At 32.2% G+C, this 115,343-nt stretch carries 107 protein-coding genes, 3 tRNA genes and 1 riboswitch (1 of these 111 only partly in view); of the genes, 53 read left to right on the top strand and 57 right to left on the bottom strand.

Annotated elements, in window-relative coordinates; translation table 11 throughout:
• The 6 genes in view from ACQY6M_RS08620 to ACQY6M_RS08595 are tightly spaced (at most 15 nt apart) and all read right to left on the bottom strand, a layout consistent with a single transcriptional unit that may run on beyond the window.
• A protein-coding gene (locus tag ACQY6M_RS08620; RefSeq protein WP_428740741.1) for a hemolysin family protein crosses the window boundary here: on the bottom strand, positions 1 to 987 show its 5' portion. 306 nt of this gene lie to the left of the window's left edge; only the first 987 of its 1,293 coding nucleotides appear in the window; its start codon is at positions 985 to 987; its stop codon lies beyond the left edge, outside the window.
• A complete protein-coding gene (locus ACQY6M_RS08615; protein WP_428740740.1) occupies positions 987 to 1,184 on the bottom strand; it encodes a hypothetical protein in 198 nt (65 codons plus the stop codon). Before ACQY6M_RS08615 ends, ACQY6M_RS08620 begins: the two co-directional genes overlap by 1 nt.
• Positions 1,184 to 1,756 (bottom strand): LPS export ABC transporter periplasmic protein LptC, encoded by a 573-nt coding sequence (gene lptC / locus ACQY6M_RS08610; RefSeq protein ID WP_428740739.1) that lies wholly within the window; start codon positions 1,754 to 1,756, stop codon positions 1,184 to 1,186. The genes ACQY6M_RS08615 and lptC overlap by 1 nt, the downstream gene beginning before the upstream one ends.
• A 9-nt stretch (positions 1,757 to 1,765) precedes the next feature.
• Positions 1,766 to 3,076, bottom strand: coding sequence for a hypothetical protein (locus ACQY6M_RS08605; protein WP_428740738.1), 1,311 nt, complete (start codon positions 3,074 to 3,076; stop codon positions 1,766 to 1,768).
• A gap of 15 nt (positions 3,077 to 3,091) precedes the next feature.
• Entirely contained in the window at positions 3,092 to 4,360 is a 1,269-nt protein-coding gene (locus tag ACQY6M_RS08600; RefSeq protein WP_428740737.1) for a hypothetical protein, read from the bottom strand.
• Positions 4,353 to 5,084, bottom strand: coding sequence for a type III pantothenate kinase (locus ACQY6M_RS08595; protein ID WP_428740736.1), 732 nt, complete (start codon positions 5,082 to 5,084; stop codon positions 4,353 to 4,355). Before ACQY6M_RS08595 ends, ACQY6M_RS08600 begins: the two co-directional genes overlap by 8 nt.
• A gap of 109 nt (positions 5,085 to 5,193) precedes the next feature.
• Between ACQY6M_RS08595 and ACQY6M_RS08590 the strand changes: the two genes are divergently transcribed.
• Together ACQY6M_RS08590 and ACQY6M_RS08585 are read left to right on the top strand one after the other, a co-directional pair.
• Positions 5,194 to 5,266: transfer RNA gene (locus ACQY6M_RS08590), tRNA-Phe, on the top strand.
• Between the two features lie 63 nt (positions 5,267 to 5,329).
• A tRNA-Phe gene (locus ACQY6M_RS08585) sits at positions 5,330 to 5,405 on the top strand.
• Positions 5,406 to 5,461: 56 nt separating this feature from the next.
• On the opposite strand, the gene ACQY6M_RS08580 is transcribed toward ACQY6M_RS08585, so the two are convergent.
• Positions 5,462 to 6,070 (bottom strand): response regulator, encoded by a 609-nt coding sequence (locus ACQY6M_RS08580; protein ID WP_428740735.1) that lies wholly within the window; start codon positions 6,068 to 6,070, stop codon positions 5,462 to 5,464.
• Between the two features lie 9 nt (positions 6,071 to 6,079).
• Positions 6,080 to 8,890: a two-component regulator propeller domain-containing protein gene (locus ACQY6M_RS08575; protein WP_428740734.1), complete on the bottom strand. Its 2,811-nt coding sequence runs from the start codon at positions 8,888 to 8,890 to the stop codon at positions 6,080 to 6,082.
• Between the two features lie 186 nt (positions 8,891 to 9,076).
• On the opposite strand from ACQY6M_RS08575, the gene ACQY6M_RS08570 reads away from it, so the two are divergent.
• The 4 genes from ACQY6M_RS08570 to ACQY6M_RS08555 all read left to right on the top strand — a co-directional run bounded on the left by ACQY6M_RS08570 (position 9,077) and on the right by ACQY6M_RS08555 (position 13,998).
• Positions 9,077 to 10,165, top strand: a complete 1,089-nt coding sequence (locus tag ACQY6M_RS08570; protein ID WP_428740733.1) for a hypothetical protein — start codon at positions 9,077 to 9,079, stop codon at positions 10,163 to 10,165.
• 216 nt (positions 10,166 to 10,381) lie between these two features.
• Complete coding sequence (locus tag ACQY6M_RS08565; RefSeq protein ID WP_428740732.1) at positions 10,382 to 11,593, top strand: hypothetical protein; 1,212 nt, start codon at positions 10,382 to 10,384, stop codon at positions 11,591 to 11,593.
• A gap of 198 nt (positions 11,594 to 11,791) precedes the next feature.
• Positions 11,792 to 12,805: a hypothetical protein gene (locus ACQY6M_RS08560; RefSeq protein WP_428740731.1), complete on the top strand. Its 1,014-nt coding sequence runs from the start codon at positions 11,792 to 11,794 to the stop codon at positions 12,803 to 12,805.
• Positions 12,806 to 12,975: 170 nt separating this feature from the next.
• Entirely contained in the window at positions 12,976 to 13,998 is a 1,023-nt protein-coding gene (locus tag ACQY6M_RS08555) for a hypothetical protein (protein WP_428740730.1), read from the top strand.
• 58 nt (positions 13,999 to 14,056) lie between these two features.
• Here the strand turns inward: ACQY6M_RS08555 and ACQY6M_RS08550 are convergent, their stop codons facing one another.
• Positions 14,057 to 15,034: an endonuclease/exonuclease/phosphatase family protein gene (locus ACQY6M_RS08550; protein ID WP_428740729.1), complete on the bottom strand. Its 978-nt coding sequence runs from the start codon at positions 15,032 to 15,034 to the stop codon at positions 14,057 to 14,059.
• 102 nt (positions 15,035 to 15,136) lie between these two features.
• Between ACQY6M_RS08550 and ACQY6M_RS08545 the strand changes: the two genes are divergently transcribed.
• A complete protein-coding gene (locus tag ACQY6M_RS08545; protein ID WP_428740728.1) occupies positions 15,137 to 15,601 on the top strand; it encodes a hypothetical protein in 465 nt (154 codons plus the stop codon).
• 76 nt (positions 15,602 to 15,677) lie between these two features.
• Here ACQY6M_RS08545 and ACQY6M_RS08540 read toward each other — a convergent pair whose 3' ends face one another.
• Genes ACQY6M_RS08540 through ACQY6M_RS08530 form a run of 3 tightly spaced genes read right to left on the bottom strand, consistent with a single transcriptional unit; the run spans position 15,678 to position 19,131 of the window.
• A complete protein-coding gene (locus tag ACQY6M_RS08540; RefSeq protein WP_428740727.1) occupies positions 15,678 to 16,196 on the bottom strand; it encodes a gamma carbonic anhydrase family protein in 519 nt (172 codons plus the stop codon).
• 6 nt (positions 16,197 to 16,202) lie between these two features.
• Positions 16,203 to 16,934 (bottom strand): LytR/AlgR family response regulator transcription factor, encoded by a 732-nt coding sequence (locus ACQY6M_RS08535; RefSeq protein ID WP_428740726.1) that lies wholly within the window; start codon positions 16,932 to 16,934, stop codon positions 16,203 to 16,205.
• Positions 16,935 to 16,941: 7 nt separating this feature from the next.
• Positions 16,942 to 19,131 carry a histidine kinase gene (locus ACQY6M_RS08530; protein ID WP_428740725.1) on the bottom strand — a complete coding sequence of 730 codons (2,190 nt, stop codon included), beginning with the start codon at positions 19,129 to 19,131 and terminating at the stop codon, positions 16,942 to 16,944.
• 239 nt (positions 19,132 to 19,370) lie between these two features.
• On the opposite strand from ACQY6M_RS08530, the gene ACQY6M_RS08525 reads away from it, so the two are divergent.
• Positions 19,371 to 20,501, top strand: a complete 1,131-nt coding sequence (locus tag ACQY6M_RS08525; protein ID WP_428740724.1) for a hypothetical protein — start codon at positions 19,371 to 19,373, stop codon at positions 20,499 to 20,501.
• Positions 20,502 to 20,550: 49 nt separating this feature from the next.
• Here ACQY6M_RS08525 and ACQY6M_RS08520 read toward each other — a convergent pair whose 3' ends face one another.
• The 3 genes from ACQY6M_RS08520 to ACQY6M_RS08510 are packed head-to-tail and all read right to left on the bottom strand — an operon-like array spanning position 20,551 to position 23,160.
• Positions 20,551 to 21,348, bottom strand: a complete 798-nt coding sequence (locus ACQY6M_RS08520; protein WP_428740723.1) for a glucosaminidase domain-containing protein — start codon at positions 21,346 to 21,348, stop codon at positions 20,551 to 20,553.
• A complete protein-coding gene (locus tag ACQY6M_RS08515) occupies positions 21,348 to 22,289 on the bottom strand; it encodes a 1-aminocyclopropane-1-carboxylate deaminase/D-cysteine desulfhydrase (protein ID WP_428740722.1) in 942 nt (313 codons plus the stop codon). The genes ACQY6M_RS08520 and ACQY6M_RS08515 overlap by 1 nt, the downstream gene beginning before the upstream one ends.
• Positions 22,290 to 22,320: 31 nt before the next feature.
• Positions 22,321 to 23,160, bottom strand: coding sequence for a winged helix-turn-helix domain-containing protein (locus ACQY6M_RS08510; RefSeq protein ID WP_428740721.1), 840 nt, complete (start codon positions 23,158 to 23,160; stop codon positions 22,321 to 22,323).
• A 680-nt stretch (positions 23,161 to 23,840) separates the two neighbouring features.
• On the opposite strand from ACQY6M_RS08510, the gene ACQY6M_RS08505 reads away from it, so the two are divergent.
• Together ACQY6M_RS08505 and ACQY6M_RS08500 are read left to right on the top strand one after the other, a co-directional pair.
• Positions 23,841 to 24,332 carry a MarR family winged helix-turn-helix transcriptional regulator gene (locus ACQY6M_RS08505; RefSeq protein WP_428740720.1) on the top strand — a complete coding sequence of 164 codons (492 nt, stop codon included), beginning with the start codon at positions 23,841 to 23,843 and terminating at the stop codon, positions 24,330 to 24,332.
• A gap of 19 nt (positions 24,333 to 24,351) precedes the next feature.
• The gene (locus ACQY6M_RS08500; protein ID WP_428740719.1) at positions 24,352 to 25,479 is read left to right on the top strand and encodes a serine hydrolase domain-containing protein; all 1,128 of its coding nucleotides are present in this window, start codon (positions 24,352 to 24,354) and stop codon (positions 25,477 to 25,479) included.
• 31 nt (positions 25,480 to 25,510) lie between these two features.
• Here ACQY6M_RS08500 and ACQY6M_RS08495 read toward each other — a convergent pair whose 3' ends face one another.
• Complete coding sequence (locus tag ACQY6M_RS08495) at positions 25,511 to 27,427, bottom strand: ABC-F family ATP-binding cassette domain-containing protein (RefSeq protein ID WP_428740718.1); 1,917 nt, start codon at positions 27,425 to 27,427, stop codon at positions 25,511 to 25,513.
• A 121-nt stretch (positions 27,428 to 27,548) separates the two neighbouring features.
• Here ACQY6M_RS08495 and ACQY6M_RS08490 point away from each other — a divergent pair, with 121 nt between their 5' ends.
• Positions 27,549 to 27,944 carry a DUF983 domain-containing protein gene (locus tag ACQY6M_RS08490; protein ID WP_428740717.1) on the top strand — a complete coding sequence of 132 codons (396 nt, stop codon included), beginning with the start codon at positions 27,549 to 27,551 and terminating at the stop codon, positions 27,942 to 27,944.
• Positions 27,945 to 28,032: 88 nt separating this feature from the next.
• Here the strand turns inward: ACQY6M_RS08490 and ACQY6M_RS08485 are convergent, their stop codons facing one another.
• The 7 genes from ACQY6M_RS08485 to topA form a co-directional block, all read right to left on the bottom strand.
• Positions 28,033 to 29,079, bottom strand: a complete 1,047-nt coding sequence (locus ACQY6M_RS08485; RefSeq protein WP_428740716.1) for an NAD(P)/FAD-dependent oxidoreductase — start codon at positions 29,077 to 29,079, stop codon at positions 28,033 to 28,035.
• 76 nt (positions 29,080 to 29,155) lie between these two features.
• The gene (gene gldN, locus ACQY6M_RS08480) at positions 29,156 to 30,016 is read right to left on the bottom strand and encodes a gliding motility protein GldN (protein WP_428740715.1); all 861 of its coding nucleotides are present in this window, start codon (positions 30,014 to 30,016) and stop codon (positions 29,156 to 29,158) included.
• A 19-nt stretch (positions 30,017 to 30,035) separates the two neighbouring features.
• Positions 30,036 to 31,571, bottom strand: coding sequence for a gliding motility protein GldM (gene gldM / locus ACQY6M_RS08475; RefSeq protein ID WP_428740714.1), 1,536 nt, complete (start codon positions 31,569 to 31,571; stop codon positions 30,036 to 30,038).
• A 43-nt stretch (positions 31,572 to 31,614) separates the two neighbouring features.
• Complete coding sequence (gldL, locus tag ACQY6M_RS08470) at positions 31,615 to 32,256, bottom strand: gliding motility protein GldL (protein ID WP_428740713.1); 642 nt, start codon at positions 32,254 to 32,256, stop codon at positions 31,615 to 31,617.
• Between the two features lie 50 nt (positions 32,257 to 32,306).
• Positions 32,307 to 33,683, bottom strand: a complete 1,377-nt coding sequence (gene gldK / locus ACQY6M_RS08465; RefSeq protein ID WP_428740712.1) for a gliding motility lipoprotein GldK — start codon at positions 33,681 to 33,683, stop codon at positions 32,307 to 32,309.
• 99 nt (positions 33,684 to 33,782) lie between these two features.
• On the bottom strand, positions 33,783 to 34,943 hold the full coding sequence (locus tag ACQY6M_RS08460; protein ID WP_428740902.1) for a formimidoylglutamase: 1,161 nt from the start codon (positions 34,941 to 34,943) through the stop codon (positions 33,783 to 33,785).
• Positions 34,944 to 35,001: 58 nt separating this feature from the next.
• A complete protein-coding gene (gene topA, locus ACQY6M_RS08455) occupies positions 35,002 to 37,488 on the bottom strand; it encodes a type I DNA topoisomerase (protein ID WP_428740711.1) in 2,487 nt (828 codons plus the stop codon).
• Between the two features lie 196 nt (positions 37,489 to 37,684).
• Between topA and miaB the strand changes: the two genes are divergently transcribed.
• From miaB to groL, 7 genes are all read left to right on the top strand, one after another.
• Positions 37,685 to 39,139 carry a tRNA (N6-isopentenyl adenosine(37)-C2)-methylthiotransferase MiaB gene (gene miaB / locus ACQY6M_RS08450; RefSeq protein WP_428740710.1) on the top strand — a complete coding sequence of 485 codons (1,455 nt, stop codon included), beginning with the start codon at positions 37,685 to 37,687 and terminating at the stop codon, positions 39,137 to 39,139.
• A 75-nt stretch (positions 39,140 to 39,214) separates the two neighbouring features.
• On the top strand, positions 39,215 to 40,447 hold the full coding sequence (locus ACQY6M_RS08445) for a sigma-54 interaction domain-containing protein (RefSeq protein WP_428740709.1): 1,233 nt from the start codon (positions 39,215 to 39,217) through the stop codon (positions 40,445 to 40,447).
• 37 nt (positions 40,448 to 40,484) lie between these two features.
• Positions 40,485 to 40,991, top strand: a complete 507-nt coding sequence (locus ACQY6M_RS08440) for an LptE family protein (protein ID WP_428740708.1) — start codon at positions 40,485 to 40,487, stop codon at positions 40,989 to 40,991.
• A complete protein-coding gene (locus ACQY6M_RS08435; protein ID WP_428740707.1) occupies positions 40,985 to 41,725 on the top strand; it encodes a hypothetical protein in 741 nt (246 codons plus the stop codon). Before ACQY6M_RS08440 ends, ACQY6M_RS08435 begins: the two co-directional genes overlap by 7 nt.
• The gene (gene secG / locus ACQY6M_RS08430; RefSeq protein ID WP_428740706.1) at positions 41,726 to 42,070 is read left to right on the top strand and encodes a preprotein translocase subunit SecG; all 345 of its coding nucleotides are present in this window, start codon (positions 41,726 to 41,728) and stop codon (positions 42,068 to 42,070) included.
• 165 nt (positions 42,071 to 42,235) lie between these two features.
• Positions 42,236 to 42,511: a co-chaperone GroES gene (locus ACQY6M_RS08425; RefSeq protein WP_299035733.1), complete on the top strand. Its 276-nt coding sequence runs from the start codon at positions 42,236 to 42,238 to the stop codon at positions 42,509 to 42,511.
• Between the two features lie 101 nt (positions 42,512 to 42,612).
• Positions 42,613 to 44,244, top strand: a complete 1,632-nt coding sequence (gene groL / locus ACQY6M_RS08420; RefSeq protein WP_428740705.1) for a chaperonin GroEL — start codon at positions 42,613 to 42,615, stop codon at positions 44,242 to 44,244.
• A gap of 76 nt (positions 44,245 to 44,320) precedes the next feature.
• Here the strand turns inward: groL and ACQY6M_RS08415 are convergent, their stop codons facing one another.
• Positions 44,321 to 45,298, bottom strand: a complete 978-nt coding sequence (locus ACQY6M_RS08415) for a polyprenyl synthetase family protein (RefSeq protein ID WP_428740704.1) — start codon at positions 45,296 to 45,298, stop codon at positions 44,321 to 44,323.
• A 62-nt stretch (positions 45,299 to 45,360) separates the two neighbouring features.
• Between ACQY6M_RS08415 and ACQY6M_RS08410 the strand changes: the two genes are divergently transcribed.
• Positions 45,361 to 45,882 (top strand): hypothetical protein, encoded by a 522-nt coding sequence (locus tag ACQY6M_RS08410; protein ID WP_428740703.1) that lies wholly within the window; start codon positions 45,361 to 45,363, stop codon positions 45,880 to 45,882.
• Here the strand turns inward: ACQY6M_RS08410 and rlmN are convergent.
• From rlmN to ACQY6M_RS08345, 13 genes are all read right to left on the bottom strand, one after another.
• Positions 45,879 to 46,919, bottom strand: a complete 1,041-nt coding sequence (gene rlmN / locus ACQY6M_RS08405) for a 23S rRNA (adenine(2503)-C(2))-methyltransferase RlmN (RefSeq protein WP_428740702.1) — start codon at positions 46,917 to 46,919, stop codon at positions 45,879 to 45,881. The two genes, ACQY6M_RS08410 and rlmN, sit on opposite strands and share 4 nt — an antisense overlap.
• 68 nt (positions 46,920 to 46,987) lie before the next feature.
• Positions 46,988 to 48,037 carry a tRNA preQ1(34) S-adenosylmethionine ribosyltransferase-isomerase QueA gene (gene queA / locus ACQY6M_RS08400; RefSeq protein WP_428740701.1) on the bottom strand — a complete coding sequence of 350 codons (1,050 nt, stop codon included), beginning with the start codon at positions 48,035 to 48,037 and terminating at the stop codon, positions 46,988 to 46,990.
• 67 nt (positions 48,038 to 48,104) lie between these two features.
• Positions 48,105 to 49,334 (bottom strand): 3-phosphoshikimate 1-carboxyvinyltransferase, encoded by a 1,230-nt coding sequence (locus ACQY6M_RS08395; protein WP_428740700.1) that lies wholly within the window; start codon positions 49,332 to 49,334, stop codon positions 48,105 to 48,107.
• 6 nt (positions 49,335 to 49,340) lie between these two features.
• Positions 49,341 to 49,589: a hypothetical protein gene (locus tag ACQY6M_RS08390; RefSeq protein WP_428740699.1), complete on the bottom strand. Its 249-nt coding sequence runs from the start codon at positions 49,587 to 49,589 to the stop codon at positions 49,341 to 49,343.
• Entirely contained in the window at positions 49,590 to 49,916 is a 327-nt protein-coding gene (locus ACQY6M_RS08385) for a nucleotide pyrophosphohydrolase (protein ID WP_133534768.1), read from the bottom strand.
• A gap of 56 nt (positions 49,917 to 49,972) precedes the next feature.
• Complete coding sequence (locus tag ACQY6M_RS08380) at positions 49,973 to 50,350, bottom strand: VOC family protein (protein ID WP_428740698.1); 378 nt, start codon at positions 50,348 to 50,350, stop codon at positions 49,973 to 49,975.
• Positions 50,347 to 51,558, bottom strand: a complete 1,212-nt coding sequence (locus ACQY6M_RS08375) for an MDR family MFS transporter (RefSeq protein WP_428740697.1) — start codon at positions 51,556 to 51,558, stop codon at positions 50,347 to 50,349. The genes ACQY6M_RS08380 and ACQY6M_RS08375 overlap by 4 nt, the downstream gene beginning before the upstream one ends.
• A 235-nt stretch (positions 51,559 to 51,793) precedes the next feature.
• Positions 51,794 to 52,543, bottom strand: a complete 750-nt coding sequence (locus ACQY6M_RS08370; protein WP_428740696.1) for a cyclase family protein — start codon at positions 52,541 to 52,543, stop codon at positions 51,794 to 51,796.
• 12 nt (positions 52,544 to 52,555) lie between these two features.
• Positions 52,556 to 53,680, bottom strand: coding sequence for a radical SAM family heme chaperone HemW (hemW, locus tag ACQY6M_RS08365; protein ID WP_428740695.1), 1,125 nt, complete (start codon positions 53,678 to 53,680; stop codon positions 52,556 to 52,558).
• 1 nt (position 53,681) lies between these two features.
• A complete protein-coding gene (ruvC, locus tag ACQY6M_RS08360; protein WP_298999316.1) occupies positions 53,682 to 54,233 on the bottom strand; it encodes a crossover junction endodeoxyribonuclease RuvC in 552 nt (183 codons plus the stop codon).
• An 8-nt stretch (positions 54,234 to 54,241) separates the two neighbouring features.
• Positions 54,242 to 55,864, bottom strand: a complete 1,623-nt coding sequence (gene ade / locus ACQY6M_RS08355) for an adenine deaminase (protein ID WP_428740694.1) — start codon at positions 55,862 to 55,864, stop codon at positions 54,242 to 54,244.
• 79 nt (positions 55,865 to 55,943) lie between these two features.
• Positions 55,944 to 57,551, bottom strand: a complete 1,608-nt coding sequence (gene pckA / locus ACQY6M_RS08350) for a phosphoenolpyruvate carboxykinase (ATP) (RefSeq protein WP_428740693.1) — start codon at positions 57,549 to 57,551, stop codon at positions 55,944 to 55,946.
• An 86-nt stretch (positions 57,552 to 57,637) separates the two neighbouring features.
• Entirely contained in the window at positions 57,638 to 58,018 is a 381-nt protein-coding gene (locus ACQY6M_RS08345; RefSeq protein WP_428740692.1) for a DUF423 domain-containing protein, read from the bottom strand.
• A 79-nt stretch (positions 58,019 to 58,097) separates the two neighbouring features.
• On the opposite strand from ACQY6M_RS08345, the gene ACQY6M_RS08340 reads away from it, so the two are divergent.
• The 5 genes from ACQY6M_RS08340 (at position 58,098) to ACQY6M_RS08320 (ending at position 64,790) form a co-directional block, all read left to right on the top strand.
• Positions 58,098 to 59,468, top strand: coding sequence for a saccharopine dehydrogenase family protein (locus tag ACQY6M_RS08340; protein WP_428740691.1), 1,371 nt, complete (start codon positions 58,098 to 58,100; stop codon positions 59,466 to 59,468).
• A gap of 143 nt (positions 59,469 to 59,611) precedes the next feature.
• Positions 59,612 to 60,322, top strand: a complete 711-nt coding sequence (locus ACQY6M_RS08335) for an endonuclease/exonuclease/phosphatase family protein (protein WP_428740690.1) — start codon at positions 59,612 to 59,614, stop codon at positions 60,320 to 60,322.
• Between the two features lie 196 nt (positions 60,323 to 60,518).
• Positions 60,519 to 61,463: a DUF2268 domain-containing putative Zn-dependent protease gene (locus ACQY6M_RS08330; RefSeq protein WP_428740689.1), complete on the top strand. Its 945-nt coding sequence runs from the start codon at positions 60,519 to 60,521 to the stop codon at positions 61,461 to 61,463.
• A gap of 118 nt (positions 61,464 to 61,581) precedes the next feature.
• A riboswitch (cobalamin riboswitch) is annotated at positions 61,582 to 61,768 on the top strand.
• A gap of 187 nt (positions 61,769 to 61,955) precedes the next feature.
• A complete protein-coding gene (gene metE, locus ACQY6M_RS08325; RefSeq protein WP_428740688.1) occupies positions 61,956 to 64,280 on the top strand; it encodes a 5-methyltetrahydropteroyltriglutamate--homocysteine S-methyltransferase in 2,325 nt (774 codons plus the stop codon).
• An 81-nt stretch (positions 64,281 to 64,361) separates the two neighbouring features.
• Complete coding sequence (locus ACQY6M_RS08320) at positions 64,362 to 64,790, top strand: acyl-CoA thioesterase (protein ID WP_428740687.1); 429 nt, start codon at positions 64,362 to 64,364, stop codon at positions 64,788 to 64,790.
• 38 nt (positions 64,791 to 64,828) lie between these two features.
• Here ACQY6M_RS08320 and ACQY6M_RS08315 read toward each other — a convergent pair whose 3' ends face one another.
• From ACQY6M_RS08315 to ACQY6M_RS08300, 4 genes are all read right to left on the bottom strand, one after another.
• A complete protein-coding gene (locus tag ACQY6M_RS08315) occupies positions 64,829 to 65,548 on the bottom strand; it encodes a tRNA1(Val) (adenine(37)-N6)-methyltransferase (RefSeq protein ID WP_428740686.1) in 720 nt (239 codons plus the stop codon).
• A gap of 222 nt (positions 65,549 to 65,770) precedes the next feature.
• Positions 65,771 to 66,430, bottom strand: coding sequence for a tRNA (5-methylaminomethyl-2-thiouridine)(34)-methyltransferase MnmD (gene mnmD, locus ACQY6M_RS08310; RefSeq protein WP_428740901.1), 660 nt, complete (start codon positions 66,428 to 66,430; stop codon positions 65,771 to 65,773).
• A gap of 7 nt (positions 66,431 to 66,437) precedes the next feature.
• Positions 66,438 to 66,857 carry a hypothetical protein gene (locus ACQY6M_RS08305; RefSeq protein WP_428740685.1) on the bottom strand — a complete coding sequence of 140 codons (420 nt, stop codon included), beginning with the start codon at positions 66,855 to 66,857 and terminating at the stop codon, positions 66,438 to 66,440.
• Positions 66,857 to 67,360: a DUF4920 domain-containing protein gene (locus ACQY6M_RS08300; RefSeq protein WP_428740684.1), complete on the bottom strand. Its 504-nt coding sequence runs from the start codon at positions 67,358 to 67,360 to the stop codon at positions 66,857 to 66,859. Before ACQY6M_RS08300 ends, ACQY6M_RS08305 begins: the two co-directional genes overlap by 1 nt.
• Before the next feature lie 121 nt (positions 67,361 to 67,481).
• Here ACQY6M_RS08300 and ACQY6M_RS08295 point away from each other — a divergent pair, with 121 nt between their 5' ends.
• Positions 67,482 to 68,531: a branched-chain amino acid aminotransferase gene (locus tag ACQY6M_RS08295; RefSeq protein WP_428740683.1), complete on the top strand. Its 1,050-nt coding sequence runs from the start codon at positions 67,482 to 67,484 to the stop codon at positions 68,529 to 68,531.
• 67 nt (positions 68,532 to 68,598) lie between these two features.
• Positions 68,599 to 69,531 carry a TlpA family protein disulfide reductase gene (locus ACQY6M_RS08290; protein WP_428740682.1) on the top strand — a complete coding sequence of 311 codons (933 nt, stop codon included), beginning with the start codon at positions 68,599 to 68,601 and terminating at the stop codon, positions 69,529 to 69,531.
• A 46-nt stretch (positions 69,532 to 69,577) separates the two neighbouring features.
• Here the strand turns inward: ACQY6M_RS08290 and ACQY6M_RS08285 are convergent, their stop codons facing one another.
• Together ACQY6M_RS08285 and ACQY6M_RS08280 are read right to left on the bottom strand one after the other, a co-directional pair.
• Entirely contained in the window at positions 69,578 to 69,964 is a 387-nt protein-coding gene (locus tag ACQY6M_RS08285) for a hypothetical protein (RefSeq protein WP_428740681.1), read from the bottom strand.
• 10 nt (positions 69,965 to 69,974) lie between these two features.
• Complete coding sequence (locus ACQY6M_RS08280; RefSeq protein WP_428740680.1) at positions 69,975 to 70,655, bottom strand: HAD family hydrolase; 681 nt, start codon at positions 70,653 to 70,655, stop codon at positions 69,975 to 69,977.
• A gap of 212 nt (positions 70,656 to 70,867) precedes the next feature.
• Between ACQY6M_RS08280 and ACQY6M_RS08275 the strand changes: the two genes are divergently transcribed.
• A complete protein-coding gene (locus tag ACQY6M_RS08275; protein ID WP_428740679.1) occupies positions 70,868 to 71,080 on the top strand; it encodes a hypothetical protein in 213 nt (70 codons plus the stop codon).
• Positions 71,081 to 71,082: 2 nt separating this feature from the next.
• On the opposite strand, the gene ACQY6M_RS08270 is transcribed toward ACQY6M_RS08275, so the two are convergent.
• From ACQY6M_RS08270 to ACQY6M_RS08260, 3 genes are all read right to left on the bottom strand, one after another.
• Complete coding sequence (locus ACQY6M_RS08270) at positions 71,083 to 72,003, bottom strand: ion channel (protein WP_428740678.1); 921 nt, start codon at positions 72,001 to 72,003, stop codon at positions 71,083 to 71,085.
• Positions 72,004 to 72,091: 88 nt separating this feature from the next.
• A complete protein-coding gene (locus tag ACQY6M_RS08265; RefSeq protein ID WP_428740677.1) occupies positions 72,092 to 74,125 on the bottom strand; it encodes a dipeptidyl-peptidase 3 family protein in 2,034 nt (677 codons plus the stop codon).
• A 46-nt stretch (positions 74,126 to 74,171) separates the two neighbouring features.
• On the bottom strand, positions 74,172 to 74,732 hold the full coding sequence (locus ACQY6M_RS08260; RefSeq protein ID WP_428740676.1) for a DNA-3-methyladenine glycosylase I: 561 nt from the start codon (positions 74,730 to 74,732) through the stop codon (positions 74,172 to 74,174).
• A 49-nt stretch (positions 74,733 to 74,781) separates the two neighbouring features.
• Here ACQY6M_RS08260 and ACQY6M_RS08255 point away from each other — a divergent pair, with 49 nt between their 5' ends.
• Both ACQY6M_RS08255 and sppA read left to right on the top strand, forming a co-directional pair.
• Positions 74,782 to 75,264: a DUF6146 family protein gene (locus ACQY6M_RS08255; RefSeq protein ID WP_428744947.1), complete on the top strand. Its 483-nt coding sequence runs from the start codon at positions 74,782 to 74,784 to the stop codon at positions 75,262 to 75,264.
• 63 nt (positions 75,265 to 75,327) lie between these two features.
• Positions 75,328 to 77,073 carry a signal peptide peptidase SppA gene (gene sppA / locus ACQY6M_RS08250; RefSeq protein WP_428740674.1) on the top strand — a complete coding sequence of 582 codons (1,746 nt, stop codon included), beginning with the start codon at positions 75,328 to 75,330 and terminating at the stop codon, positions 77,071 to 77,073.
• Between the two features lie 55 nt (positions 77,074 to 77,128).
• On the opposite strand, the gene ACQY6M_RS08245 is transcribed toward sppA, so the two are convergent.
• Both ACQY6M_RS08245 and metK read right to left on the bottom strand, forming a co-directional pair.
• Positions 77,129 to 77,893, bottom strand: a complete 765-nt coding sequence (locus ACQY6M_RS08245) for a hypothetical protein (RefSeq protein WP_428740673.1) — start codon at positions 77,891 to 77,893, stop codon at positions 77,129 to 77,131.
• Positions 77,894 to 78,141: 248 nt separating this feature from the next.
• Positions 78,142 to 79,395 carry a methionine adenosyltransferase gene (gene metK / locus ACQY6M_RS08240; protein ID WP_428740672.1) on the bottom strand — a complete coding sequence of 418 codons (1,254 nt, stop codon included), beginning with the start codon at positions 79,393 to 79,395 and terminating at the stop codon, positions 78,142 to 78,144.
• 311 nt (positions 79,396 to 79,706) lie between these two features.
• Here metK and trxA point away from each other — a divergent pair, with 311 nt between their 5' ends.
• The 8 genes from trxA (at position 79,707) to ACQY6M_RS08200 (ending at position 85,707) form a co-directional block, all read left to right on the top strand.
• The gene (gene trxA / locus ACQY6M_RS08235; RefSeq protein ID WP_125068953.1) at positions 79,707 to 80,024 is read left to right on the top strand and encodes a thioredoxin; all 318 of its coding nucleotides are present in this window, start codon (positions 79,707 to 79,709) and stop codon (positions 80,022 to 80,024) included.
• Positions 80,025 to 80,093: 69 nt separating this feature from the next.
• Positions 80,094 to 81,014 (top strand): DUF58 domain-containing protein, encoded by a 921-nt coding sequence (locus ACQY6M_RS08230; protein ID WP_428740671.1) that lies wholly within the window; start codon positions 80,094 to 80,096, stop codon positions 81,012 to 81,014.
• A 55-nt stretch (positions 81,015 to 81,069) separates the two neighbouring features.
• Positions 81,070 to 81,143: transfer RNA gene (locus ACQY6M_RS08225), tRNA-Asp, on the top strand.
• Positions 81,144 to 81,408: 265 nt separating this feature from the next.
• Entirely contained in the window at positions 81,409 to 82,233 is an 825-nt protein-coding gene (locus ACQY6M_RS08220) for a prephenate dehydratase (RefSeq protein ID WP_428741034.1), read from the top strand.
• The gene (locus tag ACQY6M_RS08215) at positions 82,230 to 83,372 is read left to right on the top strand and encodes a pyridoxal phosphate-dependent aminotransferase (RefSeq protein WP_428741035.1); all 1,143 of its coding nucleotides are present in this window, start codon (positions 82,230 to 82,232) and stop codon (positions 83,370 to 83,372) included. Before ACQY6M_RS08220 ends, ACQY6M_RS08215 begins: the two co-directional genes overlap by 4 nt.
• Positions 83,369 to 83,746 (top strand): nuclear transport factor 2 family protein, encoded by a 378-nt coding sequence (locus ACQY6M_RS08210; protein WP_428741036.1) that lies wholly within the window; start codon positions 83,369 to 83,371, stop codon positions 83,744 to 83,746. The genes ACQY6M_RS08215 and ACQY6M_RS08210 overlap by 4 nt, the downstream gene beginning before the upstream one ends.
• A 1-nt stretch (position 83,747) precedes the next feature.
• Positions 83,748 to 84,614, top strand: coding sequence for a prephenate dehydrogenase (locus ACQY6M_RS08205; RefSeq protein WP_428741037.1), 867 nt, complete (start codon positions 83,748 to 83,750; stop codon positions 84,612 to 84,614).
• Between the two features lie 10 nt (positions 84,615 to 84,624).
• Positions 84,625 to 85,707, top strand: coding sequence for a chorismate mutase (locus ACQY6M_RS08200; RefSeq protein ID WP_428741038.1), 1,083 nt, complete (start codon positions 84,625 to 84,627; stop codon positions 85,705 to 85,707).
• Between the two features lie 25 nt (positions 85,708 to 85,732).
• Here ACQY6M_RS08200 and ACQY6M_RS08195 read toward each other — a convergent pair whose 3' ends face one another.
• Entirely contained in the window at positions 85,733 to 86,209 is a 477-nt protein-coding gene (locus tag ACQY6M_RS08195; RefSeq protein WP_428741039.1) for a hypothetical protein, read from the bottom strand.
• Positions 86,210 to 86,272: 63 nt separating this feature from the next.
• Here ACQY6M_RS08195 and rsgA point away from each other — a divergent pair, with 63 nt between their 5' ends.
• The 5 genes from rsgA to ACQY6M_RS08170 all read left to right on the top strand — a co-directional run bounded on the left by rsgA (position 86,273) and on the right by ACQY6M_RS08170 (position 89,777).
• Positions 86,273 to 87,214 (top strand): ribosome small subunit-dependent GTPase A, encoded by a 942-nt coding sequence (rsgA, locus tag ACQY6M_RS08190; RefSeq protein WP_428741040.1) that lies wholly within the window; start codon positions 86,273 to 86,275, stop codon positions 87,212 to 87,214.
• 43 nt (positions 87,215 to 87,257) lie between these two features.
• Positions 87,258 to 87,710, top strand: a complete 453-nt coding sequence (dtd, locus tag ACQY6M_RS08185) for a D-aminoacyl-tRNA deacylase (protein ID WP_428741041.1) — start codon at positions 87,258 to 87,260, stop codon at positions 87,708 to 87,710.
• A complete protein-coding gene (locus ACQY6M_RS08180) occupies positions 87,711 to 88,355 on the top strand; it encodes a TatD family hydrolase (RefSeq protein WP_428741042.1) in 645 nt (214 codons plus the stop codon). It begins immediately after the preceding gene.
• A complete protein-coding gene (locus ACQY6M_RS08175) occupies positions 88,352 to 89,068 on the top strand; it encodes a tRNA threonylcarbamoyladenosine dehydratase (protein ID WP_428741043.1) in 717 nt (238 codons plus the stop codon). Before ACQY6M_RS08180 ends, ACQY6M_RS08175 begins: the two co-directional genes overlap by 4 nt.
• Positions 89,069 to 89,132: 64 nt before the next feature.
• Complete coding sequence (locus ACQY6M_RS08170) at positions 89,133 to 89,777, top strand: YceI family protein (protein WP_428741044.1); 645 nt, start codon at positions 89,133 to 89,135, stop codon at positions 89,775 to 89,777.
• 55 nt (positions 89,778 to 89,832) lie between these two features.
• On the opposite strand, the gene lipB is transcribed toward ACQY6M_RS08170, so the two are convergent.
• Entirely contained in the window at positions 89,833 to 90,537 is a 705-nt protein-coding gene (gene lipB, locus ACQY6M_RS08165; protein ID WP_428741045.1) for a lipoyl(octanoyl) transferase LipB, read from the bottom strand.
• A gap of 84 nt (positions 90,538 to 90,621) precedes the next feature.
• Here lipB and ACQY6M_RS08160 point away from each other — a divergent pair, with 84 nt between their 5' ends.
• Positions 90,622 to 93,573: a reprolysin-like metallopeptidase gene (locus ACQY6M_RS08160; RefSeq protein ID WP_428741046.1), complete on the top strand. Its 2,952-nt coding sequence runs from the start codon at positions 90,622 to 90,624 to the stop codon at positions 93,571 to 93,573.
• Positions 93,574 to 93,636: 63 nt separating this feature from the next.
• Here the strand turns inward: ACQY6M_RS08160 and ACQY6M_RS08155 are convergent, their stop codons facing one another.
• The 3 genes from ACQY6M_RS08155 to ACQY6M_RS08145 form a co-directional block, all read right to left on the bottom strand.
• Positions 93,637 to 96,423, bottom strand: a complete 2,787-nt coding sequence (locus ACQY6M_RS08155) for a TonB-dependent receptor (protein WP_428741047.1) — start codon at positions 96,421 to 96,423, stop codon at positions 93,637 to 93,639.
• 31 nt (positions 96,424 to 96,454) lie between these two features.
• Positions 96,455 to 97,315 carry a GLPGLI family protein gene (locus tag ACQY6M_RS08150; protein WP_428741048.1) on the bottom strand — a complete coding sequence of 287 codons (861 nt, stop codon included), beginning with the start codon at positions 97,313 to 97,315 and terminating at the stop codon, positions 96,455 to 96,457.
• Positions 97,316 to 97,392: 77 nt separating this feature from the next.
• Positions 97,393 to 98,226 carry a GLPGLI family protein gene (locus ACQY6M_RS08145; protein ID WP_428741049.1) on the bottom strand — a complete coding sequence of 278 codons (834 nt, stop codon included), beginning with the start codon at positions 98,224 to 98,226 and terminating at the stop codon, positions 97,393 to 97,395.
• 120 nt (positions 98,227 to 98,346) lie between these two features.
• On the opposite strand from ACQY6M_RS08145, the gene ACQY6M_RS08140 reads away from it, so the two are divergent.
• The 3 genes from ACQY6M_RS08140 to ACQY6M_RS08130 all read left to right on the top strand — a co-directional run bounded on the left by ACQY6M_RS08140 (position 98,347) and on the right by ACQY6M_RS08130 (position 101,324).
• The gene (locus ACQY6M_RS08140) at positions 98,347 to 99,945 is read left to right on the top strand and encodes a sensor histidine kinase (protein WP_428741050.1); all 1,599 of its coding nucleotides are present in this window, start codon (positions 98,347 to 98,349) and stop codon (positions 99,943 to 99,945) included.
• Positions 99,938 to 100,618: a response regulator transcription factor gene (locus ACQY6M_RS08135; RefSeq protein ID WP_428741051.1), complete on the top strand. Its 681-nt coding sequence runs from the start codon at positions 99,938 to 99,940 to the stop codon at positions 100,616 to 100,618. Before ACQY6M_RS08140 ends, ACQY6M_RS08135 begins: the two co-directional genes overlap by 8 nt.
• Before the next feature lie 91 nt (positions 100,619 to 100,709).
• Entirely contained in the window at positions 100,710 to 101,324 is a 615-nt protein-coding gene (locus ACQY6M_RS08130) for a deoxynucleoside kinase (RefSeq protein ID WP_428741052.1), read from the top strand.
• Here ACQY6M_RS08130 and ACQY6M_RS08125 read toward each other — a convergent pair.
• Entirely contained in the window at positions 101,316 to 102,050 is a 735-nt protein-coding gene (locus ACQY6M_RS08125) for a TrmH family RNA methyltransferase (protein ID WP_428741053.1), read from the bottom strand. The two genes, ACQY6M_RS08130 and ACQY6M_RS08125, sit on opposite strands and share 9 nt — an antisense overlap.
• 71 nt (positions 102,051 to 102,121) lie before the next feature.
• Here ACQY6M_RS08125 and ACQY6M_RS08120 point away from each other — a divergent pair, with 71 nt between their 5' ends.
• The 6 genes from ACQY6M_RS08120 to folK all read left to right on the top strand — a co-directional run bounded on the left by ACQY6M_RS08120 (position 102,122) and on the right by folK (position 110,897).
• A complete protein-coding gene (locus ACQY6M_RS08120; RefSeq protein ID WP_428741054.1) occupies positions 102,122 to 104,575 on the top strand; it encodes a BamA/TamA family outer membrane protein in 2,454 nt (817 codons plus the stop codon).
• Between the two features lie 94 nt (positions 104,576 to 104,669).
• Positions 104,670 to 105,728, top strand: a complete 1,059-nt coding sequence (fbaA, locus tag ACQY6M_RS08115) for a class II fructose-bisphosphate aldolase (RefSeq protein ID WP_428741055.1) — start codon at positions 104,670 to 104,672, stop codon at positions 105,726 to 105,728.
• 50 nt (positions 105,729 to 105,778) lie between these two features.
• Positions 105,779 to 106,636: an acetyl-CoA carboxylase, carboxyltransferase subunit beta gene (gene accD / locus ACQY6M_RS08110; protein ID WP_428741056.1), complete on the top strand. Its 858-nt coding sequence runs from the start codon at positions 105,779 to 105,781 to the stop codon at positions 106,634 to 106,636.
• Between the two features lie 139 nt (positions 106,637 to 106,775).
• Positions 106,776 to 107,045 (top strand): 30S ribosomal protein S15, encoded by a 270-nt coding sequence (gene rpsO, locus ACQY6M_RS08105; RefSeq protein WP_133534815.1) that lies wholly within the window; start codon positions 106,776 to 106,778, stop codon positions 107,043 to 107,045.
• A gap of 186 nt (positions 107,046 to 107,231) precedes the next feature.
• Positions 107,232 to 109,469 carry a polyribonucleotide nucleotidyltransferase gene (locus ACQY6M_RS08100; RefSeq protein ID WP_428741057.1) on the top strand — a complete coding sequence of 746 codons (2,238 nt, stop codon included), beginning with the start codon at positions 107,232 to 107,234 and terminating at the stop codon, positions 109,467 to 109,469.
• Between the two features lie 297 nt (positions 109,470 to 109,766).
• Positions 109,767 to 110,897, top strand: coding sequence for a 2-amino-4-hydroxy-6-hydroxymethyldihydropteridine diphosphokinase (folK, locus tag ACQY6M_RS08095; protein ID WP_428741058.1), 1,131 nt, complete (start codon positions 109,767 to 109,769; stop codon positions 110,895 to 110,897).
• 27 nt (positions 110,898 to 110,924) lie between these two features.
• On the opposite strand, the gene gldC is transcribed toward folK, so the two are convergent.
• Complete coding sequence (gene gldC, locus ACQY6M_RS08090) at positions 110,925 to 111,263, bottom strand: gliding motility protein GldC (protein WP_133534818.1); 339 nt, start codon at positions 111,261 to 111,263, stop codon at positions 110,925 to 110,927.
• Positions 111,263 to 112,225: a gliding motility lipoprotein GldB gene (gene gldB, locus ACQY6M_RS08085; protein ID WP_428741059.1), complete on the bottom strand. Its 963-nt coding sequence runs from the start codon at positions 112,223 to 112,225 to the stop codon at positions 111,263 to 111,265. Before gldB ends, gldC begins: the two co-directional genes overlap by 1 nt.
• A 92-nt stretch (positions 112,226 to 112,317) precedes the next feature.
• Here gldB and nadE point away from each other — a divergent pair, with 92 nt between their 5' ends.
• On the top strand, positions 112,318 to 113,106 hold the full coding sequence (nadE, locus tag ACQY6M_RS08080) for an NAD(+) synthase (protein WP_428741060.1): 789 nt from the start codon (positions 112,318 to 112,320) through the stop codon (positions 113,104 to 113,106).
• A 213-nt stretch (positions 113,107 to 113,319) separates the two neighbouring features.
• Here the strand turns inward: nadE and dnaG are convergent, their stop codons facing one another.
• A complete protein-coding gene (gene dnaG / locus ACQY6M_RS08075) occupies positions 113,320 to 115,329 on the bottom strand; it encodes a DNA primase (RefSeq protein WP_428741061.1) in 2,010 nt (669 codons plus the stop codon).
• Positions 115,330 to 115,343 lie beyond the last annotated feature (14 nt).

Below are 115,343 nucleotides of genomic sequence, written 5' to 3'. Positions count from 1 at the left end.
CACAACATCTTCTACAGTAATAATACCAGAAGTTCCCCCGTATTCATCTACCACTACTGCTATACTTTTACGCTTTTTAATCAAGCCATTAAGCACATCATTGATAATCATAGACTCTGGAACAAACTCTACAGGCAATAAAATAGACTTTATTGTTCGAGGTTTTTTAAACAGCTCAAAGGCATTTACATACCCCAAAATATCGTCTAATGAGTTTTTATACACCAGTATTTTAGACAACCCTGTTGCAATGAACATTTTTTTAAGGTTACTCACCGATTCGTGTAAATCTACCGCTACAATTTCGGTACGAGGCACCATAATTTCACGTGCTTTTACCTTATGAAACTCTAACGCATTTTGAAAAATCTGAATTTCAGAATCCACTTCTTCTTCATCATTTCCTGCATCTAATTGTTCCGAAATATAATGCCCTAATTCTTCCTTACTAAACTCAGTTTGTTTCTCATCTTCTTTAGTTCTAAAGAAAACATGTAAAAAGAAATCTGAAATTTTAGTAATTACTGAAGTTATTCCATAAAAAAACACGTAAAAGACATATGCTGGAACAGCAAAAAGCTTCAGCATTTCATTTGCGTAAATTCTAAATATTGCTTTGGGTAAAAACTCAGCTGTTACCAATATAATTATTGTTGATATCATTGTTTGAGTAAGTAAACTCACATCTGATAACACATAATTAACCACTACATGATTTGAAGGCAAAAATGTTTGAAACCAATTCATTAATAACTCTCCCATAAAGTAACTATAGATTACAAGGGATACATTATTTCCTACCAACATGGTAGTAATGAATTTGGAAGATTTCTCTGTTAGTCTTGTTAAAACTTTAGGTAGTATTCCTTCTCGCTTTTTTTCTAATTCAATGTGTAGCTTATTTGCAGAAATAAAAGCTATTTCCATTCCAGAAAAAAAAGCGGAAAATAAAATAGAAGTAAAAATTATTACGACTTCAGCCTGCATTAACGTTGTTGATTTCTTTTTTCTATTTTTCTTCTAAAATGTCTTTTAAAGAAGAAAATTAATATGATAAAGATAGCAAATCCAAACATAATAAAAGCTTCTTCTCTGTCGGAATTCCATTTCAAAATTCCTTCCACAAAAAAGATAGTACCTACTATAAGGTATCCGTATTGCAAATATTTCCAAAGTGTATTCATTATATATCTTTTTGTGTTGTTTCTATATCTCCTGTAATATCTTTTGCCATCCATTTGGTTAAATCTTCATTAGATTCAAACCCAAAACCATTAATAATACTTTCTGGTGTCGTAAAACGAAAACCATCTTCAGTAAAAAAATAGTGTTCTTTTTGATCCCAAAACAACTGATTCGTTTCTAACTTTGTTTGTTTTGTATGATTCGTAATCACGACATTCCCTGTAATTTCTGACACTTTTGTCTTATTATACGTTAGCGCATAATTACCTGAAATTGTGGTAGAATCTGTACCTTGTTTATTAATGCTGATGATTTTTATCCCTTTTGGAAATTCATTATACGGATGATCTTTTCGGTTAGAAAAATCGTAAAAAACAGGTGCTTTAGTTTTGGAAGTAATCCTTCCTGAATCTTTATGTACATGATAAATGTTAACAGCTGAACCTACTGGTAAATTTTTATCTGCCAAAAAATCTCGCACTTCTTTTTTAGAGTTTGTGCAAGAAAAAAACATTGCTATCAAAGAAATGATAGCAATGTTATTATATATGTATTTCGGTTTTCTAATCATTCCGTACTATTAAGGAATACGAACGCTTTCTCCAATCCAACATCCTACTCTATAACTTCCTCCAGAAGCAAGTCCTTTTTGGAAAATTAACTTTTTAGATGGTGCATTTTTTCTATAACTGCTAATATATCTACCAGCTCCACAACCAGGATCTACTTGTTGCGCTTTCAATGCTTTATTTAAAGCTGCTACGTATACCATTCTCTTTTCAAACTCATCACTACCACAAGAGTTTGCACTTTTTTGGTATAAACTAGCAATAAATAAATATGCCTTTCCCATATTAGGGTTATACTTTAATGCTTCATATGCTAAAGATCTTGCTCTAGTTCCACTAGCACTTTGCGCCTCTCTTAACTTATACTTCGCTTTTTTGAACGGGTCTGTTTCTAAATCGAATGCCTTTTTTCTCATTTCAGCAGCTCCACTGTTATCTCCATGTTTAGCTAAAACTCCTGCTAAAAAGTTATAAGCATCTGCAGATTGTGTTACCTCAGCATAAGCATTTGCTAACTTTTCAAATAATGGATCAGCTGTACATTCTTTGTTGTACATTCTTGATACTGCTCTTTTTAACCAAACTCCATCAGTCTTTTTACCTTCAAAATCTCTAGAATAGATTGGAATTAATCTCTCACAAGTAGCGATCTTAGAAATCATTGCATCTAAACCTCCTTCTACTTGACCTAATGATGAAGAATTAATTGTAAACGCTTTCAAGTTCCTCTTTTCTACAGAACTAGCTGTTCCCAAAGAATCTTTCTCTTGTAAGTGAGCTATTTTCTTGTTATAATCTTCTAACTTCTCATCTACAGATTCCATTACATCATCATACGTATCAAATACTTTTTGAGGGTCTGTATCTTGATATTTATCTGCAATAGCTTGGAAATATCTAAAGATATTTTTAACTCCCATATCTTTAGCTCCAGCCTTGTATCCTTTCTCTAAGATTTTAAAGATTTCTTCATCTGATGCTAATTTATTTTCAATTAAAAAATCAGCATAATCACTATGAGCTTTTGCAGGATCTTTATCTGGGAAATTAGCCAATCTTGCTTCATATACTTTTTTTGCTAAAACAGGATCTTTTAAATTTTCAGCGACTTTAGCCCCATATTTATAGATGTTAATAGATAATGTTGCACAATTATCTAATAAGTATTCTAAATTTGGTTTTGCTTGTGCATATTTTTTTGTAGTAGCATCACCTTTAAAAAGGTTGTACTTAATATGGCACTCTTGACTTGCTTGTGCTTTTACTCCATTTACGGCTACAAACAAAAATAATCCTGTAAGTAAATACGTAATTTTTTTCATCGTTCTCAGTTTTTGTTAATCTATTCGTCTTTTATTGAACCAATTAATACTGTTCAAAGATAAACTTAATCTAACGTTAAAGTAATTTTCTTTTATTAAATTATTGCTAGTAGTCCCTCTTTGTCCGTACTCAAATCCAACATTTACATTGGATAATTGCTTTGGTAATGGCAATCCTAATCCAACATTTATGCCAAAGTCTTTCACATCTGTGAAATTTTCTGTTGTCTTTACTAATAATCCAGTATCTTCAAAACGCAAACCCGCACGATAGGTGACTCTATCCCAGTAACTTGATATTGAATTAATTTTTGGAATATAATAACCTCCTATTGCAAATTTTTTAGAGTCATCATATTGATAAGTATTTCCATTAGCCACAAATACGTTATCACTTTTTAATGCTCCTTGAAATTGTTGGTTCGCTCCAATATACCATTTATTAACTTTTCCTATGCCAACTCCAAAAACACTTTTTAGCGGCACGTTAATATCTCCATTTAATGATCTGTTAAATAATTCATCTCTTGGAACTTCCAGCCCTGTGCCACTTAGCGTTAGCGAATACATTTTCTCATTTCCTCTAGCAGTTAAATCTGTTGATAAAGTAAAAGAAGCTCCTGTATATAATTCTAACTTGTTTTTCAACTCTTTTTTATACTGCGCTCCTAACTTAAATTGTCCTCCTCTTATATTTAGAGATTCCTCATATTTAGTAGCCAACATTACATCTGCTCTTTGATTTAAAATACTATTATCAATATTTCCAAAGATAAAAGCTGCCTCTGCCCCTATAGACACACCCTCATACACATAACTTCCTAAACTGGCATAAATTTTATTTGTTCCTCCTTCACCTCTATATAACGTTGCTTCTACATCGTTATTACTTTCGAGTAATGAATACCCTACAGAAGAAAAAGGTTGTAAACCAACAGAAAAACCTGCTTTTGTCCCAATAGGAAATCCTAAAGAGATATATCTTAAATTTGTTGAATTTCCAGACTGAGAAGTATTTTGTTCTTTTACTGTTAAGAAAGTTAAACTTCCTCCAATAGCATATGTTGCAGCTCTCAGATCCGCATTAGATGCTGGGTTGGTAAAATTTAAATGAAAGTTATCTTTCATTGCTACTCCAATCCCTCCCATAGACGCCTGCTCAACTGTTACCGCTTCAAAATTCTCTCCTATTCCAAAATATGAATAAGGCGAAGCACTATTTCTTTGTGCTAATACTGCTGATGCAGTGCATACAAATACCCCTACTAAAAATCTCTTAATCATTCGCTAAATTGTGTGTCAAAATAGTATGTAATCCCTCCAAAACGAAATTTGGTTGGGCAAATATGACACTTTTTAATTGTTTTGACAAAAAATATGTATCCCCTCCTGTTAAAACTACTGTTAAATCTTTATACTTTCTTTGATATTGTTTAATTATCCCGTCTATTTCATTAGTAATTCCATTAATAACTCCCGAATGTATTGAACTATTTGTATCTATCCCTATAAAACTTTCAACTTCATTTGGTTCTAACAATGGTAATTTTGAAGTAAAAACATGTAATGCCTTATATCTCATAGTTATTCCAGGTGAGATAGCTCCTCCTAAATATTCTTTTTCTTTACTAATCATCTCATATGTAATACATGTACCGGCATCAATTACTAATACATCTTTTTGCGGATATTTTTTTACTGCCGCAGATGCCAAAGCTATTCTATCTACCCCAAGTGTTTTTGGCGTTTTATAAGCATTCTTAAATGGAACTTTTGTATCTGAAGTAAGAAAAATAGGATCTAGTAATGCTACTATTTTTGCCTTTTTATCATCAGAAAGGGTAGCTACTGATGATACAATACTATTAGATATTGGAAATTTTGAAATAATTTTTTCGAGTTCTGAAATAATATTCATTTTCTCAAAAACAAAAACCTCTTTCAAGGTATCTATTTCAAAGACAGCTACTTTGACTCTCGTATTACCTACATCAATAATTAAGTACATATTACATTTCTTAGAGGGCGTAAATTTACGTTACATTTTTTTAAAGTTTTTACTTTGTATAATTAAAAAACGATTGTATATTTGCATCCGCTTAACGAAAGTAGCAACTGGTGCCTTAGCTCAGTTGGTAGAGCAAAGGACTGAAAATCCTTGTGTCCCTGGTTCGATTCCTGGAGGCACCACAATAAAACTCGTAGCACAGGTTACGAGTTTTATTTTAAAGATGTTACTTTTACTAGCAAACTGGTGCCTTAGCTCAGTTGGTAGAGCAAAGGACTGAAAATCCTTGTGTCCCTGGTTCGATTCCTGGAGGCACCACCACAAAAACCCGAACAAATTTGTTCGGGTTTTTTAGTTTTACTAAAACTACATTAAACTTACAAAGTCCCTAATTTATTAATCAACTCTTCTCTTTTGCTTATATGTAATTTTTCATAAATATTACGTGTATGCGTTTTTATCGTATTTACCGACAAGTTTAATTCTTCTGCTATAGTCGCATAACTCTTCCCTTTGGCTAATAATTTTACCACTTCATTTTCTCTCGTAGTCAACCCCTTATGTTTTGGTACTTGAAAATACGATATTACCTTACGAGCTATACTTCCACTCATAGGAGAGCCTCCATTTTTAATCTGCTTTAGAGCTGCTATTAACTCTTCTGGACTTGTGTTTTTTGTCAAATACCCTATTGCTCCTGCTGATAATGCGTCAAAAATATAATCAGAATTCTCATATACAGAAATTACTATGCTCTTCGCTTTTGGGTTTTGATAATGAAATCTTTTCACCCCTTCAATCCCATTAATTCCAGGTAGCTTTATATCAATTAAAATAATGTCCAGATCTTCATTTTTGCAATACAAAAGTGCATCTTCACAATTTGAAAAAGCCCCTATTACATTAAACTCTTCTGATGAGTTAATAATTTCTTTAAATGAAATCAAAAGGCTTTCATTATCTTCTATAACTATTACATTTTTCATCTTACTCCCTTATATTTTCCCTCTAAAACAAACACTAAAACCTTTGATGCTTTTTATATTTAATTCTCCTTTAATTGACTCGATTCTTTCTTTCATATTTTGTAAACCATTTTTTCTTCCAGAAGAGTTCAAGTCAAATCCAACTCCGTTGTCTTCTAATTTTATTTCTAAAACATCTTCTTCAATTAAGTATACTGAAAATAATACTTCAGTTGCTTTGCTATGCTTTAGCGTATTGGTCATTGCTTCTTTAAACACCAACACTAACTGTTTATTCCAATAGTGAGGTAGAGTTATCTTTGACTTCGCTACATTATTGGTGCTTTTAAAATTTATATCAGAATACTCAAATAATTTTTCTCCAAAATCATTTAAATAAATTTGAACTTCTCTCAATTTATTATTTTTATAATCTAACGACCAAACAAAATCTCTCATTCCTGCATACAAAAAATTTGCATCCTTATTAATTTGGTGTAAGCTTGGATATAGATTACTTTGCTTTTCTGTTTTTTTTAAAGATAGATTAGACAACATGGAAATACTTGCTAGCTTATTTCCTAAATCATCGTGAAAATCTTGTGCTATTTGGTGACGCACATTCTTTAAATCTTCTTGCAGTTTTTCTCTTTCTAGAAGTGTTTTTTGAAAAATTTTATTCTTTTTGCGCGCTTTTACAAGTTGATGATAAACTAACAACACTAAAACACCTGATATACTGAGAATAAACAAGATATAAAACCATAATTGTTGATACCAAGGTTTAGTTATTTCAAATCTATAAGGTTCTGTATAACTCCAATCGCTCAATCCATCTTTATATCTAAAAACAAGCTTATAGTTATCTTCTGTTAAGTTTTTAAACTCTAATTTTCCATTTGAAGTTTCAATCCATAAGTCATCATTTAATTGGTATTGAATTTTAATAGTGTTTGGGTTTATAAAATTGATAACAGCAATGCTAAAGTTTGTGTTCTGTTGCGTTATTTTTATATGTGTATTTAATTTTTTTTGAAACGGATATAAGTTATCCATTTTAAAAAGCCCTCTATTACCAGCTACGTATAAATAATTATTATACTCTGTTATTTTTTCTACCGAAAGCGATTTTTGCCCTAAGTTTTTATCAATACTATAAAAATTATCATCTTTTAAAACATTTAACCCTTTTTGAGTTGCTACCCAAAGAATATTATGTGCATCCACAAAAAGATCATTTACATGATTGCTTAACAGTCCATTTTTTGTAGTGTATTGAACAACCTCATCATTAAATACTTTATACACTCCATTATTAGCTGCAATCCAAAGGGTATTGCCTTTTTTTTCTATATCAATAAACATATTCGCATCAATTCCTAAGCTTTTAGTCCAGTTTATTAATTCACCTGTAATTACATTGAGTCTAAAAATTCCTAGTCGACCAAATACTGCATAAATGTAATTTTCATGCTGAACTGCATTATGTATAAACGATTCTTTTAATGCATGAAACTCTCCTTTACTAACTATTTTGTCGTTTTCTTTTATAACAAACGAAAAACCAGTTATTACAACTGTTTTTTCTGAAAACTTAAAATAAAACTGATTATGACTTTTATTAACCACATCGTAACCTCCAAATTTATCCTTGTAACTTTCATCTAGTTTGTTAGGAACAATTACGTCTATTTCTTTACTGTTTTGGATCTGGAAAGTTTCTGTATGAAAAGGAATTCTTTTTGAAGTAACAACGGTATCATTTTTAATAGCATATATAATGTTAGGCGCTATCGTTATTATATTATCATCTAACGATGCTATATCTCTTAAATCTGGATTTAAGAAATAACTAGCATCGTAAAAGCTGTTATTCGTATTCAATATTTGATACACCCCACTACCATAAGTGGTTATCCATAAATTTCCTTTTTCATCAAACAAAAAATCTGATATTGAGCTTTTTATTGTTAACTTTTTTGAAACATTTATTATAAAATTATTTCGAACATCGTACGTATACAGTTCTCTTAAACCATTATTTTTATTTATGAAAACAAAATACAATTTACCTTGATGCAACTGCATTTGTATTATTTTACCTTTTGGCAGTTTTAGTTTTCTTTTTTCTAGGAACTTAGTACCGTCATAAAAAAACAGAGTGGTATACGAGGCAAGTACAAAATAATCGTTCTGCTCAGTAATGGAATGTAAGCAAAGGTTATCTGTTCCTTTAAAACTTACTTTTTTGTAATTCTTACCATCAAAAGTATACAATCCTTTTATTTGATTTTCCGTAGCAATGTTTAGCTCAGAATCGAACACATATAATTTGTTTTTGATAAATTCACAATTAACATCGCGAATTTGCTTTTTAAAGTTGTTGGTTTCTTTTAAAACTAGCTGTTCGTTTTCATAACCTAAAAAACGAGGAAAAGCTCTATGAGTATATAAATTATATAAAACCTGCCTATTAGATACACTAGCTGAATACACTAATGTATCATTCAATTTATAGAGTTTATTTATTTTTGAATAATCTTTTGCTAAAGGTTCGTTTTTAAAAATACTGTCATTTTTTAATACGTGCATTCCTCTTCCCCAAGTAGCTATCAAAAACTGTTTGTTTTTTGCATCTTCTAGAACATCAATAACAAAATTTGAGGTTAATCCTTTTTCACTGCCAAAAATTGTAAATGTTTCACCGTTAAACTTCACCAAACCATCATCAGTGCCAATCCAAATATATCCTTGAGAATCTTGAATAATTTGATAGGTTATATCATGCGGTAAACCTTGCTCAGTAGTATAATGTTTATACACCTTGTTTTGTGCACTCAAGTTTAATGTCATTATAAGACACAATAGAAAACTTAAAAAAATAAAACTCTTTACAACTTTCACGTCATCAAAAAATAAGATTACAAATATCTGTAAAAATAAAACTTAAAAATCACCCTTTTTGGGTGAACTCTAATCCTTATAACCGAAATAATTTTGCTAAAAAACTATTCAATTCAATTAATTATGAAAAATATTTTAAAACTAACCTGTTTACTCATACTACTATTAATAAGCTCATGCAGTAAAGATTCTGCTGACGATGTAACCTCAAACACAAACACATATGCATTACTTAGCAGTGAAATAGGAACCAACGATAACGGAGTTATTCAGTTATGGAAAAATGGTAACATTACTGATATTACAAATAAGGATTCTTATTCTTGGGGGGATAATATGGTTATTGAAAATGGCGATGTTTACATATCAGGATCAGAAAAAGAAGTTGGCGGTAGTGTACAAACGGTAATTTGGAAAAATGGAGTAAAATTAAACTCAACTACTTCAGCAAAAACCAATCTAACTAACTTTGGTGCAAATCAAAAAAATGAAGAAAAGTTAGCTGTTCCAACAAATGCTAAACTAGCGGACTTTACTGTATCTGGAAATAACATATACCTTTTAAAAGATGAATTTGTAGATGGAATTTCTAAAATCGTGATGTACAAAAATGGGCAACCTACAAATATTACTAATGGTTCTCACCGTACCACAGCTGTAAAAATAAAAGTAATTGGACCTGATGTTTATATTTTAGGGCTTGAAGAAAATGAAAGCAGTACTTCTGTATTAAAAGTATGGAAAAATGGACAACCTACCAATTTAACTGATGGTACTAATTTTGCTCGTGCCGATGATATTTTTATCACCAACAACGATGTATATGTTTTAGGTCGTGAGTATAATGGAAGCTACCTGAAACCTAAACTATGGAAAAATGGAGTAGAAATACCTAATTTTATAAGCGACCAGTATTTTGCCCCTTCTAGTTTGTTTGTAGAAAACAATAATATATATGTAGCTGGAACAACTATAAAAAATGTTCGTTTAGCTCAACTATGGAAAAATGGTGAGACAATTAACCTAGGCAGCAGCAATCTTAAACATTCATACTCAAGTAATGTATATGTAAATGACTCGAAAGTATATGTAAGTTTTTCTGAGCAAAATCAAGATGATATATTTGTATCAAAACTTTGGATAGATGGTGAAATAACCGATTTATCTGATGGAAAAACAAATTCTTTTATACAGAAAGTTGTGGTAAAATAATCTATTTCATTTAACTATTTCACAAATTATCTCAGTTGTTTTTTTATTGAATTGTGATTAATTAGTCGTAATACTTTATAAGGGTACAAGTATTACATTTTTAAAGCTCATTTTCTTTGTAAAATGGGCTTTATTTCTTTTAAAATCACCCTTTTTAGGTGAATAAAGAGACCTATAAACATAGTATTTTTACCACAAAATATTATCCAACAAAAAATGATTTCTATAAAAAATACCTCATTTTTTTTCTCTTCAATGTTAATTTTATCAAGTTGTATAAAGCAAGAGAAAATTCAAAAAATTAATTACACGTTACCTTATAAATTTAATTATGAGATAGAAGACAAACTAGCCAAAGATTCTTTACCATGGAAATTTCAAATAGCAGCTTCTGATTATGCTTCTAAAGGAAATTATAAAGACGCTTTAAGAACATGGGATTCTGTTTTTCCTATGAGAGAAAGAACCTATACCTCAACAGAGACAGATTCTATAAAAACTTCTTTTACTCCTGTTAACGCTATAGATTTTATAACTTCGGAAGCAACAAAAACTCAAATTACCATTATTAACGAAGCACATCACAGTTCTTTACATAGAAACTTTACCAAACAACTACTTCAAAAACTATATAACAACGGATACAAACATTTAGGTCTAGAGGCTTTAAGCAATGGTAACGAAAAAGACACTGAGCTTAACACTAGAAAATATCCTATTCAAACAACGGGCTATTACACTAAAGATCCCCAATTTGGAGATTTAATAAGAGAAGCCTTGGCTATAGGGTTTCACATTTTTCCATACGAACAATCCACTGATAAAAATGGTAAGGAAAGAGAAATAGCTCAAGCAAAGAACATACAACAAGTAATTAACAAGTTTCCTAATGAAAAAATATTAATTCATTGTGGTTTTGATCATGCTTTAGAAGGAATACATTCATCTTGGGAAAAAGCACTTGCTGAAAGATTAAAAGAATACACCAACATTGATCCGCTTACTATAAATCAAGTTTTGTATAGCGAGAAAAGCAACCCAAAATTCAATCATCCTTTGCTAAAAGTATTTAATATTAATGAGCCCACAATTCTTATTAATAAAAAAGATGGAAAACCTATGCCTTATATAAAAAAGGATTCTTGGAGCGATATCGCTGTGTTACATCCTAATACAACTTTTGTAAATGACAAAGCTAATTGGTTAAACAATCAAATACCTATAAACCTAAATAACTATCAATTAACTTATCCAGTAATGGTTCTTGCTTACCTTAAAAACGAAGATATTTCTACTGCAATTCCTGTTGATATAGTTGAGTTAAAAGATAAAAACTCCGCTTGTCTTTTAAACTTAAAAAAAGGAGAATACAACATTGTAATTACTAATATTAAAGACAGTTTTTTACTACATAAGGAAGTAAAGTAACAAGTCTCTCCTATACTCCCCAAACCTTAGATTCTTTGAGAATCTACAAAAGACCAAACAATTATTGTTTGGTCTTTTCATTAACTATATTCTACATATAACAATTGTTAATCGCTATTATTTTAAAAATCACCCTTTTTGGGTGAACTCCTGAGTTTTTTTAAATATAATCTTTGCTAAAAAATTTAAACTTTTAAAATGAAAAAAATAATTTTAATGGCTTTAATAATCATAAGCCTATTTTCTTGTAGTAAAGATGACATTACTCCTACTTTTAAAAATATTTATATAGCAGGAATTGAATACAATAATTCTGGAATAGCTACAGCCAAAATATGGAAAAATGGAGTAGCACAAAACCTTTCAGACGGCACAAAATACACATGGGTCGCCTCTGTATTCGCTTCTGGACCAGACGTATATGCTGCTGGTTTTGAAATTAATGAAAATGATATTTCTGTTGCTAAACTATGGAAAAACGGAATTGCACAAAACCTTTCAGATGGTACAAGAAAAGCTAGTGCTTTTGCTGTTTATGTGGTAAAATCTGACGTATATGTTGTAGGGCGCGAGCTTAATGAAAATAATGTTTATGTTGCCAAATTATGGAAGAACGGAGTAGCACAAAACCTTTCAAACGGTTTAAAATATGCACATGCATATTCTGTTTTTGTGTCTGGAGATGATGTATACGCCGCTGGTACTGAAATTACCGCTAATGGCTATGCTGCTACCGTATGGAAAAATGGAGTGGCTCAAAACCTTACTGATGGTACAAGAAAAGCTTATGCTAATGCCGTTTATGTATCAGGGAACGATGTATATGTTGTAGGTCGCGAACTTAATAACGATAATAATGATGTTATTAAATTATGGAAAAATGGAGTAGCCCAAGAACTCACTAATGGTATAAAAAGTAATGCTAATGCTACTTCTGTTTACGTGTCTGGAAACGATGTATATGTTGCTGGACAAGAACTTAATGAAAACAATAGATTCATTGCCAAATTATGGAAAAATGGAGTGGCTCAAGAACTAAGTACAAAAACATCGAGTGCTAGATCTGTGTATGTTTCAGAATCTGACGTATATGTTGTATATGACGAGAGTAGAGACGATGGAACTGTAATTAGATTATGGAAAAATGGTAAAACAACTGATATAACAAATAGTGAAGATGCTCGTTGTTCCTCTCTCTTTGTTGCTAAGTAATTTTCCCAAATAAGTTGACAACACTAAAAAAAGGGTACTTGAAATCGCATTGCAGTGTTGCTCCCTAACATAACAATTGTTAATCGTTATTATTTTAAAAATCACCCTTTTTGGGTGAACTCTTAAGTTTTTTTAAATATAATCTTTGCAAAAAAATATAAACTTATAAAATGAAAAAATTAATTTTAACATCTTTAATAGCCTTTGGACTATTTTCTTGCAGTAATGATGATATTACAACAAAACCAAAAAGTGTATACATTGCAGGAGCTGAAAGCAATAGTAACGGACATTTTATTGCCAAAATATGGAAAGATGGCATAGCTCAAAACATTACTGACGGTACGAACGATGCTTGGGCTAGCTCTATATACATAACTGAAAAAGACACCTATGCAACTGGTTTTGAGTATAATGAAAATGACATAACAGTTGCCAAAGTATGGAAAAACGGCACCGCTCAAAACCTTACTGATGGCACAAAAAGAGCTAGATCTAATTCTATTTATGTATCAGGATCTGACGTATACACTGCTGGTTACGAACTCGGAACCACATATAATGCCAAATTATGGAAAAATGGGGTGTCACAAAGATTACAACATGATAGCTCAAAACATTCATATGCTTATGCTGTTTTTGTAAATGGATCTGATGTTTATGTAGCTGGAAGTGAGAATTCAAGTAATACAAGTATTGGATCTGTTGCTAAAATATGGAAAAACGGCACCGCTCAAAACCTTACTGATGGCACAAAAAGCGCTAGAGCTAGGGATGTTTACGTAGTAGGTACAGATGTATATGCTGTTGGTCAAGAAGGTAATGAAAATGGCTTTTCTGTTGCCAAACTATGGAAAAACGGGGTAGCACAAAATCTTTCAAATGGTACTAAAGACACATATGCAAATTCTGTTTATGTGTCAGGTTCTGATATTTATGTACTTGGAAGAGAACGCAATGAAAACAATATAAATATTGTTAAATTATGGAAAAATGGTAGCGTTCAAAACCTTACAAATGGCGAACGAAGTGCTTACCCATCCTCTATGTATGTTTCTGGGTCAGATACCTATGTAACATACTATGAATACATAGATGGTGTAAGTGTAATAAAACTATGGAAAAATGGTACAATAACCAATATTACAACAGGTGATAAAGATGCTTCTCCTTCTGCTGTTGTTGTTAAGTAAATATTTTAAATTAGTAATCAACTAAAAAAGCTCGGTTTTTCAACCGAGCTTTTTTAGTTTATTTCAATTTAAATTTCATTTCTACTGGGTAATGATCTGAGGCTTGCCCGACTCCTTCTAACACTTTTCCTTCGATATATTCTATCGTATTTTCTGTGTAAAAGATATAATCAATACGCTCTACAGGATCTTTAGTATCAAATGTATTTTCAGGGTTTTCAAAAGAAAATGCTGCATTCCCAACACCTTCCATCGTAAACATCTTTTTAACAACCGCTTCATTATCTCTTGCTTTTGAGTTAAAATCACCTAATAAAATTGTTGGATATTCTTTCTTGTATCCATTAAAAAGATTTAATACATACTCAAACTGACGCACGCGAGTTGGCTTATCAAATGCTTCTAAATGTAAATTTATTACCACTACTTCTTTCCCTTCTAACATCACTTTAACTACTTGTACTAATCTATCTAAATACAACGCATCTCTATAAAAGGGACTATCAGCAACACGTTCTAGTATAATTCGCTTATAATCTTTCAGCTCATATTTACTTAAAATTGACTGTCCTGAAACTATTTTTCCAAAATGCATACTTGGTGGCCAATAAGGATATGGCACATAATGCTCATCCCAATTTACACCTCTTGCGACATAGTTATATCCTAATTTAGCAATCTCTTCTTCTTGATTTACCTCATACGATCTTGCTGAACTATAATCAATCTCTTGAAAAGCAATAATATCTGGATTTACCTTTTTCACCTCAGCAACTACCTTTTTCAAATTTCCATCAAATAATTCTTTAGGTTTTGCTATTGCTCGGTTATTTGTCATTCCACTTAAATAACCAATATTATAAGTTACTATACTATAAATTGAATCATTATCTATAGTTGTACTATAGTTATGTGTAATAACTTTTGCATACTCCGATTCATCCATTGTTGGCGATGACGCCCAGAAAAAAAACACTATAGCAACACCTACAATAAGCAGCAATAACTTTATTATAACTCTAAAAATACGCTTCATAAAAGATTAAAAAAATGTTAAATTGATTTTCAAATTTAAACTTTTTAGTTCTTGAAAAGTCAAAGAGGTGTAAATAAATACAAAACTTAAAATTTTAAACATATGAAGAAATTACTAACTGTATTGGTTTTAATGGTAGGATTCACCGTTACTACTCAAGCACAAAGAGACCATAAAGGAAAACACGATCAATTAACTGTAGAGCAACAAACTGATTTAGCGGTTAAAAAAATGACCTTAAAATTGGATTTGACAGCTTCTCAGCAAAATCAATTAAGACCTTTAATTACTAAACAAGTTGTAGAACGACGAGAAATGAGAGCTAAAAGAAAAGCTATGAAGGAAAGCGGTAACAAACCTACCACCGAAGAACGATATGCAATGAAAAATAAAATACTGGACAAGCAAATTGCTTACAAAGCAGAGATGAAGCGTATTTTAAATAAAGAGCAATATGGGCGTTTTGAAAAAATGACTGCTAGAAAAATGAACAGACATAAAAAGAAAGCTCAACACAAAATGCATGAAAAAAGAAAACTTCATGAAGAACACATGGAAGAAAAATAATTTTGGAGGATTGATAAGTTAGTTTTGATTGAAAAAAGCCTTGTTTCATTTTTGAAACAGGGCTTTTGCCTTTTATTTATTCCTCTTTAAACCAACTTGAATATTTCACATAATTGTTGGCTATTCTATCAATCTCTCCTGAAATGAGCTCTTGAGAAATATCTTTTACTTTTTTTGCTGGAACTCCTGCATATACACTTCCGCTTTCAATATGTGTATTTTTAGTTACCACAGCGCCTGCAGCAATGATAGAATTCGATTCCACCACGCAATCATCCATAATAATACTACCCATACCTACTAACACATTATCATGTATCGTGCATCCGTGCACCAAAGCATTATGACCAATAGACACATTATTTCCGATAGTTGTTGGTGATTTTTGATATGTAGCATGTATAACCGCTCCATCCTGTACATTTACTTTGTCTCCCATTTTTATATAATGTACATCACCTCGAATTACGGCATTAAACCATATACTACATTCTTTTCCCATTTGTACATCTCCCACAATAGTAGCATTTTCTGCTACGTAACAATCTTCTGGTATTTGTGGGTATTTTCCGTTTACAGGTTTTATAATTGGCATATATTTTTATTTAAAAAATGATAATAAATTCGCTTTTTTTGAGGAAGAAACCATGATCTCTTTTCCATTTGATAGTATCACACTTCCTCCCTTTCCTTTTTTGTATTTTGTTATCTCATTAACGTTTACTAAAAACGATTTATGAATACGTGCAAAAGAATTCTCTTTTAAGATATCTTCAAAATATTTTAGTGTTTTACTTACTAGTTTTTTAGAATCTTTAAAATACACTTCGGTATAATTATCATCCGCTTTGCAAAATACAATATCATGGATATTTACCACCTCAAAGCCATCTTGTTGTGGAATGGTTATTTTTCCATTGATTGCTGTTGCTTTAGGTGTTAAAATAGCATTTTCTAATTCATTTTCTTTTTCTTTAATTTCTGTAACTAACCCTACCGCCTTAATCAGTTCATCTATAGAAATAGGCTTCAGCAAATAATAGGTTGCTTGATTATTCAATGCTTCAATAGCATAATGATCGTAGGCCGTAACAAATACCACTTCAAAAGTTCTGTTTTCTATTTTTTCTAGTAAATCAAAAGCATTCCCAAAAGGCATTTCTACATCTAAAAACACCAAATCTAATTCATGCTTTTCTATTAACTTTTGAGCTTCCTCAATATTACTTGCTTCCCCTAACAACTCAACATTAGAACAATATTTAGCAATATAATTTCGTAGAATATCTCTACTTATTTGTTCGTCTTCAACAATAATTGCTCTTATTTTCATACCTTTTCTAGTTTCTTTTTAAAATCAATTCAACTTTGGTTCCAGTTCCATCTTCAAAAGCATCAGAAACAGTAACCGTAATTTTATCTTGATACATATCATTCAAAATGGCTATTCTCTTTTTAATAGTGCTCATTCCCTTCGATTTTTGTTTCAACTGATTCTTGGTTTTCATTTCCATTGATTGCTGTCTTCCAACCCCATCATCTTCAATCAAAATTTGAATTGCATCTGAATCTTTATAAGTCATTGAAATATTCAAATTTCCTTTTTCTTTTTTATATCGAAGTCCATGCCAAATGGCATTTTCTATATACGGTTGCAACAACATAGGCGGAATCGAATATTCATCTAACGGTATACTTTTATCTATACGGATACTATAATCGAACTTATCTTTAAATCGATTGTGTTCCAACTTCACATACAACTCTAACAATTCAATTTCTTTGGTTAGCGGAATAAAATCTTCATCTGAATTTTCTAAAACTGCACGCATCAACACCGAAAATTCTGACAGATATCGGTTAGCACTTCGCTCGTCACTTACTGCAATAAAACTGTTTACTGAATTCAATGCATTGAAAATAAAATGTGGATTCATTTGTGAACGCATCGATTTTAATGCCAATAAGTTATTGGCTAATCTTTGCTGTTTGTTAGTTCTAAACATAAAATACACCAACAAAATCATTAGTAAAAAACCAGCTACTAACGAATAAATAACCCATTGTTGACGTTTGTTACTCTCTTGAATTAACTGCTGATCTTTGTACGCTAAACTAATTTTACTCTCGCTTAATTCTTTATCCTTTTCTAAACTTGCTATCCTATTTTGGTTGTCTAAAATTCGTTTACTAAAACGCTTTACCTGTTGAATTTCCTGTTCTTTTCGAGAGTACAAAGTATCTACCAGTGTCACATAATCTTGGTAAGTCTTTAACGCTTTTGTATAGTCTCCCACATTTTCATATACTTCAGATAATCGTTTCGTGGCGTCTTTTTGAATGATTAAATCCTCATTTTTATCAGCATCTTCAATACTCTTTTTTAAATATGGAATCGCTTCTTTATACTCCGCTTTCTGCATGTATGCATTTCCAATTTTATAATTGATTTTTTGTGAGGTAATCGAATCGGCCAATGACTCATTATTTTCAGCTTCAACAGGTATATCTTCTGCTTCTTTCAAGCTTTCTTTTCGAAGTTGAATTTCCTCATCATATCGTTGAGATTGATTATAAAAATCGGCTACTTTTTGCTGTTCTTTTAACGAACGTTTCTTATTTTCTTCGGAAGCTAACCTTAAAGAGTTTTGATAATATCCATCTGCTTTTTGAGCATTCCCTTGTGCTGCATATACTTCAGCCAGCTTTGAGTTTAAATCGGTTATTTTTGGGGTAATTAAATTCGCTTTGGCTATTTCTAAGGCTTTTTGATAATTGCTTTTAGCTTGATCAAAGTTTTTTTGAATCATATACACATCTCCCAAACCTTGATACGCTGTTAATTGCTGATAATTATTCAACTTTCCTTTTAAGGTAGTTTTATAATTTTGTTCACTATCACTATAATTTTTAGCTAAATAGGCTGTTCTCGCTAGTTGTAACCGGACAGCTGGATTATTAACCTGAAGTAAGGATGTTTGATAATTCTCTATAGCCAAATCGTACTGATTCCAATAAAAATATACATCTGCTAATTCCTTATAAGTAGTTGCTAACCTATTTTTTGATAAATCGTCTAGCAACATTTTCTCAATAAAAGACAAGCTTTTATCAATATCTTTCTTTTTGTAAAATCGAACAGAATCTAAATATTGAGGATATAAACTGACACGTTTACTGGAACTATAAGGACTATATTTTGATTTTTTCTTTGGCTCAAAACCTTCTACCTGTACTTTTATATCTTCATCATCTTTAATTGTATAAAAAATTGTTTCAAAGCCTGAATGCGATACTATCAACTGATCTCCTGCTTTTGCTTTTACGGTATAATTCCCTTTGATGTTTGAATAGTAAAACACACGTCCATTAACTTCAACTCTCGCATTTTTAATCGGTTGATGAGTTTCACTATTAACCACCTGAACTTTTACTGAGAATTCTTTAGCTACATTTTTCTCTGTTTGAGAAAAAGCAGTAGAAAAACTCAATAAAAAGAGTACACATATTATGTAGTATAATTTATTCATACTTTATTTCTTAATGTAAACATACTCACAAAAAGCCATACAAAAAAACGTGTTTCTTTTCTAAACACTCTAAAAAACAAGCAAAAAACACGCTTTACTCATTTAGTAAACCACTTTACTAAACTAAATGAGCAGTTTGCTCATTCTCGATTTTTTAAGAAAAAAGTTGGAAGTAGTTTTGAATAGAAATTGACCACAATCAAACTTTTAATCCAATGAATAACTAAAAACAAAAAATTATGAAAACGCAGGCTTTAAAAACATTTTTTATTTGTGCTTTATTAATAGCTACAAGTACTTACGCAAATGAATTTCAACCTAAAAAACCAATTAAAAAGCAAACCGTAAAAGTAGCTTTACTACTAGACACTAGTAATAGTATGGACGGACTCATTAACCAAGCAAAGGCTCAATTATGGGAAATTGTAAATGAACTATCTTATGCCAAATACAACGGTGTTGCCCCTAATTTAGAAATTGCTCTTTACGAATATGGGAACTCTAACTTATCATCAAAAGAAGGCTACATCCGTCAAGTTTTACAATTTACAAGCGACTTGGATGAAATTTCTGAACACTTATTTTCTTTAAATACCAACGGAGGTAGTGAATACTGCGGACAAGTAATTAAAACATCGTTAAAGGAATTGGATTGGGGATCTAATAAGCGTGATTTAAAAATGATTTTTATCGCCGGAAACGAACCTTTTACTCAAGGAAAAGTAAACTATAAAGATGCTATTACCGATGCCAAAGAAAAAGACATCATAGTTAACACCATATTCTGTGGAGATTACAACCAAGGTATCTCTGGAATGTGGCAAGACGGTGCAATGTATGGTGGCGGCGATTATATGACTATCAATCAAAATAAACACATTGTACATATTGTAACACCATACGACAACGACATCATCATCTTAAACAAACGATTAAACAACACTTATATTCATTACGGAACTTATGGATCTTCAAAATACAGTAACCAAGCAAAGCAAGATATGAATGCTGAAAGCTTAGATGAAGCTGTTGCTGTAAAACGTGCTGTAACCAAAAGTTCTAATTTATATAAAAATGCTGAATGGGATTTGGTAGATGCTTCGGAAGAAAAAGAGATTGATTTTTCTAAAATTAAAAAGGAACAACTTCCTAAACAACTACAAAATAAATCGGTTAAAGAAATTAAAACCTATGTTGATGAGAAGCGTAAAGAGCGCGCTGAAATACAACAGAAAATTCAGGAATTAAATAAAAAGAGAAAAGCTTATGTAGCCAAAAAACAACAAGAAAACACTAAGAAAAATGAATTAGAAAGTGTAATGATAAAGGCTATTAAAAAACAAGCGAAAAAGAAAAATTACTCTTGGTAATTTGATTGGGGATTTAGTTTGATTGAAGCGGAGTTTTGCTCCGCTTTTTTTATTCTACTAACAAGTCTTGACCAATACTAATATTGTTATCAGTCAAGCCATTAACTTCTTTCAGCTTTTTAACCGACATATTATATCTTCTTGCAATCGAGTACAAAGTATCTCCTTTTTGAACCTTATACGATTCAGCTGCAAAAACTTTTGCATTTGAAGCCAAAGAACCTTTAGGTTTTATTCTATCGTACTGGGTTAAGTTATATTTATTAATGATCGCTATCAATTTTTGAGGATATTTTCTATCGGTTGCATACCCTGCTCTTTTTAACCCATATGCCCAACCTTTATAATCGGTATGTCTTAGTCTAAACAAACTTGCATACCGCTTACGGGTTAATAAAAATTGTGAATGATCTTCGTAGGATGTTTCTGGGTATTTATATTTTCTAAAACACTCACCTTTTTCATCATCATCATGAGTTACACTATGTCCTTCCCAACCTCTATGACATTTAATTCCAAAGTGATTGTTAGATCGAAGAGCTAACTGACTTCTACCACTTCCTGATTCTAACACTCCTTGAGCTAAGGTAATACTTGCAGGAATGTTGTGTTCGTGCATTTTCTTTACCGCTATTGGAGCAAACTTCTGAATATACGCTTCGGTATGATTTGTAGTTGTTGTTATTGGTCGTTTTATTTGTTCTAATTGTGGTAACTCTGGAGCTTTTTCTTCCTGTGTTTCTAAAACCACTTCTCTCTGAGGTGTAGATTTTACTACATTTTTACCTGAACCACAACTTGCCAATAACACAGCACATGCTGCTAAAAAAACTACTTTCATTTTCATTAAACCTTGATTAACTCTTGATTTTTATTCTTTAATTTTTGATTGACTCCGTCAATCCCCTGTAAACCACCTGTATGTATTGCTAAAATTTTACTGTTTACAGGAAATTTATCTTTCAAAACCATATCTATAATTCCGTATAACAACTTTCCTGTATAAATTGGATCTAACGGAATATTCGTTTGCTCTTTAAATTCATTTATAAAACGAATTAATTCCGGAGTATATTTTCCATAACCTCCAAAATGATAGTCGTTTTGCAAACTCCAATTTTCATTCCCTTTTACATAAGGTTTTATTTCATCTACTAAAAAATCACCTTTTAATGCAGGAAAACCAATTACTTTCTGATGTTCTTTTGCTGAATTTATCAATCCAGAAATGGTTCCTCCAGTACCAACCGCACAACAAATATAATCGAATTTTTCATCTTCATTCGTTAAAATCTCCTCGCACCCTTGTACCGCTAACACATTGGTTCCTCCTTCTGGAACCAAGTAAAAATCACCAAATTTCTTTTTTAATTGATTGATAAATTCTTCGGAAGTTTTATTTCGGTAGGCTTCTCTAGAAACAAATTGGAACTGCATACCATTATCGAACGCATTATTTAAGGTTTTGTTTTGAGAAAGTGTCTTCATCAAATCTTTTCCTAATTCATCACCTCGAATGATTCCTATAGTTTTGAATCCTGCTATTTTACCTGCTGCTGCTGTAGCTGCAATATGATTTGAAAAAGCACCTCCAAAAGTTAACAAGGTTTCTTTTCCTTGTCGTTTTGCTTCTTCTATATTGTACTTCAGTTTTCTAAATTTATTTCCTGAAACAAATGGATGGATAGTATCTTCTCTTTTTACAAAAAGCTCAATTCCTTTGCTTGCTAAAACAGGCAATTGAATTTGCTGATTTATAGGAGTAGGTATGTCGAGTTGAAAAAGCATTCAAAAAAATTAACATCACAAAAATACAGGTTTAATCTATTTCTAGCTTATATCCTACTCCGTGAATATTGGTTATTTTTATAGAAGTATCCTCTTTTAACTTTTTACGAAGTTTTGATATATAAGTATCTAAACTTCTTCCTACCACAACGCCATTTTCTTCCCAAACTTTTTTCATCAATTCCTCTCTTTTTATAACTTCGTTAGGTCTGTCAATAAAAATAGTTAACAACTCGCACTCTTTTTTAGATAACGGAATTTCTTCCGCTTCTTTAATCAACTTATTTTGTTCTGGATAAAACATAAACCTTCCTAAACTTAGCGAATTGTTCGAGCCAGTATCAATGACTATTTTTCTTTTCTTTGTTTGATAAACACCAAAACCTAGAACAGAAATTAAAAGTAAGAATCCGTAGAAAAAATATTGATTACTATTTTCCTTTTTAAGAAATTGGGCTTCTATAAAATAGCAATTGGTAGGCAACACTCTACTTTTGCAAGGTACAATCGCATTTTCTTCGCTCAACTTCATTTCGTAGCTATAGGCTACTTCATCATTCAAACACTCTTTAACTTCAATACGGTAGTTAGAAGGTAATTCAGACTGAGAAAAACTTCTTTTTACTATCGCCACCAAACTATCAGGTGATACTTGCAAATCACTTTGAAAGGTTAACTGATATTTACGCTTACTTAGTTCTTTTATAGGCAACACCAATGAGGTAGAATCTTGATTGGTTAACAACAATTGATGCCCTACATTTCGAAGCGAAACTTTTACTTTTTCAGTAAACTCATTAGCTTTTTTACAAGAAATAAGTTGTACTGAAATTAAAAATATACTTATATAAAAAATAGCTCTCTTACGCATACAATTTACAAATAACACACTTTTTATCTTCTTTTTAAGGGAATTGACATTTCTTTTACACTTTTTTGACATTTTTCACTAGACGTCATTACGACCAGAGGAAAAAAAACTCAGTGTCATTTCGATTGCAAGGAGAAATCTCATTAATAGAAGTAACTCACAACCTTAAGATTTCTCAATCGCTCATAAAATCGCTTATTCGAAATGACAAACAAAAACGTCATTACGAGGGAGCATACGACCGAAGTAATCTATTTGTTACTAACTCTAAACACAAAGATTACTTCGTTACCACTCGCAATGATACCTTTCGTCATTCCTCCCAACGGGAAGGAAAACACTTACTGTCATCTCGAACTGGAGTGTAACGGAAGTGAGAGATCTTATTAATAGAAGTAACTCAAAACCTTAAGATTTCTCAATCGCTCATAAAATCGCTTATTAGAAATGACAAATAAAACGTCATTACGAAGGAGGAACGACTGAAGTAATCTATTCATCTCAAACTATAAATACAAAGATTGCTTAGTTACCACCCGCAATGACATCTCTCATTATTCCGAACATAGGAAGGAATCCTGTTACTTAACAGTACTAACTCAAAATAAATTATTTTTACATAGTTAACTATATAGTTTATTTTATTATTATACTTTAGCAACCATCTAATTATTATAATTATGAACAATGATTTTATAAAAGAGCTTGGATACAAAGCTTTAGACAGTAGGTTAAAAAGAATAAGCGATAGAATATCACATGATATTAGAAAAGTTTACAAAGAGTTTGAAATTGATGTAGAACCTAATTGGTATCTTATTTTTATGCTCCTTCAGAAAAAAGAAAATGTTTCAATGTCTGATATCGCTGCTAAATTAGGCTATTCACATCCTTCTATAGTTGTCATTGTAAAAAAAATGACAGAAAAAGGATATTTAAAAACAGAACAAGATAAAACAGACAAAAGAAAACAGGTTATCTCATTAACAGATAAAGCCAATGAGCTAATTCCAGAACTAAAAAAATTTTGGAATAGTTGCGAAAATGCAATCTTAAATATGATAAATAATGATTTGAGCATACTTTCTTACTTAGATAAAATAGATTTAGAGCTACAAAAAACTTCATTTCACTACAGGTTTAAACAAGAGTTCTTAAAATCAAATTACTAAACAATAAACCTTCATATTTATGATAATTCTTACAAGCTTTGACGCATTCCGTATAAAAACTAAAATAGTTCGATTAATATTGATGCTATCCATACTAACATCTTGTAGCATCAACAAAAAACCTGCTAAAACACAGAACAACATTGAAAAAATTGTAAACAAAGAACTTACTGAGTTTCTTAAAGGCTCTGAATTTTCCGCTTTATCTGGTGCCATTTATGTACATGGAAAAACCTATCAATTTCACTTTGGAAAATTAATTGATGGCACTAAACCTAACAATCAAACTCTTTATGAGATTGGCTCGTTATCAAAAACTTATGTTGGGTTACTTTTATCTCAAGCTGTTTTTGATGGAAAACTTAGTTTGGATAGTGACATTCGAGAATATCTTCCGCCTAAAAAATATTCACATTTAAAGCTTAAAAACTCACCAATGACATTACGTCATTTAGCTACACATACCTCTGGTCTCCCTGTTAATTTAAGTTGTAATGATTTGAATTTTGATGAAAAGTTTAACTGTTACAAATTATATTCTAAAGATGTTTTTTTTGACAAACTTTCTAAAACAAAACTGATTGATGAATCAGGAGAAAACTATCACTATTCAAATACTGGTATTGCCCTAATTGGGTATATTTTGGAAGATGTATACAATGATACTTACCCAAATCTTTTGAAAAAATATGTCTTTTCAAAATCAAAAGAGACAAACACTTTTTATAGACTTAACAAAAGCTCCATAAAAAAAATGGCTGTTGGTAAAAATGAAAAAGGAGAAATTATGCCTTTAGCTAGTGAATTTTACAATAGTGCTGGAGCTTTAAAGTCTAATACCAATTCTATGCTGAATTATATAAAAATGTATATGAATAGTAATGATCCAGTAGTAACACAGTCTCTAAAGTTACTTACTGAAGAAAATAACAGACTAGGAAGGGCCTTTGTTTGGAATACCTATGACTATTCTGGATCAAATCAAATGTTTTATCACAGTGGAGGAACTTTTGGTTTTTCATCTTGGATAGCGCTTTATCCTAAGAATCAAATTGGAATATTCCTTGTTACAAATGTTGCTACTTCTGACGCTCAAGAAAAACTGAATCAAATATCAAACAAAGTAATTAATGAAATAATGGAATAAAGCGCTACAAAATAAATTTATATAAAAACTACTAAAAGCTAGCCACCTGTTCCTCTACTTGCTCCCATTCTTCCATTAATTCATCTACTTTCGCTTTTTTAGCTTTGTAGTTTTCAAAGAAGTTAGGACGAGAAGATACTTCGTCGTAATTCTGAGCTAACTCTAAATCTATTTGTTCTATTTCGGCTTCCAAATTCGCTATTTGATTTTCAATTTTATTGAGCTTATTTTTTAGCTTTTTCAGCTCTTTTTCTTGCTCTTTCGATAATTGATAGGCTTCTTTTTTAGAAGTATCTTTTTCTTCTTTAACTACTGTTCTTTTTTCTGCATCACGTAAACTTTCCATTTTTTGTTGCTCTAAGAAATAATCGATATCTCCTAAATATTCTTTTATTACTCGGTCTTTAAATCCGTAAACCGTAGTGGTTAATCCTTGTAAGAAATCACGGTCGTGAGATACTACGATTAAGGTTCCATCAAAGTTTTGTAAGGCTCTTTTCAGTACATTTTTAGAAGCTATGTCTAAGTGGTTGGTAGGCTCATCCATTATCAACACGTTAAAAGGTGATAATAATAGCTTACATAACGCTAAACGGTTTCGCTCCCCTCCTGATAATACTTTTGCTTTTTTATCTACCGCTTCTCCACCAAACAAAAACGAACCTAACATATCTCGTACACGCATCCTATTACTATCGGTAGCAGCATCTTCCATAATCTCTAGCACTGTTTTCTCTGGTGGTAATTCTTCAGATTGATTCTGAGCAAAATACCCTATCTCTACATTGTGTCCGAGTTTTAAGCTTCCTTCAAACGGAATTTCACCCACCATCATCTTCGCTAAGGTAGATTTACCTTGTCCGTTTTGCCCTACAAAAGCAATTCTACTATTGCGTTCAATCAATAAATCGACATCTTTCAATACTTCTTTATCTCCGTAACTCTTGGTTAAGTTTTCGGCTTCTACAATAATTTTTCCTGGCTCTTTTGAAATTTCAAAACGAACATTCATTACTGCATTATCATCTTGATCAACTTCAATGCGCTCTACTTTTTCTAATTTTTTAATCAGCGATTGGGCCATAGTAGCTTTACTCGCTTTCGCACGGAACTTCTCTATCAGCTTTTCTGTATGTTCTATTTCCTTTTGCTGATTTTTTTGCGTTTGTAACTGCTTTTCTTTAATCTCTGCTCGTAGTTTTAAGAACTCAGAATACGGTTTTTTATAATCGTAAATCTGACCTAAAGAAATTTCTATGGTACGGTTGGTTACGTTATCTAAGAACATCTTATCATGCGATACCAATACGATAGCACCTGCATAACTTTTTAAGAAGTTTTCTAACCAGATAATAGACTCAATATCTAAGTGGTTGGTAGGCTCATCCAGTAATAAAATATCATTATTCTGAAGAAGGAGCTTTGCGAGTTCGATACGCATACGCCAACCTCCTGAAAAAGTATCTGTCAACTTATCAAAATCTTCTCGTTGAAACCCTAGACCTTGTAAAATCTTTTCAGTTTCTCCTTGGTAGTTGTATCCTCCTAACAATTCGTAGCGCTCTGTCTTCTCATTCAAATCTACCATTAATTGATGGTAGGCTTCACTTTCATAATCAGTTCTTTCAGCTAATTGCTGATTTATTTCATCTAATTCTAATTCAATTTCTTTAATCTCTGTAAATGCTTGATACGCTTCTTCTAAAATGGTTCTTCCTTGTTCAAAATCGATATCCTGACGTAAAAACCCTATGCGCACATCTTTATCAAAAGCCATCGTACCTGCACTGCTCTCTATATCTTTAGCTAAAACTTTTAATAAGGTAGATTTTCCTGCTCCATTTTTTCCAATCAATCCGATTCTGTCTCCTTTTATTAATTTAAAAGTGATACCAGAAAACAAATCCGTTCCCATAAAAGAAACTGATAAATTATGTACGTTTAACATAAAATTTTTTATGATTTATTAAGCTTTTATAACTACTGTTACAAAATACTGTTTTATTTTTGTTGAAATTTGTGCAAACTTACAAAAAGCAAATAGTTAATCGTATTAATCCCCATAAGATATGTTCGGAAAAGGAAGTAAATTATACAGTATTTTCAATAGTAAATGTCCACGTTGTCATGAAGGTGACTTTTTTAAATATAAACTCAATTTCAATCCAAAAAAAGTGACCGAATTACACGAAAATTGCCCGAAATGTAATTTGAAGTATATGATGGAACCTTCATTTTTCTTTGGTGCGATGTATGTTAACTATGCCATTGCTGTAGCTCTTTTTGTAGCTGTTTTTATTATTGCTAAAATGTTTATTGGCTTATCTATACTACAAAGTTTTATAGCAATAATAGTAGTCTCATTACTTTTTACTCCGATAACCCTACGTCTTTCAAGAATAATTTGGATTAACTTTTTTGTGAGTTATGATAAAGATGCTAAAAAATTACAAGCTGAAAAGTAGTTTATAAAATATAATAATTTCAAAACAAAATAGCTTCCTATAATTAGGAAGCTATTTTTGTATACATACATGTATTTTCACATTCGTATTATCCAAATCTTTTAATATCAATCTCACTATCTAATTTTTCGCCTTTTTCAAGGTAATTAAACAAGTTTTCGGCAACTGTTGGCGCAACCATAACTCCTCGAGTTCCTAAACCGTTTAGAACGGCTAATTGCGAATATTCTGGATGTATTCCTACCAAAGGCCTTCTATCTTTTACCGTGGGTCTAATCCCTGCTGACTGTTCAATAACTGTATACGGGACAGAAATTAGTTTTTGTAGTTTCTCTTCTAATTCTCTTTTTCCTTCTTCTGTAGGTATAGAAGTTTTATCTGTCCAATTAAATGTCGCTCCTACCTTATAACTATCATTACCCAAAGGCATAACAAAAACACTTCCTTTTAATAAAAAATTGATTTGTAATTCTGGTGCATGTATTGTGATAGTTTCTCCTTTAGTTCCATTTAATGGTAGATAATTAAAAAATGGATTTTTCTTCAACCCAAAACCTTCGCTAAACACTACTCGCTTTGCCCTAATATTATCATACTGAACACTATCATTATCAAGAGCTAATTTCTCATAGTCAAAAGCGGTTTCTACAAGATTTCCATGTGATTTTATATATTCTTTATAAGCGGTGACTAACAAAGGAGTATCAATTCTACCTGTTCCAGTCAACTCTCCAAAACCAAAATCACCAATAACACCTTCAATTCTCTCTTTTTGAACTCTTGGGTTCATATAATGAGTCAACATCGGTTTGTCTGATGATATAAACCAATTGTTTTCATCACCTATACTGGTAAACACCTTTTTGGTAGTAAAACTATAATCTAAAGTTAGATTCAACTTCTCTTCCAATCGATGATAAAAAGGCAATGCTTTTTGTAGCTGCTCATGCCCGTTCCACACAGGTGTAAAACGTTTTAAAATTACAGGGTTATATACCCCACCTGCTACCACAGAAGATACCTGAGAGGCATTCTCAAAAACCACAAAACTCTTATTGTTTTCTACCAATTGCTCTGCAAAAGCAATACCTGATAAGCCTAAACCTACAATAATATAATCGACCTCTTTATTCATACTTCAAAAGTACTATATTACAATAAAAAAGAGCTTGCAATGCAAGCTCTTTTTTGTTTGTATTGAAAAGGGAATTTTAGTAATTCCACATATCCATCTCTTTGTCACGAATGCCTTCTTTAATTCTATTCGCTTCTAATAATTGGAATAAAGAGTTTCCACGGATATAGTCTGAGATAGCTCTATCTCCATAAATGTTCTCTTCTTTAAGAATTGTAGAGTTGAAACGTCTTGCGTTTAACAAGTTGTCATAAGACAATGGTTGTGCTGAATTCTCTGGATTGAAAACCTTTGATTTGTGTAAAGTTTCTCTTGAATCTGGGAAAAATACCCAAAATAACTCATATACATTTTCTTTATCATCAATCTCTTCAACTCCCATAACTTGTACATCTGGTCCCATAGGAGCCAATGCCAATAAACGATACTTTAACTCACCTTGACGCTTATCAAAATACCACAATCCTTTTAAAAGATATCCTTTAATATCTGCTGATTGAACTGTATAAGTATCAATATAATCTCCATTCTGACGTTCATTTTTAGTCATCATTTCGATCTGCTCTATTCCTATTTTAGTAGTGAAATAAGAATCGTTATATACTTCTTTAATTTCACCATTCTTAATACCTTTTAACAAAGTATCAAATAAAGAACGTCTAGTTAACCCAGCATTCGTAGTATCAATTGGGAAATAATAAGGAAGATTTATTTTTTGATTTAAATCTACATATTCCCACACCACTTTAGACCATAACACATCTCTATCGCTAATGTAACCGTAAGGAAGTGGTTTGTCATCTTCTGAAGCTATTTGAGCTTCAGATTTAAATCCAATTTCATCTACCTTTTTAGCATTTAAAAGGTTAGCCTGTGCATTTACATAACTTGTTGCTGCAAATGCGAATAAAACCATATAAAAACGCTTCCAATTCATACTTTCTTGTTTTTACTTATTAATTTGTAATTTCTATAGCAACAGGTAACACCTTTTTTATGCTATAATTAGAGCCAGAAACTGATGCCTTGATATCAAAAATAGTAATAACATCATTTCTTCTAGCTTTAGTTAATGCTTGTTTTGCTCTAGCGTTTAATCTAGTTCCATTAACTGGGATAGCTACCTGTCCTGGTACTTTAATTTTAAAGCTAGATACATTTAATTTTAAATCGAATAAGAAATCTGGTAAACCAGCAGCAACACTAACATTACTTAAACTTGCCTTAGGCATTTTTACTGTACCGTATTGACCTCTTACCATACCTACCGCTGGTGGTATGTCTTTAATTCTAAATTTCTTTACAGAACGAACAGGTCTATCCGATCCTGCTGGTGTTCCAGTTACAGAAATATTTACTTCGCTTCCTTTACCTGGATACATTGTATATTTATCTCCACTAACTCTTTTTAAACCTGCTGCTGATGCGCTTATTTTATTACTTGGCACACCTGGAATAGATATAGTTAAAGGGTTAGCTAAACCACGATATACAACATTCATTTTATCTGCTGAAACTAATGCTTCATTTGGTCTAGGAATTACAGCATACGCTCCTTTGATATCAATCTTAACGATAGAATCTCCTTCTTTGAATTGGAACTCACCCTTTAATTCTTTATCTCCAACATTACCAGCTGGTCCATCTAAAATTACTTGTCCTGCTTGAATTTTCTCCTTGTCAATTTCTTCACCATTAACAATTACTTTCTCTGCAGTTAAGTTTGGATCTTTCTTACCTAAAACGATTTTTCCTGATAAGTTTTCTCCTGGATAGTATGCGCTTTTGTCGAAAACAACCATCGCCTCATACTTTGTCATAGAAACAGCACTTTGTAATTCTCCTTGTAATAAAGCTGACAATGCATCTGATTCAGTTGCTTTAATATCTGCTTGAATCTGTGTAAACTTAGTTAAAGATGCAATTAAAGGGAATCCTTCGTAGTGATACTTTAACCATTCTACTTTTCTTCCTTCTTTATCAGTAACCTTATCCGTACTAAAACGAGCTTTTACTACATCTGCTACTTCTGTTCCTTCTAAAAGAGATACTGCCTCATTTCTGAATCCGTCAATCTTAGAAAGGAATTCCTTACCTGCTGGAGTAATTACTCCTCCTTTAAAGAATAACTCGTCTAAAAATTTAGACTTATCCATTGTTTCGTATGCTTTTTGATCTTTTAAATCACCTGTCATTTGTGATTTTAAATCTCCTACGTAAGCATATAACTCATCTGCAGCAACTTTTAACTTATCGGTCTTTTCTTTCGCTTTACCGTACTGCATAGCTTGCTCAGCTGCTTTATCAGCTAAGGTTTTGTAAGCTAGTGTGTTTTTTTCAGTTGCTTTTGTATTAGCTTCAGTTAATTTTTCATTCATTAATCCGAAGGCAGATAACACTTCTTTACTCATATTCATTGCTAACATTGCAATAAATACTAAGTACATCAGGTTAATCATCTTCTGCCTTGGTGATAGTTTTCCTCCTGCCATATTAATCAGTTTATTTTGTTAATAAATTAGATAAACTAATTAATTAGTTCTTGTTAGACATTGCAGATAACATTCCACCATATACTCCGTTTAATGAAGATAAGTTTGTTGCTAAAGACTGCATTTGCTCTTGTAAACGTTGAGAATTTTCTACCATTGCAGAGTTTAAATCAGCTTGCTTACTAGCATTTTCAACTTGCGTTTGATATAAGCTGTTTAATGACTCCATTTGAGCTGCTGCTCTAGACATTTGCTCATTGTAACTATTTGTTGCAGAAATTGATTGAGAAGCTGATGCTAAAGGCTCTACTGCTCCTTGGAAATTTTTGATGCTATCTCCTAAACGAGATACTAATTGAGCATCTAATTTAGCTTCACTTAAAATATTATCTAATTTTTGAGATAATAAACTTTGAGCTTCAGCTGGAGTTGCTTCTTTAGCTTTTTTCCCTGTTGATTGTCCGTCAGCTAATTCTGGATACACTTTAGTCCAATCTAAATCTTCTTCAACCGCTTCGAAAGCAGATAACGCGAATACTAATGCTTCTGTTATCATACCTATAATTAACATTTCATTACCTAATGGCCAGTGTAAGATCTTGAATAGTGCTCCAAGGATTACCACAGAAGCTCCTAAACCATAAGCCATGTTAAATAATTTCTTAGTTGATTTTGATTGTGCCATAATTTTTAATTTTTGGGGATTAATATTTATTCTTGTTTATACTCTAAATTTTAGTTGCTTTTGTTTACACCTAAGTAATCTTGTACTGTTCTAAACCCGATGTAACTTCTAGCAGTATCAGCATATTCCCAGTCACGAGAACTCACTTCTAAGAAATAAGCTACATCTTTCCAAGATCCTCCACGTATAATTTTTCTTCTATTTTCTTTGATCTCAACATTCGGGTTCATTGTAGACCCCATGTAATAAGACATTTGGTTATATGCTGTATTTGTCCATTCAGAAACGTTACCTGCCATATTGAATAATCCATACTCATTCGGGTTATATGACATTGCTTCCACTGTATACAAAGCTCCATCCGCTGCATAATCTCCACGCACTGGTTTAAAGTTTGCTAAGAAACAACCTCTATCACTTGTTGTACTTGGTCCACCCCAAGGGTACTTCCCATAGTCAAGTCCTCCACGAGCTGCATATTCCCACTCAGCCTCTGTTGGTAGTCTAAACGCAGGTACTAAACCTAACTTTCTTCTTGAACGTTGGTAGCTATTTTTTGTTTGAGTTCTCCAGTGACAAAAAGCTTTTGCTTGATTCCAAGTTACACCTACAACTGGATAATTTTCATATGCTTTATGCGCAAAATATTCTTGATGCATTGGATCGTTATATGAGTAATTAAAATCTTTAATCCAAACTGTGGTATCTGGATAAATATTGATTACCTCATCTTTCAAGAAATCTTTTCTATTCTTTCCTGTTCTAGCCGCAGCTTCATTATCGAACCAATAATATCTATAATTTAACAACTTAGGGTTAAATGTTCTGATACCGTTTAATGCTTCATCCTTTTTTATATATAAAGAGTCCATTACCTCTACATAATCTGCATCTGGATATTCTTGTGAATTCCACACTATTTCTTCTTTCCAATTTAATGGTTTTAAAGAATCCAAGCCTTCTCCTAATTCATAGTAGTTTTCACGCATATATCTTTCATATGCTGTTTCATTTACCGTATCTTTTGAAGCAAATGCATACAATTGAATCCCTTTAGCATTCTTTCCTGAATTATCTGAATCTCCTCCTGCTGAAGCAAATTCAGCTTGATATGCCAACTTTGTTCTAGTTATCGAATCTCTTACCCAATGTACAAACGCTTTGTATTCACTATTTGTTATTTCTGTCTCATCCATATAAAAAGGCTGAACAGTAACAGTTTTAGTTGGCGCATTCATAGCTCCTAAAGGATCTTCATCTTGCTTACCCATAGTAAACGACCCTCCTGGTATTTTAACCATTCCATATGGTTTTTCAGCAAACCATTTTCTTTTAGATTTTGCTCCAACTAATTCTCCTCTATCTCCACTCGAACCACACGAGTAGATAACAGATACTAACAATGCAAATGCTGCTATTTTTTTCATACTATATCTTTTCTTATAAAAGAGGCGTAAACCTATTATTTTTTTCATTAAAAAACAATCACGATCTATTATTTTTAAACGTTTAAACATAACTCTTTGCTAAACAAGCTTTTGCAAAGCTTTATACCATCTTTCTGGTGTTTTTTGTTGTAACGCTTGCTCATAATCTCGATAGTTACAAGGTATTAACGCATGTCTTTTGTGTTTATTATTTGATATTAAATTTATTTCCATCCACCAACGACCACTTTTATCACTTTTATAAAAGTTTATAGGGTCATCATCACTTAAAAGAACTGTGAATTTTTGGTAATTTTCTTTGGTTACAAATGGGTAATCTTTGGCTCTTGAATTAACTCCTTCAATAAAATACCAAATCATTTGTGCTATTAAACTTGCCGTTTGTCCATTTGAATCATACTTATTATTGTATTCATATATTCCAAATGAAGTAACCTTATCGCTAATTCCTGCATAACGTGCTATTGCACAAATTTCTTCTCCATAAAAACCATTTGGTGATGCATTTTTATTTGCTGGAGCTTCACTTTGGCGAATACTTCCTAAATCTATACTAACAATATCTGCATCACGCATTATTGGTTCTACCAAAGTAATGTCTTTTACCTCACCTAACCTGTAAGCATCAAAATACAACTTGTCTAACAATTCTATTTCTTCTTGTGAGTTGAAATAGGTTTGATACCCTATATTACTAAAATTAAACAGGTTATTAGGTTCTTCCATCACTATCCTGCTCACATACGATTTAGACGTTAACTCTTCTTCTAACGAACCTAAATCAAATCGGCTATCGACCGTTACTAAATTAACGGTTTGTTCTAAATTATCGTATGCTCTATAATTAGCATAAGTAATATCTTGACCTCCACCTATTATAATAGGTAGGATATTTTTTTTTAGTAAAAATTCTACGGATGACTTAACTGCAAAATAGGTGTCCTCTAAGGTACTCCCTCTTTCAATATTTCCTAAATCTGCTATTGGCACATGCCAATTCCCCGGAAATAATTGATATAAATGTTTACGGATTTCGTGTAAATCTTTTCCACACCCATGATTATCTACAGCTCCTCTATCATCTTTTACTCCTAAAATAGCTATAGAAATCCCTGCTAAATCTGGAAAACCATTTTGAACAGTATGAAGTTGAACTTTTTTACCTAGCACAGAAGAAGACTGTAATATCGCATGCGCAACTACAGATTCTTCAATGGGGGTAAAGAAATCAATGTTCATCATTAGGGGAATTTTGAGAGCCGCAATATACTAAACTATTTTTTTTATCAAAGCTTCTTTATTTTTTTTTGGTCGCTTTCTTTTTAACAGTTTTCTTTTTAGGTGTTTTAGCTTCAATTAGCTTAACAGCCTCCTCTTGAGTAAATTTCTCTATCTCTGTAGTTTTTGGGAGTTCAACTTTTATTTTCCCTTTAATTACATTGAAACGACCCCAGCGCGCCTTCTCTACTCGAATACCTACTTCTTCAAAATTATGAATTAATTTTTCACGCTCTTTCTTCTTTTTATCTTCTATTAACTCTTCTAAATCTGACTGAGTTAAATTGTCAAAATCATACTTTTTATTTACGTTGATAAAAATAGAATTCCATTTAATAAAAGGTCCAAAACGTCCAACTCCTTTTTGAATAGGCATTCCTTCATATTCTCCAACAGGAGCATCAGCTTTGCGTTTAGCTTCAATTAATTCGATAGCTCTATCCATATCAACTGACATAGGATTTTCGTCTTTATCTAAAGACACATACTTTCCATCAAACTTAATATAAGGCCCAAAACGACCATTAGCTACTTCAACTTCACTACCTTCATAGTTACCTAAAACTTTCGGCAACTTGAACAAATCCATTGCCTCTTCATAAGTAATAGAATTCATGGTTTGTTCTCCTTGTAAACTTGCAAAACGTGGTTTTTCTTCATCGGTTGCCTCTCCTATCTGAACCATTGCTCCATAACGTCCTAAACGCACATATACATTTTTCCCGCTCTCAGGATCAACTCCTAACAAACGTTCTCCTTTCGCTCTTTCGGCATTCTCAGCAACATCTTCTACTACAACATGAAAGTTTTTGTAGAAATCTTTAATCATTGCAGTCCAATCTTCTTTTCCTTCTGCGATATCGTCAAACTCGTTTTCTACTTTAGCTGTGAAACCGTAATCTAAAATTGTTTCGAAATTAGCCACTAAGAAATCGTTTACGATATTCCCTATATCTGTCGGTACTAATTTCCCTTTATCAGAACCTACGCGTTCAGTTAAAACTTGCTCTGATACTATTTGATTCGCTAAACTTAACTGTGTATAGTTTCTTTCTTTTCCTTCGACAGTTCCTTTCTCAACATATTCTCTTCTTTGAATCGTTGAAATTGTTGGTGCATAAGTAGAAGGACGACCAATACCTAACTCCTCTAATTGTTTTACCAAAGCCGCTTCGGTATATCTTGCTGGCGGACGTGTATAACGTTCTGTTGCAGTAATCAATTCGTTTATCAACGATTCATTTACTTCCATTTTAGGCAACATTCCCGCTTGTTCTTCATCTTCATTATCGGTTCCTTCTAAATACACTTTTAAGAAACCTTCAAAAGTAATTACCTCTCCATTAGCTGTAAACTGCTTCTTGTTCTTAGTATTGTCAATTTTTACAACTGTACGCTCTAATTGTGCTTCACTCATTTGTGAAGCTAGAGTACGTTTCCAAATCAAGCTATATAACCTATCTTGATCGTAATCTACAGAAACCTCGTGACGTTTCATATCTGTAGGACGAATTGCCTCGTGTGCCTCTTGTGCTCCTTTTGTTTTAGTAGAAAAATTACGTGGCTTACTATACTCCTTTCCATAAGAAGCTGTAATTTCTTCCTGTGCTGCATTTATAGCGTCATCAGATAAATTAACACTATCAGTTCTCATATAGGTTATCAATCCCGCCTCATATAAACGTTGCGCAATCATCATTGTTTTTGCTACAGGAAAACCTAATTTTCTAGATGCCTCCTGTTGCAATGTTGAAGTTGTAAATGGTGGAGCCGGTGATTTTTTAGCTGGTTTTTGTTGTAAATCAGCTACAGAAAACGCAGCATCAGTACAAGAGTTTAAGAATTTTTCTGCTTCCTCTTTCGTTGAAAAATTCTTAGCCAACTTAGCTTTAAACTTTTTTCCTTCGGCATTTATAAATTCTGCATCTACTCTGTAAGAAGCTTCTGTTTCAAAATTTTCAATTTCACGTTCGCGCTCTACAATTAAACGAACTGCTACTGACTGCACTCTACCTGCTGATAAACCTGGTTTTACTTTTCTCCATAATACCGGAGATAGTTCATAACCTACAATTCTATCTAATACACGTCGCGCTTGTTGCGCATCTACTAAGTTATAGTTAATGGTACGTGGATTTTCAATAGCTTTTAAAATTGCTTGTTTTGTAATTGAGTTAAAAACAATACGTTTGGTATTTTCTTCCTTTAGTTTTAATTGCTCTGCTAAGTGCCACGCAATAGCTTCTCCCTCACGATCCTCATCGGAAGCTAACCACACTGTTTCTGCTTTCTTTGCTAAATCTTTTAGTTTTTTTACTACCGCCTTTTTATCGGTAGAAACTATATATTTTGGTTTAAAATCTCCTTCAACATTCACCCCTAATTCTTTAGAAGGTAAATCTGCTATGTGCCCAAAGCTCGATTCAACCTGAAAATCTTTCCCTAAAAACTTTTCTATTGTTTTTGCCTTAGCAGGTGACTCAACTATTACTAAATTTTTTGCCATACGTCTTTATCTCATTATCACTTTATACCTTATAATATAGGCATACTTCAGTTTGCAAAAGTATATAGTTTTTTTTTAATGGTTACTTTTTAGCAAAACTTTACCTTTTATTATATAAAACTATCCATGTCAATTTGTCACAAATCACACTTTTTGGTTGTATATTTGCACCCTATTTAGCACGATTTTAGGATTTATGGAACACGTAGAAAAAATAATTGATGAGAAAAAACAAGGAAAAGCCCTTGTTACAGAACACAAAGAAGGTAACAACAAAAAGCTTTTTATAGAAAGCTATGGTTGTCAAATGAATATGAACGATAGCGAAATTGTGGCGTCAATTTTAGCAGAACAAGGTTTTAACACCACTCAAAATTTAGAAGATGCTGATTTAGTATTGGTAAACACCTGCTCTATTCGTGAAAAAGCAGAAACAACAGTTCGTAACAGACTGCAAAAATACAACGCTGTTAAAAAAGTGAATCCAACTATGAAAGTTGGTGTACTAGGTTGTATGGCAGAGCGATTAAAAGAGAAATTTTTAGAGGAAGAAAAAATTGTTGATTTAGTCGTAGGACCAGATGCTTACCGTGATTTACCAAATCTAATCGAAGAGGTTGATGCTGGACGTGATGCTGTAAACGTAATCTTATCAAAAGAGGAAACCTATGCTGATGTTTCTCCTGTACGTTTAAACTCAAACGGAGTTTCTGCCTTTGTATCTATTACTCGTGGTTGTGACAATATGTGTACATTCTGTGTAGTTCCATTTACTCGTGGTCGTGAGCGTAGTCGTGATCCAAAGAGTATCATTGAAGAAATCCGTAGTATGCAAGAAAAAAACTTCAAGGAAATTACTTTGTTAGGTCAAAATGTTGATTCCTATTTATGGTATGGTGGTGGATTGAAAAAAGATTTCAAAAAAGCTTCTGAATTAGCACAGGCTTCTGCAGTAGATTTCGCTCAATTGTTAGATATGTGCGCTACTGAGTTCCCTAAAATGCGTTTCCGTTTTTCTACTTCGAATCCACAGGATATGACATTAGATGTAATTCATGTAATGGCAAAACACAAAAATATTTGTAAATACATCCACTTGCCTGTTCAAAGTGGAAGTAACGCAATGTTAAAAGCTATGAACCGTCAACATACTCGTGAAGAATATATGGAGTTGGTTGATAATATTTACAAAATTATCCCTGAAATGGCATTAAGTCAGGATATGATTTCTGGTTTCTGTGGAGAAACAGAGCAAGACCATCAAGACACCTTAGATTTGATGCGTCATGTAAAATATAGTTTCGGATTTATGTTCGCATACTCTGAAAGACCAGGAACGCTTGCAGCTAAAAAAATGGAAGATGATGTTCCTTTAGATATTAAAAAACGTCGCTTACAAGAAATCATAGATTTACAACAAGAACATAGCTTATACAGATCTAAAGAGCATGTTGGCCAAGTTCAAGAAGTATTAATTGAAGGAACATCAAAAAAGAATCCTAACGAATGGAAAGGTCGTAATACACAAAATACCGTGGTAGTTTTCCCTAAAGAAAATTATAAAATGGGTGATTTTGTAAATGTTCGTATTGACGGCTGTACAAGTACCACTTTACTAGGTACCCCAGTTGGATATTCTGACAATAATTAATTTAGACATATAAGAGTCAAAATCAGGATACATTTTCTAGATTCTTGACTCTAAAAATCTTGATTCAAAAAATAAATGGAAAACCTACAAGCTATAAAACAACGCTTCGGTATTATTGGTAACGATATACACTTAAATCGCGCTATTGAGAAAGCGATTCGTGTTGCTCCTACCGATATTTCAGTACTTGTTACTGGAGAAAGTGGTGTTGGAAAAGAAAATATCCCAAGAATTATTCATCAATTATCACACAGAAAACATGCAAAATATATTGCGGTAAACTGTGGTGCCATTCCTGAAGGAACCATTGATAGTGAATTATTCGGGCATGAAAAAGGTGCTTTTACTGGTGCCACACAAACCCGAAAAGGATATTTTGAAGTAGCAGATGGCGGAACCATTTTTTTAGACGAAGTGGGCGAATTACCCCTAACTACTCAAGTACGTTTATTACGTGTATTAGAAAATGGTGAGTTTATTAAAGTAGGTTCTTCACAAGTACAAAAAACAAACGTACGTATTGTAGCTGCAACTAATGTAAATATGCATGAGGCAATTGCTAAAGAAAAGTTTCGTGAAGACTTGTATTACCGTTTGAGTACCATAGAAATTCCTTTGCCTTCCTTAAGAGATCGTGGAGAAGACATTCATCTATTATTCAGAAAATTTGCTGCTGATTTCGCTCAGAAATATAGAATGCCAACCATTCGACTAGACGAAAACGCTGTAAAAATCTTATTGAATTATAGCTATCCAGGTAACATTCGCCAATTAAAAAACATTGCTGAACAAATATCAATAGTTGAAGAAAACAGGTTAATTACACCTGAAAAACTATTACAATATTTACCTAAAAACCGTAGTAATTTACCTGCTGTTATCGGAGGGAAATCAAGTAGTCAATCAGATTTTGCAAACGAACGAGATATTATGTACAAAATCTTATTCGATATGCGAAACGATATTAACGACTTAAAAAAGTTAACTCTTGATTTGATGCAAAGTGGCAATTCTGAACAAGTTCAAGAAGATAATCATCGATTAATTGAGCGCATTTACCAAGATCAAGATTTACCAGAAGTTTCAAATGTTGAAGTAGTTCAAATTCCAAAAGCTTCACCACCTCAAGATGATTATGATTATGCTGAAACTATTGAAGAAGATGAAAGCTTATCATTACAAGACAAAGAAATTGAAATGATACGAAAATCACTTGAAAAGAATAACGGAAAACGAAAACTAGCCGCTAAAGAACTAGGAATTTCTGAAAGAACTTTATACCGAAAAATTAAACAATATGATTTATAATTCTCTTTGTTTATTTTTACAACTCATTCAAATCTAAATGAAAAAAACTCTTTATATAGTATCATTATTTATTGGCTTAACTACCATTATTGGCTGCGGTGCTTACTCTTTTACAGGAGGTAACACAGGAAATGCTAAAACTATTCAAGTTGACTTCTTCCCGAATCAAGCTCCTATAGTAGAACCTACCTTAAGTCAAAAATTTACACAAGATTTACAAGATTTATTTACTCGACAAACTAATTTAACATTAGTAAATACTGGTGGTGATTTACATTTTTCGGGTGAAATTGTTGATTATCGAATTACCCCAATGAGTGCAACAGCACAACAAACTGCTGCACAAAACAGATTGACAATTTCTGTAAATGTAAATTTTGTAAATGCCCTTGAAGAGAAAGATAATTTTGAAAAACGTTTTTCTTTTTATTACGATTATGGAGCTAATCAACAACTAACAGGTTCTGTTTTAGAGACTGCTTTAGACGAAATTTTAGAAAGAATTACACAAGATATTTTTAACGCCTCGGTAGCTAAGTGGTAACGTTGGATACAAATAAATACATACAGTTATTAGAAAAACCTGAATTGATTTCAATAGAACACAATTCGGAGCTGATGGCTATTATCCAACAATATCCTTATTTTCAATCTGCGAGGGCTTTACGCTTAAAAATTTTAAAAAATCAAGAAAGCTACAAGTATAACAATGAACTAAAAGTTACAGCATCTTATACAACAGACAGAACAGTTTTATTTGACTTTATTACCTCGGAAGCTTTTAAAGAGAGTCCTCCAAAAGAGGAAAAAACAAGTTTAAAAGACAAAATTCTCCTGAAGAAAAAAGTAACAGAAGTTAAAACTATTGAAGAAGATTTAGCTATTGGAAAACCACTTTCATTTACCCAAAACGAAACGTTTTCATTCAATCAATGGTTACAATTATCTTCCAAAAAAGTAATTGTTAGAGCCGAGAGCGATCTTCCTAAAGAAGAACCTTCAATAAAGTCTGAACACGAAGCAATTATTGATCGTTTTATAGAAACCGCTCCCAAAATATCACGCCCAAATAAAACATCTGCTCCAGACATTAAAGTAGCCGAAAACCAACAAAGTAATCAGTTAGCTACTGAGACTTTAGCCAAAGTTTATCTAGAGCAAAAGAAATATGACAGTGCTATTCAAGCATATAAAATATTAAGTTTGAAATATCCAGAAAAAAGTGGTTTATTTGCAGACCAGATTAAAAGAATACAAATTTTACAAAACAATAAATAAATGACAACGTATACTTTACTTTTAGTTTTAATATTGATTGTTGCAATAGCATTAATCTTAATTGTAATGGTTCAAAATCCTAAAGGTGGAGGATTATCTTCATCATTTGGAGGCGGTGGTGCTCAAAATATTGGAGGTGTACAAAATACAAACAGTTTTTTAGACAGAACTACTTGGACATTAGCTATTACTATGTTTGCTTTAATTTTATTAGCTAACTTTGCTATTCCAAGAGGTAATGCGGCTGATGCACCTCAATTAGACAACACATTAAACAATGTTGAAACTACAACTACTCCTGCTACTCCAGCAGCCACTGATACTGCTAAAGATAGCGCACAGTAGTTTATATAAAATAGAATATAGAATGCCAACGTAAATGACACGTTGGCATTTTTTTTATATGTAAGTTTGCCTTGTTAGAAAAATTGTCAGCAAAAATCTAATGGCATAATTTCTGACAAAAACTAACCAGTAAATTTTAATTTAATATCAATCAAAAAATATAAAATGGGATTAAACATTAAACCTTTAGCAGACAGAGTTCTTGTTGAACCAGCTGCAGCAGAAACTACTACAGCATCAGGAATCATTATCCCTGACAACGCAAAGGAAAAGCCACAAAAAGGAACTATCGTTGCCGTAGGTAACGGTACTAAAGAAGAGCCTTTAACTGTAAAAGTTGGCGATACTGTTTTATACGGAAAGTACGCTGGTACTGAACTTAAATTGGAAGGAAAAGATTATTTAATCATGAGAGAGAGCGACATTTTCGCTATCATCTAACAATTTCTTTGCTTTTAGCTTTTTGCTATTAGCCACAAATCAAAAAAAATTAAAACTCAGCCAACAGCTGTAAGCTAAAGGCTAAAAAAACTAAAACAAACATGGCAAAAGATATAAAATTTGATATAGACGCTCGCGATGGATTAAAACGTGGAGTAGACGCATTAGCAAATGCAGTAAAAGTAACTTTAGGACCTAAAGGACGTAACGTAATTATTTCTAAATCATTCGGAGCTCCTCACGTAACAAAAGATGGAGTTTCTGTAGCTAAAGAGGTAGAATTAGAAGACGAGCTAGAAAACATGGGAGCTCAAATGGTAAAAGAAGTAGCTTCTAAAACTAACGACTTAGCTGGTGATGGTACTACTACTGCTACTGTATTAGCTCAAGCTATTGTTAAAGAAGGATTAAAAAACGTTGCTGCAGGAGCAAATCCAATGGATTTAAAACGTGGTATTGACAAGGCTGTTGCTGCTATTACTGACGATTTAGCTAAACAAGCAAAAGAAGTTGGTGATTCTTCAGAAAAAATCAAACAAGTGGCTTCAATTTCTTCTAACAACGATTTAGTTATCGGTAATTTAATTGCTGAAGCTTTTGATAAAGTTGGAAAAGAAGGAGTTATTACTGTTGAAGAAGCAAAAGGAACAGATACTTATGTAGATGTTGTTGAAGGAATGCAGTTCGATCGTGGATACTTATCTCCATACTTCGTAACAGATGCTGATAAAATGATTGCTGATTTAGAGAATCCATACATTTTATTATTCGATAAAAAGATTTCTAACTTACAAGAAATCTTACCTATTTTAGAACCAGTAGCACAATCAGGAAGACCTTTATTAATTGTTGCTGAAGATGTTGATGGACAAGCATTAGCTACTTTAGTAGTTAACAAATTACGTGGTGGTTTAAAAATTGCTGCAGTTAAAGCTCCTGGATTTGGAGATCGTAGAAAAGCAATGTTAGAAGACATCGCAATTTTAACTGGTGGTACTGTAATTTCTGAAGAAAGAGGTTTCTCTTTAGAAAATGCAACTTTAGAATTATTAGGAACTGCTGAAACAGTTACTATTGATAAAGATAACACTACAATTGTGAATGGTTCTGGTGACGAAGCACAAATTAAAGCTCGTGTAAACCAAATTAAAGCACAAATTGAAACGACTACTTCTGATTACGACCGTGAGAAATTACAAGAGCGTTTAGCTAAGTTAGCTGGTGGAGTTGCTGTATTATATGTAGGTGCTGCTTCTGAAGTAGAAATGAAAGAGAAGAAAGACCGTGTAGATGACGCTTTACATGCTACTCGTGCTGCTGTAGAAGAAGGTATTGTTGCTGGAGGTGGTGTTGCTTTAGTACGTGCTAAAAAAGTATTAGAAACTATCACTACTGAAAATTTAGATGAAACTACAGGTATCCAAATCGTAAACAGAGCAATTGAAGCTCCGTTACGTACAATTGTTGAAAATGCTGGTGGAGAAGGTTCTGTAGTAATCAACAAGGTTTTAGAGGGTAATCAAAACTTTGGTTACGATGCGAAGTCTGAAACATACGTAGATATGCTAGAGGCTGGTATTATTGATCCTAAGAAGGTAACTCGTGTAGCTTTAGAAAATGCCGCTTCAGTTGCTGGTATGATTTTAACTACGGAGTGTGCTTTAGTTGATATTAAAGAAGATAATCCAGGTGGAATGCCTCCAATGGGTGGTGGAATGCCAGGAATGATGTAGTCGAGAAGCTCGACACCAAAATATTATAAAAAAACCTCGAGAAATTCTCGAGGTTTTTGTTTATATATAATTTCTTTTAAATCTTACGTTCTACAACATAATCAATCATTTGAAGTAATGATTTTTTATACTCTGAATCTGGGTAATTATCTAAAATAGCCAAGGCTTTGTTTTTGTAATCGTGCATTTTGGCTGTAGTATATTCCAATCCACCTTTTTGCTTTACAAAAGCTATTACTTCCTTTACACGCTTCTTGTTAGTGTTGTGTTTTTTTACAGAGTTAATCAGCCAAGATTTTTCTTCTTTAGAACAATTATTCAAGGTATAAATTAACGGAAGAGTCATCTTTTGTTCTTTGATGTCTATTCCTGTTGGCTTCCCTATTTTTTCTTCGGTATAATCGAATAAATCATCTTTAATTTGGAATGCAATACCAATGTATTCTCCAAACTTACGCATTTGCTGTACGGTTTCATTATTCGCACCTACTGACGCTGCTCCAATCCCACAACAAGCCGCTATTAATGTCGCTGTTTTTTGGCGAATAATTTCAAAATATACTTCTTCAGTAATATCTAGTTTGCGCGCTTTTTCAATCTGCAACAACTCCCCTTCACTCATTTCTCTAACCGCGATAGATATGAGTTTTAACAAATCAAAATCTTCATTATCTATCGAAAGTAACAAACCTTTTGACAATAAAAAATCACCTACCAATACGGCAATTTTGTTTTTCCAAAGGGCATTGATTGAGAAAAAACCACGACGACGGTTGCTATCATCAACTACATCATCATGCACCAACGTTGCTGTATGAATCAGCTCTACTACAGAGGCTCCACGATAAGTACGCTCGTCAAACCCCCCGTTAGAAACCATTTTTGCTACCAAAAACACAAACATTGGTCGCATTTGCTTTCCTTTTCTACGGACAATATAATAAGTAATTCGGTTTAATAACGGAACCTTAGATAACATCGAATCTTTGAACTTAGTTTCAAAGAGTTCCATTTCTTTAGCAATCGGAAGTTTTATTTGCTCTACTGGCTTCATCTAGGAATCAAAAATAAGAAATATATTAGGATTTGGTATCTTTGAAAAAAACAATTATTTAGATGAAAAACTTTTTCTTATTCTGTAGTCTTTTCTTACTAATTTTCACCAGTGTTGCTCAAGAAAAAAACACCTCTTTTCCAAATGATTTTTTAGGAGTTTATAAAGGTACATTAGTTATTTCCACTAGTAAGAGCACAAAGGAAATCCCAATGGAATTTCACTTAACAAAAACAGATAGTATACATCGTTTCAATTATATATTATCGTATAATGGTCAACCAAGAAATTACACATTAATCGTTAAAGACTTAGAAAAAGGAATATATGAAGTTGATGAAAACAATGGAATTATTCTTCCTTCTAAACTAGCCAATAAAACATTGTATAGTTTTTTCGAAGTACAAGACAACTTCCTTAGCTCTCGCCTAGCTTTTTCTAAGAATCAATTAGATTTCGAGATTTTGTTTACAGCTACCAAAAACAAAACAACAACAGGTAAAGGAACCAAAGAAATTCCGTTTGTGTACGGATATCCTATTTCTGTTGTTCAAAAAGCTATCTTAAAAAGAGAAAGTCATTAACTCTTATTTGCTAATTGTCCGCAAGCAGCATCAATATCTTTACCACGAGAACGACGTACATTTACCACTATATCGTGCATTTCTAAGTTAGAAATATAATTATTAATGGCTCTTTCTGAAGCTTGTTGAAACTCACCATCATCAATGGGGTTATATTCAATTAAATTCACCTTACATGGAATGTATTTACAGAATTCAACTAACGCATTGATGTCTTCTTTACGATCGTTAATTCCGTTCCATACGACATATTCGTAAGTCACTTTTCGTTGGGTTTTTTCATACCAATACTCCAATGCTTCACGTAAATCTTTTAGCGGGAAAGTAGCATTAAAAGGCATAATAGATGTTCGAACTTCTTCAATAGCTGAATGTAACGAAACGGCTAAATTGAAACGCACCTCATCATCTGCCATTTTTTTAATCATTTTTGGAACTCCAGAGGTTGACACCGTAATTCTGCGCGCCGCCATTCCTAAACCTTCTGGTGAGGTAATTTTATCTATCGCCTTGATTACATTATTATAGTTCATCAAAGGCTCTCCCATCCCCATAAACACAATGTTTGATAATTTATGATTATGGTATAACCTACTTTGCTTATCAATAGCAACTACTTGATCGTATATTTCATCTGCATTTAAATTACGCATACGTTTCAAGCGTGCTGTCGCACAAAATTTACAATCTAAACTACATCCTACTTGACTCGACACACAAGCTGTTGTTCTAGTCTCTGTTGGAATTAAAACTGACTCTACAATCAACCCATCGTGTAACTTTATCGCATTTTTTATAGTACCATCATTACTTCGTTGCATGGTATCAACTTCAATATGGTTTATCACAAAGTTATCATCCAACATTTGGCGTGTTACTTTTGATAAACTTGTCATATCATCAAACGAATGCGCCGCTTTATGCCACAACCATTCATATACCTGATTTCCTCGAAAGGCTTTATCACCATTTTCAACAAAAAAATCACGAAGTTGTTCTTTGGTTAACGCGCGTATGTCTTTTTTCTTCACTGTCATCAGGTACAAAAATACGCAAAACCTCACAAGTAACTTGTGAGGTTTTGCAAATGATTATATAAACTATCTTATAAAATTAACATCGCATCTCCGTACGAGTAAAATTTATATTTTTCTTTGATTGCTTCATGGTAAGCCTCCATCATAAAATCATGCCCTGCAAATGCAGAAACCATCATTAATAAGGTTGATTTTGGCGTATGGAAATTCGTTACCATACAGTTAGCAATACTAAAATCGTATGGAGGGAAAATGAACTTGTTTGTCCACCCTTCATAAGCATTTAACTGCTTGCTAGAAGACACAGAAGACTCAACAGTTCTCATTACAGTAGTACCTACTGCACACACTCTTTTTTTAGCTTCAATAGCTCTGTTTACTATATCTGCGCTTGCTTGAGGAATAATGATTTGCTCTGAATCCATTTTGTGCTTAGATAAATCTTCAACTTCAACAGGATTGAATGTTCCTAATCCAACGTGTAACGTAGTCTCTGCAAAATCAACTCCTTTTATTTCTAAGCGCTTCATTAAATGCTTAGAGAAGTGTAAACCTGCTGTTGGTGCAGCTACGGCTCCTTCATATTTTGCAAAAATAGTTTGGTAACGCTCTTCATCTTCTGGCTCTACCTCACGCTTGATATATTTCGGTAACGGAGTTTCTCCTAAATCGATTAATTTTTGTCTAAATTCTTCATAAGACCCATCAAATAAGAAACGTAATGTTCTACCACGAGAAGTTGTATTGTCAATTACTTCTGCTACTAAGCTATCATCATCTCCAAAGAATAATTTATTTCCTATTCTTATCTTTCTTGCTGGATCTACTAATACATCCCACAAACGATTTTCAGCATTTAATTCACGTAATAAAAATACTTCAATACGAGCTCCTGTCTTTTCTTTATTTCCATACATACGAGCAGGAAATACTTTCGTATTGTTTAACATCATTACATCGCCCTCGTCAAAATAATCGATTAAATCTCTAAATAATTTATGCTCAATCTTTTGTGTGTCACGGTGTAATACCATTAAACGTGCTTCATCTCTGTGCTCTGAAGGATACTCTGCCAATAATTCTTTAGGCAAGTTAAAATCAAAATTTGATAATTTCATTTGTAAAGTTTTCTTAACGGTGGCAAATATACAATTTCAATATAGGGGTTGTCAAGTGATTGCTATTTTATTTTATAACAATACTTTGTATTCCTATACTTGTCATGTCATTCCAAAAGTTACGATACGATTTTGTTACCACTTCTGCATCTAAAATTTCAATAGGAACTTTTAAAGCTAAAGGGGCAAACGCCATTGCCATACGATGATCGTTATAGGTTACTATCTGAATATTTTCTTTTATTAATGAAGATGCTTTCAAATGTAAACTCTCATTGGTTACCGAAATATCTGCTCCTAACTTTGTTAACTCCTCGCGTAAAGCTTCTAAACGATCTGTTTCTTTTATTTTTAAAGTATGAAGCCCTGATAAATCACAAGCAATTCCTAATCCGAAGCAAGTAACTGCTATGGTTTGAGCAATATCTGGTGCATTCTTTAAATTTTCTACCAATGCAATTGAATCATGCTCTTTTTCCTTAGTCAATGTGATAGAATTTTCTTCAAAATTAGTACTGACCCCAAAATGTTGGTAGATTTCTGCCAGACAACTATCTCCTTGTAAACTATCTTTTTTATAAGCTGATAATTTTACCGAAGAACCTACTTTACTCAATGCTATAATCGAATAGAAATAAGACGCCGAACTCCAATCAGACTCTACTACAATTGCTTGTTCTTTTACAACTGATTTTGGTTCAATTTTTATGGTTTGCCTACTAAAATTAGCTTCAATTTCTAGTTGATGTAACAACTGCAAAGTCATATTGATGTAAGGAACTGAAGTAATTTTACCTACTAACTCAATTTCTAGTCCTTTTTGCAAACTTGGAGCTATTAGCATCAATGCTGAAATATATTGACTGCTTACATTTCCGTTAATTGAAACTTTGTTCTTTGTTAACTTCTTACCAGTAATTTTTAATGGTGGATATCCTTCTTTCTCAACATATTCAATTTCAGCACCTAAATCACGTAAGGCATCAACTAAAATTTCAATTGGGCGATTGTGCATACGTTCAGAACCTTGTAATACTTTTGTAACTCCTTCTTGCGTTGCAAAAAAGGCTGTTAAAAAACGCATCGCCGTTCCTGCATGACCTATATCAGCAATCATATTTTTAGATGATAATGCTTCTTGCAAATGATGCGTATCATCAGAATCCGACAGGTTTTTAATCAGTAAATTTGGATATAATTGTTGTAAAATCAACAAACGGTTTGATTCACTTTTTGAGCCTGAAATAGTTATATCTAAAGCTGATTTAAACAACTCTACTTGTAATTTTAAATCCATACAGACTTACTTCATTTTTTTATTAACTATGTACATACTGTAAATTACAGCGATTACAATTTTACTTAACCAAAAACGAATCCACTGTTTGTTTGCAAAATGAACATTGTAAACGGTTTCAAAATCCCCTGAGAAAATAGCTCCTCCCGTTTTAAACAGTAGAGAAAATATTGCTACAATTAATACAAAGGGAATTCCAATCTTTAATACATTGAACCAAAAACTTCCTTTCTGTATGTTTTTTATAAGACTCATCTATTGTAATTTTTCGTTGTTATGATGACGGTCGTGATCGCGTTTTGTTTTAATATCTAATTTCTTATCAAAAGCTTCTTGTAAATTCACTCCTGTTTGGTTTGCTAAACACAACACCACAAACATTACATCAGCCAATTCTTCACCTAAATCTTTGTTTTTATCGCTTTCTTTTTCGCTCTGTTCACCATAACGACGCGCAATGATTCTAGCCACCTCACCTACTTCTTCGGTTAATTGTGCCATATTGGTTAACTCATTAAAATAGCGAACTCCATGGTTCTTAATCCATTCATCTACTTGTTTTTGTGCGTCTTGAATATTCATTTTGTACTGTTTTTAGTATTCTTTGATAAAAGTTTCAAAGATAAAATTTCTTATTTCTACTTAATTCGCCAAGGTGGATTTTTTCTATGCTTTCCTGCTTTGAATAAAATTAACTTATTTCCATCTGGATCTAACAAATGAGCTTCTCTCCACAGCCATGTTTGATCTTTTGGCTGCTGTGTAAATTTTATTCCTTTTTGCTGTAACTTACCTACCAATTCATCTAAATTATCATCTTCAAAATATAAGCTAATACCTTCTCCTTCTGACAATTTCTCTACTTGATGAATAGAAAATGTGGCTTCACCATCTGGAACCTCAAATCGAACATATCTAGGACTTGCATCTACAATAAGATGCAAGCCTAGTTTTTTATAAAACTCTACAGATTTTATCACATCAACAGAAGGAATTGTTACTTGATTTAAGTTCATGCTACTACTTTTTCTCTTTTAACAATTCGAATCAGCATCCATAAAAATAGTACTCCAACTGCTGATAATAGAATCATAAAATTCCAAGTATTATCAAATCCAATATTGTCTATCAATTGCATTCCTGAATTATGTCCAAAAATATGAGACATTGAAAATGCAATGCTGTAATATGCCATATATTCCCCTTGATTTCCTTTTTTAGCTCGCTCCATAACAAACGCATTTGAAAAAGGAAAAGCTATCATTTCACCAATAGTCATTAATAGCATTCCTACCATTAAAATACCTACCCAACCTGTTAAGTTGATTACTACAAAGCTTAACCCTGTTAATAGTAATCCAAAAAACATTAAAAACTCTTTTGAGTATTTACTATCTTCTAACCATTTAATAAGTGGCATTTCTAACAAGAATATTACAAATCCATTCATTCCCATAAGCAGTCCTATTTGTAGTTCTGATAAATGGTGAATATCTTTATAGTACAATGGCATGGTAGAAAAGTATTGCAAGAATATAAATCCAAAAACAAACATTCCTACAAAAAATATCCAAAAAGCTTTATCTGAAAATACAGACTCTGGATTTTCAGCTTTTGTTTCATCTTGGGCTTTTGCTTTTTTAGGATGTAATACATTCATCAACAACATAGTTGCCAAAATACACGTAACACCATCTACCCAAAATAACCCATTATAACCTAACGAAGTTATAATCAAACCTCCTACAGCAGGTCCTGCAGAAAACCCTAAGTTAATTGCTAAACGGATTAATGTTACCGAACGTGTTTTGTTTTCAGGCTTACTGTAAGTACTCAATGCTACAAACATTGCTGGTCTAAATGTATCTGCAACTAACATTACCAAAAAAATACCAATACAGAACCCTATAAATGTATTTACAAATTGCAGAGCGATGAAAAGAACTCCTGTTAACAATAAACTAGTTTTCATCACCTTATAAAAACCTATTTTATCTGTCAACTTTCCTCCTAACCAAGAACCTCCTACAGAACCTAACCCAAAACAGCTCATAATCCAACCCACATCCTTTAATGTAAGTTCTAAACTTGTTGTTAAATACAGCGACAAAAATGGAACTACCATAGTTCCTGCTCTATTTATTAAAGTTATTAAAGCCAACCACCACACCTCTTTTGAGAGCCCTTTAAACGTATTTAGGTAGTTAAAATAAAGTTTTTTCATAGTATTTAGTTAATTATTATTGATTAGTATAAAAATAAAAAGCCCGACTTTACAGTCGGGCTTTTTGTTATAGTTATATTTTATATAAACATAGTTATAATACATGTATAGCCCGATCCTCTCTGTGTCTAACCACAGTCGATTTACATTGCTTATATGTATTAAAAATTGTCATAATTATTTCTTTGTTGAGATGTAAAACTAGTAAAAAAATAAATATACCAACAAAAAAGTTTTAAATAATTTCGTAAAGCGTAGGTTTACTAGGTGTAGCGTCGTTTTCAAACGGAGCAATCATCAAATTTAGAAAATAGGTTCCATCTTTAATATTATTTGAAACATAAATAAATTCGGTAATGGTTGCCTGCATTCTAATTACTCCTTTCGTATTCCAAAAGGCATTATGTGCTAATAATTTCCCTTCGTCCTTCTCTTTATCTACCGAGGGTAAATCAATTAACAAATGCTCAATCCCTTTTTCTTTGAGATACTCTGCAGCTTCTTCTAATAAATAAGGTGGATTTGTATTAGAGTATCGCATCGATTTTTTATCTGATAAATTCGGGATTGTTCTAATTACGATAGCTTCTCTTTTTTTATTTCCTAGAACGTATTGCAATTGCTTTTTTGAAATTACAAAGTCTTTATTTTTTATTTGTTCTGGGGCTATGGTTACCACTTCTGCCAGAAAGAAAAACTTTTCTAAATTCTTATTTATTGAATAAACTTTTTCAGTAATATGACCTACACACTCGGTATGTGTTATATGCGAATGCGGATTAAACTGTATGTTATTAAAATTTACATCAGCTCCTTGTTGTACACTTCCTGTCCAATCACCCTCTGACACTGGATATATTTTAGGATCGTCAAGATACCAAGCATTGATATTTTCTTTAGTAGTATCAATAGCTATTGAAATATCAAGTGGTTTTGATAAATCAATTTTATATTTTTTTGAATTGTGTTCAATAGTTGCTGTCATACTCAAATATACCTAAATTATAAACAACTCACTAGCCAACCCGTCAGCTAGAAATTTTCCTTTTGATGTAGTTTTCAAAACTTCATCTGTGATGACTAATAGACCTTGAGTGATAAACTTTTCAGCATTTTTGAGAAGGTTTTTTCTAAATTCTTCTCCAAAATCTTGTTCGATTTTTTCTAACGACACTCCCCAAATGGTTCTTAATCCTGTCATTAAATATTCATTAAACTGATCTTTTACAGTGAGTTTCTCTTGCTCTAAAGGGAGTTTTCCTTCTTGAATTGCTTTGATATATTTTGCATTGTTGGCTACATTCCAACTACGGTGTGTTTTATTAAACGAATGCGCTGAAGGACCAATACCTATATATTTTTTCCCTAACCAGTAACTTGTATTGTGTTTTGAAAAATAGTTTGGTTTTCCAAAGTTGGAAATTTCGTAGTGTACAAATCCATTTTTAGCTGTTTCTGCTACCAAAATATCAAAATGCTCTTTGGCTACAGCCTCGTCAACATCAGGATACTTTCCTTGCTTAATAAAAGAATCTAAAGCCGTTTTTGGCTCAACAGTAAGCGCATAAGATGAAATATGATTGATTCCGAAATCAAAAGCAGTTTGTAAATTCTCTTTCCAACGTTCATTACTCATATTTGGAACTCCGTAAATCAAATCAATGGTAATATTATCAAAGCTGCCAGTGGCAGCTAACAGGCAATCTTTTGCTTCTTGTGCATTATGAGCACGGTTCATTAATTGTAAATCTTCTTCAAAAAAAGATTGAATTCCAATACTTAAGCGGTTAATTGGAGTTTTAGACAATTGAACTATTTTCTCCTCGGATAAATCATCTGGATTCGCTTCTAAGGTAATTTCTGGATTTGCTACTACTGTATAATTTTCATAGATAGTTGTCAGCAACAATTCTATTTCTTGAATAGACAACAAACTCGGTGTCCCTCCTCCAAAATAAATAGTTTCTATTTCTTCATTTTGCAGTTCTTCTTTTCGCAACTCTAGCTCTTTCACCAAGCAAGCAACTAACTCTTCTTTCTTTTTTAAAGAAGTAGAAAAGTGAAAATCGCAATAATAACACGCTTGCTTACAAAATGGGATATGTAGATAAATTCCTGCCAAATTATTTTACTTTTCCTGGGTTTTGTTTCACAAACGCAGCCCAACCTGTATAGTTCTTGCCTCCAACTTTCGTTCCTGAATTATAGTAATGACATACGGCAGCAGCTAAACCATCAGTTGCATCTAGGTTTTTAGGTAACTCTTTTAGGTTTAATAGTGATTTTAGCATTAACGCTACTTGTTCTTTACTAGAGGTACCTTTACCTGTAATTGCCATTTTTATTTTTTTAGGTGCATACTCCGTTACAGGAATTTGACGTGACAATCCTGCTGCCATAGCTACTCCTTGTGCACGCCCTAGTTTTAACATGGATTGTACATTTTTACCAAAAAAAGGGGCTTCTAAGGCTATTTCATCTGGATTATAGGTATCTATCAACTCAATAGTACGCTCAAAAATGATTTTCAACTTTAGGTAATGATCATCATATTTTTTTAAGAGTAATTCGTTCATTTGAACAAATTCCATCTTTTTTCCTATTACTTTTATAATTCCAAACCCCATAATGGAGGTTCCTGGGTCAATACCTAATATAATTTTCTCTGTCTTCAAACTCTCGCTTATTTAACTTCTAAAGAAGTAAATTTAAATGTATTTCCATCAAACAATCCTTTGTCAGATAGTTTTAAGGATGGAATTACTAACAACGCCATAAAAGATAAAGTCATATACGGAGCTCGCAACTTACTACCTAATTGTTTTGCCATCGCATCCAATTCTGCATAAGCTTTTCCTATTTCAACCGCTGGTTTATCCGACATGATTCCCGCAACGGGAAGCGGAACTACTTTTTCTTCAGAAGAGGTTACAGCGCAAACCCCTCCTCTATTCTCGATTAGTAAGTTTACCGCCTTACAAATCAATTTATCTGAAACTCCAACTGCAATAATATTGTGAGAATCATGACCTACTGAACTCGCTATTGCTCCTTCTTTCAATCCGAAATTTTTAATAAAAGCTATCGAAGGCTCCACGTTTTGATAACGATTTACTACGGTCATTTTTAGCACATCGTTCTCTACATCAGAAACTAAACTTCCATCTTTTATCAACGAATCTGCTTCTATTTCATTTGTCACTAATTCTCCATCTAAAGCTTCAATCACTCGAATCTTTTCAGACGCAGAGTGAAATTCAAAATCAGCTACATTTTTTGCATCAGTATCAAAATTATTCAACACTTCAAAATCTACATGCTCTACAAATGATTTTCCATTTTCAGCCACTAATTCACCATTAATGTATGTTTGGAGTACTTCAAACTTTTGTAAGTCTTTTACTACAATAAAATCGGCATCATCTCCTTCATTTAAAGTCCCAACATCAAGATTGTAATGCTCTACTGGATTAATACATGCTGCTTTTAATACTTTGAATATATCCACTCCTTTAGCTACAGCACGCTTACATAACTGGTTGATATGTCCTAACAACAAATCATCAGGATGTTTATCGTCGGAACAGAACATCATATTTTCATAATGTTCAGGAAGTAAATCGATCAATGCTTCAAAGTTTTTTGCAGCACTTCCTTCTCGAATAATGACTTTCATTCCTTTTTGCAGTTTCTCCAACCCTTCTTCATAGGTAAAACATTCATGATCAGTATAGATTCCCGCTGCTATATATTTGTCTAAATCTTCACCTCTTAATCCTGGTGCATGACCATCTACTGGTTTATTGTAGTGTTTTGCCCAAGCTATTTTTTTCAACACTTCTTCATCTTGATAAATGACTCCAGGATAGTTCATCATTTCTGCTAAATATTTGATATCAGGATTCTGCATCATTTTTTTGATATCTTCTGAATCAATCACCGCCCCTGCACTTTCAAAAGAAGTCGCAGGCACGCAAGATGGTGCTCCAAAATTGAATTTTAATGGGACTTTTTTTCCATTCTCAATCATGAAGTCCACACCTTTTACACCTAATACGTTGGCTATTTCATGCGGATCAGACACCGTTGCTACAGTACCATGTGTAACGGCTATTTTTGCAAACTCCGACGGTACTAACATAGAACTTTCAATATGAATATGGGCATCAATAAACCCAGGCAAAATATAGTTTTCTACAGTATGCTCTACGGGTCTTACTGCTGTAATCTTACCTCCTTCTACCTCTACTTCACCTTTAAAAATTCTTTTATTTTGTATATCAACTATATTTCCTTGTACTATCATGACCTAACTATTTAACTATGCTAAAATACATAGTATTTACGCATAAAAAAAGCATCCGATTTGGATGCTTTTTAAAGTTTTATTTTTCTGCAGCTGGAGGACCTCCCGCTAAAATTTCATCATTCGCATAGTCTTCAAACTTTTTAAAGTTATTTCTAAACGAATCTGCTAATTTATGTGCAGTTTTGTAATATTCTTCGTCGTTGTCCCAAGCTTTACGTTGACTTAATAAGTCATCTGGAACACCTGGACATGTTCTTGGTTGTGCTAAACCAAATACAGAGTGGATTCTGAAATCTTCAGGAGTGCTTCCTAACTCTCCATTTAATGCTGCATTAATCATTGCACGCGTGTATTTTAATTTCATACGTTCACCAACTCCATAAGGTCCTGCAAACCATCCTGTATTTACTAACCAAACGTTCACACCTGTTTCTTTCATTTTTTTGCTTAACATCTCAGCATAACGAGTTGGATGTAAAGGCATAAATGGTGCACCAAAACATGCTGAGAAACTTGGTTGTGGCTCAGTAATTCCTGCTTCGGTTCCTGCTACTTTAGCAGTATATCCAGAAATGAAATGGTAGGCAGCTTGACCTGGTGTTAATTTTGAGATAGGAGGCAATACTCCAAAAGCATCCGCTGTTAAAAAGAAGATGTTCTTAGGATTTTTACCAATTGACGGTGTTTGGATATTGTCAATGTGATAAATTGGATAACTTACACGTGTATTCTCCGTGATAGAAGTATCTGCAAAATCAACATTTCCTTTATCGTCCATCACGATATTTTCAAGGATTGCTCCTCTTTTAATCGCTCCGTAAATTTCTGGTTCCTTTTCTTGAGATAAGTCGATTACTTTTGCGTAACACCCACCTTCAAAATTGAAAATAGTATTATCAGCAGTCCAACCATGCTCATCGTCACCAATTAAACTACGGTTAGGATCGGTAGATAAGGTAGTTTTACCTGTACCTGATAATCCAAAGAAAATAGCTGTATCATCATCTTTACCAACATTAGCAGAACAGTGCATTGGTAACGTATTTTTAAATACAGGTAAGATAAAGTTTAACGCAGAGAAAATACCTTTTTTAATTTCTCCTGTATACCCTGTACCACCAATTAATGCGATTTTTTTACCAAAGTTTAAAATTGCAAAGTTATGTTGACGAGTTCCATCTACTTCTGGATCTGCCATAAAACCTGGAGCATTAATTACTGTCCATTCTGGAGAAAACGTTTTTAACTCTTCTTCCGTTGGACGTAAAAACATATTATAAGCAAACATGTTACTCCATGGATATTCGTTTACTACACGAATATTTAACTTGTAATCCTCCTCTGCACATGCATAACTATCACGTACAAATACTTCTTTATTAGATAAGTAGTCAGTTACTTTATCGTATAATTTGTCAAACTTTTCTGAATCGAAAGGGATATTTATATTTCCCCACCATACTTCATCTTTCGTAATATCGTCTTTAACGATAAAACGATCCATTGGAGAACGTCCTGTGAACTCACCTGTATTAACAGCTATAGCTCCGAAACTGGTTTCTTTCCCCTGTCCCTTTTCAATAGTGATGTCGTGTAACTCGTCTGAAGTTAATTGATAACGAACCGTAGCGTCTTTTATGCCTAAGTTATCTAACGATATCTTTTTCGTATCAAGATTTGTCATCTTAAAAGATTTTAGTTGTGTTTAATTTTGGACAAAAATAGTTCTTTTTGATTAAACAGCTATATCATTAAAAGATTTTATCAACTTTAATTTTTAATAATTCTCTTAATAAAATTGTAAGTTAACAAGCCCCATCCAATAATTAATAACACTCCTCCTAAAGGAGTTATAAACCAAATTGCTTTTGCAGGAACATTCAATAAATAGATGAGATAAATAGAACCTGAAAACATTAAAATACCTGCAATTAGAAAATAGCTTATTCTGTTTTTCTCTTTACCACTAAACTCAACAAACGTATTTACAAAAAGCAATAATAATACATGTAAAAACTGATAACGTACCGCTGTTTGAAAACTCTCTAATGCTTCTGGTGTTAATTTCGCTTTTAAGGCATGTGCTCCAAAAGCTCCTAAGATTACAGCAATCATTCCTAAGACCGCCGCAATTGTTAAATTTTTATACATTTAATTAGTTTTTGTTTAAATTTAAACTTTTTTAGCGATATTGTCGCCTCAAATTTTAGATAACAAAAATACATTATAAATGAGAAATATATTGATTATTGGTGCTGGTAGATCGAGCTCTTCACTTATAAAATATTTATTAGATAAATCATCGCAAGAAAACTTACATATAACCATTGGTGACGTTTCGTTAGAGAGTGCCCAATCAAAAATTAACAACCATAAAAACGCTACGGCGATTCAGTTAGATGTTTTTAATGCTAAAGAACGTGCTGATGCTATTCAAAAAGCTGATATCGTAATTTCTATGTTACCAGCTAGCTTTCATATTGAAGTAGCTAAAGACTGTATTACCTATGGAAAACACATGGTTACAGCTTCTTATATTTCAAATGAAATGAAAGCGTTAGATGAAGAAGCAAAAGCCAAAGGATTAGTGTTTATGAACGAGATTGGTTTGGATCCTGGAATTGACCACATGAGTGCAATGCAAATTATTGACCGCATTAAAGACCAAGATGGAAAAATGTTGTTATTTGAATCATTTTGTGGTGGCTTAGTAGCTCCTGAAAGTGATACTAATTTATGGAACTACAAATTTACTTGGAATCCAAGAAATGTGGTTTTAGCTGGACAAGGAGGGGCTTCAATGTTTATTCAAGAAGGAACTTACAAATACATTCCATATCATAAATTATTCCGTAGAACAGAATTTTTAACTATTAATGGTAGTGGAAGATTTGAAGCCTACGCGAATAGAGATTCTTTAAAATACAGAAGTATTTATGGTTTAGAAGATATTAAAACTATGTACCGAGGAACCATCCGTAAAATTGGTTTTTCTCGTGCTTGGAATGTATTTGTTCAATTAGGAATGACCGATGACACTTATACTATTGAAGATTCTGAAAACATGAGTTATCGAGATTTCACCAACCTTTTCTTAGCCTATTCTCCTTCTGATTCTGTAGAGTTAAAATTCCGTTCGTACTTAAAAATTGATCAAGATGATTTAATGTGGGACAAATTTGTTGAATTAGACATTTTCAATCCAAATAAAAAAGTTGGATTAAAAAATGCTACTCCTGCACAAATCTTACAAAAAATATTGATGGATTCTTGGACACTTGAAAAAGATGATAAAGATATGATTGTAATGCATCATATTTTTGGGTATGAGTACAAGGAAGATAAATACCAAATAGAAAGTAGTATGGTAATTAAAGGTGATGATCAAACCTATACAGCGATGGCTAAAACTGTAGGATTACCTGTAGCCATGGCAACCGTGCGTATTTTGAATGGTGAAATTACCACCCCAGGAGTTCAATTACCTATAAATAAAGAAGTTTACGAACCTATTTTAAAAGAATTGGAAGACTACGGAATACATTTTATTGAAAAAAAAGTACCTTATTTGGGGTATAACCCTGAGAGTGTAAAGGGATAAGTTATTATTTTTAATCCTTTAGAATAAATTCTAGAGATTAAATTATGGCAAAATACAAAGCCTTAGTGTTTTTAATAATACTATCAATTCTGTTCGTTTGTTTTATTTCATACGAACAGAAAGACAGTATTAATCTCAAAATAATGTCATATAACATAAGTCATGGAGAAGGTATTGACTCGGTTTTGGATTTATCTCGTTCTGCTAAAATAATAGAGTTACTAGCTCCAGATTTATGTGGGCTCCAAGAAGTAGATAATCATTGTTCACGTTCAAACAATATTGGACAAACAGATTATTTGGCTAACAGAACAAAAATGAAAGGTACCTTTGGTAAGTTTATGAACTTTCAAAAAGGACAATATGGCATGGCAACGCTTTCTGCTAAACCTATTATTTCTACTGAAATATTTAAGTTACCTAAAGGAAAGTATGAACCTCGATCTTCAATTATTCATAAAGTTCAAATAGAAGAAGACTATGTAATTCTATTTATAAATGTTCATTTTGATTGGGTTGATGGTTCAGAAGGGATTAAAAATCGTTTAAAACAAGCTAAAGCATTAATAAAGCATATAGATAAATTAGGACTACCTTGTATTATTGCTGGTGATTTTAATTGCACACCAAATTCGCCAACTATGCAGTATTTTAGAAAACAAGGGTTTTCATTCGTAAATAAAGGAAAAGATAACTTAAGTTTTCAAGGTGTTAACAAAACTGAGATAGATCATGTGATATACAAAAACACTAGTACAGTAAATTTTAAACCTCAAAAAACTCTGTTATTAGACGAACCTATAGTTTCAGATCACCGACCTCTAGTAGTAGAATTGGAAGTAACTCTAAATTAGTTGCTTTTCGCAAAAGCCCTCAAACAATTTTTTTTAGCTAAAAACACATAGGCATCAATATATATTGGCGCTTTTTTTTTATGTCTCGATCTAAATAAACAGTTCAAAAATTAACATATTTTTATAACGTTTAAACTTTGCAAAAACCCAATCTTATAAATTATTTTGCGGATTATTTTATTTTTAAAAAGAGCGAATGAAACTAATTTTTACTACAATTTTTTCTATTCTGTTTACGAATATCTATTCTCAAAACTCTAATAAAATATCCACTTCTGATATTGACAATTTTTGGATTGCCTACGATAGCATTCAACTAACAAATGATTACTCAAAAAAACTGGATTTTATAAATAATCTTTACATTCAAAAAGGAACAATAGGCTTACATGCTTTTATGAAAGCACGAAATTACAACGATACTCTTTATGTGAAGCTAATAGATAAATACCCAAAATTCTGGAACTCTATAAGACCAAATACTTTAACTATTAAGAACAAAACTTCTGAGTTAAATAAAGTTGTTAAAAACTTAAAGAAACTCTATCCCGAATTAAAAGATGCTGAAATGTATTTTACAATAGGAGGTTTACGTTCAGGAGGAACGGTAAACAACAACATGGTTTTAGTTGGTGCTGAAATCGCTACTGGAACACCAGATGTTAATATGTCAGAATTTAAAAGAGACTGGCTTAAAAAAGTTTTTGCTAAACAATCTTTAGACAACATCGTTTACTTAAATATTCACGAATATGTGCACACTCAACAAAAAGAGAGTAAAAAAAGAGTTTTAAATCACAGCATTAAAGAAGGTACTTGTGATTTTATAGCTGAATTAGTACTTCAAAAACCAATTCAAACTCAGTACTTATCTTATGGTAGAAGACACAAAAAAGAGATTAAGGAGCTTTTCAAAAAAGAAATGTTTTCTGAAAATTCCTCAAACTGGTTATATAATGGGGCTAAAAAAGGAAAAAGTGCTGATTTAGGATATTATGTTGGTTATGAAATATGTAAATTTTACTATAAAAACTCTAAAGATAAGTCTCAAGCAATAAAAGATATTATCGAACTAAACTACAATAACAATCAAGCTGTAGAAGATTTCCTTAAAAAATCAGAGTTCTTTAAAAAAGAATAAAGTTATAACATTAAATCAGGTTAAAATCTCATAAATACAAGCATCAATTTATTGATGCTTTTTTTATTCACAGTTCTAAAAAAATAATACATACATTTACCTCGATAAGTTCTTTACATACTTCATCAACCGGAAAGGTTTTACTTAGCTGTAGATTAATAGGGAATCGTGTGCAAATCACGAACTGTCGCGCAACTGTAAGTAACACATCAAAGGTTTTTATCCTAGTATATCCACTGCCAAAAGCGGGAAGGATGATAAAAACTGTTATAAGTCAGGAGACCTGCCTATTCGGATATTGACAATGCTTTCGCGATTTGAAGCTTTTGGGTCATACCGATGATATATTTTTAACGCACACTTTCTTCTATGAAATGCTGTGCTTTTTTGGTATGTCATTATTTTTTCTCAAACATCTTACCGTTTTTAGCATTGCGAAGCATCTAAAAGAACTTTTAAAATTAATGTTTAATTATAAAAGTTTAAAAGAAAATGCAAACGCACATTCTTGGCTATCCGCGTATTGGTAGCAACAGAGAACTCAAAAAAGCCTGCGAGCAATATTGGTCAGGCAAAACTAGTTTACAGGAACTTCTTGAAACAGGAAGAAACATCTGTCAACAAAATTGGGAAACCCAACAAGAAGCAGACATAGACCTCATTCCTTGTAATGATTTTTCTTATTACGATCACGTGTTAGACATGACACTTACTGTTGGTGCAATTCCTAAACGTTATAATGAAGTCGCTTTAAAGACATCAAATTCTGAACTAGATCTTTATTTTGCCATGGCAAGAGGATATCAAAAAGATGACCTTGACATTACTGCTATGGAAATGACTAAATGGTTTGACACCAATTACCATTATATCGTTCCTGAGTTCTATAAAGATCAGGAATTCAAACTATTCTCTAACAAAATTGTTAATGAATTTGTTGGTGTTAAACAAACAGGAATTAATGCCAAACCTGTAATTATTGGTTTGGTTAGCTACCTTCTTTTAGGTAAAGAAAAAGAAGAAGGCTTTGATAAATTAGATTTAGCCTCAAAACTACTTCCTGTGTATATTGAAATTCTACAAGAACTTCAAACACAAGGAGCTGAGTGGATTCAGTTTGACGAACCTTTTCTAGCATTAGATTTAAGTGAAAAAGCCAAAGAAACGTATCAAGTTATCTATAATGAGATTAGAAAAAAGTTTCCTAAACTAAAGTTTATAGTTACTACTTATTTTGAAGGCTTAAAAGATAACCTTTCATTAGCGAATATACTTCCTGTAGATGCATTACACATCGACTTAATTCGTTGTGAAGAACAATTAGATGATGTATTAAATACTCTTCCTGAAAACAGAATTCTATCATTAGGAATTGTAGATGGAAGAAACATTTGGAAAAATGACTTTGAAAAGTCTTTACGCCTCATTCAAAAAGCAATTAATAAACTAGGTTTGGAAAGAGTTTTTATAGCTCCCTCTTGTTCTTTATTACATACACCTTGTGATTTAGAGTTAGAAACAACTTTAGATAATCAAATTAAACAATGGCTTGCTTTTGCTAAACAGAAACTTACAGAAGTAAGTTTGCTAAAAAAACTTTCAGAGAAAACAACTGACAAAGAAGTTTTAACTGCTTTCGAAGAAAACAAAAAAGCTATTGCTAATAGAAAAACATCAACATTAATTCATCACAATGATGTAAAACTACGTGTTGACTCTATTAACGAAACAGACTCTAGAAGAAAAAATAGTTTTTCAATTCGTAAAGAAGCACAAAATAAGGTACTGAATTTACCACTATTCCCTACTACAACCATTGGTTCATTCCCTCAAACTAAAGAAGTAAGAAGTTGGAGAGCTCAGTTTAAAAAAGGTATCTTAGGTAGTGAGGATTACAAGTATTTACTAAAAGAAGAAACTCAAAAAACCATTCAATGGCAAGAAAAAATAGGACTAGATGTATTAGTTCATGGTGAATATGAGCGTAATGACATGGTAGAATATTTTGGTGAACAACTTGCTGGTGTAACCTTTACAAAAAAAGGATGGGTACAAAGTTATGGTAGTCGTTGTGTAAAACCTCCTATTATTTATGGTGATGTTTACCGACCTCATCCTATGACCGTTTTCTGGTCACAATACGCTCAATCTTTAACTGACAAATGGGTCAAAGGTATGCTTACAGGTCCTGTAACAATTTTACAATGGTCCTTTGTACGAGATGATCAGCCTCGCAACATTACTTGTCAACAAATTGCACTTGCTATACGTGATGAAGTTAGAGATCTTGAAAATGCTGGTATTCGAATTATTCAAATTGACGAACCTGCTATTAGAGAAGGTTTACCGTTACGAAAATCTGAATGGGATAATTACTTAAAATGGGCTGTAGAAGCTTTTAAAATTTCTTCTTGTGGAGTAAACGATGCTACTCAAATACACACACATATGTGTTATTCAGAATTTAATGACATCATTCAAAATATCGCTGATATGGATGCAGATGTAATTACTATTGAATGCTCTCGTTCACAAATGGAATTATTAAACGCCTTTGCTGACTTTAAATATCCAAACGAAATCGGTCCAGGAGTTTACGATATCCATTCACCAAGAGTTCCTTCAAAAGAAGAAATGGTTGAGTTACTATTAAAAGCACAAAAAGTAATTCCTGCTAACCAACTTTGGGTAAATCCAGATTGCGGGTTAAAAACCAGACATTGGGAAGAAACGGAAAAAGCTTTGATAGCTATGGTTTCAGCTGCAAAAGAAGCTTCTACTAAACATGTCTCAAAAACTCTAGAAACAATCAACTAATATTAATTAACTTAAAAAGTGCCTAAAAATGATATTGTATCATTTTGGGGCACTGATTATCTCAAAAAACCTTAGTAAAAAATGACCACAGAAGAAAAAATAGCACAATCAGAAACCCGAATTTTTAAAGCAGTATTCCCTAACACCACCAATCATTATGACACTCTTTTTGGAGGAACCGCAATGCAGTTAATGGATGAAGTTGCTTTTATTACAGCAACCCGATTTTGTAGACAAAAAGTAGTAACCGTAAGTAGTGACAAAATAGACTTTAAAAAGCCCATTCCAGCAGGTACTATTATTGAACTTATTGGGAAGATTAGCCACATTGGAAACAAAAGTCTAAAAGTTACCGTTAAAATTTTTACAGAACAGATGTATTCACACCACAGAGAAAAAGCCATTGAAGGTGAATTTACCTTTGTTGCTATTGATGAAAACAAAAAACCTATTGCAGTAATAAAAACTGACACAGAGAAACTACATTGTTCACAACAAGAACATAATTAAACCAAATAAAGTTTTCGAAAATGTAACCACATAAAAAGTTACATTTTCAAATAAAAATCTTTCGTAAGATTAATATAGGCATCAGTATACTGGTGCCTTTTTGTTTCTATTACCAACTCTTCTTCTTGGATTGGAGTTTCTACAAAAGATAATTCTAATAAACTACGTTTGATTTCAGTAGTAGGAGTTCCTTTTACACGACAAACCCTGTTAACTTGTAAATTAAAGTTTTTAGCTAAATTTACAAAGCCTCCTTCTTCTTTAAAAGGAATAATAGTTGAAAACTTTCCGTTGTCAGATAAAATTTTGCTTACACCTTTTAATAATTCTTCAAAAGATAATGAACTCGTAAACCGTGCTTTGTTACGCGCTTTATCTTCCGTTTCATAATTATCTGTATAAAAAGGTGGGTTTGAAACAATTACATCATACACTTCTTCCTCTTCCTCCATTTCTTTTGCAAACTCTACAAAAGATGCATTGTAACAAAACAATCGATCTCCCCAATCTGATTGTTCAAAATTTTCTACAGTTTGTTCATAGGCATTTTCATCAATTTCAACTGCATCTATGGTCATGGCATCACTTCGTTGTGCCAACATCAATGAAATAACTCCTGTACCAGAACCTACATCCAACAACATGTTAGGAAACTCTCCTAAATTACACCAAGCTCCTAATAATACTGCATCAGTACCAACTTTCATCGCTGTTTTATCTTGATGCACTGTAAATTCCTTAAATTGAAATGGCTTCATCTATAAAAATCTACTCAATATATTTTCTGCATTGAAAAACAAATACAATACAATAATCAATAAGATAACTAGAAACAATCCTCTTTTCGGATTTCCTTTTTTTCTATTACCAAAACGTCTTTTAAATTCCATTCTCCTCTATTTGTTTAATGTGATTTTTAGCTAAATTCGGAATAACCTTATAGTATTTTTGTCGCTCGAAGCATTTAGCTACGCTGAATATTACTCACCTACTTTAGTAGCTCGTAACATTTCACGTTTTCCTGGAGGTCCAGGCAAACGTTCCACCTCAAAACCTACCGCTTGCATTGCACGTCGTACACTTCCTTTTGCCGAATAGGTAACTAATACTCCATCGGGTTTTAGCGCAGCAAACATAATTTTAAAAATATCTTCTGTCCACAAATCAGGTTGTACCCTTGCTCCGAAGGCATCAAAATAAATCAAATCAAAACAATTTTTATCTGTAATTTCAGAAAAAAATTGTTTGCGCTTCGTTAATGAAAAATTGTTAGTAATGTCGTGCTTCTTTTCCCAAGAAGTTTCGTGAATTTTTTCAAACAGTTCACGTTTATCGTTTGCTTCTAATTCTGCTACATAATTCAGTTTTACAACTTCCTCTTGTGCTACAGGGTACGCCTCTACTCCAACATAATTAACCTTCTTCTCTGTTTCTAACAGCATGATAAAACAATTGAGACCTGTACCAAAGCCTATTTCTAAAATTGAAATACTCTCTTGATCAACATATTTTAAGCCATTTCTAATAAACACATGATACGCTTCCTGTATCGCTCCATGTTTAGAATGATATTGTTCATTCCATTCAGGTAAATGAATGGTAGTAGAACCATCGGACGTTATGATTATTTCTCTTTTAATTGCTAAACTATTTAATTATTAACTTTTTAATTCTTGGAATTGGTCCCGTGCAAGTGGTCTGGTGACATGCTACACAACTATTAATTGCTTTGTTGAAGTTTTCTTTTAATGAATCTTTAGACCCTGCATATACTTGTTGCATGTTTTGTATATATAATTTTGAAAAAGCCTCAAAACTAGCATTCCTATCTGCAGGATCAGTTAAAACTGCATTATGAATATTTAGATAATTTTCAGGAAAACTTCCTATAGTTTCTCCTTTCAATATTTTATTTTTAATAGTCATGTTACCTTCATACATAGCATTCATTAAGGCTGCCATTTCTGAAGATTGATACATAATTAATTCTTCTTTGGGTTGTTTTTTTTCTTTTTTACAAGAAAAAAACAACAAAGACATCAATAAAACACCTAATACACCTCTCATTATTTCTTCATCAATACCCCGTCTGCCTCAAAAGCATAGGTATATTCTGGTTGTGTAATTTGAGCTATTTCTTCCGCTGATTTTCCGGCATCTTTTGCATAGTGTTGCAATTCATCAACAGAAATTTCTGTAACATAGGCTTTTCCATTTACTACAACCTCTTTACTATCTGAGTTTAAAGGCATAAAAAAGCCATAATCTTTAAAACGTACCATTGATTCTTTGTCCTCACCTAAATCTAGCTTCATCCAACACCCCTTTTTCTTACACACTTCATTTATCGTTGAAGCAAATTTTATATTTAGTGTGTCTCCTACTTTTAAGTTTTCAAACTTAGCTCGCATTTCATCTGCTGATATTGATTCTGTACTCGATATTGCTTTCCCAAAAGATGCATATTCAACTTTTGCTACTTCTGTATTAGTTTCTGTTTCCTTTTTTTCTGTTTTACAAGAGGTAAATACAATACTTCCTACCAAAGCAACCATCAATAGTCTTTTCATTATCAAAAGATTAAATTTAAACATATAACAAAGATAGCCATAATTGTTTAAGTCAACTAGCTAAGACATGAATATACCTCTAGTTTTTGTATCTTCGTAGCACTTCTAAAACAACAACACAATGAATATTGATATTGAGCTTATACAAGAGTCAAAAATAGACAAGGTAGATTTTAACAATTTAGCATTTGGAAAAGTTTTTTCTGACCATATGTTAGTTTGTGATTTTGCCAATGGAGAATGGAAAACCCCTAAAATAATGCCTTACGGTCCATTATCGTTTGAGCCTTCTGCAAGAGTTTTTCATTATGGACAAGCTGTTTTTGAAGGTATGAAAGCTTATAAGGATGATAATGATGATGTATTTTTATTTCGCCCTGATGAAAACTTTCATAGAATTAATAAATCTGGAGAACGTTTAGCTATGCCTCCTGTACCTGAAGAAGTATTTTTTGAAGGTTTAAAACAATTATTAAAAATTGATAATGCTTGGATAAAAAAAGGAATGGGTAATTCTTTATACATCCGTCCATTTATCATTGCTTCAGAAGGAGCTATTTCTGCTTCTCCTGCTGAAGAATATAAATTTATTATTATTTGTTCTCCAGCTCAATCATACTACGCAGGGGAAGTTCGTGTTCTTTTTGCTGAAAAATATAGTCGTTCTGCTGATGGTGGTGTTGGATTTGCAAAAGCCGCTGGTAACTACGCTGCACAATTTTACCCAACAAGCTTAGCACATAAGGAGGGATATCAGCAAGTCGTTTGGACAGACGCTAACACCCATGAATTCCTAGAAGAAGCTGGTACTATGAATGTATTTTTCAGAATAGGAAACAAATTAGTTACTGCACCAACTAGCGACAGAATTTTAGACGGTGTTACTCGTAAGTCGATCATTCAACTTGCTAAAGATTATAATATTGACGTAGAAGTACGAAGAGTTTCTGTAACTGAAATTAAAGAAGCAGCTAAAAACGGTGAATTAAAAGAAATATTTGGTTCTGGTACCGCAGCAGTAATAAACCCTATTAAAGGATTTAAACACCAAAATGACACTTTTGAATTACCAGAATTGAGTGATTCATATGCTTCATTCTTTAAAGACAAACTACTTAAAATTCAATATAATCTACTAGAAGACAAACACAATTGGAGAGTTAAAATTTAATTATTTCATCAAAAAAAGCTATATTAGTGATCAAAACTGAGTTTTTTTACCAAAAACCCCCAGAAAAATGAAAAACATTGTATTAGCATTATTATCAATTGGTGTAGGGTTTACTGTGGCTACTTTTGGACTTAAAAGCTATTCAAATTCTATTTCGGGAAACACTAAAACTATAACAGTTCCTAAAAAAACTGTTATTCCAGAGAAAGAAAAAGAAACACCTATCTCTTCAGAAGAAGAAACATCGACTAAAACTGATGATTCATCTAATGAAAATTTAATGGTTGAAGAAAACACAAAACCTTCATATTCTGTTAATGCAGAAGATATTCAAAAGAGTTTTGAAAATTGGGATGCCTACACAAAAGAAAACATTGACTTAATGTCAACATTTATTCCTTTGGATGAAAATGACGTTAAAATAGAAAAAGGAATGTTTTTAACTTTACTAAGAACAGGTGCTTACATACCTGTTAAGTCTGAAAAAGAAGGTAAAGTACAATACCAGTTAACCAATATCGAAGACTCTGCCGACTCTAAAATAAAAAAGTCTATTGCTAGTAAAGCTTCAATTGCCTATCAATATTTTAAGATGGAAGGTAAAAAGCTTCCCGAGTATAGTTTTATTGATTTAGAAGGTAAAGCTCATAACAAAGCTGATACTAAAGGTAAGCTTCTTGTTCTTAAATGTTGGTTTATTACCTGTAAGGTATGTGTAGAGGAGTTTCCTGAATTGAACGAATTGGTTGACAAGTACAAAGACGACAATATTGAGTTTGTTAGTTTAGCTTTTGACAAAAAAGATGAATTAGTTGAGTTTTTAAAAACTAAAGAGTTTAAATACCCTACAATTCCTGAGCAAAAAGAATACATGGCTAAGAAGTTGAAGGTAAAACAATACCCAACACATTTAATTGTAGATGCTAATGGGGTTATCATTAAAATGGTAAATAATGTAAAAACCTTAACTTCTGAACTAGAAAGAATTATGGGTAAATAATATCCAAAATGTATAAATAAAAAAAGCTCCTGATTAGGAGCTTTTTTTATTTATCTAATACTTCTTTAATGTTAGGTTTAAAATAATTAGGACCTTTCAATACCTTACCATCTTCACGATAAATCGGCTTGCCATCTTCTCCTAATTTACTCATGTTGCTTCGTTGAATTTCATTAAATACCTCTTCTATTTTCTCTTGCATTCCATGCTCAATAATAGTACCACATAAAATATACAGCATATCTCCCAATGCATCCGCTACCTCAACTAAATCATTATTCTGAGCAGCTTCTAAATACTCTTCATTTTCTTCCTTCATCAAATTGAAACGAAGCAAATTTCGTTCTTCTCCAATATTAGCTGTTGGCTCATTTTTGATTCCCAATCCAAATGCGGTGTGAAATTCATGTACTGCTGCTATTCTTTTCTTCATTATATATAACTTATTGTATTTGTAATTCTGTTTTTACTGTGCTAAAATTAAAACTATCCCAATCTTCAATATGACTTTTAATTCCTTCTGCCTTAAAATCTGGTAAATTCTTATTTCTAATTCCTAAAAAATGAATCCCTAAATTTTTAGCTGTTTTTAAATCCCAAATACCATCTCCAACCGAAATGATATTTTTAAACTCTTGAACTTGAAAATAGTTTTTCGCTTTGTTAATTGCTGAATTTACTATCTCCTCTCTAGTAAACAAACTATTAGAAGCTTCAACTAAACTCGGAACAAAGTTTATACTTGCTTGCTCTAGTTTAATCAATGCTGGTTGCAATAGAGAACCTGTAGCAAAGCAAATAGCATAATCAGTCTCCTTCATAAAAAAATCAACTATTTTTTTCGCTCCATTAATTTCTTTTGTTCTAGAAAAGGTTAGCATTGATTCCGTCATTTTTTCTTCAAATTTTGGAATAAAAGAAAAACTAAAGCTCTTATTCAAATTAGCCTCATAATTCTTCTTCAAAATATAACTATCTGTCATATTTTTGTAACTCTTCCAATCTTGATTGATATCAACAATACCAAAACTTTTCATAGCATCCATATATGCGCTTTGATGTTGATTTTCACTTTTGGTTAATGTATCATCAATATCAAATACAATTAAATTTTCCTTTTTCATTTAAGTCGCCATTTTTAAAATTTTTGCTAGCACTACTTTGAGCATCCAGTCTATAGACCTCCATCGTTTGAAAATATAAGTTACTCGTTTTTCTTTTTATTATTGAATAAATTTGTTGAAAGGCTTTTTCTAAAGAAACTATCAAAAATAATAGCTGTTTTAGTTTTCTTCATTCTAAAATCATTCTTTAACTTTGCTAAAAATACAATTTTATGTTCATACTTATTGCCGCTAAAATGTTTACTACAGGTAGAATTATTTTTGCTAGTTTTTTTGTTGTCGCTTTTATTGTTTTAATGTTTTTCAGCTATAAGAAAGATGCTAAAAACAATAAAGAACACTATCAAAATGGTGCTTTGTATGTTGCTATAGGGCTTATAGTAGTTATTGCTCTTTTATTCCTTTCAAAGCTTCTAACAAAATAGTTTTAATTCATAGACTCTACTTTACTCAACTTTTCGTGATCTAAAATAGTATATCCGTTTTCATCAAAATAGTATGAAGACACGTATTTTTTATCTATTTCTAGCGTAGAAAAATCGTATGATGAAATTTGATATACTTTTTGACCAAAAGATTCTTCATGATACTGTATTAAAACATACAGTTTTCCATCCATTTTTTCAATTTCTTGATTAGAATATTTACCTAGAGGACTTTTATCATCTATCTCATGAACTATTGTCCAAACCGTTGGTAAATACATTATTTTATCTCGCTCTAATTTTAACTGGTAGAATTTTCTTTTATATTCTCCATGCTTATCCTTTTCAGATATTGACAAAGTAACTGACACTTCAGGCTCTATCATAACTGTTTTACGACGGTTCATCAATCGAAACATTAGCGCTCTGTCTTCTTTAAAATCTCTTAAAATTAAATTTTCACTAAAACGAATTGATGCTTTTGCTTTCGAAAAACGCCCATACAACAAACCTGTAATGAAAGAGAAACTTAACAAACCAATCATTGCTTCAAAAGCAGCAATACAGTTTGCTGTAATTCCTTTAGGAGCGATACCTCCATACCCCACCGTAGTAAGTGTTTGAGCACTAAAAAAGAAACCGTTTAAAAAATCATCTATAAAATTACCTTTAGAAACCGTTATTTCCTCTATTCCTATCATCACATATACGATACCAAAAAGCACATTTAACAATGAATACCCAAGTACTATAAGAATAAAGAATTGCCACCAAGATAACTCTATAAAAAACGTATATAAGTCATCTGCGCTAAACTTTCTATTAGTGTGAATTACATTTGATGTACCATCTTTATTAACTATGGTTTGTGCGTTTTTTTGTGAATTATACCCAAACCCTGGATCTTTAACCTTTCTTGCCATGCCCTAATAATTTAACCTCCTAAAAATACAAAACCGATTCTTTTCAGAATCGGTTTTGAGTTATTTTCATAATTTCTAATTAAACTACTTAGTTTTTAATTGGTAAGAAATTATAGTTTTTAGCATAGAAATTCATTTGCTCTTCAAAAGTTTCTGGTTGCTTAATTTTAATATCAGTAATATTTCCTTCCGCGTCCATTACTGGTTCTAGCACTGGATTCACAAATCCGCTATAAGGTGCGTCTTTAAACTTTTCGTTGCGATCTAATACTTCTTTATGTAAATCTTGATCTACTTTAACTCCATACCCTTCTACTAATGCTTTGGCTGCTTCAAAATCTCCTTCTGACTTAATTCTTTGTGCCTCTTTTAATAAACGTCCAAAGATTTCACGAAGCTTGTTATAATCATTGATATTGTAATAAGTTTTACCATCTCTAGTAATTTTTTCAATCACATTATCTTTAGCTCCTTGTTCAAAAGCCCAAGCCGATACCCACTGACGATTTACCATGTGATCTTCTTCAATATCATCACCTAAATTAATTCTCACCAACTGAGTCATTAACCCATTTCTAATATATCCATCATAAGCAGCTTTTCCTACTTTTTCCCAATCGTCAACCAATCCTAATTCTTGTAATTTTGGATCCATTAAATAGTATAAACCAACTAAATCAGCTCTACCTTCTTCCATCGTAGATGCATAATTTTTTAATGTTTCTTTAGGTTGACCTACTCCATCATTAATTACTCCAGAAGCATGACCTATTACCTCGTGTAATGCTGTATGCAACTTATCTGCTAACTTACCGTACTTAATTTCTAAATCAATTTCTTCCTGATCATTAGCAAATTCTTTTAAACGGTCCGTCCCGCCTGCATTGTTGTATGATCCGATAATGTTACCTAGTGATACAGACTTAGAACCATGCTGTTGACGAATCCAGTTGTTATTTGGTAAATTTACTCCAATAGGTGTACTTGGAGATGCATCTCCTGCCTCCCCTGCTACATTTACCGTCTTATATGAAACTCCAACTACATCTTTCTTTTTATGGGTAGGATCTAATGTTGAATTATCTTCGAACCATTGTGCATTATCAGATAACACTTTCATCTTTTTAGACATATCAAAGTCTTTGATTTGTACGATTGTTTCATACGAACCTCTGTATCCTTTAGGATCATTATAGACTTCAATAAATCCATTAATCCAATCTATATTTCCTTCAGTAGATTCCGCCCAAGCAATAGCATATTGATCCCAAGTATCTAAGCTTCCTGTCTTATAATATTCTATTAAAAACTCTAAAGCTCTTGCTTGTTTTTCATTTTCTGCTACTTCTTTAGCTTTTTCTAACCACTTTATAATTTTATCGATTGCTTGTCCATACAAGCCTCCTGATTTCCATACTTTTTCCACAAGTTTTCCATCTTCTCTAACTAATTTAGAGTTCAAACCTGCTTCAATAGGTTGTCCTTCTGGTCCTTTATATGCAGTAGCATAAAAATCATCTACATCTTTACTAGTAATATCAGCTCCATAAAAATTTACTGCTGATGCTAACACATTATCAACTCCTGCTTTTTTATTTACCTTTTTCGCATCCTTATCATCAAAAATAACCTCTAATGCTTCAGCTGATAATTCTGTATTGGTTTCTTTTAATAACGACTCAAAGTACTCTTTAGAAAACTCTGGCTTTAATTTATCGTTTGAATAGTGGTGGTGAATACCATTTGAAAACCATACTCTTTTTAAATACGTTGTAAACGCTTTAAAATTTTCACTTTCTTTATCTCCTTTGAAATTGTTGTTGATATTTTCTAAAGCAGTTCTAATCTCAAGATTATGGCGGTAGTTTTGATCCCACATAATATCACGACCAGACAAACCTGCTTGTGTTAAATAATACACTAATTTTTTTTCTTTTAGTGTCAATTCATCAAAACCTGGTATTTGATAACGTAGTACTTTTATATCTGCAAATTGTTCTACAACATATTCAAACTCTTTCGCTTTTTTTTCTGCTACTTTAGGTTCTTTTTTGGCATCTACTCCACAAGAAGTTAACACTCCTACAGCAGCAACTGCACAAAACATTTGTTTTAGTTTCATTTAGGTAGTTTTTAATTTATTTTTTTGAAGGCTAAATTTACAAAAATTAAACTTCATGATATCTGAAGCAATCTGTAGTATGGTCATTTACCATTCCTGTTGCTTGCATGTGTGCATAAATAACTGTTGACCCTACAAACTTGAACCCGCGTTTTTTCATATCTTTTGAAATAGCATCTGAAAGCTCAGTAGTTGCAGGCACCTCTTCTCTTTTTGAAAATTTATTCTTAATAGGATTTCCATCTACAAAACTCCATATATACTTTGAGAACGACCCAAACTCTTCTTGTACTTTCATAAACAACTGCGCATTAGTTATCGTTGCTTTTATTTTCAGTTTGTTTCTAATGATCCCTTCATTTTGCAATAGTTCTTCATACTTATCCTCCGAATAATTAGCGATTTTCTGATAATCAAAATCATCAAATGCCTTTCTAAAGTTTTCTCTCTTTTTTAAAATAGTAATCCAACTTAATCCTGCTTGAAATGTTTCTAAAATTAAAAACTCAAACAATTTATCATCTTCATATACAGGAACTCCCCATTCAGTATCGTGGTATTCAATATATAACGGATCATCACTAACCCAAAAACATCTTTGCTTCATTTCTTTATATTTTATTTTCGAAAATTACTGTTAAACAAGTTAAAAATCAATGAAAACCGGAATATTTTTTGCAACTTTATATGTAGAAAATTCTCTGATTATGAAAACATTAAAGCAACTTATATATCTTACTTTCATTGGTGTTGCTCTATGGACATGTAGTTCTCCACCTCTAAAAAATACTACAGAGACTAAAGAAGAGCCTGTAGTAATAGCTAATGACAGTTTGGAATATGAAATTATAATAATCGATCCTGGTTTTACCACCTATTTAAACACTATTGCCAAACCTGAAGGTTTTTATTCTCAAACTTATTTAGAAAATAAAAATCAATTGTATGTAACCACATGGAATTATAGAGTCCGTAACCCTTTACAGTTCAATTCTAACATATACGAAAATGTAATTGACTATAGTCCTCATATAAACTACGGTTATGAAGTAAACTATAAACTCTTTAATTATTTTGAGTTTGCTCAACGTAAATATCGAATGAATTTAGGTATAGGAGCGAATAGATATAGTAGGTAATTTTACCAATATGCATCTTTTTAAAAAATGTATATTTGTTCTCAAAAAAATTAACCGTATTACATGAAGTTTTTAAGAAACCTATTAGCCTCTATTCTTGGCTTTTTTATCGCTATTTTTTTACTTTTTATATTCTTTATTGCCATTGCTTCTATAATAGGAGCTGAAGAAAAAGTAGTTATAAAATCAAACTCCGTTTTAGAGTTAGATTTATCAACCCCGGTAAAAGATTATGCGCCTAAAGAAGATAACCCTATTGCTGAAGCTTTAGAATTAACCGACGAAAAATTAGCTTTAAATAAAATTATCAATGCTATTGAGAATGCTAAAACTGACGAAAGAATTAAAGGAATCAGTATTAAATCTACATATATAAATGCAGGAATTGCACAAACACAAGCTATTCGAAACAAAATAGAAGAATTTAAAGAGAGTGGTAAATTTGTATATGCCTATAACGATATATTTACACAGAAAAACTATTACCTAAGTTCTGTTGCAGACAGCTTATTTTTAAACCCTATAGGAGCCATTGACTTTAGAGGCTTATCTACCGAAATCTTATATTTTAAAGACTTTGAAGACAAGTATGGCGTTAAGATGGAAGTAATCCGTCATGGAAAATACAAAAGCGCGGTAGAGCCTTTCTTAGAAAATAAAATGAGTGAAGCCAATCGCGAGCAAACTACCTCATTCTTAAAATCTATTTGGTCTGAAATTACAGAAGACATTAGTAAAAGTAGAAATATTTCAATTGAAAAACTAAATGCTATTGCTGACAATTTAGGAGGTAGAAATGCTGAGTTAGCAAAAGAAAATAATCTAATTGATGCTTTTATATACAAAGATGAATACAAGGAAAAATTAGATCATATTTCAAATGGAAAAACCAATACAATATCTCTTGAAGACTATATAAGTTCAGGTAAAGGAAGAATTTCTTCTACTTCAAAAAACAAGATTGCCGTTATTTATGCACAAGGAGATATTATGTATGGTGAAGGAAATGAAAATTATATCGGTCAGGGAATCATTAATAAAGCTATTATAAAAGCTAGAAAAGACAAAAACGTAAAAGCTATTGTACTTCGCGTAAACTCACCTGGAGGTAATGCCTTAGCTTCTGAACTTATCTGGCGTGAATTAGAACTTACTAAAAAAGAGAAACCTATAGTGGTTTCTATGGGTAATTATGCTGCTTCTGGTGGTTACTATATAGCTTGTAATGCTAATAAAATTATCGCAGAGCCAACCACAATCACAGGCTCTATTGGGGTTTTTGGAGCCATTCCAAATTTTAGTCAATTTACTGATAACATAGGCATTAACGCTGAGCGAGTTTCAACTAACAATAGTCCATTCTATAGTGTTTTTGAACCGATGGATAAAAAGTTTTACGATGTTACAAAAGAAGGAATTGAACAAATGTATACTACTTTTGTTAATCGTGTTTCAACTGGACGTAACATGAGTTTTGAACAAGTAAACGAAATTGCACAAGGTAGAGTTTGGACGGGTAAAGAAGCTATTGAAAAAGGCTTAGTTGACCAATTAGGAAGTTTAAACGACGCTATTAAAGCTGCTGCTGGATTGGCCGAAGTGGAAGACTATAAAGTTCGTAACTACCCTGACTATAAAACCGACTTAAAAGATGCTTTAAAACTCTCTCCTTTCTCTAAAATATCAAAAGAAGAAGTACTTAAAGAAGCTTTAGGTAATGAGAACTACCAACTATACCACAACTTACAAAAAATGAAAGATGTAAAAGGAATTCAGGCTAGAATCCCATTTATATTTCAAATAAAATAAACCCAAAAGAAAAGCCTCGACAATGTCGAGGCTTTTTTTATTTTTAATAGTTTAATTACTCATAACTATAAGTAGCATTAATGGTAACTGATTCTTCACCTCCGATTGCTAATCCTTTCCCTGTTAAAGGATACCCATCTGAATCATAAGTATAATCTACAGTTAAAGTACCTATAACGTTATCATCTGCGTCTTTATAGATAATCTTCGTTACGTTATTTAATGGCAATAATCTTCTAGCTTTAATCACTTCTGAAGCTTGAGGATTCACACCAAAACTAACATCAACTCCATCTAAAATTTCTATAACTCCAGCAGATTCTAAAGTAGAAAAATACATATTTGGTTTATTGTCATAAAATATTTCTGCTGTATAACTTTCAACAACATTCATTTCAGTTTCCCAGTCATAAACCTCAACTTGAAATAAAACTTTACTAGGATTTTTGTTAGAATCATATTCTAATGCCATACCTGTTTCATAAATATTATATGGTGATTGATACAACTCTTCTATTGAAAGACTTTCTGAAGGATCACTATCTTCAGTTACTTTAATAGTACTCCCATCATTATTATAGTTTATTAAAGTAGCGTCTGTCCCATTTGTTCCAGAAATACTTACCAATTCCTTTTCAGCATTATACATAAACTGAGTAGTAATTGTTTCATTTTCTTGGTTTGTCGCTGCAACAGTTTTTAATCTTTTCTTTTTAGCTTCTCCGTTAACTTCATCAAAATCGTCTGAAGCAGAGTTACTACATGAGGTTAATAATGCCACTCCTAATCCAATAGCAAAAACATACTTTAATTTTTTCATTTTTTGTAATTTTTAATGAACTCATTTTTATTATTCAAGCAAAAACTAAGCATTCCCCCTACATAAAGTCTTTAAGACAATAAAAAATGAGTAAAAGAAAAAACAGCAATTTTTAGCAATTTGAAAAATATAAAAACAAGTTCGGTTCATATTGTTTTTAATTTCAAAACAAAAGTAACTGTATAAAAAATACCTGCAATAAAAATTACAGGTATTTTTCAAATTATAGTTTTGTTTTGTTTCGTTTCTTACAAACCAAAGCTCTCTTTTACTTTAGAAACATAATCTAATTTTTCCCAAGTAAATAATTCTACATCTAACGTTACACTTTCTCCATTAGGTTGTGTAAATGTTTTAGAAACTACTTCATTTGTACGTCCCATATGTCCATAGGCAGCTGTTTCGCTATACATTGGGTTACGTAACTTTAAACGTGTTTCAATAGCATGTGGACGCATATCAAAAATTTCAGAAACTTTTTGAGCGATTTCTCCATCAGTCAAATCAACTTTTGATGTTCCATAGGTATCCACAAAAATTCCCATTGGTTCTACTACTCCAATTGCATACGATACTTGTACCAATACTTCATCAGCTACTCCAGCAGCTACTAAATTTTTAGCTATATGTCTTGTTGCATAGGCTGCAGAACGGTCTACTTTACTAGGATCTTTTCCTGAAAATGCTCCACCACCATGCGCTCCTTTACCTCCATAAGTATCTACAATAATCTTACGACCGGTTAATCCAGTATCTCCATGAGGTCCACCAATTACAAACTTTCCTGTTGGATTGATATGGTATTTGATTTCATCATTAAACAATGCTTGAATCTCTGGAGTTAATTGTGCTTTCACCCTAGGGATTAAAATATCAACAATATCTTTTCTAATTTTAGCCAACATTGTTTCATCATCAGCAAAATCATCGTGCTGTGTAGATACAACAATTGCTTCAATACGTTGTGGCACATTATCATCAGAATACTCAATGGTTACCTGACTTTTAGCATCTGGACGTAGATAAGTAATCTCTTTATTCTCTCTACGTATTACCGCTAATTCTTTAAGTATTAAATGTGATAAATCTAATGCTAACGGCATGTAGTGCTCCGTTTCATTAGTCGCATAACCAAACATCATTCCTTGGTCACCTGCTCCTTGCTCTTCTTTTGAAGCCCTATCTACCCCACGATTAATATCATCTGATTGCTCATGAATTGCAGATACTACTCCACAAGAATTTCCATCAAACATATACTCTCCTTTAGTGTAACCAATTTTATTGATTACCTCACGAGCTATCTTTTGTACATCTAAATAGGTAGATGACTTTACCTCTCCAGCCAACACTACCTGTCCAGTCGTAACTAATGTTTCACAAGCTACTTTTGACTCTGGATCAAATGCTAAAAAATTATCTATTAAAGCGTCAGATATTTGATCTGCTACTTTATCTGGATGTCCTTCAGAAACACTTTCCGAAGTAAAAAAATATGACATAAAACTTCTTTTTAAATTAACTAAAAGAAAAACTTGGATTGCTAAGTCGCTAAAAGGAGTAGAAAATTACTGCTTTAGCATTTTTTTCTGAACTTTTGTTCAATGAGGTTGCAATCAGTCAAATTTTTCCTCAAAAAATATTTGGCAAAGTTATAGATTATTTTACACACATAAAAACAAACTTAAAAGAAATAGAAAGTATTGATAATATGATAGTAAAAAGTAATTTTTGTAGAATTGTATTGGTAAAATATTTGATTACATTTGTATCCTATTACATAAGACACTAACTTATATTAAAATAAAATAAAATGGCATTAGAAATTACAGATGCTTCTTTTGAAGAAGTAGTATTAAAATCTGACAAACCAGTATTAGTAGACTTTTGGGCAGCATGGTGTGGACCTTGTAGAATGGTATCTCCTATCGTTGATGAAATCAGTAGCGAGTATGAAGGAAAAGCTGTTGTAGGTAAAGTTGATGTTGATGCAAACCAAGAATTTGCTGCAAAATATGGTGTTAGAAACATCCCTACAGTATTAATCTTCAAAAATGGTGAAGTAGTTGATAAACAAGTAGGTGCTGCTCCTAAAAAAGCGTATACTGATAAAATTGATGCTGCTTTATAAGCAATATATTAATTGATATTATACAAAAGGTTTGGCTATCGCTAAACCTTTTTTTATTTTCGATACTATATGATTGATCTAAAAAGTACATCTTCACAAATAAACAACCTTGAATTACTTGCCAAACAAGTAGTCGAAGGTTTTATTACTGGAATGCATAAAAGTCCTTTTCACGGGTTTTCGGTTGAGTTTTCTGAACACAAACTATACAATAAAGGTGAAAGTACTAGGCATATTGACTGGAAACTATTCGCTAAAACCGAAAAACTATACACCAAAAAGTACGAAGAAGAAACAAACCTTAGATGTCATATAATTATTGATAATTCTGCGTCGATGCACTATCCTGTTGGTAAAAATCAATCAATAGATAAGTTAAACAAAATAGGTTTTTCAGCAGTAGCTACAGCTTCTTTAATGGATATCTTAAAACGACAACGGGATGCTGTAGGGTTGAGTATATATTCAGATACTTATGAATACTATGCTCCAGAGAAAGGAAGTGAGCGTCATCGCAAAATGTTATTGAATCAACTAGAGCTACTATTAAACTCAAACTCTACTGCAAATACAGAAACCTATCAATACTTACATGAGATAGCCGAAAAGATTCACAGACGATCTTTAATTTTCTTATTTACCGATATGTTTCAAACTTCTAAAAATGAAGAAGAGCTTTTTAATGCTTTACGGCATTTAAAATTCAATAAACATGAAGTAATCTTGTTTCATACCTACGATAAAAAAACAGAATTTTTGTTTGATTTTGACAATACTCCAAAAAAATTTATAGATGTTGAAACTGGTGAAGAAATAAATTTATACGCAGAAAATGTGCAGCAAAAATACCAAGAACTGAGCAATACTTTTTTCAACAACCTAAAAAACAAATGCTTACAATACAAGATAGATTATGTTCCTGTAGACATAAACGAAGGTTATGATAAAGTACTTACCTCCTATCTTATCAGTCGACAGAATTTTTTATAAAATAACTCTTTTTTATTTAAAAAAAGGTTATATATTTGCATCCGCTTAGAGCAACGGTCTGGTAGTTCAGCTGGTTAGAATACATGCCTGTCACGCATGGGGTCGCGGGTTCGAGTCCCGTCCAGACCGCGAAAAGCTTCTCAATTTTTGAGAAGCTTTTTTCTTTTTTACACTTTTTCAAAAAAAAGTTTGGTTTAGTTAAATTTATTTCTAAGATTTGTCCCGTACAAAGAACACAAATACAATGATGTTACAAAACGTATGGCAAGGTTTCTATTTTTACTTTTACTTTTTTAGTAAGAGACGAGACTTTGTATCATATTGTTAACCTAACAAAAAATAATATAGCTAATCAAAGTCTCGAATTTATCGAGGCTTTTTTTTTTGATTTAAAATGAAAAAAATAGCCATTCAAGGAATACAAGGAAGCAACCATCATATTGTTGCAAACAACTACTACGGAGAAAACATCGACTTAAACGAATGTTTATCTTTTGACGTATTGGTTGATAGCCTTATCAATTCAAGAAGTGAACAAGCAATTATGGCTTTAGAAAACACCATCGCAGGCTCAATCATACCCAACTATGCCCTAATTGACAAGTACAATTTGCATATTTCAGGTGAGTATTATCTACCTATACATCATCATTTGATGGCGTTACCAAATCAACAAATTGAAGATATTACTGAGGTTTGCTCGCACCCAATGGCCTTATTACAATGCAAAGAGTTTTTCAAACAACACAAGCATATAAAGTTAGTTGAAGATGTTGATACCTCTGCTGTTGCGAAAAGAATTGCAGACCAACAATTAAAAGGAGTTGCTGCTATTGCACCAAAAATGGCTGCTGATATTTTTGGACTCTCCATCATTGAAGACGAGATTCAAACGATAAAAAACAACGCTACTCGCTTTGTGATTTTACAAACAAGTCACCCTGAAAATGGCAAGAATGAAATTAACAAAGCCTCATTAAGGTTTGAATTAGACCATAAAAGAGGAAGTTTAGCTGCAGTACTCAATGTAATGAGCGATTGCAAATTAAACCTAACCAAAATACAATCGTTACCCAAAATTGAAACACCATGGAAGTATGCCTTTTTTGTTGATGTAACTTTTGAAGCATATGAAGATTACGAAAAAGCAAAAGCCATTATACAAATTATGGCAGAAGAATTTAAAATATTAGGTGAATACAAAAACGGAAGATTATGATACAGTTTGCCAATCGTTTACAAACCGTACAAGAGTACTACTTCTCTAAAAAACTACAAGAAGTACGTCAATTAATTTCAGAAGGTAAACCAATTATAAATATTGGGATTGGGAGCCCTGATTTACAACCTCCAACATCAGTATTAAAAGCTATTCAAGATAGTTTACAAGATTCTGGAGCTCACAGTTATCAAAGTTATCAAGGCTTACCTGAGTTTAGACAAGCTGTTTCTAATTTTTATCAAAACAACTATGAAGTTGCCATAAATCCAGCTAACGAAGTACTCCCTTTAATGGGAAGTAAAGAAGGAATTATGCATATTTCATTAGCTTTTTTAAATGAAGGCGATCAGGTATTAATTCCAAATCCAGGATATCCAACTTACAGTTCTGTAACCAATTTATTGGGAGGAGAACCAATTTTTTACAATTTGGAAGAAACGAGTAACTGGCAACCTGATTTTGAAGCTTTAGAAAAACTTGACACCTTAAAAATAAAGTTGATGTGGGTAAATTACCCCCACATGCCAACGGGTGCTGATGCGACGAAAGAAACTTTTCAAAAATTAATTGACTTTGGAAAGAAACACAATATTGTTATTGTAAATGACAATCCGTATAGCTTTATATTGAATGAACACCCTCAAAGTATTCTACAAATTGAAGGCGCAAAAGATATTGCTCTAGAATTAAACTCTGTAAGTAAATCTTTTAACATGGCTGGATGGCGTGTAGGGATGTTATTAGGAAAGTCTGAATTCTTAACCGAAGTTTTAAAAGTAAAAACTCAAATGGATTCTGGTATGTTTTACGGAATTCAAAAAGGAGCAACAAAAGCTTTAGAGTTAGAAAAGGATTGGTTTATCCAATTAAATAATACTTATAAAAAGCGACAAGAATTAGTCTTTAAACTAGCAGAAAAATTAGGATGTACCTACGATAAAAACACCTCAGGAATGTTTGTTTGGTGTAAACTTCCCAAAGGAAAAACATCTGAAGAAATGATTGACGAGTTATTATACGACAAGCATATTTTCGCTGCTCCAGGAACCATTTTTGGCAGTCAAGGTGAAGGTTACATTCGCTTTTCATTATGCGTTCCAGAAGAAAAAATTAATGAGGCAATAACTAGAATATGAAAAAAGAGCTCGATTTAATAAAAACCTATATAGAAGGGTATAACTCTTTTGATATAGACAAAATGCTTTCAGTTTTAAATAAAAATATTGTTTTTGAAAATCACGCTAACAATTCTTTGACTTTAAAACTCGATGGAATAAACCAATTTAAAGAACAAGCTGAAAAAATAGCATTATTTTTCTCAGAGAGAAAACAAGAAATAGAAGAAATTATCACAAAAGAAGAACACTATGAAGTTCATCTTAAGTATACGGCCACATTAAAAGTTGACTTATCTGAAGAACTTAAAAAAGGAAATCAATTAAAACTAAAGGGTAAGAGTATTTTCTTCTTTCAGAACGGCACAATAACTAAAATAGAAGATTACAGTTAACATGAACATATTTATTATAGGTTTAGGATTAATCGGCGGAAGTTTTGCCCTAGATATTCAGCAAGCATTTAAAAATGCCACTATCTATGGAATTGATTCCAACAAAAAGCATGGTGATCTTGCTTTAGAAAGAGGGATTATTCATCAAAAAGCAACATTTTCAGAACTGTCAAATGCTGATATAGTTATTATTGCCATTCCTGTAGATATTTCACTAGAGGTAATTTTGAAAACGTTAGATAGTATCTCTGATACTTGTTTGGTTTTTGATGTAGGTTCGACTAAAGAACTGATTTGCGACGCTGTTAAAATTCATCCGAAAAGAAGAAATTTTTTAGCAACACACCCTATTGCTGGAACGGAATTTTCAGGACCTAATGCGGCTTTAACAAATTTATTTAGAAGTAAAACCAATATTATTTGTGAGGTAGAAAAAACGGCATTCAAATTACAAGAAAAGGCGTTAGATATTTTTTCAAAATTAGGAATGCGTATTCGATACATGGATCCAAAATCACACGACAAGCATATTGCCTATGTATCACATTTATCACACATCAGCTCTTTTATGCTAGGTAAGACAGTCATCGAAAAAGAGAAAAACGAGCGTGATATTTTCGATATGGCTGGTAGTGGATTTGCTTCTACTGTGCGTTTAGCAAAAAGTTCACCTGCCATGTGGACTCCTATTTTTAAACAAAATAAAGAAAATGTTGTGGAGTCCTTGAACGAATACATTAGTAACTTACAACAATTCAAAACATTATTAGAAAAAGATGATTTTCCTGAAATATACACTGAAATGGAAAATACCAATCATATAAAACAAATTTTAAACGGAATTTTAGAGGCAGCACCTCAACAATAAAGATATCAAAATGAAAAACACAAAAGAATTAAGAACATGGTTAGATGCCTTCGGGTTAGGGCATCCCTTAGTAATTGCAGGACCTTGTAGCGCTGAAACTGAAGAACAAGTGTTGCGAATTGCTCACGAATTAAAAGACACCGATGCTACTGTATTAAGAGCTGGAATTTGGAAACCTCGTACAAGACCCGGGAATTTTGAAGGCGTAGGTGCTCTAGGACTAAAATGGTTGCAAAAAGCCAAACAAGAAACAGGAATGCTAATTGCTACTGAAGTTGCCAATAAAGATCATGTACAATTAGCCTTAGAACATGATGTAGATATTTTATGGATTGGTGCTCGTACTACTGTAAGTCCTTTTATTGTTCAAGAAATTGCAGATGCTTTAGACGGAACCGATAAAATTGTCTTGGTAAAAAATCCTGTAAATCCAGACTTACCTTTATGGTTAGGCGCTATAGAACGCTTGTACGCTAAAAACATCAAAAAATTAGGAGTAATTCACAGAGGTTTTTCTACCTACGAAAAAACCCGATACAGAAACAATCCAGAATGGCAAATTCCTATCGAATTACAAAACCGTTTTCCTGATTTACCATTGATTTGTGATCCGTCGCACATCGCTGGTCGTCGTGATATCATTTTTGATATTTGCCAAACAGCTTTAGACTTAAATTTTGATGGTTTAATGGTTGAGACACACTATGACCCTGACAATGCTTGGAGTGATGCCGATCAACAAATCACCCCTAAAACTCTAGTTCAAATGATGGTAGACCTAAAAGTTAGAAAAGCTACTGATACCGAGGCTGATTACCGAAATGCATTAAATACTTTACGTACTCAAATTGATGTAGTGGATCATCAATTGATTGAAATGTTAGGTAAGCGTATGAAAATAGCTGATGCTATTGGTGAATTGAAAAAAGAGAAAAACGTTGCTATTTTACAAACCAAAAGATGGAACGAAATCTTAGGTAAAATGATATTAGAAGGTCAAGACAGAGGATTGAGTGAAGAATTTGTTCTTAAAATGTTTAAGGCAATACATCAAGAAAGTATCAACCATCAAGAAAAAATCATTAACTCATAAAAAAAGCGCCAATTGGCGCTTTTTTTTATTTTTCAGCAGACTCAGAAGTCTTCACCTCTCTCTTAAAAATATAACGTGTAATAAAGATTCCATTACTATCTCCTTTTCCTCCATAACTCTCTACTCCACTATTAGAAAAAGCCAATATCCAACCTTCTTTAGACATATCGTTAAGCTTAGAAGTAATTACAGCATCATTTGCTACAATATTTTGAAAACGGATTCCTCCTATATTAAAGAAGTTTAATAATTTTGTTTCTTCAAAATTTTTAACCCTAATTTCAGATCTCTTTGATTTGTTTCTTTCGTCATTTTCCTCTGACCTTCCTGATGTAAAGTCTTTAAAATCTCTTTCTTCATCAGAAGAAAGCAATCTAGATCTCCCTAAACCGCTCGGTATTATTGATTCAACACTAGTTATCACTTTATACTCATAAGTTTGCGCTACTGATGACGCATAAGACAGACCAATAAAACAAACGGACAATAATAATTTTTTCATAATAATTTTTTAAAATTGAGCCCAAATATACATTTTTATTTTATTATTTCTCATCTTTGTTTTATGACAGGAACGGTTTATAAATCTACAGGAAGTTGGTATTGGATAAAGTCTAAAGACGAACTATATAAGTGTCGTATTAAAGGAAAATTCCGTATCAAAGGAATCAAAAGTACGAACCCTATATCTGTAGGTGACATTGTTGATTTTTCTTTAGAAAGCAAAAATGATGAAGAAACAGGTTTAATTACCAACATTCACGAGCGTAAAAACTTTATTGTTCGTAAATCGGTTAACTTATCAAAGCAAACTCATGTAATTGCTTCTAATATTGATCAAGTATTTCTGTTAATCACGATTAACAACCCTCCTACGTTTACCACATTTATCGATCGTTTTTTGGTAACTGCAGAAGCCTATTCAATCAAAACTATTTTAGTTTTTAATAAAATAGATTCGTATGAAATTGAGCAGCGTGCCGAAATTATGTATCTAAAAGATATTTATGAAGCCATCGGTTACGAATGTATAGAAGTTTCTGCTACTGAAAACATCAATATAGATAGAATTAAAAAATTAATGACAGGCAAAGTAAGTATGTTTGCAGGTCATTCAGGAGTTGGTAAAACTACTTTAGTCAACGCCATTGAACCTTCTTTAGATTTAAAAACCAAAGAAATTTCTGAACAACACAAACAAGGACAACATACCACTACGTTTGCTGAAATGTTCGATTTAAGTTTTGATGCTCGCATTATTGACACTCCAGGAATTAAAGGTTTTGGGGTAGTTGATATGGATAAAGACGAATTAGGTGACTATTTTCCAGAGTTTTTCGCTTTAAAACAAAACTGTAAATTCAACAATTGTATTCACGTAAATGAACCTCAGTGTGCTGTTAAAGAAGCTTTAGAAAATGAAGAAATTGCTTGGTCCCGATACAAAAGCTATTTACAAATTTTGGAAGGTGAAGACGAACATTATCGAACTGATGTTTGGGAGTAATTTAGACTTTCTACTTATCCAAGATAATTAAAATTTCAAGAAAATGAAAGCCGTAATTCAACGTGTTTCAAAAGCTAGTGTTACTATTGAAGGAGAAAAAGTTGCGAATATACAAAACGGATTGTTAGTCTTATTGGGTATTATTGATGATGACACACAAGAAGACATTACTTGGTTGGCTAAGAAAATTGCCAATCTTCGTATTTTTAATGATGAAGAAGGCATCATGAACAAGTCTTTACTTGATATTAATGGAGAAGCAATCGTTGTAAGTCAGTTTACCTTACATGCTTCTACAAAAAAAGGGAATCGACCTAGCTATATTAAAGCTGCAAAACCTGATGTTGCTATTCCGTTATACGAAAATTTCGTTCAGCAATTTGAAACAGAGTTAGGCAAAAAAGTCCAAACAGGTGAATTTGGAGCAGATATGAAAGTAGAATTGTTAAATGACGGACCTGTAACTATTATTATTGACACCAAAGACAAAGTGTAATTGCAATTTATTGATATTCATACTCACACTTCATCTACTCAAAAAGATGTTTTTTCAATAGAAAATAAATATCCTAATTCAACTGATTTTAGTACTCCTTTTTCTATTGGAATTCACCCGTGGTATATTTCAGAAAACTCTTTGCAAAACGACTTAAAAATTATTGAAGAGCAACTAAACTCCGAAAAATGTTATGCATTAGGAGAATGTGGTTTGGATAGAATAACCGAAATTGACCTCTCTCTTCAACTTGAAGTTTTCAGACAACAAATTCAACTTTCTGAAAAGCACAACAAACCTTTAATTATCCATTGTGTAAAGGCTTTCCAAGAAATTATTCAATTAAAAAAAGAAATCAAACCAAAACAACCTTGGATTGTTCATGGATTCAATAAAAATCACCAAATTGCGCTCGATTTAATACGACATCAAATATGTATATCCTTCGGAGAGAGTTTATTAAAAAATGATAGCTTACAAGAAACATTTTCGAAACTTCCATCAGACTTTCTTTTTCTAGAAACTGATACTTCCGAAGAGCATATTGAAAGCATATACAACATTGCTAGCGAACTGAGAAAAACCGAAAAAAAAGAAATTATAAATACTGTAAAACAAAATTTTAGTAGAATTTTTAAAAGATGAGTTGGTTAGAACGTACCGAATTATTGGTTCAAAAAGAAGGATTAGAGAAGATTAAAAAAGCCAATGTTTTAGTAGTTGGATTAGGCGGAGTTGGATCATTTGCTGCTGAATTTATTGCTCGAGCAGGAGTAAACAAAATGACCATTGTAGATGGCGATGTTTTTGACAAAACAAACATAAATCGTCAATTACCAGCATTACATAGCACTATAGGAAAATCAAAAGCACATTTATTAGCTGAGAGACTCAAAGACATCAATCCAGTTATTGAATTGACTGTTTTAGAAGAGTTTTTGTCACCTGAAAGAGCCTTTGAAATCGTAACTCCAGATTATGATTTTGTGTTAGATTGCATTGATAGTATTACGCCTAAAATAAATCTTATTGTTGCTGCTCGCAGAAAAAAAGTAAAAATAGTTAGCTCAATGGGAGCAGGGGGTAAATTAGATGCTTCCAAAGTAACTGTTAAAGACATCAGTAAAACTAAACACTGTAAAATGGCGAAAGCCATACGAAAAAGGTTAAAAGAACTGAAAGTTGATAAAGGTGTAAGAGCAGTTTATTCAGAAGAAATTCAAATTCCTGAAAGTTTAAAACTAACCGATGGTAGCAATTATAAGAAATCCTATTACGGAACTATAAGTTATATGCCTGCCGCATTTGGACTACAAGCTGCTTCGTATGTTATTAATAAAATCTTAACTAAAAAATAAATTCCCGGGGAATTATTTTAATTACATTTGCCCCAATTTATTATCAATTATTAAAACCTCAAAAATGAAAAAAACAATTTTAGCTATTGCTTTTGTAGCAATTGGTGCAGTTTCTTGTAAAACTGAAAAAGAGAAAACAGCTGTTAATGATCAAGTTGCAGAAGTAGCAAAAACAGAAAATATTATCAATACTTACAAAGCTAATGTTGCTGAATCATCTGTAAACTGGAAAGGAGAAAAACCAACAGGATCACACACTGGAGTAGTTAGCTTAGAAAAAGGAACTTTAGAAATTGAAAACGGAATTGTAAAGTCTGGTGAGTTTGTTATTGACATGAACTCTATTTCTTGTACAGATTTAGAAGCTGGAAAAGGTAAAGAAGATTTAGAAGGACACTTAAAAAATGGTGATTTCTTTGACGTTGAAAAATTCCCTACTGCTAAATTTGAAGTTTCTAGCTCTGAATTAAAAGATGGAAAAGTTCAAGTTACTGGTAACTTAACTATTAAAGATGTTACAAAAAGTATTACAATTCCTGCTACTATTACTGAAGCTGATAATACAGTAGTATTTAAAAGTGATGCTTTTAATATTGACAGAACTGACTTTGGTGTAACTTACAAGTCTAAGAAAATTGACGCAGCTTTAAAAGATAAGTTTATCCACGACTTAATGGAGATTTCTTTTGAAGTTAAAGCTCAAAAATAATTTCAGCATTTGATTGCTAAACCAAAAAAGGGTTGACGATTAGTCAACCCTTTTTTTATGCTTTGATAAATTCTTCTACCTCAAATAATTCTTTAAAGTGTTTAAGAATTTTTTCTTTTACCTCATCTTCTGATATTTTTTTTCCTAATTCTACATCCATAGAAGTAACAGCCTTCCCACGAATTCCGCAAGGAATAATATTATCAAAATATCCTAAGTTAGCGTTCACATTTAATGCAAATCCATGCATGGTTACCCATCTACTAGCTCTAATGCCCATCGCGCATATTTTTCTAGCAAAAGGCGTTCCAACACCTAACCAAACACCAGTTTCCCCTTCACTTCTTTCTCCTTTTAATCCATATTCCGCTATAGTTAAAATAATAGCTTCTTCTAACAAACGTAAATACTTGTGAATATCTGTAAAGAAATTTTCTAAATCCAAAATAGGATACCCAACTATTTGTCCTGGTCCATGATAAGTAATATCTCCTCCTCTATTAATTTTATAAAAAGTAGCTCCCTTTTCTTTCAGTTTTTCATCAGTCAACAATAAATTACTAATATCACCTGATTTTCCTAGGGTATACACATGAGGATGTTCAACAAATAAAAAGTGATTCGGGGTCACAATTTCACTTTTTCCATTCCTCCTTTCTCTCTTTAAAGAAACTATTTCATCCAATAAGCTTGTTTGATAATCCCACGTTTCTTTATAATCTTTTTTCCCTAGATCATTGATTCTTATTTTTTTATTCATAAATTAGGCTTCGGAATAGACCTACAAAGGTAGGGAAATTTAGGCTTTTGCTGTTATAAATAATACCTTTCAATTATTAAAACTATGCTAAACAAAACCCCCATTCTTTTTTTATTTGTTTTTTCTTTTACAGTAACCAGCACGTTTTCACAACAATTATGGACTAAAGTATACAAAGAAAAAATTTCACAACAGAAAAAAGAAATATTTGGTACAAGAACCAATCCCAAAGAATACACTCTGATGAGTTTAGATCTAGAAGGATTTAAAAACACTCTAGCTAATGCTCAATCAAAAAGTACTACTTCTACAAAAACTATTGAATTACCAAGTTCAGATGGAACACTAAAAAGATTTTCTATTAAAGAAACACCTTATTTAGCCTCAGGATTAGCCGAGAAATTCCCCATGATAAAATCCTACTCTGCTAAGGGTATTGATGATACTTCTACTTCAGCTAAGATTAGTGTTGGTGCAGATGGTGTTCATGTTATTATTTTTTCAACTAACAAAAGCACCTTATATATAGATCCATACACTAAAGATAAGAGAGAATATATCATTTACAAAAAGAGCAGTGTTTCTACTCCAAAAGACAATTTTGAATGTAAGATTAAAGACACATACCAACAAAAAACAACATCTCTTAAAAGAAGCTACGCTAACGATGGAAAGCTACGAACTTATAGAATGGCTATAGCATGTACAGGTGAATATGCTCAATTCCATTTAAATAGACAAGGAACTTCTCCAACTGCTTCAGATGCAGAAAAAAAAGCAGTGGTTCTATCTGCCATGAATACTACAATGACACGTGTAAATGGCATTTATGAAAAAGATCTCGCTGTAAGAATGATTATTGTTGACAACAATGATAATTTAATATTCCTAGACCCTGATACAGATGGTTTATCGAACGACAGTTCCAGTAATTTAATTGATGAAAGCCAGAGTAAATGTGACGACATCATAGGTAATGCTAATTATGATATCGGGCATACCTTTAGTACTGGTGGTGGTGGATTAGCTAGTTTGGCCTCTGTGTGTGACACTGGCTATAAAGCCCAAGGAATAACTGGTAGTAGCCAACCTATAAACGACACTTATGATATAGATTATGTAGCTCATGAAGTTGGACATCAATTTGGAGCTACCCACACATTTAACAATTCTTGTGATGGCAATAGAAGTAGCTCCACTGCTGTAGAACCAGGAAGTGGTTCTACAATTATGGCATATGCTGGAATTTGTTCTCCTAATGTACAAAATGTAAGTGATGATTATTTCCATACAGTAAGCATCAATCAAATGTGGAATCATTTACAAGGAGTTGGTAGCTGTGCTACTTTATCTGACACAGGTAATACTGCTCCTACAGCTAATGCAGGAAATGATGTAAGCATTCCTAAATCTACCCCGTTTGTTTTAAAAGGGCAAGCTACAGATATAGATGGAACCGCCTCTTTAACCTATACTTGGGAACAAGTTGATAATGAAACAGCAACCATGTCTCCTCTATCTACTAATACTGGAGGACCTATGTTTAGATCTACGGCTCCTTCTTCATCTTCAAACAGATATATGCCTGCACTTTCGACAGTAATAAGTGGCAATACCTCAACTACTTGGGAAGTTCTTCCTTCTGTAGCAAGAGAATTAAACTTTGCGTTTACTGTAAGAGATAATCATACTGGAGGTGGTAGTTCGGCTAGAGACGATATGAAAGTTACTGTTTTAGATACTGAACCTTTTACTATAACAAGACCTAGCTCCTTAGTATCATGGGGAACTGGTGCTATAGAAACAATTACATGGAATAAAGGAACCACAAATCTAGCTCCTATTAATTGTGCGAAAGTTAATATTAGACTTTCAATAGATGGTGGTCTTACTTTTCCTATTCTATTAAAAGCAAACACTGATAATGATGGCTCTGAGGATGTTGTTATTCCTGACAACCCAACTACCAAAGCAAGAATATTAGTTGAAGCTGCTGATAATATTTTTTACAATGTAAACAATACCGATTTTATCATATTTCCTGCTGATCCTACTTTCTCAATTTCCAATACTACAGGAGACATGTCGGTATGTAATAAAGGAACAAACGAGCTTGTTTTTGATCTTGACTACAAAGCTTTATATGGTTTTACTGAAACAGTGAGCCTTTCTTATTCAGGAGCTCCAACAAACTCAAACGTAACACTTAGCACCACTACTTTGAATACTAGTGGAAAGTTTACTTTAACCGTAGCAAATCTTACCAATGTTACAAAAGGAGATTATACTGTTACCGTTACAGCTACTTCTCCTTCAACAACTAAATCAGTGAATATACTTCTAAACGTAAATGATAGTCTATGTAATTCCTCAGGTAATACAGAATCACAGGTTAGTATTACCAATGTAAAATTTAACAGTATTGACCACAATTCAACAAAAACAACAGGTTATTCTGATTTTACAGCTGAAAGCACACAAGTAGTTAGAGGAGAAAGCTACGATTTAACAACTAGTATCAATACTGATGGAAGTAGTACTATTAAAACATTTGCTTGGATAGACTGGAACCAGAACTGTACCTTTGATAATGATGAAACTTACGAAATAACATCAAATTCTGTTACTATAACAGTTCCTGAAAATGCTCCTTTAGGCTCAACAATTATGAGAATTTCTACAAGACCAGATGCTGAACCTAATTCTTGTAATACAAACTTTAATGGTGAAGTAGAAGATTATACAGTTACTGTTGAAGAAAGTTTTGCTACCGATAGTACTTTATTTGATGACCTTCAAGCCTACCCTGTACCTTCAGACGGAACTCTTACTCTCACTTTTAAAGTAAAAGACAAAAATTCTACAACTGTTAGATTATTTGACTTTAAAGGAAGATTAATTGAGACTCAACAATTCTCTACTATCTCAAGTGCCTTTAATAAAGAAATTCAATTTAATAAAAGAGCTAGCGGGTTTTACTTTATGCAAATTGAAAATGCTGGCAAAAGAATTACCAAAAAAATAGCTATTAAATAACATCATTGTGTGATAAAAAAAAGCGAGCAATTAATTGCTCGCTTTTTTTATGGATCCCTATTTCTACAAATTATACTTTAATGTAAACATTGCTATTCTTGGCTGAATTATGTATGATGAATTACTTACATAAATATCATTACTACTATTTTGATTCAATCCTGTTGAGTTCAACAAATTGGTAACTCCTACCTTATACTCCCACTTACTGTTCTTCTTTTGATATGTAAGGTCAGCTCTTAAGAAACCATAACTATCAATTATTTCTTCATTATTTAAAACCTTATTGTAGGTGTATTTTGACGTAAATATGAACTCTTTTAAGAAAAAGGCATCAAAGTTTATATATGGACTATGTGTTGTAAATGTGTTTTCCACTCCCCCTATATTTGAATTATTGATAGAAACATTATAACCTATATCAAAATTTGGAGCCTCTTTAAAGTTCGTACTAAATCTCGAGGTATATGAATGTGAAAATGTTTTCGACAACCTATTTCTAACCTCATTTGTTTGACGATTAGTTATTAAACTATTTGATTTTGCATACGATACATTTCCTCCTAATCGAACTTTAAATTTTCTAAAACTCTTTTGAAAATTAGCTCTTGCCGAAATTGACTCATCAGGAAAAGCAGAATTTATAGAAGTCTTTACTTGGTTCACATCTATAAACTGTGTATTGCTCTTAATTATATCAATTTGTTTGCTATAATTAATCGATCCAAAAACATTTGTATAATTAAACATATTGAAACTAAAATAATTCAAATTCACATTATGATATAATGAATTTGCCAGTTGTCTATTCCCGGAATACAAGCTATTGTAATTATTAAAAACATAACCTTCTGCTAACTGATTCACATCCGTAAAACTTGTTTCCATGCTATAACTTAAACGTAAAGTTTCCGACTTTTTAAGGTTCATTTTTATGGAAGCGTCTGGTAAAAGTTTCGTGAAGTTCTTCTTATAAACCGAACCTAACTGTGTGTTTTTAGACTCATAGTTATGCACTGTAAAACCTTGATTGAAAGTAAAAATTCCTGAAATAAACTTATAGTGCAGTCCAACATACAAATCATCAAATGAGAAATCTACATCATTAACAGTTGATGGAGCAGTAATTTCATTTTTATTTCCACCTAAAATTTCAAAAATATCTGAATTAAACTGTTGATTACTTAGTGTAGAACCTAACGTTACATTTAGATTGCTTTTAGAATTTAACACATAGTAATAATCCAATTTAGCATCTAATTTATTTGTTTTTACTTTTTTATTTTGACTTACATTGAACAAATTATGATCACCCGGGTTAGGATTCACATTCGTTAATGAGAGTAAATTATAAAATGATAGCTTTTCCAACTCTGCATTATAAAATGGGTCTTCATTTTGCCATAAATGTTGCATCTCAAAAGCAAAAATATTTTTATCATTTAATGTATAATAGTAGTTTAAGTTTTGATTGATAGAATACGGACTTTGTTCTGAAATTTGATTGATTGGCACTACCTCATCATCAGCATTTAGGTAAGTTCTTGATGATAGTGTTGATTGTAGTTGTTGCTGCTTTGAAACTTTGGCAAAAATGTCATAATCTAATTGATTATTTACATTTGGCTTGTAACTTGAACTCAACTTAAACAATCCTAAATCACTTGTTTGATTTGTCATATCTTGAGTTTGCTCTGTATCAATATATTTTACTGAAGAAGGATCATTTTCATCATAAGCTGGTAAATTATTCTTGTCAATCCCCGCATTAGAATAGGTTCTTCTTGTGGTTTCCTCCATATCCGTTTTATTTCCAGAATAAATAGCAAACCCACTAATATCCCATGTCTTTTTGGGAGAATAACTAAAATTTAATGCACCAAATTTTGACTGAATTTCTTTAGCTCTGTTATTTTTCAAGGTTAGAAAAGCAATATCGTTTGAGCCTACATTAAAATTGGTACCATTCCCTTCTCCAAAAGACCTAAAACCTCCTGTAAACTTAAAATAGTCACGCATGGTAAATGGAACCTCTCCTATATTATTTATATCGGTAATAACATTCAAACTATACTTTGGACTGTAATAAAATAATTTAGGATGCGCTAAGTATCTGCTATCTTCCATAGCCATTCCTAAACCAGCCGAAACCTCACCAAACCAAAAGTTTTTCTTTCCTTCTTTTAATTTGATATTAATAACTACATTATCTTCGTTATCCGTTACACGACTCATCTGCCCTACTTCACTATGGTTTTTAAGCACTTGAACTTTATCAATAGCATTTGCTGGGATATTTTTTGTTGCGATTTTAGAATCTCCATCAAAAAAATCTTTTCCTTCCACCATAACTTTTTTAACGGCCTTTCCTTCCACCTCAATTTCTCCATCTTCATTTACCTCTACCCCTGGCAATTTTTGAAGTACATCTCCTAATTTTTTTTCTGTTCCATTTTTAAAACTATCAGCATCATACACAATCGTATCACCTTTAACAGTTACTGGCATTTTATAGGTAATATTTATCTCTTCCAAGCTATCATCACCTTGTAAACTGATATCTTTAAGCAAATTGACGTCTTTAGTTTCTACAGATATTTCCGAAGTTTTCAACCCTATATAACTTACTTGTATTTTATACGTAGCATTTTGAGTAAGGTTAAGTTTATAATTTCCTTTAGAATCTGTAAACCCATAAGAATCTAATTTATTAGTAGCATTATTTATAGCAATAACATTGGCCATTTCTAACGGATTTCCTATACTATCTTTTACAACCCCTTTAAGTGTAATTTGAGCATTGGTCACCCATGTAGCCATACAAATGACCATGAGTAATATTTTATTCATTTTGTATTTTTCTTATTTAATAAATTCTTTTTTAATGAAAGTCTCTCCCTCCTCTATCATTTACTCCTCTTCTACTTCTAAATCGTTCTCTCATTTCTTTCATTTTCTCTTTTATAATCTTGTTGTATTCTTCTCTAGTTACAGCTTTACCTTTAGTAGGCTCCTTAATCTCTATTTTTTCAGATGGATTCATGGTAATCTCTGAGCACAAAATCGTTGTTCTTCCTTCATTAATTTCTAAGATTAGACCTGGTAATCCCCAATATTCTCCTGGTCCATTGCTTACAGGTATTTGTGGGGTATACCAAGCAGTCACTATAATTTCTTTAGGAACTTCTATTTCTTCTGTTACTTTTTTCACTTTCGAAGTATCTTTTTTCTCCTCATCATCTCTATTTCGTCTTCGCATATTTCGCCAATCAAAAGCATTTGTTTGCTTTACCAAAGTAGCTTTAAAACATGTATAATTACCTATTTGTTTTGTTTCATTTCCTAGCTCCCACTTAGGTTTCTCTATATTTTCTGTGATTAAAAATTTCTTCCCAAAAAATTCGGTAGCTTCTAAAATCGTCCCTTCTTTTACATTTTTATAAAATGTTCCTCCACCTACTAAGCCTCCATATCTAAAACCTCTTCCTGTTCCTGGAGCTTCTAATTTTTCTTCTTCTTTATATACAGATTCCTCTCTAGTGAAATTTAGAATGTATGTTTTTTCTAACATGCTTTTCATACGCTCTAAGATTTGTTTTTTCCGTTCTTCAGATAATTGTCTTCCACCAAAATCAGTATCCATTGTAGTTTTTGATTGGTAAACTGCTTTCCCTTGAAAATTAGCTTGTGAAAATGTGGTAATTGAAACACATAAAAAAAAGAGGGTAAATAAACGCTTCATCGATTTAATTTTTAAATTATAACTCTAAGTGCTTAGAGTTAGACTTTAAAAAAACTAAAAGGTTTAAATCAATAAAGTTAGCCTTGTATTTCTATATGAAATGAATTCCCATCTTTACTTTCACGTTTGTTTTTAAATCGCTCCATCATATCTTTCGTATGATCATCCATGATTTTATCAAACTCTTTTTGCGTTACTTTTTTTCCTTTAGCAGGTTCTGTGATCTCTATTTTTTCTGACGGATTTATAACAATTTCTGTACAAGCAATTGTAAGTTCGCCATCTTGAATTTCTAAAATCAACCCTGGCAATCCCCAAAACTCTTTGGGTCCATTACTAATTGGTATTTGCGGAGTATACCACGCCACAGTTTCAATAGTAACTTCATCCTTTTTTTCTTCTTTTTCACCATCTGTCATAGAAAACGAAGTTCTTGTTTCCTTTCTAGTTTTAGTAGCTTTATAACAAGTATAGTTTCCTATATTTTTGGTCTCTCCTGTCATTTTCCATTCATAATCTTGCAATACATCTTTTATAAGAAATCGCTTTCCACTAATTTCTGTCTTATTCACATATTTTTTATCAGCTATGTTTTTATACAAAATATCAGTTCCTCCACCACTACCCATTACCTGAATTTCTATTCCTTGCATTTGAACTTGTGGAGAAGACAATTTTTCGTTTTGTTTATAGGTAGATTCTGACTTATTGAAATTTAAGGTATACGTTTGCTGAAACTGTTTCATTAATTGATCCTGTAATTTTTTTTGCATTTCAGGATTTGGCGCTCCCTTGCCATTATCAATTTTTAAATCAACTTTTCGATGTGTTTTATAAATAGCTTTTCCTTGAAAGTTTTGCGAAAATATTGATGTACTTAACAATAATATCAATAGTGTTATTTTTCTCATTTTCTTAGTTTTAAAATTTAACACTACAAATATGGCTTGCCATATTAGCTTTTTGAGTTAACAAGTGTTAACGAGTGTTAAGCGATGCTTTTTTTCATTTTTACATTTTATCTTTGGAATATGAACACGAAAAAACATCGTTGGATTTTATACTTAATTAGCTCAACAATTGTTGTTACAATTGCTATACAGTTTTATTGGAATTTTAAAAACTACCAAGAAAACAAGCAGCGAATCATTAACGAAATTCAACAAAGTCTAGATAATGCAGTCGAAATTTACTTTGCTGATTTATCTAAAAAAAACTTCTATACAATTATCAAATCTGATAGCTTACCTAAGAAAAATAAAAAAGTACAAATCTGGAATTCTATCTTTTCTTCTTTAAATAATGATTCTTTAAATATTAACCCTACTAATAATATTACTTCTTTAAAGTTTAGTACCGACAGTGAAAAAGAGTTTAAAAAAATGGATTCTGTTTTTTTTCAGCAAGTAATTGTTGATACTGAAAAGCAACTTCAAAAAACAAACTCTTTAAAACCCGAGTTTAAAATTCAACAAATAACTCAATTAAGCAAAGACACAAATTCTGGTCTTCATTTTAAATCTCCCAACTCAATTGGTGAGGAAGTAAAAATTTTTCACGGAAAAAAAGCTTCTGACAGTTTAAAACTTATAAAAAACTTAAATACGATTATTATATCTATCCAAAATGACTCTTTAAAGCTTAAGCAACTTGATTCAATTTTAAAAAAGCAACTGACAGCTAAAAAAATACGTACTAACTTTAATATTAATCACTTTAAGGCTGATACGTTATACAACTCATCCAAGAACATTCATAAAAAGATTACCCTACTTAAAGATGAAGCTGCACCCACATTTTTAAAAGAAGACGAACGCATTTTTCTTGAATATACCAACCCTACATACGAAGCTTTAAAAAGAAGTTCAACTGGTATATTACTTTCTTTACTGTTATCATTAGCCGTTATTGCTAGTTTATTCTATTTATTAAAGATTATCAATCAGCAAAAAGAATTAGCGGAGATTAAAAACGACTTGATTAGCAACATCACTCATGAGTTTAAAACACCTATAACAACTATTTCTACTGCACTAGAAGCGATTAATAGCTTTAATGTTATTAATGATAAAGATAAAACCCAAAAATATATTTCTATTTCCTCTGCACAGATAGACAAATTACATATAATGGTTGAAAAACTTTTAGAAACAGCTACACTGGATAGTGAAAAATTACTTTTAAAGAAAGAACCTGTTAATCTAGTTGAGCTAATAGAAAGTAATATTAAAAAACATCAACTTTCTAATTCTGAAAAGTCAATTCACTTTTCTACCAATAAGCCTGCAATAATTATCAATGCAGATTCTTTTCATTTTGAAAATGCTATTTCTAATTTACTAGACAACGCTATTAAATATGGTGGTGATATTATAGAAGTACATATAAATGAAATATTAAACTCAATTGAAATAACAGTTGCCGATAATGGAAAGGGTATAGAAAAACACCAACAAGAAAAAATATTCGACAAGTTTTACCGAATTTCTAAAGGAAACACACATGATGTTAAAGGCTTTGGAATCGGTTTATATTATACTAAAAAAATTATCGAAAAGCATAAAGGTCTCATTTCATTAACCTCTAAACCTAACAAAACACTTTTTAAAATTGTTTTAAATCATGAATAAAATCATCAAAGTTTTATTAGCGGAAGACGAACCTAGTTTAGGTCAAATTGTGAAAGAAAGTTTAGAAACCCGAAACTTTGAGGTATTTCATGCACTTAATGGTGAAGAAGCCTACGAATTGTATAAAAATAACTCTCCAGAAATTTTGGTTTTAGATGTTATGATGCCTAAAAAAGATGGATTCACTTTAGCTAAAGAAATAAGAAAAGAAAATAAGCATCTTCCTATTATATTTTTAACTGCAAAATCGCAACCAAAAGATGTTGTTGAAGGTTTTGAGCATGGTGGAAATGATTATTTAAAAAAACCTTTCTCTATGGAAGAACTCATTGTCCGTATTCATGCCTTACTAGACAGAGTTCAGTTAAAAAAGAATTATGAGGTAATAAATATAGGTAACTATATTTTTAACTACACCAAACAAAGCTTAGCATTTCATAACGAGATTAAAAAACTAACCCATAGAGAAGCTGAACTGCTCTTTCATTTATTTGAAAAGAAAAATGAAATTTTGGACAGAAGTTTTATTTTAAAAAAATTATGGGGAGATGACGACTTTTTTAACGCAAGGAGTATGGACGTGTTTATTTCTAAATTAAGGAAGAAATTAAAACACGATGAGAGTATTCAAATTATAAACATCAGAGGCTACGGATATAAATTGATTTGTTAATCTTGTTTATGAATTCCTTTTTTTGTGTAATTTTACCGACCTTGAACTGGTAATGCCAGTGATATAAAAAACCATTATTACACAAATAATTATGCATGTAGCAATTGCCGGAAACATTGGCGCAGGAAAGACCACATTAACTAAATTATTAGCAAAACACTACAATTGGGAACCTCATTTTGAATCTGTTGACGAAAACCCATACCTAGATGATTTTTATGCTGAAATGGAACGTTGGTCTTTTAATCTGCAAGTTTTCTTTTTAAATAGCCGTTTCCGCCAAGTCTTAGAATTGCGTAAATCTGGAAGAAAAATAATTCAGGACAGAACTATTTACGAAGACGCACATATTTTTGCTCCTAACCTACATGCAATGGGATTAATGACGAACAGAGACTTTAGTAACTATTCTTCGTTATTCGAATTGATGGAAAACTTAGTAACCCCACCCGATTTATTAATCTATTTACGTGCTGATATTTCTACATTAGTAGGTCAAATACACAAACGTGGTAGAGAATATGAAAACTCTATTAGCATTGATTATTTAAGCCGATTAAATGAACGTTACGAAGCTTGGATTAGCCAATATAACAAAGGAAAATTATTAATTATTGATGTTGATAATTTAGACTTTGTAGACAACCAAGAAGATTTAGGATACGTTATCGATAGAATAGATGCTCAGATAAACGGACTATTTTAATCCTCTTTTAAATTCACTTAACAAGATTGCGGTAGCAGTAGCTACATTTAAACTCTCAGTTTGTTGTAAATCTCCAAATCTTGGGATAGTTAATGCATGCTTTACTGTTTGAGCAATTTCAGGTGAAATTCCGTTAGCTTCATTCCCCATAACCAACACTGCTTTTTCTGGTAGTAATGTTGTATATACATTTTCACCATCCATATCAGCAGTAAAAACTGGGAGTTTACTATTTGATAAAAAATCTTGTAAATCTATATACGAAATATTTACTCTTGTTAAGGATCCCATGGTTGATTGTACCACTTTTTGATTATAACAATCAACTGTGTTTTTGGAGCACACTAATTCAGTAACTCCAAACCAATCACACAAACGAATGATAGTACCTAAATTTCCTGGATCGTTAATTCCGTCAAGAGCTACCATGAATTTATCTTGATTAATTTCTTTTTCCTCTGGAATTTTAAACAATCCTAAAACTTTATTCGGACTTTTAAGCGTGCTTATCTTTTTTAATTCAGTCTCAGAGATTAATGTAATTTCAACATTTCTCGAAGGTATAAAAGACTCATCTGCAACAAACAACCGCTCAACTTCTAATGAAGATACTAATAGTTCGTTTACCACTTTTACCCCTTCTGCTACAAACAATTGATGTTTTTGTCGATACTTTTTTTGTTGTAAACTAGTTATTAACTTGATGTTGTTTTTAGATAAATTCATTAAATTATTTTTAACACTCTAAAACCACTAAAAAATAGTATTTTTGATCTTTAATACGAGGCGTAAAGTTAATGAAAAAACTTTCTTTCTTCTTTTTATTAGTAGTCTTATTCAGCTCGTGTAGTACGATTAAATATGTTAAAGAAAATGAGTTATTGCTAGCCAAAAACACAGTATATGTAGACAGTGTTAAAAACTCAAACGAAGACATTTCTGAATTACTAATGCAACGACCTAATGCCAAGGCTTTAGGTATGCCTTTGTCATTACATTTTTATAATCTTGGTAACCCTGAAGCACCTAAAACACCTAGCGAGTGGGGTAAAAAACACATAAAAACCTATAATTTTTTTAAAAATGTTTTTTCAGAAAAACAAAGTATTTCTGTTGCCAAAACTTTTATCGGTTTTAACAATTGGTTTTTAAACAGTGGACAAGCTCCAATTATTATTGATGATATAAAAACCAACAGAACAGTTGACAATTTAAAAACTTACTACCAAACTGAAGGTTATTTTAGAGCTAAAGTTAGCTCAAAAAAAGATACAATAGGGAAGAAAAAAGGAGCTATAACATATCATGTGACAAAGGGAAATCCTTCGTATTTGGACACTATTAAAACTTTTATCACCTCTCCTGTTTTAGATTCTCTGTATCAACTAACTAAAGATAAAAGTTATTTAAAATCTGGAGATCAATATAAAAATGATAATTTTATTAAAGAAGCCAATCGTTTAGTAAAGCTTTTTAGAAATAAAGGTATTTATTACTTCAATGAAAATTATATTTCTTTTGATAATGATACTTTAAAAAATTATGAAAGAACGGATGTAGACATTAACATTTCTGATAAAACTGAACCTTTTCAAATTCAGAAAATAAAAAAAGTTAACGTATATACCGACTACACTTATAACAGAAGAAATAATCCTCACAGAGATAGTGTTAGTTATAACGGAATTACCTTTTATGCTCACCGCAAATTAAAATATAATCCTAAATTTTTATCACAATCGTTATTTGTAAAACCCAACACTGTATATAGCGATTCTCTGAGAAACTTAACACGAACCCACTTAAGAGGATTAAAAAACTTTAAGGCAACCTCAATCAGATACAATGGATTAAGTGACAACGAACTTGAAACAAACATTTATTTAACTCCTATTGAAAAATATACCCTTGGTTTTGAAACTGAGCTATCTCGATCAAACATTCGTAATTTTGATGTATCGCTAAAATTTTCAATAACCAATAGAAATACCTTTAAAGGAGCTGAGATTTTTAAATTTTCTACGTTCGGTTCTTATTTTAATTCTAACAATGGTCCTGGTTGGGAAATTGGTTCTGACATTTCTTTAGAAGTACCACGATTTATGGCTCCTTTTGGATTACAAAAATTAATTCCTAAACGCATGTTTCCTAAAACCAAATTTTATGCAGGTGTTGGAATACAAAAAAACATTGCTTTAGATAAACAAAACATCTCAGTAGGGGTTAATTATAAATGGAATTACACTAGTAAAAAATCAATCGAGTTAGAGCTTCTAAATACTCAATATATTAGAAACTTAAATGTTAATAATTATTTTACTATTTACAATTCAGAATATAGAAAATTAAATGAAGTTGCAACTGCTTATGACCCTTCTTACACTTTACCTGATAATACTGCTGGAAATTACAATCAAATTGTAGCATTTATAACTAATGTTCTTACCGATGAGTCTTTTGCTTCTTCAAACCCAACTGAATATAAAAGCACATTAAATATTGCCAATAGGTATAATATTATTACTTCTGATTTTTTAATTCCTGAAATTGCATACAATTACACATACAACAATAGAGAAAGTATTAAAGATGATAGCTTTTCATTTTTCAAATTAAGAATAGCTAATTCAGGAAATGTTATGGGACTCTTATCAAAAAAAGCAAATACTCTTGACCAAAAAACAGTATTTGGAATTCCTATTGCACAATATTTTAAAGCTGATATTGAGTATAAAAAATATTGGTCTTTAAATGACAATAATGTTTTAGCACATAGAACTTTTTTAGGAGCTATTGTCACCTATGATAATTCAGACATTCCTTTTTCTAGAAGTTATTTCGCTGGTGGATCAAATGATATTAGAGCTTGGCGTACATATGACTTAGGACCCGGTACAAGACCTCCAGTTCTTGAATACAACATAGGTAGTTTAAAATTTTTAACAAGTTTTGAGTATCGCTTTGATGTATTAGGTTCTTTAAAAGGAGCTCTTTTTGTTGATGCAGGAAATATTTGGGATATTACCAATTCAAGTTTTGTTGATAGCGCCGCCAAATTTAACGGTCTAAAATCATTAAAAGATATGGCTATAGCTAGTGGTTTTGGAGCTCGTTATGACTTTAAATTTTTAATTGCTCGATTAGATTTGGGCTTCAAAGTTCATGAACCTTATCTTACCAATAATAGATGGTTTCAAAACTTTAACTTCTCTAGTTCTGTGCTCAATATCGGAATTAATTACCCCTTTTAGCAAAGTACTTTCTATCAAAAATTTATCACAACTTGTATAAAAAAGTGTAGATTTGTTCCCTAATTTTGTAACATACAACTAATAAAAATAAAAAATGATTAAACCTGGAGTTGCCACCGGAAAAGAAGTTCAAGCGATTTTTGAATTAGCTAAGCAAAAAGGCTTTGCTTTACCAGCAGTAAACGTAGTAGGATCAAACACTATTAATACTGTTTTAGAAACAGCTAAAGAACTTAACTCACCTGTAATCATCCAGTTTTCTAATGGAGGTGCTCAGTTCAATGCAGGTAAAGGCTTATCAAACGAAAACGAGAAGGCCGCAATAGCTGGTGCTGTAGCAGGTGCTAAACATATACATTTATTAGCAGAAGCATACGGAATACCTGTAATTTTACATACTGATCATGCTGCTAAAAAACTATTACCTTGGATTGACGGTTTATTAGATGCAAGTGAGCAATTTTATAAAGAAACAGGAAAACCTTTATATAGTTCTCACATGATTGATTTAAGTGAAGAGCCTTTAGAAGAAAATATCGAAATTTGTAAAGAGTACCTTGCTCGAATGAGTAAAATGGGAATGACTTTAGAAATTGAATTAGGAATTACTGGTGGAGAAGAAGATGGTGTAGATAATACTGATGTAGATAGCTCTAAACTATATACACAACCAGAGGAAGTAGCTTATGCTTATGAAGAACTAATGAAAGTTAGCCCTCAATTTACTATTGCTGCTGCTTTTGGAAATGTACATGGAGTTTATAAACCTGGAAATGTAAAGTTAACTCCAAAAATTTTAAAGAACTCTCAAGAGTACATCTCAGAAAAGTATAATGTACCTCACAACACTATCGATTTTGTTTTCCATGGAGGTTCAGGTTCTACTTTAGAAGAAATTCGTGAGGCTATTAGCTACGGAGTTATAAAAATGAATATTGATACTGATTTACAATATGCTTTTACAGAAGGTGTACGTGATTATATGAAAGAAAAATCTGCATATTTGCAATCACAAATTGGTAATCCAGAAGGTGATGATGTTCCTAACAAAAAACATTACGATCCTCGCAAATGGTTACGCGAAGGAGAGATAACATTCAAGAATCGATTAATAAAAGCTTTTGAAGATTTAAATAATGTTAATACATTGTAATAATCTTTTGAAAAAGAAAACCAAACAACTAAAGAATAAAAAACTAAATTATGGCTTGGTTTAAACGTACAGATAAAGGGATTCAAACCCCTACCGAAGAAAAAAAAGACACCCCTAAAGGCTTGTGGTATAAAACCCCAAGTGGAAAAATAATTGACACTGAAGAACTTAAAAAAAACTTATATGTAAGTCCAGAAGATGGATATCATGTACGTGTAGGTAGTAAAGAATATTTCGAAATATTCTTTGACGACAATAAGTTCAAAGAGTTGGATGCTAAGTTAACAGCTAAAGATCCATTAAAATTTGAAGACACTAAAAAATACCCAGACCGTTTAAAAGAGGTACAAAAGAAAACTGGTTTAAAAGATGCTGTTCGTACTGCGGTTGGTAAATCAATGGGAAAAGATTTAGTAGTTGCGGCGATGGATTTCTCTTTTATTGGAGGCTCTATGGGAAGTGTTGTTGGAGAAAAAATAGCTCGTGCTATCGATTATTCAATTGAAAACAACATCCCGTTTTTAATGATTTCTAAATCAGGAGGAGCTCGTATGATGGAAGCTTCTCTATCTTTAATGCAATTAGCAAAAACATCTGTTAAATTAGCACAATTAGCAAAAGCTAAAATTCCGTACATTTCATTATGTACTGATCCTACTACTGGAGGAACTACAGCTTCATTTGCAATGTTAGGAGACATTAATATTGCTGAACCGAATGCTTTAATCGGTTTCGCAGGACCTCGTGTGGTAAAAGACACCACAGGTAAAGATCTACCTGAAGGATTCCAACGTTCTGAATTTTTATTAGAACATGGTTTCTTAGATGCTATTTACGAGCGTAAAAACCTAAAAAAACAAGTGAATTTGTATTTAGATTTAATACAAAACCAACCTGTAAGAGTATAACCAAAAAGCTAGCATTCGCTAGCTTTTTCGCTTTATGTTATTTTCAACACTTACAAGTTATCAATCAAAAAAAAATTGTACATTTGCATCTTCAATGTAATAGCATTGAGTACATAATAATCATTTAAATAATATTGGCATGTATTTAACAAAAGAAGTTAAAGAACAAATCTTCGCAAAACACGGTAAAGGAGCAAATGATACTGGTACTGCAGAAGGACAAATCGCGTTATTTACGCACAGAATTAATCACTTAACTGAACACTTAAAAAGAAATCGTAAAGATTTTAACACAGAGCGTTCATTAGTTAGAATGGTAGGTAAGCGTAGAAGCTTGTTAGATTATCTAAAGAAAAAAGAAATCAACAGATACCGTGCGATTATTAAAGAATTAGGAATTAGAAAATAATTCTACAAAAAAAGAGGCTCTATAAACGTGCCTCTTTTTTATTTTAAAGCAAATAATATTTCTGACTAACAACCAGAATTTTATATATAAAAAGCTCAAAATTACTAACAACAATTTTGATTTTCCATTGGAGCAACAACAACACAACAACAAACAAAACGAATTAAAATTTAGAAGAATTAATTTATGATTCCAAAAGTATTTAACCAAGTCATAGAACTTGGAGATGGAAGAACCATCACATTAGAAACAGGAAAATTAGCAAAACAAGCAGATGGTTCTGTTGTTGTAAGAATGGGAGATACAATGTTATTAGCAACAGTTGTATCTGCAAGAACTGCGAACCCAGGTATTGACTTTTTACCTTTAACGGTAGATTACCGTGAAAAATTTGCTGCCGCGGGTCGTTACCCTGGTGGATTTATGAAACGTGAAGCACGTCCTTCAAACGAAGAAATTTTAACAATGCGTTTGGTAGACCGTGTATTACGCCCATTGTTTCCAAAAGATTATCACGCTGAAACTCAAGTGATGATTCAATTAATGTCTCATGATGAAGATGTTATGCCAGACGCTTTAGCTGGTTTAGCTGCCTCTGCTGCAATTCAATTATCAGACATCCCTTTTGAAGCACCAATTTCTGAAGTACGTGTCGCTCGTATTAACGGAGAGTTTATTATCAACCCTAGTGCTACTCAATTAGCTGAAGCAGATATCGACTTAATGGTTGGAGCTTCTAATGACTTCGTTGCAATGGTTGAAGGAGAAATGGATGAAGTTTCTGAAGAAGAAATGGCAGAAGCAATCCGTGTGGCACACGAAGCTATTAAAGTACAGTGTGATGCTCAAGTAGCATTAGCAGAAGCTTTTGGCAAAAAAGAAACTCGTGAATATGAAGGAGAGGCTGAAAACGAAGATTTAGCAGCTAAAATTCATGAAGCAGCTTACCAAAAATGTTACGACATTGCTAAAAAAGGAACTTCTAAACAAGAAAGAGGATTAGCTTTTTCTGAAGTAAAAGATGAAGTTATCGCAATGTTTACCGAAGAAGAATTAGAAGAGTATGGTGATTTAGTAGAAAAGTATTTTGGTAAAGCACACAAAGCAGCGGTTAGAGACTTAACTTTAAATGAAGGTTTACGTTTAGACGGACGTACAACTACTGATATTAGACCAATTTGGTGTGAGGTAGATTATTTACCAAGAACTCACGGTTCATCAATCTTTACGCGTGGTGAAACGCAAGCATTAGCTACAGTTACTTTAGGTACTTCTAGAGATGCTAACATGGTAGATTCTCCTACACTACAAGGTGAAGAAAAATTCTATTTACACTATAATTTCCCTCCATTTTCTACAGGAGAAGCGCGTCCTTTAAGAGGGACTTCTCGTCGTGAAATTGGTCACGGAAACTTAGCTCAAAGAGCATTAAAAGGAATGATTCCTGCAGATTTTCCTTACACAGTTCGTGTAGTTTCTGAAGTATTAGAATCTAACGGTTCTTCTTCAATGGCTACCGTTTGTTCGGGTACAATGGCATTAATGGACGCTGGTGTTCAAATGAAAAAACCAGTTTCAGGTATCGCAATGGGATTAATCTCTGACGGTGATCGTTATGCTGTTTTATCTGATATTTTAGGTGACGAAGATCACTTAGGAGATATGGATTTTAAAGTAACAGGTACTGCTGATGGTATTACTGCTTGTCAAATGGATATTAAGATTAAGGGATTATCTTACGAAATCTTAGTTAAAGCTTTAAAACAAGCTCGTGATGGTCGTTTACACATTTTAGAGAAAATAACTGATACTATTGCAACTCCAAACGCTGATGTGAAGCCTCACGCACCTAAGATGGTGAACAGAGTTATTCCTAACGACTTAATCGGTGCGTTTATCGGACCACAAGGAAAACACATTCAAGAGTTACAAAAAGAGACAGAAACTACTATTGTAATTAACGAAGACCCTGTTACTGAAGAAGGAATCGTTGAAATTTTAGGAACAAACCAAGAAGGAATTGACAAAGTACTTGCTCGTATCGATTCTATGATGTTTAAACCTGAAAAAGGTTCTGTTTACGAAGTAAAAGTGGTTAAAATATTAGATTTTGGTGCTGTAGTTGAATATACTGAAGCTCCAGGAAACGAAGTATTATTACACGTTAGCGAGTTAGCTTGGGAACGCACAAACAATGTTACTGATGTAGTAAACATTGGTGATATTATTGATGTAAAATACTTTGGTATCGACCCTAAAACTCGTAAAGAAAAGGTATCTCGTAAAGCGTTATTACCAAAACCTGAAGGTTATGTAGCTAGACCACCTAGAGACAATAACAAAGACAATAGAGGTCGTGATAATCGTAATCGCGATAATCGTCGTGATGATAGAAAACCAAGAGAAGATAAAAAAGAGGCATAATTTTCTTTTTTAGCATAAAACAAAAAAGCAACCAATAATTTGGTTGCTTTTTTGTTTTAATAAACTTTCAAAATATTATAAAAAAGTAAGGCTGCTAAAAATAGCAGCCTTATACTTAGAGTTGTTGTTTCAGATCATTCCCCAATAATCATATAAAAATCTTACTCTATAAAGAAATCCAATACTATAACAGGTCAAAAAGAAAACACCCTACCTTTTTTTTAGAAATTATTTAAATAAAAAAAATCTTTTTTTAGCTTTTCTTTTTTTAGTTTTAGTTTTCTTTGCATCCCACTCATGAAAATACAACGAATCACATATATTTCAATAGGAACCAATCAAGGAGATAAGCTTGTGAACATCCAACAAGCAATCAACTTAATTGCTAATAAAGTTGGCGCTGTATTAAAGGTAGCATCGGTTTATGAAACCGCCTCATGGGGATTTGATAGTAGCAATTTTTTTAATACTTGTATTAAAGTTTCAACCTATTTACCTCCTGAACAGCTAATACTAGAATTGCTTTCTATTGAAAAAGAACTGGGGAGAACTCGAAAAAATACCGACGGATATTCTGACAGGTTAATTGATTTAGATATTTTATTATTTGATGATGAAATTATCTTTTCAAAAACTTTAATTGTCCCACATCCTAGAATGTTAGAACGCAAGTTTGCCTTAATTCCTTTGGTAGAAATAGCACGTAACGTTATTCACCCTATAGAGAAAAAGCATTTATACATCTGTTTAGAAAATTGTTCAGACACTTCAGAAATTACCAAACTTGATGTAAAGTTAAACAGACCTATTCCTATTACTGAAAAGTATAATTATATTGCTATAGAAGGAAATATTGGCGCAGGTAAAACGTCATTAGCCAATATGATGTCTGATGAATTTAACGCTAAAATTGTTTTGGAGCGTTTTGCCGACAACCCTTTTTTACCTAAGTTTTATGACGATAATGATCGCTACGCATTTCCTTTAGAGATGAGTTTTTTGGCAGATCGTTATCAACAGCTTTCTGACGATTTAGCGCAATTTGATTTATTTAAAAACTTTATTGTTTCCGATTACTATATTTTTAAATCGCTCATTTTTGCACAAGTCACTTTACATAGTGATGAATATAAATTATACAGAAAAATGTTCGATTTGATGTATAAGGAAATCACAAAGCCTGATTTGTATGTGTACTTATATCAAAACACAGAACGTTTATTGGAAAACATTAAAAAGCGTGGACGCGATTACGAACAAAACATAGAAGCGAGTTACTTACAAAAAATTCACGATGGTTACAGTAACTTTATTAAAACACAGCCAGATTTAAACATTCTAATTGTTGATGTTTCAGATTTAGATTTTGTAAACAACTCTGATGATTATGAAACTATCATCAACAAAATAAAGAACTACAACGCATAAAAAAAGCAGCTTTAACAGCTGCTTTTTTTATTTCTGAATTAACTCTAGCTTTTCAGCAAAGTAATCACAAAAATCGCGCATAGTAGCACTCATTTTTTCGTCATTTGTAGCTCTTTCAAACGAATTCGCCATAGACACTAAGGTTTGATGAAAAAACTGCTTCATTTCGTCTACAGGCATATCTTTAGTCCATAAATCCATACGCAAGGTATCTTTTTGTTTATGATCCCAAACAGATAGCATAATTGCTTTAGAAGCTTCATCCTTTATACCTCCGTCTTCTGCATTCCAAGAAATTTCTTCTGGAATTTTATTTTCGTCTAATCCTACTTTAAATGTGATTTTTGATGTATGTTTAACCGCCATTATCTTTTTGGTTTGTATCCTGATTTTTTGAAGATCTCCTCTTCACTTGTTTGTAATAATTGATGCAAAGATACGTCATTCTTTTGCATATACGAACGCACAATTTGCCAACCAATCCACTCTCCTATTCTTCCTGGTGATTCTTTATCTTGCTCCATATAAAACTTGGAAAAAGGTGCTAAATCTAAAAAACGTTTATCAACATCCTTACTGGTACTATACAACAAATCTTTCTCAATAAAATACTTCCAAATTTGCTCTTCATTACTTTTAGCCCAATCTAATTTGGTTTGTGAATATCCTATTTTTATATCGTCTGGAATGTATGGTAAATATGCATCAAGTAAATACATTTTTTTTCCGCGATATATCATTTTATCTATAAAAGTTCTTGCCATACTTGGCAACATTTGTTTACCTATAATCGCTTTTGCTACATCTACTACAATATGCTCTCTTGTATTATTCTGCTTTACGTACTCTGGATAATCATTATAAAACTTATGTTTACCTCCTAAATAAGCATCTAGAGACACCAACAATAAACTATCTGTATACACAATTCGATTATCATAATCGATATTTGTTAGCATAGTAATCACCTTTGGGCTCACAAATCTCGGATTGTAATATTTTACATGTTTAAAAAGTGATGTTAACTCTTCTTTTTCTTTGGTTATATCAGAAAATACCTTCTCCGTTTCAGCAAACAACTCTTGCTCATCTTTATTATTGATTTTATTTACCCAAACACTATCGGGCTGAGAAGGAAACAACATTGGGTATTTCTCTTTTGTTACAGAAAGTTCGCTAGGTTTCGTAGTATAGAAATCGATATCGAAACGCTCTAATTCCAAGTTAACCTCAATATTCGATACATCAACATTTAATTTATTTACTTCTTCTTTTTTACACGAAAAACCTATAATAATTAAGGCAACAAGTGCTAAAAATTTTCTCATGAACTTTAGTATATTTACATTCTAAATTATAACGTCGAAATTACTAAATTAGTTTTTATCGCTTAACGATAAACTCTTAAAATATCATAAAAATGAACACTCCTAAAGTTGCAGAACATATTGTAAATTGGTTAAAAGAATACGCTACTAATGCCAAAGTAAATGGTTTTGTTGTAGGTGTTTCTGGTGGTATTGATAGTGCAGTTACTTCAACTTTATGTGCGAGAACAGGACTTCCAACGCTTTGTTTAGAAATGCCTATTCATCAAGCAAAGAATCAAGTTAGCAGGGCATTAAATCATGTAAACTGGTTAAACGACAACTTTACAAATGTTTCTATGAAACAAGTAAATTTAACTCCTGTATTTGATAGTTTAGTAAATTCATTACCTCCTGTTGAAAGTGAAGAAAAGCGCTTTATGGCTTTAGCTAATACAAGAGCAAGATTACGAATGACCTCTTTATACTATTTTGCTGGCTTACGTGGTTTGTTGGTCGCTGGAACTGGAAACAAAATAGAAGATTTTGGAGTTGGATTTTTTACCAAATATGGTGATGGAGGTGTTGATTTAAGTCCTATTGCTGATTTAGTAAAATCAGAAGTCTATGAACTAGCAAAATATTTGGGCATAAATAATGACATTATAATTGCTCCACCAACAGATGGTTTATGGGGTGACGACAGAACAGATGAAGATCAAATAGGAGCTTCGTATGACGAACTTGAATGGGCCATGAAAATGCAAGATGCAGGAAAAACTACAGACGATTTTTCTGGAAGAGAACTAGAAGTATATAAAATATACACACGTCTCAACCGAATTAATCAGCATAAAATGGTTCCTATTCCAATTTGCGGAATTCCAAACGAATTAAAGTAAATTAACAGACATCATTTGTCTTTTAATTCTTTGATAAGCACGTTTTTTTTGTCCGTTAGAAATTTTAATAGGTAATAATATTAGTAATCGAAGCAATTCTAATATTTGCAGCAACTTTCTCATTTTTTTTATTTTCTAGTTCTTTTCGGGAGCTAAATTACAAAAAAAATGTTAATTTGTTTAAATTACTACACAAATGACAATTTCTTAATCTTAAATCACACGATTTAACTTTTCGAAAAGTCGTTTTTTTAACCCAGTATAATCTGCTATTTCTTCTAAGTTAGGAGCTATGCTTTGTTCTTGACTTTCTTGCATAATCTCTTTAATTTTTTCTTCAATTAAAACTCTACGCAAATTTAAAACTGCATCGGTAACTAACTTTGGAAGTATTTTTATGGTTTCTGTTACGAAAACCTCTTTGCGTTCCCAATCACTTAGATTATACTTCTCCTCATCCATGAGAATATTAGTAACTAAACTAGATATTTGAGGATTTTCGTGCATTACCAAATAATCTACACTTATTTTTTCATCTTGGTTTAATTGATGAATCAATTCAAAATAAGTTAATCTAAAAATCTCATTGGTAAACTCAATTTCATCTTCTTGTAAATTCAAATACAATTCATTAGAAACAGTGTTTTGGTATTCTTCTTTCTCTAAAAATGGGCGGCCTCTTTCATCTACTGCATCTACCCAGTTTACAAAATCAACAACTTCATTACCATATAACAACAAAATTCTTATGATTTCTTTCTCAAGAATATTTAACTGATCAATACTCTGTCCTAACTTACCTTTTCCGCCTTTCACAAGCCCCATAACAGCTTGCTCTTGCTCTTGAAAATATTCAGGTGGTGGCTGATTTGGATTTTGACCTAGGCTACTTTTTCTAGCTGCTACAGCTCCTTTTTTTAATAATTGAGCTAATTCGCTAAACAAAACTTGCTCAGAAATATCCATAATTCGAGCACACTCTTGCACATAGACCTCTCTTTGAATTCCGTCAGGAATTTTAGAAATACTAGTTACTATATCGCGAATTAAGCCTGCTTTTTTTACAGGGTCATTCGCTGCTTCTTTCATCAACAAAGACACTTTAAACTCGATAAAATCTTGTGCCTTTTCTACTAAGTATTGTTTTAATTCGGCATTGGAATGTGCTTTTGCAAAACTATCTGGATCTTCTCCTTCTGGAAAAGCAACCACTTTCACATTCATTCCTTGCTCCAAAATCAAATCAATACCTCGAAGTGAAGCTCTAATTCCAGCTGCATCTCCATCAAAAAGTACCGTAATGTTTTTTGTTAAACGATTTACTAACCGAATTTGATCAGGCGTTAATGCCGTACCAGAAGAAGCTACCACATTTTCAATTCCTGATTGATGAAATGAAATTACATCAGTATACCCTTCTACTAAAAAACAATTATCTTCTCTGGCTATTTCTTTTTTAGCTTGGTACAATCCATAAAGGATTTTACTTTTATGGTATATTTCACTCTCAGGTGAATTTAAATATTTTGCTGCTTTTTTATCGTTCGTAAGAATCCTTCCTCCAAAACCTAAAATGCGTCCTGACATACTATGGATAGGAAACATAACACGACCTTTAAATCGATCAAATTTTCTATCCTCTGCTCCTCCTTCTTTTACTATGGTAAGTCCTGTAGATTTTAGATATTTCAAGTCGAAACCTTTAGCTAAAGCAGCGTTGGTAAAATTATCCCACTCGTCTTTACAATACCCTAAGTCGAATTTTTCTATGGTATCTTCTCTAAATCCACGTTCTTTAAAATAAGATAAACCGATAGCTCTACCGTTTTGTGTATTCATCAACACATCATGAAAGTAATCTTTGGCAAATTTCGATACCAGAAACATACTTTCTCTTTCATTCATCTGCTCTTTTTGTTCGTCAGATTGCTCGGTTTCTTCGATTTCTATATTATACTTTTCAGCTAACCAACGTATTGCTTCTGGATATGTATAGTGCTCGTGTTCCATTAAAAAAGAAATAGCATTCCCTCCTTTACCTGTACTAAAATCTTTCCAGATTTGTTTAACAGGCGATACCATAAATGACGGAGTACGTTCATCAGTAAACGGACTTAACCCTTTAAAGTTACTTCCTGCTTTTTTTAACTGCACAAACTCTCCTATCACCTCCTCTACACGGACGTTTTCAAAAACTTTATCAATGGTTTGTTGGGTAATCATACACTACACTAATA

The organism is Tenacibaculum sp., from assembly GCF_050290165.1.
Taxonomy (GTDB): Bacteria; Bacteroidota; Bacteroidia; order Flavobacteriales; family Flavobacteriaceae; genus Polaribacter.
Note: the sequence above shows the minus strand (reverse complement) of the source record. Positions and strands in the feature narration are given on the sequence as shown.

Coding starts and splice junctions, on each gene's coding strand:
- folK (WP_428741058.1), top strand. CDS start 109,767: ATGAAAATACAACGAATCACATATATTTCAATAGGAACCAATCAAGGA.
- fbaA (WP_428741055.1), top strand. CDS start 104,670: ATGATTAAACCTGGAGTTGCCACCGGAAAAGAAGTTCAAGCGATTTTT.
- ACQY6M_RS08570 (WP_428740733.1), top strand. CDS start 9,077: ATGAAAAATATTTTAAAACTAACCTGTTTACTCATACTACTATTAATA.
- gldK (WP_428740712.1), bottom strand. CDS start 33,683: ATGAAAAAAATAGCAGCATTTGCATTGTTAGTATCTGTTATCTACTCG.
- ACQY6M_RS08320 (WP_428740687.1), top strand. CDS start 64,362: ATGACCACAGAAGAAAAAATAGCACAATCAGAAACCCGAATTTTTAAA.
- ACQY6M_RS08285 (WP_428740681.1), bottom strand. CDS start 69,964: ATGAAGAAAAGAATAGCAGCAGTACATGAATTTCACACCGCATTTGGA.
- ACQY6M_RS08255 (WP_428744947.1), top strand. CDS start 74,782: ATGAAAACCGGAATATTTTTTGCAACTTTATATGTAGAAAATTCTCTG.
- ACQY6M_RS08505 (WP_428740720.1), top strand. CDS start 23,841: ATGAACAATGATTTTATAAAAGAGCTTGGATACAAAGCTTTAGACAGT.
- ACQY6M_RS08300 (WP_428740684.1), bottom strand. CDS start 67,360: ATGAAAAGACTATTGATGGTTGCTTTGGTAGGAAGTATTGTATTTACC.
- ACQY6M_RS08545 (WP_428740728.1), top strand. CDS start 15,137: ATGAAGAAATTACTAACTGTATTGGTTTTAATGGTAGGATTCACCGTT.
- ACQY6M_RS08605 (WP_428740738.1), bottom strand. CDS start 3,076: ATGAAAAAAATTACGTATTTACTTACAGGATTATTTTTGTTTGTAGCC.
- ACQY6M_RS08425 (WP_299035733.1), top strand. CDS start 42,236: ATGGGATTAAACATTAAACCTTTAGCAGACAGAGTTCTTGTTGAACCA.
- ade (WP_428740694.1), bottom strand. CDS start 55,864: ATGATAGTACAAGGAAATATAGTTGATATACAAAATAAAAGAATTTTT.
- ACQY6M_RS08205 (WP_428741037.1), top strand. CDS start 83,748: ATGAACATATTTATTATAGGTTTAGGATTAATCGGCGGAAGTTTTGCC.
- ACQY6M_RS08415 (WP_428740704.1), bottom strand. CDS start 45,298: ATGAAGCCAGTAGAGCAAATAAAACTTCCGATTGCTAAAGAAATGGAA.
- ACQY6M_RS08170 (WP_428741044.1), top strand. CDS start 89,133: ATGAAAAAAACAATTTTAGCTATTGCTTTTGTAGCAATTGGTGCAGTT.
- ACQY6M_RS08330 (WP_428740689.1), top strand. CDS start 60,519: ATGAAACTAATTTTTACTACAATTTTTTCTATTCTGTTTACGAATATC.
- ACQY6M_RS08220 (WP_428741034.1), top strand. CDS start 81,409: ATGAAAAAAATAGCCATTCAAGGAATACAAGGAAGCAACCATCATATT.
- ACQY6M_RS08210 (WP_428741036.1), top strand. CDS start 83,369: ATGAAAAAAGAGCTCGATTTAATAAAAACCTATATAGAAGGGTATAAC.
- dtd (WP_428741041.1), top strand. CDS start 87,258: ATGAAAGCCGTAATTCAACGTGTTTCAAAAGCTAGTGTTACTATTGAA.
- ACQY6M_RS08600 (WP_428740737.1), bottom strand. CDS start 4,360: ATGATTAAGAGATTTTTAGTAGGGGTATTTGTATGCACTGCATCAGCA.
- ACQY6M_RS08315 (WP_428740686.1), bottom strand. CDS start 65,548: ATGAAGCCATTTCAATTTAAGGAATTTACAGTGCATCAAGATAAAACA.
- gldM (WP_428740714.1), bottom strand. CDS start 31,571: ATGGCAGGAGGAAAACTATCACCAAGGCAGAAGATGATTAACCTGATG.
- miaB (WP_428740710.1), top strand. CDS start 37,685: ATGGAACACGTAGAAAAAATAATTGATGAGAAAAAACAAGGAAAAGCC.
- ACQY6M_RS08615 (WP_428740740.1), bottom strand. CDS start 1,184: ATGAATACACTTTGGAAATATTTGCAATACGGATACCTTATAGTAGGT.
- trxA (WP_125068953.1), top strand. CDS start 79,707: ATGGCATTAGAAATTACAGATGCTTCTTTTGAAGAAGTAGTATTAAAA.
- ACQY6M_RS08125 (WP_428741053.1), bottom strand. CDS start 102,050: ATGAATTTATCTAAAAACAACATCAAGTTAATAACTAGTTTACAACAA.
- ACQY6M_RS08595 (WP_428740736.1), bottom strand. CDS start 5,084: ATGTACTTAATTATTGATGTAGGTAATACGAGAGTCAAAGTAGCTGTC.
- ACQY6M_RS08395 (WP_428740700.1), bottom strand. CDS start 49,334: ATGGATTTAAAATTACAAGTAGAGTTGTTTAAATCAGCTTTAGATATA.
- ACQY6M_RS08495 (WP_428740718.1), bottom strand. CDS start 27,427: ATGTTAAACGTACATAATTTATCAGTTTCTTTTATGGGAACGGATTTG.
- accD (WP_428741056.1), top strand. CDS start 105,779: ATGGCTTGGTTTAAACGTACAGATAAAGGGATTCAAACCCCTACCGAA.
- metK (WP_428740672.1), bottom strand. CDS start 79,395: ATGTCATATTTTTTTACTTCGGAAAGTGTTTCTGAAGGACATCCAGAT.
- gldC (WP_133534818.1), bottom strand. CDS start 111,263: ATGGCGGTTAAACATACATCAAAAATCACATTTAAAGTAGGATTAGAC.
- ACQY6M_RS08555 (WP_428740730.1), top strand. CDS start 12,976: ATGAAAAAATTAATTTTAACATCTTTAATAGCCTTTGGACTATTTTCT.
- ACQY6M_RS08120 (WP_428741054.1), top strand. CDS start 102,122: ATGAAAAAACTTTCTTTCTTCTTTTTATTAGTAGTCTTATTCAGCTCG.
- lipB (WP_428741045.1), bottom strand. CDS start 90,537: ATGAATAAAAAAATAAGAATCAATGATCTAGGGAAAAAAGATTATAAA.
- dnaG (WP_428741061.1), bottom strand. CDS start 115,329: ATGATTACCCAACAAACCATTGATAAAGTTTTTGAAAACGTCCGTGTA.
- pckA (WP_428740693.1), bottom strand. CDS start 57,551: ATGACAAATCTTGATACGAAAAAGATATCGTTAGATAACTTAGGCATA.
- ACQY6M_RS08520 (WP_428740723.1), bottom strand. CDS start 21,348: ATGAAAATGAAAGTAGTTTTTTTAGCAGCATGTGCTGTGTTATTGGCA.
- ACQY6M_RS08445 (WP_428740709.1), top strand. CDS start 39,215: ATGGAAAACCTACAAGCTATAAAACAACGCTTCGGTATTATTGGTAAC.
- ACQY6M_RS08460 (WP_428740902.1), bottom strand. CDS start 34,943: ATGAACATTGATTTCTTTACCCCCATTGAAGAATCTGTAGTTGCGCAT.
- secG (WP_428740706.1), top strand. CDS start 41,726: ATGACAACGTATACTTTACTTTTAGTTTTAATATTGATTGTTGCAATA.
- gldN (WP_428740715.1), bottom strand. CDS start 30,016: ATGAATTGGAAGCGTTTTTATATGGTTTTATTCGCATTTGCAGCAACA.
- ACQY6M_RS08150 (WP_428741048.1), bottom strand. CDS start 97,315: ATGAAGCGTTTATTTACCCTCTTTTTTTTATGTGTTTCAATTACCACA.
- ACQY6M_RS08580 (WP_428740735.1), bottom strand. CDS start 6,070: ATGAAAAATGTAATAGTTATAGAAGATAATGAAAGCCTTTTGATTTCA.
- ACQY6M_RS08280 (WP_428740680.1), bottom strand. CDS start 70,655: ATGAAAAAGGAAAATTTAATTGTATTTGATATTGATGATACATTAACC.
- ACQY6M_RS08535 (WP_428740726.1), bottom strand. CDS start 16,934: ATGAAAATAAGAGCAATTATTGTTGAAGACGAACAAATAAGTAGAGAT.
- ACQY6M_RS08140 (WP_428741050.1), top strand. CDS start 98,347: ATGAACACGAAAAAACATCGTTGGATTTTATACTTAATTAGCTCAACA.
- ACQY6M_RS08230 (WP_428740671.1), top strand. CDS start 80,094: ATGATTGATCTAAAAAGTACATCTTCACAAATAAACAACCTTGAATTA.
- ACQY6M_RS08260 (WP_428740676.1), bottom strand. CDS start 74,732: ATGAAGCAAAGATGTTTTTGGGTTAGTGATGATCCGTTATATATTGAA.
- gldB (WP_428741059.1), bottom strand. CDS start 112,225: ATGAGAAAATTTTTAGCACTTGTTGCCTTAATTATTATAGGTTTTTCG.
- ACQY6M_RS08335 (WP_428740690.1), top strand. CDS start 59,612: ATGTCATATAACATAAGTCATGGAGAAGGTATTGACTCGGTTTTGGAT.
- queA (WP_428740701.1), bottom strand. CDS start 48,037: ATGAAATTATCAAATTTTGATTTTAACTTGCCTAAAGAATTATTGGCA.
- ACQY6M_RS08200 (WP_428741038.1), top strand. CDS start 84,625: ATGAAAAACACAAAAGAATTAAGAACATGGTTAGATGCCTTCGGGTTA.
- ACQY6M_RS08500 (WP_428740719.1), top strand. CDS start 24,352: ATGATAATTCTTACAAGCTTTGACGCATTCCGTATAAAAACTAAAATA.
- topA (WP_428740711.1), bottom strand. CDS start 37,488: ATGGCAAAAAATTTAGTAATAGTTGAGTCACCTGCTAAGGCAAAAACA.
- ACQY6M_RS08270 (WP_428740678.1), bottom strand. CDS start 72,003: ATGGCAAGAAAGGTTAAAGATCCAGGGTTTGGGTATAATTCACAAAAA.
- ACQY6M_RS08340 (WP_428740691.1), top strand. CDS start 58,098: ATGAGAAATATATTGATTATTGGTGCTGGTAGATCGAGCTCTTCACTT.
- ACQY6M_RS08135 (WP_428741051.1), top strand. CDS start 99,938: ATGAATAAAATCATCAAAGTTTTATTAGCGGAAGACGAACCTAGTTTA.
- ACQY6M_RS08265 (WP_428740677.1), bottom strand. CDS start 74,125: ATGAAACTAAAACAAATGTTTTGTGCAGTTGCTGCTGTAGGAGTGTTA.
- ACQY6M_RS08380 (WP_428740698.1), bottom strand. CDS start 50,350: ATGAACTTAAATCAAGTAACAATTCCTTCTGTTGATGTGATAAAATCT.
- nadE (WP_428741060.1), top strand. CDS start 112,318: ATGAACACTCCTAAAGTTGCAGAACATATTGTAAATTGGTTAAAAGAA.
- ACQY6M_RS08515 (WP_428740722.1), bottom strand. CDS start 22,289: ATGCTTTTTCAACTCGACATACCTACTCCTATAAATCAGCAAATTCAA.
- ACQY6M_RS08440 (WP_428740708.1), top strand. CDS start 40,485: ATGAAAAAAACTCTTTATATAGTATCATTATTTATTGGCTTAACTACC.
- rpsO (WP_133534815.1), top strand. CDS start 106,776: ATGTATTTAACAAAAGAAGTTAAAGAACAAATCTTCGCAAAACACGGT.
- ACQY6M_RS08560 (WP_428740731.1), top strand. CDS start 11,792: ATGAAAAAAATAATTTTAATGGCTTTAATAATCATAAGCCTATTTTCT.
- ACQY6M_RS08565 (WP_428740732.1), top strand. CDS start 10,382: ATGATTTCTATAAAAAATACCTCATTTTTTTTCTCTTCAATGTTAATT.
- ACQY6M_RS08540 (WP_428740727.1), bottom strand. CDS start 16,196: ATGCCAATTATAAAACCTGTAAACGGAAAATACCCACAAATACCAGAA.
- ACQY6M_RS08290 (WP_428740682.1), top strand. CDS start 68,599: ATGAAAAACATTGTATTAGCATTATTATCAATTGGTGTAGGGTTTACT.
- ACQY6M_RS08275 (WP_428740679.1), top strand. CDS start 70,868: ATGTTCATACTTATTGCCGCTAAAATGTTTACTACAGGTAGAATTATT.
- rlmN (WP_428740702.1), bottom strand. CDS start 46,919: ATGACAGTGAAGAAAAAAGACATACGCGCGTTAACCAAAGAACAACTT.
- sppA (WP_428740674.1), top strand. CDS start 75,328: ATGAAGTTTTTAAGAAACCTATTAGCCTCTATTCTTGGCTTTTTTATC.
- ACQY6M_RS08215 (WP_428741035.1), top strand. CDS start 82,230: ATGATACAGTTTGCCAATCGTTTACAAACCGTACAAGAGTACTACTTC.
- ACQY6M_RS08485 (WP_428740716.1), bottom strand. CDS start 29,079: ATGAATAAAGAGGTCGATTATATTATTGTAGGTTTAGGCTTATCAGGT.
- ACQY6M_RS08155 (WP_428741047.1), bottom strand. CDS start 96,423: ATGAATAAAATATTACTCATGGTCATTTGTATGGCTACATGGGTGACC.
- metE (WP_428740688.1), top strand. CDS start 61,956: ATGCAAACGCACATTCTTGGCTATCCGCGTATTGGTAGCAACAGAGAA.
- rsgA (WP_428741040.1), top strand. CDS start 86,273: ATGACAGGAACGGTTTATAAATCTACAGGAAGTTGGTATTGGATAAAG.
- ACQY6M_RS08410 (WP_428740703.1), top strand. CDS start 45,361: ATGAAAAACTTTTTCTTATTCTGTAGTCTTTTCTTACTAATTTTCACC.
- ACQY6M_RS08245 (WP_428740673.1), bottom strand. CDS start 77,893: ATGAAAAAATTAAAGTATGTTTTTGCTATTGGATTAGGAGTGGCATTA.
- ACQY6M_RS08490 (WP_428740717.1), top strand. CDS start 27,549: ATGTTCGGAAAAGGAAGTAAATTATACAGTATTTTCAATAGTAAATGT.
- ACQY6M_RS08510 (WP_428740721.1), bottom strand. CDS start 23,160: ATGCGTAAGAGAGCTATTTTTTATATAAGTATATTTTTAATTTCAGTA.
- ACQY6M_RS08370 (WP_428740696.1), bottom strand. CDS start 52,543: ATGACAGCAACTATTGAACACAATTCAAAAAAATATAAAATTGATTTA.
- ACQY6M_RS08305 (WP_428740685.1), bottom strand. CDS start 66,857: ATGAGAGGTGTATTAGGTGTTTTATTGATGTCTTTGTTGTTTTTTTCT.
- ACQY6M_RS08160 (WP_428741046.1), top strand. CDS start 90,622: ATGCTAAACAAAACCCCCATTCTTTTTTTATTTGTTTTTTCTTTTACA.
- ACQY6M_RS08195 (WP_428741039.1), bottom strand. CDS start 86,209: ATGAAAAAATTATTATTGTCCGTTTGTTTTATTGGTCTGTCTTATGCG.
- ACQY6M_RS08550 (WP_428740729.1), bottom strand. CDS start 15,034: ATGAAGCGTATTTTTAGAGTTATAATAAAGTTATTGCTGCTTATTGTA.
- ACQY6M_RS08145 (WP_428741049.1), bottom strand. CDS start 98,226: ATGAGAAAAATAACACTATTGATATTATTGTTAAGTACATCAATATTT.
- ACQY6M_RS08175 (WP_428741043.1), top strand. CDS start 88,352: ATGAGTTGGTTAGAACGTACCGAATTATTGGTTCAAAAAGAAGGATTA.
- ACQY6M_RS08525 (WP_428740724.1), top strand. CDS start 19,371: ATGAAAACGCAGGCTTTAAAAACATTTTTTATTTGTGCTTTATTAATA.
- ACQY6M_RS08100 (WP_428741057.1), top strand. CDS start 107,232: ATGATTCCAAAAGTATTTAACCAAGTCATAGAACTTGGAGATGGAAGA.
- ACQY6M_RS08375 (WP_428740697.1), bottom strand. CDS start 51,558: ATGAAAAAACTTTATTTTAACTACCTAAATACGTTTAAAGGGCTCTCA.
- ACQY6M_RS08130 (WP_428741052.1), top strand. CDS start 100,710: ATGCATGTAGCAATTGCCGGAAACATTGGCGCAGGAAAGACCACATTA.
- ACQY6M_RS08345 (WP_428740692.1), bottom strand. CDS start 58,018: ATGTATAAAAATTTAACAATTGCGGCGGTCTTAGGAATGATTGCTGTA.
- gldL (WP_428740713.1), bottom strand. CDS start 32,256: ATGGCACAATCAAAATCAACTAAGAAATTATTTAACATGGCTTATGGT.
- ACQY6M_RS08390 (WP_428740699.1), bottom strand. CDS start 49,589: ATGAGTCTTATAAAAAACATACAGAAAGGAAGTTTTTGGTTCAATGTA.
- ACQY6M_RS08295 (WP_428740683.1), top strand. CDS start 67,482: ATGAATATTGATATTGAGCTTATACAAGAGTCAAAAATAGACAAGGTA.
- ACQY6M_RS08385 (WP_133534768.1), bottom strand. CDS start 49,916: ATGAATATTCAAGACGCACAAAAACAAGTAGATGAATGGATTAAGAAC.
- ACQY6M_RS08530 (WP_428740725.1), bottom strand. CDS start 19,131: ATGAATAAATTATACTACATAATATGTGTACTCTTTTTATTGAGTTTT.
- lptC (WP_428740739.1), bottom strand. CDS start 1,756: ATGATTAGAAAACCGAAATACATATATAATAACATTGCTATCATTTCT.
- groL (WP_428740705.1), top strand. CDS start 42,613: ATGGCAAAAGATATAAAATTTGATATAGACGCTCGCGATGGATTAAAA.